This is a genomic window from Nocardioides sp. NPDC023903, assembly GCF_040639295.1.
Classification (GTDB): domain Bacteria; phylum Actinomycetota; class Actinomycetes; order Propionibacteriales; family Nocardioidaceae; genus Nocardioides.
In genome coordinates, this window is the sequence record NZ_JBEZZS010000008.1 from 57,672 (window position 1) to 171,675 (window position 114,004).

Sequence of the window (114,004 nt, forward strand, 5' to 3'; positions counted from 1 at the left end):
CCGCGGTTGGAGAAGCTCGAACCGCTCGTTCCGGACGCCCGGGAGGTCGGCGTACCTCCGCAAAGTTTGAAATGGGTCGAAACACAGGCGCGGGCCCAACGTGATGCATTGGTCGAAGCCGGATACGCTCTCCACGGAGACCCTGACCGGCTGCTCCCTTCGGGGACGGCGACCCAGGGTCCCGACGAGTGCCGGGCGTTGGCGCTCGCGTTGTCATTGCTGGCGGGGCGTTCCTAGAGGAGTAGAACGTTGGAGACTGGGCGGCGCGTGCTGCTTCATGTCGGCACCCCCAAGACGGGCACGTCCTATCTGCAAGACGTCCTCTTCCACAACCGGGAGTCCCTTGCCGAGCAGGGAGTCCACTACTTCGCCGACCGCTTCGACGCCCACTTCCTGGCGGCCCTCGACCTGATGGACCTGCCCTGGGGCGGCATCGAGGAGGAGGCGACCGGCGCCTGGGACGCACTCGCGGAGAAGGTACGCGCCGTCGAGAACGGCACCATGATCATCTCCCACGAGATCCTGGCGAGCGCGTCCTGGCAGCAGGCCAAGCACGCACTCGACTCGCTGGGCGACTCCGAGATCCACATCATGCTCTCCGCTCGCGACCTGGCCCGCCAGATCCCGGCCGAGTGGCAGGAGAACGTCAAGCACCGCTCCGTCGTGACCTACGCCGAGTTCCTCGAGGAGATCCGCGACCCCGCCCGCGAGGGACGGATCGGATCGTGGTTCTGGGGTGTCCAGGAGCTGCCCGACATCCTCGACCGGTGGACCCAGGGCATTGCGCCCGAGCGCGTCCACCTGATCACCGTCCCGCCGCCGGGGTCGTCCTCGTCGCTGCTGTGGGAGAGGTTCTCGACCGCTTTCGGCCTCGACGACCTGACCATCGACTTCGAGGGGATCGACCGCGGCAACCCGTCCCTCGGCGTGCCCGAGGCGGCCCTGCTCCGCGAGATCAACCTTGCTGTCGTGCCCGTGCTCGAGCCGGCGGACTACCGGCCTTTCGTACGCGAGTTCCTGGCCCACCGCACGCTGGCCAAGCGCCGCGACTCCGCGCGCCTGGCGCTCTCCCCCTCGATCCTGCCGTGGGTCGAGTCGCTCTCCGAGAGCTGGGTCAAGGCGCTGACGGGACGTGGCTACGACGTGGTCGGTGGACTGGAGGAGCTGCTGGTCCCCGCTGACCTGGCGGGCAAGCCGTTCATCGACCCGGACACCATCTCCTCGCGCGAGGTCCTCGATGCCGGCGTCGCCACCATCGACGCGCTTCTCCAGGAGGCCATCCGGCTGCGCAAGTCCGAGGCCCGGCTGGAGGACGAGGTTGGTGAGCTGCGCGCCGAGCTGGAGCACACCCGGTCGCTGGTGCCGAAGCAGCGTGCCCGAGAGGGTCTCGAGCGTCGCTGGTGGGGCCGGGCGGTCCTGAAGGTCTACCGCCTCATCCGCCGCTAGCTCGTCAGAGGATCGCCTCGAGCCGTCCCGCGGCGCGGGCACGGTCGAAGACGTGGACCTTGTCCCAGGAGCCGTCGGCGTCGCCGAAGGTCGCCGCGGTCAGGAGCCGCGGCTGGTCGTCGGTCCAGCGGTCCCAGTGACGCTCGAAGGCATCCGTGCGGACCAGCCGCCCGCGCTCGTACTGGCCGTCGATCGCAGCGACGCGCGGCACGTCGATCATGACCAGCGACGTACGCCAGCCGCGGGCGTGCGCGATCCGCCCGAGCAGCTCCCGCCGGCCGGGCCGGGTGGCCGGGTCGTGGACGAGGAGCGTGGGACGATTCGGGGTCGGGCCGAGCAGCACGAGGACCAGGGTCGCGAGCGCGTGCCACAGGTGCACCAGCGGCCGGTAGAGGCTGTAGGGCACCTCCGGCAACCGTGCCGCGAGCCAGCGCCCCGGGGTCTCCGAGTCGAGGGTGCGTACCTCGGGACGCCGACCGGCCACGTCGCGGATCAGCGTGCTCTTCCCGGCGCCGGGTACGCCGCCCAGGAGGAGCAGGTGAGCTCTCTCCTCGGCCCCTTCAGCGCGGGGTGGGCTGATGGGGGCGTACGTCGAGTCGAGGGTCATCTGCTGCTCCTCCCAAGCGGACACCAACAGTGTGGAGTTCCGTGCTCTGAGGAACGTTGGAAGGACCTGTGAAGTTCCTGTGAGCCTCAGCGGTTGTCGGGGTGACGCGGCAGCAGCTCGCGCGAGGCGTAGCGACCGATCTGGTAGGTCATCCACCCGTCGGCCCCCGCGCCGACGACACCGCCGACCAGCGGGATCCGCTTGGCGGCCATGGAGATCATGCCCCTCCCGGTGACCCGACTGAGCAGCTCCTGGGCCACCTCCGAGGCGACGATGGCATCGATCGCGCGGTCGTAGGTCGGAGCGGTCGCTATGGCCATCGGCGGGGCGGGGATCTTCTTCTCCTGAATCTGCTTGCCGACCTTCTCCTCGCTCAGGAGGGTGAGCAGGATGGCGTTACGCACCCGGGGATCGGTCAGGTCGTAGCCACGAAGGTGCGCGATCGCGGCCACCATGCGGCACTGGATGATCGCCATCCCGGTGATGTTGGCGGGGAGGGTGATGGCCGTGGTGACGACACCGCCGATGTTGGTCGCGAAGCCGCCCACGCCGGCCAGTCGCACGTGGTTGTCGATGACGTGCTTCACCGCGAGCTCGACGTCGTTGTCGTGGTCCTTGAGGTGCTTCTCGGCAGCCGCGGCCGCACCCGGGAGCGGCCCGACACCGACGATGGCATGGTGCAGCGACTGCCTGACCACGGTGGTGGTCACGCCGGGAGCGGACTCGATGACCTTGGGTGCGAGCCGGCCAGCCGCACTGGTGAGCACTGCCTTGGGACCGATCATGAGGCAAATCTTAAGTGTGTGGTGGTTGGGGCCGCGCGGGGCGATAACGTTTCGTCGTGGCGAATCTTGGGGGACCGATCGAACCCGAGCCCTCGCCGTGGGCCTTTGCCGACCTCCGGGACCCGGGCGCGGGCCATGGCGGGGCTGAGCTGGACGACCTGGTGGGCATGGGCGCGGACGTCGCGCCCGGGACACTCCTGGCTGCGTACCGGCACGGGATCTTCCCGATGCCCGGGGAGTCCCAGCGTGATCCGATGATGTGGTTCTCGCCGGTCAGGCGCGGCATACTTCCGCTGGACGGGCTCGTCGTCTCGCGGTCCTTGCGCAGGTCGGTGCGGGACTTCGAGGTCAGGATCGACACCAGCTTCGACGAGGTCGTGGCCTCGTGCGCCGACCCGCGCCGGCCCCACGGCTGGATCGACAAGCGGATCCGCCGGGCGTACGGCAACCTGCACGAGCTGGGCTGGGCGCACTCGGTCGAGGCCTGGCAGGACGACCGCCTGGTCGGCGGGCTCTACGGGGTCGCCATCGGCGGTCTCTTCGCCGGGGAATCGATGTTCCACCGGGTCCGCGACGCGTCCAAGGTCGCCCTCGTCGGGCTGGTCTCGGCGCTGCGCGAGGCGGGTTCGATCGACCAGCGGATCCTGGACGTGCAGTGGCGCACCGACCATCTGGCCTCGCTCGGCGTCGTCGAGATGGGTCGCAACGACTACCTCGACCGCCTGGAGAAGGCGCTCGGGCTTCCGCTCCCGGAGGCGTTCGGCGGTCCTCCGCCAGAGTCCTAGAGGACGTACGCCTCGGCGCCGGTCTCGCTGACCATCGGCCGCCCGGCGGCGGCCCAATCGAGCATCCCGCCGGCGAGGTTGACGACCTCGAAACCCTGCTGGGCGAGGTAGTTGACCGCCTGGGCGCTGCGTCCGCCGACCTTGCAGACCACCAGGGTCTGACCCTCGGGAAGGTCACCGAGGCGCGCCGGGAGCTCCTGGAGCGGGATGTGGGTCGCGCCCTCGATGTGGCCGGCGGCCCACTCGTCGGCCTCGCGGACGTCCAGGACTGCCACGGGCAGGGGATCGGGCACTCCGGCGATCTCGACGGTGGGGATGGTCACCCGTCAAGCCTACTTGAGAAGCCGAGACATCCGGCGATCGGCAAGCGGCTTCCCGCCGGTCTGGCAGGTGGGGCAGTACTGCAGGCTCGAGTCGGCGAAACTGACCTCGAGGACCGTGTCTCCGCAGACCGGGCACTTCTTGCCGGCCTTGCCGTGCACGGCGAGGTTGGACTTCTTCTCGCCCTTCAGCTCGCTCATCGCCAGGCCGGAGTCGCGCTCGACGGCCTCCTTGAGGGTCGTCCGCAGCGCGTTGTAGAGGCTCTCCGACTCCTCCTCGGTCATCTCGGCGGGCTTGAACGGCGACATCTTCGCCGCCCACAGGATCTCGTCGGAGTAGGCGTTGCCGATGCCCGCGATGATCGACTGCATCCGCAGCACGCCCTTGATCTGCTTGCGGCCCTGACCTGCGAGGATCTCGCGGAAGCGGGTGAGCGTGAAGTCGTCGGCGAGCGGGTCGGGACCCAGCGAGGCGACGCCCGGGACGTCCTGCGGGTCGTGGACGACGTAGAGCGCCAGGCGCTTCTTGGTGCCGCCCTCGGTGATGTCCAGCCCGGTGTCGTCGTCGAGCACGACCCGGATCGCCAGCCCCGACTTCGATCCCGGGCGAGGCGGTGCAGCCGGGATCTCGTCACGCCACCTGATCCAGCCGCCGCGGGCCAGGTGCAGCACGAGATGGACGCCGCTCGCCTCGATGTCGATGAACTTGCCGTGGCGGGTCACGTTGTCGACGAGCGTGCCCTCGACCGCGCTCAGCGGCGGATCGTACGTCTTCAGGGCGCTGAACTGCGCGACGTGCACCTTCGTGATCGCACGGCCGTCGAGGCGCCCGCGCAGGTCCTCGGCGAGCGCTTCCACCTCGGGGAGTTCCGGCATGTCCGCGAGTCTAGATCGTCAGGCTTGCGCGGAGGGTGGAAATCCCGCTACGATCGAACACACGTTCGACGCTAGCGGTCGATATGAGCATCTTCGCCTTTCTAGGATCGATCCTAGAAAGGCGTATAGAGACCTACGCTCGTGAAAGATGTGGATCGCTAGCGAAATCTAAGACGCGTCCTAGAGATGTGGATATCGTCTGATCATGGACCCCATCCGCAATCCGTACGCTCCCGGCGCCGGTCAGCGGCCCCCCGAGCTCGCAGGTCGTAACGAGCAGCTCGGGCAGTTCGACGTGGTGCTGGAGCGGGTGGCGCGCGGTCGCCCGGAGCGGTCGCTGGTGCTGACCGGGCTCCGTGGGGTCGGCAAGACCGTCCTGCTCAACACGCTGCGGTCGGCGGCGGTCCGCAAGGGCTGGGGCACCGGGAAGATGGAGGCGCGCCCCGACCAGTCGCTGCGCCGGCCGCTGTCGAGCGCCCTGCACCAGGCGGTGCGCGAGCTGGGTCATCCGAGCTCCGACGACGTCGACCACGTGCTCGGCGTGATCCGCTCCTTCGCCCAGCGGGAGGCCGGTCCCAACGCCAAGCTGCGCGAGCAGTGGTCGCCGGGCATCGAAGCTCCGGCAGTGCGGGGCCGGGCCGACTCCGGTGACATAGAGATCGACCTGGTCGAGCTGCTCACCGACGTCGGCGGGCTCGCCGCCGACGTGGGCAAGGGCGTCGGCGTCTTCATCGACGAGATGCAGGACCTCGGCCCCGACGACGTCTCGGCGATGTGTGCCGCCTGCCACGAGATCAGCCAGTCGGGACTGCCGGTGATCGTCGTCGGCGCCGGCCTCCCGCACCTGCCGGCCGTGCTCTCGGCGAGCAAGTCCTACTCCGAGCGGCTCTTCTCCTACCAGCGCATCGACCGTCTCCAGCGCGACGCCGCCGACCGCGCCCTCGCCGCTCCCGCGGGTGAGGAGGAGGCCGAGTTCGAAGCTGCCGCCCTCGCGGAGATGTACGCCGCCACCGGCGGTTATCCCTACTTCATCCAGGCCTACGGCAAGACCGTGTGGGACCAGGCGCCCCGCTCGCCGATCACCCGGGAGGACGTGAAGGTCGCAGCCCCTGAGGCCGAGCGCGAGTTGGCGGTCGGGTTCTTCGGCTCACGCTACGAGCGCGCCACCCCCGCGGAGCGGGACTACCTGCGGGCGATGGCCGACGCCGCAGTCGAGCTCGGCGCCGACGACATCGGCACCGTCGCCACCGCCGACGTCGCCGCCTTCCTCAACAAGAAGCCGCAGTCGCTCTCCCCGGCGCGTGACGCGCTGATGAAGAAGGGCCTGATCTACTCCGGCGAGCGCGGCCGGATCGCCTTCACGGTCCCTCATTTCGGCCGCTACTTACGCCAACAGGGGTAATTCGGCGTCAGCTCCGCAAACAGGGCGTAATTCCCTCTTCCCTTGGCGTAGGCACGGTGCTTGACTTTGGCGGTGGCCAGTGACGTACATCACATCGGCCGCATTCCCGCAGCGAGCTCGGGCGCAGCACGAACGAGTGGAGGGAGAACCACGCATGCGTGGTTGGAAGAGAACGCGACTCCTCACCATGGGAGCCGCAGGAGCGCTCGTCCTCGGCCTGACGCTGCCCGGCGCACCCGCCGGTAGTGCACCTCCGGCGGACGATGATCGAGGTCGGGCCGCCAAGGAGCTCAAGGAGACCGGGTCGGACTACAACAACGGCAAGCGTCTCGGCGTCGAGCGGCACCGGGGCGATCTGGCCGGTAAGCAGGCACCCAAGGGTCCCGCGAAGGTCGGCCAGAGCCGCACCTGGCTGGGGCTCGACGACGCCCAGGGAAGCATCTACCTCAAGGACTACACACTGCGTGGCGTCGGCGACAACATCGAGGTGTGGGTCGCCGACGACCGGGCGTTCCCGGACGGTGACTGCCGCAACGCCCTCGGCCTGACCGAGGTCACCGACGCCCAGGTCTCGAACTTCATCTCGGAGTTCGACAACACCATCTACCCGATCGAGTCGGAGGAGTTCTCGGTGCCACCCGATCGGGACGGCAAGCAGGCCACCCTGCCGGGGCTGATCCCGAACCTGCCCTCCTCGGAGTACAAGGGCGACGGCGACAACATCGTGGTCCTGGTCGACAACGTCCGGGACGCCAACTTCTACGAGCCCGCCACTCCTGACGGGCAGACCTACATCGCGGGCTTCTTCTACTCGGTCTTCAACGAGTACTTCGACCGCAACGTGATGAGCATCGATGTCTTCGACTGGCTGCACCGCACCGGCACCAACCCGCCGGACGACCGCACCGATCCTGCGTACGTCGCCTGCAACGAGGAGCTGAACAGCGCTCCCGGACGGTTGGTCGGAGCACCTCGGCCGCTGCTGTACGAGGGCACCTTCGCGCACGAGTACCAGCACCTGCTGGAGTACTACGAGGACACCGACGAGGTCTCCTGGATCAACGAGGGTCTCTCCGACTACGCCCAGACCCTGGTCGGCTACGTCGACCCGAGCATCCCACCTGACGACCCCGACGCCGACTCGCACCTGGCGTGCTTCATGGGCTATCTCGATCCGGCGTTCGGTGGCTCGGAGAACTCGCTGACCGGCTGGGGCGACCAGGGCGGGCCGGAGACGCTGTGCGACTACGGCGCGGTCTACTCCTTCACGGAGTACCTGGCCAGCCGTTACGGTCCGGAGTTCCTCAGCGTGCTGCACCGTGAGGATGCGGGCGGACTTGAAGGGCTCCAGGTCGTGCTGGACCAGTTCGGCGCGGGAGTCTCCGCCCAGCAGACGATCCACGACTGGGCCGCCATGGTGGCTCTCGACGCGGCACTGGACGCCAACGGCGGCAACCTGAACGGCGGTGACGCGGCGACCTTCCAGGCCGACTCGCTGTCCGCGAAGATCAACTGGGACAACCCCGAGGCGTGGAACGAGAACGGCGCACCGCCGAACGGCTCGGACTACGTACGCCTGCGCGACGGTGCCGGGGCCTACCTCTCCGCGGGCGAGATCGAGTCGCTCAGCTTTGACGGGGCGTCGGCGTTGGAGCCCAAGCCGGTCGAGTGGACGGTCGACAACACCCCGCCGGACGCCACGACGGCCGACAGCAGCTGTGGTTCGCCGCCTGCCGACGGCACCGGAGCGGCGGCGCTCTACGCCGGTTGTGGGCCGAACCTCGACCGGTCGGTCGTGCGAGCGGTCGACGTGCCGGCAGGCGGGGCGTCGCTGACCTTCGACGCTTTGTGGGACGCCGAGGTCGGCTGGGACTTCGGCTACGTCCAGGTCTCCACCGATGGTGGTGAGACCTGGCAGAGCCTGGCCACCGCCGACACGACCAGCGAGCACGACCCGGGTGCCATCCCGACCGTGGTCGACAACCTGCCCGGCTTCTCCGGCGACTCCGGAGGGTGGCGGCAGCAGAGTGCCGACCTGTCGGCGTACGGCGGGCAGAGCGTGCTGGTGGCGTTCCGCTACATCACCGACTCCGGGGTCGATGAGGCTGGCTTCTGGGTGCGTGACATCGCCGTCGGCGGCACCGCGCTGCCTAGCGACACCCTGGCCGGCTGGCAGTCGATGTCGCAGGTCAACCCGACTCCGGTCGAAGGCTGGACGGTCCAGCTGGTGGCGTACGGCCCGGCGGGCTCGCCCGCATGGGTGCACACGCTCGCGCTGGACGAGTCGTTCGACGGCACCCTCAGTGGTGCCGCGCTCGACGCCGCGATCGGTGCTACCGCCGAGACCGTGGCGGCGATCGTGATGTTCGACGATCCGACGGAGAGCGTGTCCGACCCGGCGCGCTACACCCTGACGGTCGACGGGGTCACTCAGCCGGGCGGCTGACCGCCCAGCTGATGAGCGGGCCGCGGCCGTCGGAGGAGGGCCGCGGCCCGTACGTCAGCTCTTCTTCTTGGCGGTCGCTTTGCCGCCTTTGCTACCCGCCTTCTTCTTCTGGGCGGTGGTGCCGCCCTGGCTACCGTCGTTGTTCTTCTTTCCGCTGCCGCTCGTCTTGCCGCCCTTCTTGGAGGCGTCAGGAGTGTTGGCGATCTTGGCGGCGCGCTGCTTGGACATCCCCTTGTCCTTGAGCGCCTCATACTGCTCTTCGTTCTTCACGTTGGCGGACTTGCTGGGCATGGCTCCTCCATCGTCCGTGGTCTGCCAACGGCGGTACCCGCGGTTTCGGACGGCATGCACGTCCCGGGGATGACCCCGGACTAGGTCGACGTCGAGTAGAGCCGGACGCCAGCCGGTGAGGCTCTCCGGCACGCGAGTGCGGGGGCTGGAGTTCTCGTCACTACCGATCGCGTCCCGCCGTCTCGAGCAGGCGCAGCCAGATCTCGCTGATGGTCGGGTAGGCGGGAACCGCGTGCCAGAGGCGGTCCAGCGGGACCTCGCCGACGACGGCGATCGTGGCCGCGTGCAGGAGCTCGGAGATGTCCGGGCCGACCGCGGTGAAGCCGACCAGGGTCTTGCGCTGCTCGTCGATGACCATCCGCGCTTGGCCGCGGTAGCCGTCCGCGTGCAGCGATGCTCCGGCGATCGAGCCGAGGTCGTAGTCGACGACGCCGACCTCGATGCCGGCCGCCTCGGCCGATTCGGCGGTGTGTCCTACGGCGACGACCTCGGGGTCGGTGAAGATCACCTGGGTGGTGGCGCGCTCGTCGGCGGTGGCGGCGTGACGCCCCCAGGCGCTCAGGTCGGGCTCCTCGCCGCGAGCGCGTGCCGCGATCAGATCGCCGACCGCGCGGGCCTGGTACTTCCCGTGGTGGGTCAGCAGCGCTCGATGGTTGACGTCACCCGCGGCATAGAGCCAGCCGTCCTCGAGCTGCCCGCTGTCGTCGATCACGGCCAGGGCGTCGTCGACCTTCAGCCAGCTGCCCGGCTCGAGACCGACGTGCTCGAGCCCGAGGTCCTTGGTGTTGGGAACCCGACCGGTGGCCACGAGGATCTCGTCTGCGGTCACCTCGGTGCCGTCGGAGAGGGTCACCCGCACCTCGCCGCCATCATCACGCCGAGCCTCGGTCGCGCCGGTGTCCAGGTGAATCGTGACTCCGTACGTCCGGAGCGCCTCGGCCACGTGCTCACCCGCGAACTTCTCGACGCTCGGGAGGAGCCGGGTGCGGGAGATCAGGGTCACCTGCGACCCGAGGGCGCTGAAGGCGGTCGCCATCTCGGCGCCGACCACCCCGCCGCCGATGATCGCCAGGCGAGCCGGGACGGACTGGGCGCCGGCGGCCTCACGGTTCGTCCACGGCTTGGCCTCCTCCAGTCCGGGGATCGGCGGGATCAGGGAGGAGCTGCCGGTGGAGACGACCACGGCGTGGCGTGCCTGAAGGCTCGTCGTCGTGCCGTCGTCGGCGGTGACCGTGACCGAGCGGGTGCCGGTGATGCGCCCGTGGCCGCGGACCAGGGTGATCCCGGCACCGGTCAGCCACTCGACCTGGCCGGTGTCCTTCCAGTGGGACGCGAACTCGTCGCGCCGGGCGAACACGGCGGCGGGATCGAGCGTGCCCGTGACCGCGTGGCCGGCGGCCGGGAGCGCTCGGGCGGCACGCAGCGCCGCCGCGTCCCGAAGCAGGGCCTTCGTCGGCATGCACGCCCAGTAGGAGCACTCCCCACCGACGAGCTCGCGCTCGACGAGCGCTGCGGTCAGGCCGCCCTGGACGACGCGGTCGGCGACGTTCTCGCCGGTCGGACCGCCGCCGATGATGATGACGTCGACGGTCAGGTCCTGGCTGGTGCTCGTCATGTCAGTTGACCTTACCCGCGCGCTGGCGCAGTCGGAGGGCAGAAATCAGGAAGAAGATGCCGCCCAATGTCGCGTAGCCCGCGAGGCCGGTGAGCGACGCCTTCGGGCCGGCGGCCATCAGGATGAAGCCGGTTCCGGCGAAGGTCGAGATCCCGCCGCTGAGGATCATCGCCCACTGGCCACCGAGTCGGTAGCGCCTCACCGCGACGAACAGCTGGACCAGCCCGGCGGTGATCGCCCAGGCGCCCCACACCCGCAGGATGCCCGGGATCCCCGAGGTTGCGGCGACGGCGACGCCGACAGCGGTGAGCAGGCTGAGCGCCATGTTGACGTAGAGCAGGACGCGTGGGCCGTTGGCGCCTGAGGTGCGGTGGTCGACCACGGCGGCCACCACGTCGAACAGCGGGTAGATCACCAGCAGCGCGATGCTCGCGGCGTTGAGCGTCGTGGCGGTGAGGGCGACGAGTACGGCCCAGACGATCGCGAACCCGAAGCGGAAGAAGTAGAGCTTCGGCAGTACGCGGGGCGGGGCGCTCAGTGTGCCGGAATGACCGGTCTCGACGGAGGTGGACATCAGATCCCTTTCATGGATCAAGCTGGGAGACAGAACGATCGTTCTACCTGGATCGAGAGTCTGCACCAGCCGCTCTGCAAATGCAAGACCGATCGTTCTGTCTGCTACCTTCGAGACAACGAGAACGAGAGGAAGTGACAGATGTCTGAGGCCCGGGACCGACTGCTCAGCACGGCGAGTCGGCTCTTCTACACCGAGGGTCTGCACTCGGTCGGAGTGGATCGCGTGATCGCCGAAGCGCAGGTCACGCGGGCAACGCTCTATCGGCATTTCCGGAGCAAGGACGACCTCGTCGTGGCGTACCTGACGCAGGCCGACGAGGCGATCCGGGCGCGCGTCGATGCCGCCCAATCAGAGGTCGACGACCCCGACGAGCTCATCCGCACCGTCGGCCGCTCGATCGCTGCGGACATCCAGAGCGAGGGGTTCCGAGGTTGCGCGTTCCTCAACGCCGCGGCCGAATATCCGGACCCGGAACACGTGGTCCATCAGGCGGTGCTGGAGCACCGGCAGTGGTTCCTGGCCACGATGACCGAGCTCTTCGCGGCGACGGGGAAGCCTGATTCGGAGTTCGCCGGCCGCCACTTCGTCATGTTGCGAGACGGTGCGATGGCGGCCGGCTGTCTGACCGATCCCGCCCCGGTCGGGGAGACGTTCCTACGAGGGCTCGAGGGACTTCTGACCTACCGGAGCGGGCTGGGCTCAGCGCTCAGCTGACGCCGTTCTCGGCGAGGAACTCCTTGGCGACCGTGGCCGGGGCGGCCTTGTCGACCTGGACCTTGGCGAGCGCCTCGGTGAGGTTGGCGGTGGTCAGCGCCTCGGAGACCGAGTTGAGCGCGGTCTCGGCGTCGCTGCTGAGCGCCTCGGAGCGGATCAGCGGGACGACGTTCTGGGAGAGGAAGAGGTTCTCCGGGTCCTCCAGGCTGACCCAGCCGTTGGTGGGGATCGCCGAGTCGGTAGAGAAGACGTTGGCGACGTCGATGTCGCCCTTCGCCAGCGCGCTGGTCGTCAGCGGGCCGCCGGCGTCGAGCGGCTTGAACTCCTTGAACGTGACTCCGTAGACCTCCTCGAGACCGACCAGGCCCTGGTGGCGCTCCTTGAACTCCGGGGCACCGCCGAGCGAGAGGTCCTTCGCGACCGGAGCCAGGTCCTCGATGCTCTTCAGGGAGTACTTGTCGGCCGTCTCCTTGGAGACGGTGAGAGTGTCCTTGTCCTCCGCCTCCGACTGCGGCAGGGTCTCGCTGCCCTCGGGCAGTACGTCCTGGAGCGCCTCGTAGACGTCCTCGGGGGCCGAGACGTCTTCCGGGACGCCGTCCGGCTTCAGGTAGGCGAGCAGGGCGCCGTTGTACTCCGGCAGCAGGTCGATGTCGCCGCTCTTGAAGGCCTCCATGTAGACCTCGCGGGACCCGATGTTGGGCTTGGTCTCGACCTTGACGCCCTCGGCCTCGAGAGCCTGGGCGTACATCTCCATGAGCAGCTCGCTCTCGGGGAAGTTGGCCGAGCCGACGACGATCGTGCCGCCGCCCGAGTCGGAGTCCGATCCCGAGTCGAGCGGGTCACCGCCGCAGGCGGTGAGGGTGCCTGCCACGGCGAGCGTCGCGAACAGGTACGCGGTGGTGCGGATTCGGCGGGACATTGAGATACCTCTCGGGTTGCTGGATTGGTCAGCCGGCGCCAGCGGGTTGGCCGGCGGGTTCGGGGCGGAGGGTGGTCGGGCGGTTGCCGGCCTCGCGGCCGTCGACCCCGGGCGAGACGAGGAGTCGCTGCGCGCCCGCGAGCGCCAGGTCGATCGCGACCGCGAGCACGGCGAGCACGATCGCGCCGGCGACCACCATGTCGTACTGGAGCGTCGCGAGCCCGTCGAAGAGGTAGCGGCCGAGGCCGCCGAGACCGACGTACGCAGCGATGGTCGCGGTCGAGACCACCTGGAGCGACGCGTTGCGCAGGCCACCGATGATGATCGGCAGCGCGATCGGGACCTCGACGCGCCAAGCGATCTGTGCCTCGGTCATGCCGACACCTCGCGCCGCGTCGACGGTCTCGTCGGCGACGGCCTGGATGCCGGCGTACGTCGTGGCGAGGATGGGCGGAATGGCGAGCACGACCAGGGCGATCGTGACCGGGACCAGACCGATCCCGACGAGGCCGAGGGCGAGCATGAGTACGCCGAGGGTCGGCAGCGCGCGGCCGGCGTTGCCGAGGTTGATGGCGATCAGCGCGCCACGGCCGGTGTGGCCGATCAGCAGGCCGATCGGGAACGCGATCACGGCCGCGATCGCCAGGGCGAGGACGGTGTAGCCGAGGTGCTCGAGGATGCGCTGTGGGAAGCCGTCGGGGCTGGTCAGCGACCAGTTGGCGGCGTCGAGCAGATAGTCGAGACTCATCGCGCACCCGCTCTCGCCCACGGGGTGAGCCCGCGCTGGAGTACGACGATGAGGACGTCGGCGATGACGGCGAGGGCGACGGAGAGGACCAGGCCGATGATGATCGGCGGCAGGTAGAAGCCGAGCTGGAACCCCCGGGTGAAGAGCTGTCCGAGACCGCCGATACCGATCAGGGCCGCGATGCTGACCATGCTCACGTTGGCCACGGTCGCCACCCGCAAGCCGGTCAGGATCACCGGCATCGCCAGCGGCAGCTGGACCGTGAACCAGCGGCGTACGGGCCGATAGCCCATCGCGGTGGCGGCCTGGAGGACGGTGGTGTCGACCGCGTCGAGACCGTCGGCGGTCGTGCGGACGAGCAGGGCGAGCGAGTAGAGGGTCAGCGCGATGACCACGTTGATCGGGTCGAGGACGCTGGTGCCGAGGACGCCCGGGAGCAGCAGGAGCAGCGCCAGCGACGGGACGGTGTAGATCACGCTGCCGGCGGTGAGCGCGATGTGGCGTGCCGGGACGTAGCGATGGACCAGGGCGCCCAGCGGCAGGGCCAGGACGAAGGCGATCGCCACCGGAATCAGAGCGAGCCAGATGTGCTGGACGAGCGCCGTGAGGACGTCGTCCATGTTCGTCTCGAGATAGCGCCAGATGTCGCTCACCCGGCCTCCTCCGCGGAGGCCAGGGCCGCCAGGCGCTCCCGCTGCTGCGAACGTACGCTGCCGGCCAGGTCCTCGAGCAGGACCAGCCCGTCGGCTCGACCCGCGGCGTCGACCCGGATCGCGGCGCCGGCCGGCGAGAGGATGACCAGGTCGGTGACCGTACGCAGGTTGGCGCCGTCGCTGAAGGTGCCCTCGGTCGGCAGCAGCCCGTCGGAACCGCGCCAGCCCAGCGGTCGGCCGTCGCGGTCGACCTCGAGGGTGAGCCCGTCGACGCTGTGGTCGATGGGTTTGAGCGCGACCGCGCTCCCGTCAGCGAACCCGAGGCCACGGAAGCCGCGGTCGCGACCGACGAGTGAGGCGACGAAGTCGTCGGCCGGGGCGGCGAGGAGGTCGGCAGGCGGCGCGTACTGGGCCAGGCGGGCGCCTTGGGCGAAGACGGCGACCTTGTCGCCGAGACGGATCGCCTCGTCGATGTCGTGGGTGACTAGGACGATCGTCTTGCCGAGCTCGCCCTGGAGTCTGAGCAGCTCCTGCTGGAGGTCGTCGCGTACGACCGGGTCGACGGCGGAGAACGGCTCGTCCATGAGCAGCACCGGCGGGTCGGCCGCGAGCGCCCGGGCTACGCCGACGCGCTGCTGCTGGCCGCCCGAGAGCTGGGCCGGGTAGCGCTCGCCGAGGTTGGCGGCGAGCCCGACGCGCTCGAGCAGGTCGAGGGCGCTCGTGCGGGCCTCCCGGCGGGAGATGCCCTGCAGGATCGGGACGGTCGCGACGTTGTCGAGCACCGTGCGGTGCGGGAAGAGCCCGGCGCCCTGGATCACGTAGCCGATCTCGCGCCGCAGCTGTGCCTCCGGGCGGCTGGTGACGTCGTCACCGTCGATCAGGATCCGGCCGGAGCTCGGCTCGATCATCCGGTTGATCATCCGCAGTGCGGTCGTCTTGCCGCATCCCGACGGCCCGACGAACACGGTGATCTGCCCGGTCTCGACCGTCAAGGAGAGGTCGTCCACCGCAACGGTGCCGTCCGGATAGCGTTTGGTCACGCCCTCGAACTCGATCACAGCCCGCTCCTGTCTGTCGTTCTTCACCTGCGGACGCCGTTGCACAAGATCCTCAGCCTGCCAGATCAGGCGAAGGAACCGAAGATGTTAAACAGAAAAGGAAAGTCGGGTTCGGTGTCCGAGCCTGGGTTCTCGATGCTTGAAATGTGCCACATCCGTCCGGGTCTGCCGGTCAACCGGGCCCTGCAGGTCGTTCAGTCCTCCAGCGGGCGCAGCTCGTCGGCGTAGGAGACCGAGACGCGGCGCATCACGCCGTCGTCGCTGATCGCGTACTGACCCATCCGCCACAGCGGCGGCGAGTAGGCGTGGATCGAGACCGAGCCGTCGACCGCACCGCTCATCCGGTGGATGTGGTCGGGGCCGAAGCCGAAGCTGCGGCCCGCGCCGACCTCCCGTTGCACGGGCTCGCCGCCGAACCTCGGCTGCTGCTCGAAGACCGATCCGTGGGTCACCGCGACCGCGCCCGAAGAGATGTCGTGGTCGTGCCAGCCGGTGTCGTCGACGGTGTTCCAGCACAGCAGCCAGACGTCGATGTCCTTGTCCCGATAGAGCGAGACGTAGTGGCGACCACCGGTGTCGTGGCGCACGAGGTGCTCCCACCGCTCGGGGTGTGCGGCGAGCTCGTCGACCCAGGCACGGAGCTCGCCAGGCGTGAGCGTACGTCCCGGCAGACCGGGCAGTTCCGCGGCGCCCAGAACGGTGTCCGCGATCGGTTCGGTGATGGTCATCGGTCTCCTCCGGTGAGCAGGTGGTGCGGGTTGGCGACGAAGATCGCCTGGCTCAGGGCCTCGCCGAGGCCGGACTGATTGCCTCGGGCTCCGCTTCGGCCGAAATCGGTCGGCTCGGCGTAGGGCCGGTCCGAGCCGTTCACCAGTGGGTCCACGCCGACCACGCGCGACATCGCATCGATCGCCTGGGTGCCGTACGACGAGGTCTCGTAGTAGACGTGCCGGTCGATCGCACCGAGGTCCCCGCCGCGTTGTGCGAGGCGCTCGTGGTGGAGCGGCGCGAGTCCGGCCAGCCCCACGAACGCGATCCGCAGGGTCGGCAACAGCGACCGCCCGGCGACGTGCCAGGAGTGCCACGCGGCGCTCTGCTGGGCGACGTACGAGGTGAGGGCGGGCCACCATCCGGGCACGTCGCCCGCTGGGCCCGGGTCGGCGGGTCCCGGGTGCACGAGGACTGGCAGGTCGGCCTGCTGGGCCGTGGCGAGGACCGGAGCCAGGGTCTCGAGCGCGGACGGGGTGGCCAGGGCGGTCGCCGGGACCTGGAGGCCGTGGACGCGGTCGTGCGCGAGGGTCTTCGCGAGGCCGTCGAGGTCCGGTTCGACGAGCGCGGGCGCAGCCCACAGCCCGTAGTCGGCGGGCAGGTCGTCGGCGAAGCCGTGCCAGGCGTCGAGCAGCCCGTGCGCCTCGGTCGGGGCGAGCGACTCGATCCCCAGCGGGCTGGAGAGCGACAGCAGGACGAGCCCGTCCTCCTTCGCCGCGCGACGGGTGAGGTCGTGATCACCCGGGTCGACCGAGTAGGGCGGCTCTCCGTCGAGGTGGAGCACCCAGCCGTCGAGGTACGGAGGCTGCCGCCGGCGGCGCAGCTCCTCGACCAGCCCCGGCGGCCACAGGTGCTGGTGGACGTCGACCTGGCGCTTCATGCGCTAAGTCAATAGGTTTAGTTGTGATTAAGCAAGCCTGCCCGCCGGTGAGGCACGATTGCGGGATGACCGACACGAACACCCAGATCCTGCTCCGCGCTCGCCCGGTCGGCGAGCCGACCGCCGAGGACTTCTCGATCGTCACCTCCGAGGTGCCGACGCCCGCGGAGGGCGAGGTGCTGCTGCGTACGAAATTCCTCTCGCTCGACCCCTACATGCGCGGCCGGATGAGCGATGCGCCGTCGTACGCCGCGCCGACCGCCCTGGGCGACGTGCTGCCCGGCGCCACGGTGGCTGAGGTGGTGGAGTCGAAAGACCCGTCGCGGCAGGTGGGCGACGTGGTGCTGACGTACGGAGGCTGGCAGGCGTTCTCCGTTGCGCCGGCCAAGCACACCCGTCCCCTCGACCCGTCCCTCGCACCGGTCTCCACCGCACTCGGCGTGCTGGGGATGCCGGGGTTCACGGCGTACGCGGGGTTGACCCAGATCGGGCAGCCGAAGCCGGGCGAGACCGTCGTGGTGGCGGCGGCGACCGGTCCGGTCGGTGCCACGGTCGGCCAGATCGCGAAGATCCTCGGCTGCCGCGCCGTGGGGATCGCCGGTGGGCCGGAGAAGGTCGCGCATCTGAACGAGCTCGGCTTCGACTCCGCCCTCGACCACCGCGCGCCCGACTTCAAGGAGCAGCTGAAGGCGGCTGTCCCCGACGGGATCGACGTCTACTTCGAGAACGTCGGCGGACACGTCTGGAACGCGGTTCTGCCGCGGCTCAACAAGTTCGCCCGGGTTCCGGTTTGCGGGATCGTTGCGCACTACAACGACACCGCCGCGCCCGAGGGTCCCGACCGGGCACCCGGTCTGATGCGGCACGTGCTCAACAAGTCCCTGCTGATCAGGGGTTTCATCCAGACCGAGTTCGTGCGCGACCACGAGCAGACCTTCCTCACCGAGGCGACCGGCTGGCTGGCCGAGGGCAAGCTCCGCTATCGCGAGGACATCACCGAGGGGCTACAGAATGCGCCCGCTGCGTTCAACCGGATGCTCCGGGGTCAGAACTTCGGCAAGACGGTGATCAAGGTCAGCTGAACCGGACCGCTACGACGACGAGGCGGTCGGGGACTCCGCGACCGTCTCGTCGGGCGCGGTGGTTCCGTCCTCCGCTGTGGGCGCCTTGAGGTTGGGGAACTCCGGGGTGCCGTAGAGGGTGCGGAGGTGGTCCCTGATCGTGATGGGCTCGGGCATGGTCGTCCCAGGCTCGAATGTGGCGATGCAGTTGGCGATCACCGCGTCGTAGGTGACCTTGTCATCCAACTCGAACGTCTCTCCGTAGACCGCGATCGTCGCCACCTTGCAGGGCTCCGCGAGCGTCGCCGCCGTTGCGGCGTCGGTGGGAGTCGGGGTGGGAGTCGGGGTGGGAGTCGGGGTAGGAGTCGGCGTGGGGGTCGGGGTGGGCGTCGGAGTGGGCGTCGTGGTGGGGTCGCCCGGCTCGCTGGTCTCGCCGTTGCCGGGATCCGTGGTGGGCTCGGAGGTCGGGTCCGTGGTGGGTTCCGTCGACGGGTCGGGCTCGTTGTCGCCCGAGTCCGCAGGAACCGGAGTCTTGGTGGCGCCGTCGGACTTGTCGTCCGACTTCGGCGCGACGGTGTTCGAGGTGCGCGGGAGGGCGGAGACGGTGGTCCTCATCGAGGAGGGGGACCCGCCGTCCACGCTCGGTGAGCCCGGGAACTCGCCGTTGCGGTACTGGTCGGCGATCTTCAGCACTGCCTCGACGTACGTATCGCTCTGGTTGTAGCGGTAGACCGCGGACTGGGCGCCGGAGTCGGTGCTGACGTCATCGGTGCCGGCGCACAGGTAGGCCGCGGTGGCGATGGCAGCATCGTCGACGTCTTGCGGGTCGCGGCGGTTGTCGCCGTCACCGTCGGTGCCCACGACCGTCCAGGTGGAGGGGATGAACTGCATCGGGCCGACCGCGTGGTCGTAGACCGTGTCGTGGTCGTAGAGGCCGTTGTCGGTGTCGCGGATCGCCGCGAAGTTGCCGGCGCCGTTGAGCTGCGGGCCGATGATCGCGGGGAGGGCGAGGCCGTTGGAGTTGAGCTCGCTGCCGCCGAAGCGACCGTGGTTGCTCTCGACCATGCCGATCGCGGCGACGAGCGCCCAGTCGATGCGGCAGGCGGCGTCGGCGTCGTTGAGCACGGTGGCCGAGCGCTGGTAGGCAGCCAGGGCGACCGGCGGGATCGCCAGCTCCTCGGCGTTGGAGGCCAGCCTCACTGCGTCGGTCGGGGTCAGGTTCTTCACGCCACCCAGGCCGTTGGAGATGCCGAGGGGGTCCTGAAGAGCGCCCGGATCGGGAAGCTCAGGCTGCTGATGACCGGTGTCGAGGCGTGCCTCGTTCGGGGCCAGGACCGCGAAGGCAGCGGTCAGCGCGACGGCGGCAACGGCCCGAGGCCCGATGCTGGTCAGCGCCGCTGTACTGATGCTTCTGGCCCAGAATTTTCGGGGTGCTTTGGTCATGCCGGTCTCACCTCTTCCACGCGTGGGGTACGTGTCCGTCCCTTGAGCCTACCCAGGTATTCCCGATCGGCGCCCTGCAATTAGAAATCCCCCCACGTTGGTGAAGAACGGCAACGGTCGGGCCACCTGACGTTGGGCTGGTGTTCCCCGGCTCGCCGCCTGGTCTCACCTTGCGCCTGTCACCGTGGTCGACATGACTGAACGGACTCGTCTGTGGATGGTTCCGCTGATCGCGGCCGCGGGTTGGGGCGTTGGTTTCCTTCCCCAGCTCGTCCGGCCGCAGCCGCTTCTGCTCGCCCCGATGGTCGCCGAGCTGGTCTCGTTCACACTGCTCGCCGCGGCGCTCGGTGGGCTCGCGGCCGGGCTGCGCCCGGACCGCCGGCTGCTCAGCGCGGTGCTCGCCGGCGCCGGTGTCGTGGCCGCTGCCTTCCTGGGGCTGATGTTCGCCGCGGGACCGGCGGCGACCAACGCGTCGATGCTGACCCATCTGATCGTCATCGCCGCGATCACGACGGTCGCCGGTCTCGCCGCTGGGATCGCCGCGAGCCTCGGGCCGTGCGTGCTGCGGGCACCGATGCTGGCCGCGCCGGCGGTCTGCGTACCTCTCTGGCTCGACGGGATGCTCCCCGGCGAGCTGCCGTCGTCGGTCATCGACGCGCTGCTGGCGGCCGCCCTGGTGACCGTGCTCGTGACGTCCGTACGCCGTGCCGTCGATGTCGTCGCCTGGGTGCCCGCCTGGATCCTGGGCTGGGCGATGCAGACGCTGCTGACGGTGCTGGTGGCCATCGGCGTACTCATCCAGGAGGGCCGTTCGGTCGACGCCGGCCTGCTCTCCTCACACCTGGTCTACTTCCATGAGCGCTGGAACGAACCCGCGGTGCACTACCCCGCCGGATGGGCGCTCGCCGGCGTCCTGGCACTGGCGCTGGTGGCGTGGAGGCTGCGTGACACCCTTCGGGTGTGAAACGTACTCTCATCACCGGAGGCACCCGCGGGATCGGTGCCGCTGTCGCTCGTCTGCTGGCCGCTGACGGCCACTCGCTCGTGCTCGGATATCTGTCCGACGAACCTGCTGCTGTCGCGACGCGCGACGAGATCCGCGCGCTCGGGGTCTCCTGCGAGATCGTGGCCGCGGACATCACCACCGACGCCGGGATCGCCTCGCTCTTCGAGGCCGCCGGCCCCGTCACTGGCGTGGTCAACAACGCCGGCGCGACCTACCGCTACGCGCCCCTCGTCGACACCCCGCCCGACGAGATCCGGAAGACGTACGCCGTCAACCTGGTCGGTCCCACGCTGGTCGCCCGCGCGGCGGTGTCGGCGCTCGCCGAGGGTGGCGTGATCGTCAACATCTCCTCCGGCGCCGCCACGCTGGGATCACCGGGGGAGTACGTCCACTACGCCGCCGCGAAGGCCGGGATCGACGCGCTCACCAAGGGCCTCGGGCTTGAGGTCGCCTCGCTCGGCATCCGGGTCGTCGCGGTCGCCCCCGGGCTCACCGAGACCGACATGCACGCCAACACCGGCGACCCCGGCCGGATCGCCCGGATGGCGCCCCAGATCCCGATCGGCCGCGCGTCCTCACCCGACGAGGTCGCCGAGGCTGTCGCCTGGCTGATGAGCGAGAAGGCCGGGTACGTCACCGCGACGACGCTGCGGGTGACCGGCGGGCGGTGATGTCGGCGCGGCGACCCGCGGCCTCCGTCGGGTGCGGTCGGCTCGAGGTCGTGCCGTTCTAGGACCGCGTACGCCTGCGAGGTAACGGTTTTCGGCGCCGTGTCGTGCGCCCGCGCGGTTGACCGATGGACAACAATCTCCTCATGAGGCCCCAGGTCGTCGCGCATCGCGGCGCCAGTCATGAGATCGCGGAGCACACCCTCGCTGCGTACGTCGCCGCCCTGGATGCGGGCGCGGACGCCTTGGAGTGCGACGTACGCCTGACCATGGACGGGCATCTCGTCTGCGTCCACGACCGGCACCTGCGCCGTATCGGTGCGCGGGGGCTGGTCTCGGAGATGACCCTCGGCGAGCTGCAGGCGATCGACTTCGCGGCCTGGAAGAACGGGTTCTGGGACGGGGAGGACGAGCCGCCGGACCGGGACATGCGGGGCGTGCTCACGCTGCACCGGCTGCTGCGGGTCGTGCGGGACTACGGCCGGCACGTCGAGATGGCGATCGAGACCAAGCACCCGACGCGCTACGGCGGGCTGACCGAGGGCCGTCTGGTCGACGTGCTCAACGACTTCGGCTGGGCAGGTCCGGGCAGTCCGGTGCGGGTGATGAGCTTCTCCTTCACGGCGCTGCAGCGGGTGGAGCGGCTGGCGCCGGGCGTACCTCTGGTCCAGCTCATCGACCGCGCCGCCAACTGGTCGCTCCTGCGGCACGCGATCGGTGAGGACTGGTGGCTCGGAGCCAGCATCGAGATGCTCACCGCCCACCCGAGGCTCGGGCGGCGGCTGGCGTCGAAGGGCCGCAACCTCCACGTCTACACCGTCAACACCGAGGAGCAGCTCAAGCTCTGCCTCGACCTCGGCGTCAACGCGGTCATCACCGACCGGCCGGGGTTCATGCTGGAGGTGCTCGGCCGCTGAGGCGCGTTGCCTGGCGCGCGTGCCAGGCAGGTTAGGGTTTGGCCGTGGCCAAGAAGTCCCGAGTCAAGAACCGTCAGGCGGCTGCGGCCCCGACGGACGGTCCCAACCCGCGCGCGGCGTGCCCGTGTGGGTCCGGCAAGCGCTACAAGGCGTGCCACGGTGCTGCCGGCGGCGCGTTCGTGGGGCGCCCGTTCGAGGGCCTGCCCGGCGAGTGCGACCTGGTCGCGCTGCGCGAGCTGGTGCCCTCGGCGACGGTGTCGCTGACGGTGAAGGGCTTCGAGTCGACCCCCGTCACGCTGGGGACCTTGCTGCCCGGCGCCGCGCCGGCGATGTCGCGCGACTCGGGCGAGGTCTGGGCCGGGCTGCAGGTCCAGCACAACTACGGCGACGTCTCGCGCGACGTGGCCGCGGCGCTGCTGCAGGCGCTGGAGAGCCGCGCCGCCGGTGAGTCCGGCATCTTCGGCCTGACCACCGCGCCCGGCCCCGGGCCGCGGCTGCAGGACCTGGTGACCAACTCGTCTCTGGACGTCACCGTCCACGAGGGCTTCGACTGGTGGCTCGCCGACGTCGAGGACAAGGGCGACTTCGAGCACGCGCTCGAGCACGCCAACGAGTCGGTGCTGCCGACGCTGCGACTGGCGTCGGTCGAGGCTGCGTACTGGACCTCGGTCGGCTCCAAGGAGCACCTCCGCTGGGTGATGCCCGAGCCCGAGGACGCCCTGTTGACCGCGCTCGCGCGGCTGCACGTGACCGGCGACGACGTGATCGTCCCCGACGCCCGTTTCGTCGGCATGTTCCGTGCCCACGGCCTGCTCGCCCCCGTCTGGGACCTGCCGGTCGGCACCGGCGCGGAGGCGCTCGAGGAGCCGGTGGTGGCGTTCAAGAAGCTGCTCGACGAGGCCCTCGCCGACGACTCCGAGATCACCCCCGAGGTGCGCTCGGCTCGCGCCGGGCTCGCCAACCGACAGGTCACCATCCGCTGACCCCGTTGGTTGAGCCCGCGAGCGCTAGCGAGCGGTGTCGAAACCAACACGGTCCTTTCGGCGACCGATTCGACCGTGTTGGTCTCGACACGCCTCCGCCTAGCGGCTCCGGCGGCTCGACCAGCGTTGTTACTGCTCCACCGGCAACCAGAGCTCGCACGAGGCGTACGTCTCGGTGAGCTCGAGGTAGCGCAGGATCGACGGGCCGGGGCGGAGCCGCCACGGGTTCGACGGGAACCAGTCGGTGGCGGTGGCCGCCCAGAGCCGCTGCAGCGTCTCCGGGTGCGGGCCGCTGGAGGCGAAGACCGCCCAGGAGCCCGCCGGCACGGTGATGGTGTCGAGGCCGTCGGGCACTGCGGCCGACGGCGTGACCGCGACCCCGTGCAGGTAGGTGATCATCGTCCCCTCCGGCGCATCGGGCGACGGGGAGTCGGTGACGGCGAGGATGCCGCGCGGATCGGTGTCGTTGAGCTCCTTGAGCCGAACATGCTCCTCAGGCGCGAGAGAGGCGATGTGTGCCTGGATGTGCGGGTTCACGCCCTCGTAGATCAGCGGGACCTTGGTGGCGTGGCCGACCAGGCGCAGCTCGGGCATGTCGTTGATGGTGACGTCCATCGGGGTGCTCCCTTCGACGCTCAGGCGGAACCTGAGCGTGGGTTGTGTGCGTAGCGGACCACCGGATCGGCGTACGTCGGCCGGAGCCGAACCGTGCACGGCACGGAACGCGCGCCCGAACGCCTCGGTCGAGCCGTAGCCGTAGCGCACCGCGACCTCGAGGAGGTCAGGGGCGCCGGCCACCAGGTCGGCCGCTGCCAGGGTCATCCGGCGGCGGCGTACGTATTCGGACAGGGGCATCCCGGCCAGCGCCGAGAACATCCGGCGCAGGTGGTACTCGGTGGTGCCGTGGTCGCGTGCGACCCGAGCCACGTCCACCTCGCCGGTCAACTCTGCCTCGACCAGGTCGACCAGGGTGTTGAGCGTGCCGATCATTTGGTCCTCCTTTCGCCATCAAGCCTCGCCGGGGAGCAACCCCTGGCGCCCGACTTTCCTGGCCCGGTTCAGTCGGACCGTGAACGCAGCCGGAACGCCTGCAGGCGGGAGTAGCCCTTGACGCTCGTACGCCGCATCTTCTCGACCTGGAAGCCGTCGACGTCCTCGAGCGCGGCGGCGGCGTTCTCGTCGATGACCACCGACGAGGGCCGGGCCACGGTCGTGAGGCGGGCGGCGATGTTGACCGTCGGACCGAAGACGTCGCCGAGCCGGAGCACCACATCGCCGTAGGATATCCCGGCTCTGACGTGCGGAAACGCGCTGTCGCGATCCTCCCCGAGGGCGGCCAGGTCCAGCGCGGTCTGGGCAGCGGCGGCGACGTCCTCGAAGGTGAAGAACACCCCGTCGCCGAGATACTTGATCACCCGTCCGCCGTGCTCGACGACGACGTCGGAGCAGGTGTCTTCGAACTCCTCGACCCAGTCGACCAGCTCCTTGTCGCTGAGCCGCTTGGAGCGGGAGGTGTAGCCGACGATGTCGAGGAAGCCGACCGCCAGCGGCACCGCCGAGGCGTCCGCGACGGTGAGCATCCGGCGGGCCGCGCTGACCAGGTGGCGGCGCCAGACGTAGTCCTGCAGCGACTCGACGAGCGGCAGTACCTGCGCGGTCAGGGCGACCAGGTCGTCGACCTCGTCGCCACCCCGCTCCCGGGCGACCTCGGCCAGCAGCGACGTCTGCCACTCGGCCAGGCGCGCGTAGGACCGTCCCCAGGTCCGCACGAGCGCCGCCTGCCGGTCCTCGCTGAGCACCCCGAGGCGTACGAGCTCCTGCGTCATCCGCAGCGCCTCGACATCGGCGTCGGTGAAGGCGATCTCGTCCTCGCCCGCATGCGGGAAGCCGAGGTGGTGCCAGAGGTCCTCGGTGACCGACATGGGTACGCCGGCGGCATCCGCCACCTCGACCCGGGTCAGCGTGGGCGTCTGGCCGAGGACGAAGGACTCGACCACGGCGAGCGCCTCGGCCAGCTCGATGTCGGCCTCACGGCTACGTCCCTGGCCGAGGCCCTCGTCAGCCTGTTCGTCGAGCGTCAGGAGCCGAACCTGTCCTTGGCGACCTTCTCCAGCGCCCTCGCGAACGTCGGCATCTCGACGGACAGCTGCTGCAGCTTGTCGGAGCTGAGGTGGATCAGGTCGAGCGGGGTGAGGGCGACGATGGAGGCCGTGCGCAGCGAGCCCCTCATGATCGCCGCCTCGCCGATGATGTCACCGGGACCGCACTGGGCGATCTCCTCCTTGTCCCGGCGGACCGAGACGGTGCCGTCGAGGATGATGTAGGCCTTGTCCGGCGGGGTGTCCTCCCAGATCGGCGACCAGCCCTCCGGCAGGTGCACGCGGGTGCCGGTGGCGCTGATGTGCGCGATCTCCTTGGGCGTGAACATGGAGAAGAACGACTCGGTCACGAGGGTTTCCTTCGGGGTCGGCTGTGGGGTGGCTGCCGCTATGTGACGGCAGTTACAGAGATCAACGATGTTCGTCTACAGGGGTTACCCGCGGGTGTAGTCGCCTATGCGGGCAGCGGGTCGCGCGCGATCGGGCAGCTCATGCATCGCGGGCCGCCGCGGCCGGAGCCCAGCTCGGAGCCGGCGATCGCGATGACCTCGATGCCGGCGGCCTCCAGGGCCCCGTTGGTCTGCGTGTTGCGCTCGTAGGCCACGACCACGCCCGGCGCCAGTGCCAGGGTGTTGTTGCCGTCGTCCCACTGCTCGCGCTCGGCGGCCACCGGGTCGAGTCCGGTGTCGATGTGGTGGAGCTTGTTGATGCCCATGGCCTCGGCGGCGACCTCGAGGAACGGGCGCGGGGCCGCGATGTTCAGCTGGCCGTCGTCGCCCGCGGGGGTCACTGCGTACGCCACCAGCGAGTCGACCGCGTTCGGGTAGATCACCATCTTGTCGGTGTTCACCAGCGTGGCGATCGTGTCCAGGTGCATCGTCGCGCGCTCCTGCGCGATCGGCACCGCGAGCACGGTGTGGGCGAGCTCCTCGGCGAAGACCTGGCGAGCGAGCCGCTCGGCGCCGGCGGGCGTGGTGCGCTCGCCGACCCCGACCGCGACGACACCGGGAGCCAGGAGGAGTACGTCCCCACCCTCGACGTGCTCCAGGTGGGCGCCGTGCAGCCGCGGGCTGGCGCTGAAGCGCGGGTGGAACTGGTAGATCAGCTCGGTGAGCGCGGTCTCGCGCTTGCGAGCCGGCATCGCCAGCGAGGTGACCGTGGCCCGATCACGGATCCACACCGACGAGTCGCGGGTGAAGAGCAGGTTGGGGAGCGGGTCGATCAGGAAGTCGTCGTGGGCGAGCAGGCTGGTGACCAGACCGTGGCCGCCGCGTACCTCGTCGTTGCGGATACCGGCGGTCAGGTGGTCGGTCAGCTCGGCCGGTCCGGCGTCGGCGAGGGCACCGCTCAGGTAGTCGCGCAGGGTGTCCCCGAGGGTCAGCGAGCCGAGCACGTTCTCGAGCGCCAGGTTCCGCGCCTCGGGCACCTCGAGGGTCTCGGTGAGCAGGTCGGTCAGGTAGAGAACCTCGACGTCGCGATCCCGCAGTGCGGCCGCGAAGGCGTCGTGCTCGTCCTGTGCGCGCTTCACCCACGGAATGCCGTCGAAGAGCAGCTTGTCGTTGTTGCGCGGCGTCAGCCGGGTCAGCTCCCGGCCGGGCCGGTGGAGCATTACCGTACGCAGTCGTCCGACCTCGCTGTCGGCGCCAAGTTCAACCATGCCGGGCAGCCTAGGCGAACGCCGCTCAGGCGAACACCTCGACCAACGTCAGGATGCCCAGGACGAGGCAGACGACGGCTCCGACGTAGTGCAGGACGTGCAGCTTGATGAACCGGAGCAACGTACGTCCCAGCAGCACCGCCAGCCCCGACACCGCCAGCAACGCGGCCCACGAGCCGATGAAGACCGAGACCGGGTCGTGGTAGCGCGCCACCAGCGAGACGCTCAGCAGCTGGGAGAGGTCTCCCCACTCGGCCGCGAAGAGGACCATGAAGCTGGCCAGGACCTGGCGGAAGCCGCGCACGTCCTTGGCCTTCTCGGCGAACTCGCTGCCGTCGTCCTCGGACGCGGTGCCGTGGTGGCGGCGCCCCTCGATGAACAGGAACACCGCGCCGCCCAGGAAGAGCAGGGCCGCGACGATGTGGATCAGGTCGGTCGGGAGGAGCGTCGCCACCCCGCCGATCGCCACCGCGATGAGCGTCTGGACCGCGAACGCCGCGCCCACACCGAGCCACACGAAGATCGGCCGATACTTCGTCGACAGCACCAGCGTCGCCAGGAACGTCTTGTCCGGGAGCTCGACGACGAAGATCGCGGCGAAGGCCAGCGCGACGACGGTGATGTCCATCAGGGTTCCGTTCCAGTTTCTTTACGTCCGGCCCTTATCGTCGCACCCGGCCATGTCGGTCGAGCGAGGGCGGCGGCCTTGGCCTCGGCGAGTACGTCGATCGCCGGGCGATCGAGCGCGGCGGCGGCGCGGGCGACGTCGTCCCACTCGGGCTGCAGGTTGACGACCCCGTCATCGAGGCGGGCGGCCTTGACCGCGATTGGATGTCCGTCGACGGTCACGGTCAGCATCTCGCGGGGCAGGGCGTGCTTGACGACCTCGTGCTCGCGTACGCCGATCGTCGATGTCTCCCGGAAGAACACCCGCCGGACAGCCTCGGCGGCATCGGGACGGGTGAGCGCGTGGAGCGTGTAGGCCGGTCGGCCCTTCTTCATCAGGATCGGCGTGACCCAGGCGTCGTTCGCGCCGGCCGCCAGAAGGGCGTCGAGAGCCCCGGGGATCAGTCGTGGCTCGAGATCGTCGAGGTTCGCCTCGATGACGATCTCGGTCGGCGCATCCTCCCCCGGCCGCACCGCAGCGTCACCGACCAGCAGGCGCAGAGTGTTCGACCAGCCGTCCGGGTTTCTGCTGCCCGCGCCGACGCCGATCGCTCGGGTCGTCATCGGTGGCTGGTCGCCCCACGAGGTGGCGAGGGTGGCGAGGAGGGCAGCGCCGGTCGGCGTACACAGCTCCATCTCGGGATGCCCGGGAGGCCCCGCGAAGGAAGGTACGCCGGTGAGCAGCCGCGCCACGGCCGGCGGCGGCACCGGGAGGGTGCCGTGAGCCGCCCGGATCGAGCCCGACCCGACCGCGACGGGCGAGACCATGACCTCGCCGGCGCCCAGGTGCGCGAAGCCGGCGCAGACCCCGACGACGTCGGCGATCGCGTCCAGCGCTCCGACCTCGTGGAAGTGGACCGACTCGGGAGAGATCCCGTGAACGGCGCCCTCGGCCTCAGCCAGCCGCTCGAAGACCCGCAGCGCCAGATCACGCACGGCGCCGTCCAGTGCGGCGCCGTTCAGCAGCACGCGGACGTCGGTCCAGGTGCGGTGATGGACCGAGTCGGCGATCTCGACATGGCATCGGGTCGCGGCAAGCGCGCTACGGGTCACTTGCGACGCAGCGAGATCCACCGGCTCAGGAGCGACCGCATCCACCGCCGAGGCGATCACCGAGATGGGCACGCCAGCGCCGATGAGTGCGCCGAGCAGCATGTCCCCCGAGGCTCCGGAGGACGCGTCGACCCAGACGACGCTCATCGAGCCCGCCGTGCGATCCGGGCCGCCGCGACGCCGGCACCATAGCCGTTGTCGATGTTGACCACGGTCACGCCCGGGGCACACGAGTTGAGCATCGCCAGCAGCGCGGCGAGCCCACCGAAGGAGGCGCCGTAGCCGACCGACGTCGGCACCCCGATCATCGGCACTCCCACCAGCCCGCCGACCACGGACGGCAGGGCACCTTCCATACCCGCGACGACGATCAGGCAGTCGGCGTCCTCGAGCCGATCGCGTACGGCCATCAGGCGGTGGATCCCGGCGACACCGACGTCGGTGATCCGCTCGACCCCGGCGCCATGGACCCGACAGGCGAGCGCGGCCTCGGCCGCGACCGGCCCGTCGGAGGTCCCGGCGGCCACGACGCACACCCGGCCGTGCGGGGTCGGCAGCGGCCCGAGCGTGACCGCACGGGCCTCGGCATCGTGGACCGCCGATGGCAGATCGGCCGCTACCCGGGCGGCCGCCTCGGCGGAGACCCGGGTGGCCAGGACCGCGCGCGAGGGATGAGCCTCGTGCAGCCGGCGAAGGATCGCGACGACCTGGTCGGGGGTCTTGCCGTCGGCATACACGACCTCGGGGTCACCGGTGCGGCGCTCCCGGTCGAGATCGACGCGGGCGAACCCGAGGTCAGCGGTCGGCTCGTCCGCCATCGCTCAGAACCGCGCCGGGTCGGCGGGGTAGACCCCGAGCAGCTTCACGTCGGTGGTGAAGAAGGCCAGCTCCTCCAGGGCCCGCTTCAGCCCCGGCTGGTCCGGGTGCCCGTCGACCTCGGCGAGGAACTGCGTGGCGGTGAACTTGCCATCCACCATGTAGGACTCCAGCTTGGTCATGTTGACGCCGTTGGTCGCGAAGCCGCCGAGCGCCTTGTAGAGGGCCGCCGGGAGGTTGCGTACGTTGAAGATGAACGAGGTCACCACCGGACCCGCGTCGGCGGGAGCCTGGATGAAGTCCGGCGAGAGCACCACGAAGCGGGTGGTGTTGTGGTCGGCGTCCTCGATGTCGGTGGCGAGCACGTCCAGCCCGTAGATCGAGGCGGCCAGCGGCGGAGAGATCGCGGCCATCGACGGGTCGCCGGCCTCGATCACCTCGCGCGCGGCACCGGCGGTGTCACCGGAGACGACAGGCGTGAAGCCGTGCTCCCGGATGATGTTGCGGCACTGACCGAGGGCGTGGACGTGGGAGTGGACCGTACGGATGCCGTCGAGATGAGCGCCCGGGAGGCCGAGCAGGTGGAACCGGATCCGCAGGTAGTGCTCGGCGATGATGTGCAGGTTGGACTCGGGGAGGAAGTGGTGGATGTCGGCCACTCGCCCGGCCAGCGAGTTGTCGATCGGGATCATCGCCAGCGACGCCTCACCTGCCTCGACGGTCGCAAAGACGTCCTCGAACGAAGCACACGGCACCGACTCCAGCTCGGGGTAGTGCCGCTGGCACACCATGTGTGAGTTGGACCCTGGTTCGCCCTGATAGGCGATGCGATGTGGCTCGGACACAACGACAGTCTAGATTCGCCCGATGTGGTCGCTCTTGCAATTCTCAGTCTGCTGACAGCAATCGCCGCTCTGGTCTTCGCCGGAGCGGCCTGGCAGAAGACGAAGGACGTACGTCGCCCCGACCCTGCAGCCGTCGAGTCGCTGCCGACCGACGTCGCCGGTCTGCGCGCCGAGGTCGCGGCCCTGCGCGCTGAGTCCGCGATGAACCTGCGCCATCTCGCGGTGGTGCGCTTCGACGCCTTCGGGGACGCCGGTGGCCACCTGAGCTGGTGTCTTGCGCTGCTCGACGACAACGGCGACGGGGTCGTGCTCACCTCGATCCACGGCCGCACCGAGGCCAGGTCGTACGCGAAGAGCATCAGCGCCTGGAAGTCGTCGCAGCTGATGTCGCCCGAGGAGACCGAGGCCGTGCAGCAGGCGAAGCCCAGGAGCTGATCCGGCTGATCCGGGCGGAAAACGACGCCGGCACGCTCGGGCGTGGCGGGGGAACCGTTCCGAGCGTGCCGGTTTTCAAACCCGGGCTGCGGGTGGGACGGCCCGGGAGTCGACCACTGGTCGCGGGGGATTTCCGACCAGTGTGTGGGTCTTGCCACGTCGCCGGCCGAAGTCAGGCTTGAGCCCGGTCGAAGACGACGACTCGGCGCACGCCGAGTCGCGTTAGACACCTTATGAACATTTACTTGTCAACAAGACATCTGAGTCGGCGAGTCGCCCCGGATCGAGATGAGAATCGACGCCAAACGCTCTGAAAACACGCGGAAACCGGGACTTTAGGCCCTGATTCTCGGGACGTTCGGCTCCACTGCGTGTCGTCCAATTCGGGACCGAATCGGGACCGGTCCTCAGCGTGGCACGCGAACGAGCAGACGCCCGGGAAGGCACTGCATGCGCAGCTCGCGACCATCGGAGATGGTGTCGCCGTCGAGTTGGCGCGGCTGGTCGTGGTTGGTCCGGATCACGACGCTGGCACCGGTCATCCGGTTGACCAGATTGTCGGTGCGCGGCCGTTTGCTCATCACCCGGACCGCGAGCGGGACCCAGGACCAGAACCGCTGCGGATAGAGCAACACGACGTCGATGAGGCCGTCGTCGAGCGCGGCCGCCGGCAGCAGCGGCATGTTCGCCTGGAGGTAGCCGACGTTGCCGACCACGACCGTACGCGCCCGGTGCCTGGTGAATTCGCCATCGTCGACGGAGATCTCCAGCCGCATCGCCGGGAACATCAGGCTCTTGAAGGCGGAGAGGACGTACGCCATCCAGCCGATCCGCTTCTTGATGTCCTCGTTGACGCCGCTCATGATCGCGGCGTCGAACCCCATCCCAGCCATGACGAGGAAGTTGGTGTCCTCGAGGTTGTCGCCGGAGACCTCGACGAGGTCGATGGCCTGGTCCTGCCCGGTGAGCGCGACGTCGATCGCGGCGCGGATGTAGAGCGGGATCGACAGGTTGCGGGCCAGAAGGTTGCCGGTGCCGCCGGGGACGATCCCCACAGCGATGCCGGTGCCGGCCAGGGCGGAGCAGACCTCGCGTACGGTGCCGTCGCCGCCGCAGACGAGGACCAGATCGGCGCCCTCTGCCTGGGCCGCTAGCGCCATCCCCTTGCCCGGGTCGTCGACCGTGGTCAGGTACCAGGTCGGCGTCTTCCAGCCGGACTCCTTGGCCATCGTGTTGACCATCGTCTTGAAGTGCTCGACCGACTCGACCTTGATCGGGTTGAGGACGACCGCGATCTTCCGGTTGCCGCGCACCGAGTCGACGAGCGGCCGGCGCCCGATCGCGTGCGAGGCGGGCAGCGGTGTGTAGAGAGCCATGCCGAGGAAGACGGCGCCCGCGGCGAAGAAGAGCCCACCGATCACGTCGGAGGGGTAGTGGCGTCCGAGGAAGACCCGGTCGGCAGCGACGAGCACGACCAGCAGGATGAGGCCGGTGTAGGCCAGGCGGCGGATGCCGCGGCGGCGTACGAACATCGTCACGACCACCGCGATCACGCCTGCCAGCACCGCGATCCCGGTCGCATGACCGGACGGGTACGCCGGTGACTCGTGGAACCACGACGCCAGCTGCCACGCGGGCCGGTCCCGGTCGACGAGCAGCACCACCGCGCGGCGTACGACCAGCGTGACCACCACTACGCCGAACACGTAGACGGCGGCGCGCATGTAGGTCCGGAACAGTCCCGCGGCGACCAGGAGGGCGACGCCAACAGCGAGATACCACTCGGTGCTCACCTCGACGATGTGCCAGAAATCGAGCATCCAGCTGTTCTCCGCGGTCACCTCCGTCGCGTCCCAGCCGAGCTCGTCGATCGTCGAGACCGGCGGCCACCCGTTGATCCCCGCGATCCCGATCAGGGCGCACAGAGCGAACAGCGAAGCCGCCCAGAGCAGCAGGGCACGGCGCGAAAGGTCAAGCACGGTGAGTCAGTATGCGCGATACGTCTTCCACACAGTGAATGAACGGGCTGGACAAAAGCCGAGGCAGTGGCCGGAGGAAAGCGCTATCGTGCGCTTTCCGCGCATGATTCGGGTCGGCGCCGGCACCCCTCGGTCCCTCGTCGTTGTGAGGTCTCTCTCATGCGCTCTCGCGCCTCCTCGTACGCCCTCCTCGGGCTCTTGTCCGTCCCCGCCGTCGCCCTCGGCGTCGGCGGCCTCCTCGCCGGCTCCGCGGCCGCGGCAGAAGGTGAGTGTGGCGGCAAGCCCGTCACCGTCGACCTGAGCGTCGAGGGTCAGGCACCCACTGAGGGCGACGACGTGATCTTCGTCCCGGCGGCTGTCTCCGTCGATGCCTTGGGCGGAAACGACACGATCTGTGTTCTGGGCGAGGGCACTGCGGACATCGTCGGAGGACTGGGCGACGACACGATCCATGTCCGCTATGGCAACCGTGTCAACGCGGGCGCCGGCAACGACACGATGAGCGGCGACTTCTACACGCTCGACGCAGGTCCTGGAAATGACACGATCCACGCTGGCAAACAACCAGGGCCCGCCTTCCTCGCGGCCAAGGGAGGTGACGGCGACGACACTTTCCATGCGGGATCCACGCGAAGCGCCTTCAACGGGCAGAACGGTGTCGACACGTTCTTCGGAGGTCCTGCCGACGACTACGCGGCCGGCGGTGCCGGAGATGACCGGCTCCATGGTGCCGAGGGAGGCGATTCCCTCCAGGGCGACGGCGGTGCGGACCTCGTCGAGGGCGGTGTCGGTGACGACGACCTGAGGGGCGGGGCGGACGCCGACACTCTGCTCGGAGGCGCCGGTGCGGACTACGTCACGGTGAAGGACGTGGACGCCGCTGGAGATGTCATCGACGCTGGTTCTGCTGACACCGCGGTGGACGAGCTCGACCTACGCCCTGACATCGACTTCACGTCGTCGGTGACCGGCGTCGAACTCGATATGGCGTCCGGCGCGACCAACTGGGGTGCGAGCATGGTCGGGTTCGAATCGGTGGTCGGCACCAAGCACGCCGACGCGATCATCGGCACCGACAGTGTCGACACGATCGATGGCGACGGCGGTGACGACGCCATCGACGGTGGCCTCGGTGACGACACCATCCAAGGCAACGTCGGCAACGACACCATCCGTGGTGGAGGCGGAGCCGACACCATCAAGGGCTACGACGGCAGTGACACGATCGGCGGTGGAGATGGAGACGACACCATCAACGACGGCCGAGGTGACGATGTGGTCCACGGAGATTCCGGTCACGACGTCATAGACGCCTACACCGGGCACGGCGGAGAAATCGAGGACAACCATCTCCACGGCGACGACGGGGACGACACGATCGTGGGCGCGTACTACGGCAACCAGCACGTTTTCGGGGGCGAGGGTGATGACGATCTGAGCGGCGGCGGGGCGTCAAGGGCGACCGTCGTAGGAGGTCCAGGCAACGACACGCTCGCGCTGGGTCGGGGAGGGTCCGAGGCGTACGGCGATGACGGAAACGACACCCTTCGTGCCTTGGAAGGTGGAACGCTCCACGGCGGGGACGGTAACGACGTGATGCACGGCAAGGCGAGTGGCTTCGTGGCGTACGGAGGGGCCGGAGACGACGCCATGTACGGCAGCGATGATTACAACACCATGGACGGTGGCGCCGGGAACGATCGGGTCGAGGGTGGTGACGGCACCTTCGGAGACGAGCTGGCCGGTGGCTCCGGCAACGACACGATCGTGGCTGGAGCGGGCCCCGACACCATCATCGGCGGGGACGGCGACGACCGGATTGACGCGGGCAGTGGTGACGACCGGGTCAACCCCGGTCGCCACAACGACACCGTTGTCGGCGGAGCGGGGTCCGACACGTTGTCCTATGCGGGGTCCGGAGGCGTCACGATTTCACTGGCGACCACCAGCTCTCAGAACACCGTTGGCTCTGGGACGGAGCGAGTCAGCCAGGTCGAGAATCTCAGCGGCTCCTCCTACGCTGATCGGCTCATCGGTAGCGCAGGCGCAAATGTGATCTCTGGTGGTGCGGGTGCGGACACGCTTGTTCCTGGTCTCGGGGACGACATCGCCGATGGTGGCTCCGGGTCGGACACGGTGACATATGGGAACGTCGATCGGGGCGTGCGCGTCACGCTGATGACATGGTCGCGTCAGGACACGGGCGCCGGCCGAGACGCAATCCGTGCTGTCGAGAACGTGACTGGCACCTCATATGCGGACCGACTCGTCGGCAGCGAGGGGCGCAACACCCTCGTCGGCGGATCCGGGAACGACATCATCCGACCGGGCTACGGTGACGACACCGTCGACGCCGGCAGCGGGGTCGACACCGTCAGCTACGAAGACATCGATCGTGGTGTGGGGGTCAACGTGTCCTTGGCGGCGACCTCTCGGCAGCGCACCAACGCCGGCTACGACAAGATCACCTCGTTCGAGAACGTCATCGGAACCACGCGCGCCGACGTCCTCAGGGGGAACGGGTCGGCCAACAAGCTCTTCGGCGACGCCGGTGGTGACAAGCTCTACGGCAGCGGCGGCGCCGACAAGCTCTACGGCGGCACCGGGACCGACTACGGCGACGGCGGATACGGGCGCGACAGCGCCTATTCCGTCGAGCGGCGCGTACGCATTCCGTAGCCCAGAGGTACGGGAGAGGTACGGGTTCGGGCGGCATCACCGGTTCGCGACACTGCCCCTTTCGAGTTCCGAGCACATGAGTCGAGAGGGATCCATACAGTGAAGACATCGGTGCGGTTGCGCATGGGCGGCCTGCTCGCGGCGGCAGCTGTGGCAACGGGCGGACTGGTCGCCGTGGACGCGGGTACGGCGCCTGCGGAGGCCGCGGTCAGCTGCACGATCAGCAGCCCGAAGACCGTACGTCCCGGCAACACCGGCAGCTGTGTGACGCTGCTCCAGAAGGTGCTCGGTGGGCTCAGGCCGGACGGTTCGTTCGGGTCCGCGACCACCGCCCGGGTGAAGGACTACCAGCGCGCGAAGGGGTTGTCGGCGGACGGCATCGTCGGGTCGCGTACGTGGTCGAAGATCAGGGCGGGCATGTCCGGTGCCGGCACGATCGTCTCCTCGAGCGCGACCGCGAACTGGTACGCCTGCGTCATCGTCCGCGGCGGCCAGTCGATCCGCTACACGGTCACCAACAAGCGCAGCACCGGGTGGCAGCAGGCCACGATCATCACCAGCGGCTCCCTGGCGAACCCGCTGATCCGTGGCTCGATCCCCAGCAAGGGCTCGCGCTCGACGGCGTCGAACCCCTCGGGCTTCCCGAAGTACTACGCGACCTCGGCCACCTACGTCACCTACACCGGCGGGACCTACTTCACCAACGACTCCTACGCCTACGACTTCCCCAACCGGACGGTCTACCGCTCGTGGCTGCGCCCGTGCGGCAAGACCAGCCCGGTCTACTGGTGACAAAAGAGTTCGCGACTGACCAGCCGTGACCATGTGGCTGCCGAGGCGGTCATAGTCCTCACCTCGCTGCGGCAGAGACTCTTCTAGCGGATTCGTGACCACCTCGCGCGTTGGGCAGTTGAGCCCGAGGGTGCCGCGGTCCTCGGTTCTGTCGCGCGAGGTGGGCACTGGATTCGGCCGTAAGACTGGTGATTTGCAATCTGCCTTCGAGGCGCTCCAAGTGGTGCTAATTTCGCGTTGCTAGGTGCCATTTCCGGGAGCGGCACGTTCATTGCTTCGTGGATCGAGATCATCCATGCGTGCTTCCCGGTTCGCCCACGTGGCGAGCGTTCTCTTGGCCGCCGCCGGTCTTGTCGCTGCGGGTCTTGGCGTTGCACCTGCTCATGCCGAGGATCTGACCTGTGACGGACGGCCCGTGACCGTCGACGTGGCAGCGGGGGCGACGCCCACGGATGGGCCAGATGTCGTCTGGGTTCCGGCCGGCGAAGGTGCTCCCGTCGACGCGCTGGGTGGCGACGACGTCATGTGCACCGCGCCCGGCTACATCAATCGCCGCTTGAGCGGCGGTGATGGCAACGACGTGCTCCATGCCGGGGACCGGACCGCGAGCCTCGACGGTGGTGCCGGTGACGACGTGATCCACGGGAGCAACTGGCAGGATCACCTCGTCGGCGGGGCAGGCGACGACACCGTCTATGCCGCGGGTGGGGACGACAACATCTGGGGGGACGGGTACACCACGGACCCGGAGGTCGCGCCCGGGGCCGACCACATCTACGGCGGCTGGGGCAGCGACTGGATCTACCGCACAGAAGGCCCTGATTTCATCCGACCTGAGGGTGGCGACGACATCGTCCGCGTGCGAGGCGAACCGGCGGCGTATGACATCGCCGACTCCATCGGTACGGGCGGAGATGAGTTGCACTTGACCGACCTCACGTCCGGTGTCGACTACAACCTGACGACAGGGGCCCTGCGTTCGGGTGGCGTAGAGGCCAAGGTGGAGGGGATGGACAACCTCTATGCGACGGCTTTCGACGACGTGATCAGCAGCCAGGGAACGAACTTCTGGTCCCTGAGCACGGCGGACGGCGATGACACCGTCACGGTGGCTGGCCAGTACTCCCGGATGGACACCGGTGCCGGCGGCGATGTCGTTCACGGCGGTCCCCAACGCGATTCGATAGCTACCGGCGAGGGCAACGACGTCATCGATACCGGTGGCGGTGACGACTCTGTCGACGCAGACGCCGGGGACGACCAGATCGCCACCGGAGAGGGCGATGACCAGGCGTACGGCGGGGACGGTGCGGATCGGATCGACACGGGCGTCGGAAGCGACGAAATCTCGGCAGGCCCGGGGAACGACCAGGTTCAGGCCGGTGACGGCGATGACGATGTGTCTGCTGACACAGGTGACGATCGGATCGACGGAGCGGCCGGGGCAGACGAGATCGGTAGCGGCGCAGGCGCGGACGTACTGATCGGTGGCGAGGGCAACGACAGACTCGCCGCGACCATCGGAACGAGGGTGACCATCGACGGCGGGTCTGGTGACGATCGCATCTCGGGGTCTCCTGGGAACGACGTTCTCCGAGGAGGCTCCGGTCGGAACGAGATCTCGGGCTACAACGGAAATGACCGGCTCGACGGCGGATCAGGCACAGACATCATGTACGGCGGTCGTGGCGCCGACACGATGTACGGCAACGACGGCAACGACTTCCTTATCGCCTATCCCAGTAACAGTTCGCCCGATGACGGAGCGGCCGACTACCTGTCCGGCGGGAACGGGGATGACGAGCTGAGGGCCGGAGGAGGCAACGACCGGCTTGCCGGAAACGGCGGCGCCGATTTCCTCTTGGCCGGCAGCGGGAACGACTCGCTCGACGGCGGATCGGGCAACGACAGCATGGCGGCCGGCCCAGGAGTCGACACGGTGTCGTATCTCGGCGCGACTAGCCGTGTCGTAGCAACGCTGGGTCAAGCGACCGGCGGTGGCGGCAGCGACCGGATGTCGGAGCTGGAGAACCTCACCGGCAGCCGGTACTCGGACGTACTGACCGGAGGCGCGGGCAACAACGTATTGCTCGGCAGCAGCGGGAACGACACCATCCGGCCCGGCGGCGGCGCCGACCGAGTCGATGGCGGAAGTGGCACCGACATGGTGTCGTATGAGGGCCACACCACTGGAGTGACCGTCTCGCTCGCCACGACAGCGCCCCAGTCGACCGGCGCCGGCCGGGACAGCCTTCGGGGCGTCGAGCGCCTGACGGGCACAACGAGAGCCGATGTGCTCACCGGAAACTCTCTGGGCAACGTACTGATCGGGCGAGACGGGAACGACAGGATCTATGGCGGCTCGGGCGACGACCGGCTCTATGGGGACAATGGATCCGATGGCCTGTACGGCGGTAGCGGCCGTGACTACGGCGACGGTGGCACCGGTTCGGACCGTTGGAGCTCGATCGAGACTCGACGCAGGTTGCCGTAGTCGGTTCCCAACACCGATTACTGAAGTGAGATCTGGTGGTCCGGTCGACTAGCCTTGCCGCATGATCGACCCGCGCATCCTCCGCGAAGACCCCGACCGCGTACGTGCCTCGCAAGAGCGCCGTGGCGCGTCCTCCGACGTGGTGGACCGGGCGCTGTCCGCGGACAGCGCCCGGCGCGCGGCGATCGCGGACTTCGAGGCCAAGCGGGCCGAGCAGAAGCAGATGGGCAAGAAGGTCGCCCAGGCCAAGGGCGAGGAGAAGCAGCAGCTCCTCGCCGAGGTGAAGGACCTCGCGGCCGCCGTCAAGCAGGCCGAGGCGGCGCAGGGCGTTGCCGAGGAGGAGTGGAAGAAGGCTCTCAAGGCCATCCCCAACCTCGCCGACGACGCTCCGGCCGGCGGTGAGGATGACTTCGTCCTGATCGAGAAGGTCGGCAAGCCGCGTGACTTCGAGGCCGAGGGCTTCGAGCCGCGTGACCACGTCGAGCTCGGCAAGCTGCTCGGCGCGATCGACCTCGAGCGCGGCGCCAAGGTCTCGGGCAGCCGCTTCTACTTCCTGACAGGGGTCGGCGCGGAGCTCGAGTTCGCGCTGATCAACCTGGCGATGGAGCAGGCCCGTGAGGCCGGCTTCACCCAGGTTATCGCGCCTGCGCTGGTGCGCCCGGAGGCGATGGAGGGCACCGGCTTCCTCGACCAGGTCGACGACGGCGTCTACAAGATCGAGGACGACGACCTCTACCTGGTCGGCACCTCGGAGGTGCCGATGGCGGCCTACCACTCCGACGAGATCCTCGACCCCGACACGCTGCCGCGGCGCTACGCCGCCTTCTCGTCGTGCTTCCGCAAGGAGGCCGGCTCGGCCGGCAAGGACACCAAGGGCATCATCCGGGTCCACCAGTTCGAGAAGGTGGAGATGTTCGTCTACACCACCCTCGAGGAGTCGTACGCCGAGCACCAGCGTCTCCTCGAGTGGGAGAAGGCGTTCCTGGACAAGCTCGAGCTCGCCTACCAGGTGATCGACGTGGCCGCGGGCGACCTCGGTCCGAGCGCGCTGCGGAAGTTCGACTGTGAGGCGTGGATCCCCACCCAGGGGAAGTACCGCGAGCTCACCTCGGCCTCCAACTGCACCACCTTCCAGGCTCGTCGCCTCGACATCCGGGCGCGCACGGAGAACGGCACCACGCCGGTCGCCACGCTCAACGGCACGCTGACCGCGATCACCCGCGCCATCGTCGCCGTCCTGGAGACCCACCAGCAGCCCGACGGCTCGGTGCGAGTGCCGAAGGCGCTGCAGAAGTGGCTCGGCCGCGAGGTTCTGGAGCCGATCCAGAAGTGAGCACGACCGAGAGCACCACCGCCCGGCCCGGTGAGGCCGCCTGGCACCCGAAGCTCGTCGCGCTCGACATCGACGGCACCCTGCTGCGCTGGATCGAGGGCACCGGCACCACCTCCGAGGCGCTCTCGGACAAGGTGCGCGAAGCGGTCCGCCGGGCGTACGACTCCGGCGCCCACGTGGTGCTCTCCTCCGGTCGCTCGGCCCACTCGATGACCGGGATCGCCGACCTGCTCGGGCTCCCGGACGAGGGCGCGGAGCGGTTGTGGATCGTCGCCTCCAACGGGGCGGTGGTGCTTCGCTACCCGCCGGTCGAGGTGGTGCACGAGGAGACCTTCGACGCCCGCGCGGCGGTCGAGAAGATCGTGGAGCGACGGCCGAACGTGCTGGTCGCGGTCGAGAACCGTGGTCTCGGCTACCGGTTCAACCGACCGTTCCCCGAGGGCGAGCTCGACGGTGCGCACCTGATCGCCCCGGTCGAGGAGATGGTCGCCGAGCCGGTGTCCCGAGTGATCATCCGCGACCCCGACGCGACCCCTGAGGACTTCCTCGCCCTCGGCCGCGAGCTCGGCCTGCACGGCATCGACTACGTGGTCGGCTACACCGCCTGGCTCGACCTCACCCCGGTCGGCGTCTCCAAGGCGTCGGGCCTCTCCTACGTCTGCGACCAGCTCGACCTCGAGCCGGCCGACGTACTCGCCATCGGTGACGGTCGCAACGACGTCGAGATGCTCGAGTGGGCCGGTCGCGGGGTGGCCATGGGCAACGCCCCTGACGTCGTCCAAGAGGTCGCCGACGCCGTCACCGCCCACGTCGCCGATGACGGCGCGGCGCTGGAACTCTCCCGCTGGTTCTGAGCCGCGCAGAAGCCCGCCATGGCGGGATTGTGCGGGGTGTCGTCGCTGGTGGGGGCCGCACTTTCCCGCCATGGCGGGAAATGGCGCCGTGAAGCAGACCGAGGTACGGCGATTTCCAGTTGGTTGGTGCGTACCCAGATGGCAGAGTGCCACCTCGTGACTCTTCCCCTCACCGTCACGACGGAGCGGCTGACGCTGCCGTTGTGGACGCGCGCCGACGTCGAGGCCATCCGCGATCCCGACAGCGGGATCGGGCGGCCGCAGAGCTGGCACCCGCAGTTCCCCCGCGAGGACGACCGCGACGCGGCGACGATGTGGATCGAGGGCGACCGGTGGAGCTCCCGCTACATCATGCGCAACGGCACCGTACTCGGCTCGATCGGCTTCTTCGGGCCGCCCGACGTCGCCCCTGACGGCACCCCGGAGACCGAGGTCGGCTACGGCCTGATCGAAGAGGCACGCGGGTGGGGTTTCGCCACCGAGGCGCTCAAGGGTCTGCTGGCGTGCGCGGACGAAGAGGGCGTACGCATCCGGGCCTCTGTCGAGCCCGCCAACGCGGCCAGCCTCCGAGTGCTCGCCAAGTGCGGGTTCACCGAGCTGCGTGGCGCCGACGAGGACGGGCATCTGGTGATGGCCAGGCCTGTGCCCGGTGGCAGAATGGAAGAATGAGGACGCCGAAGCTCGTCGCCACCGACCTCGACGGCACCCTAGTCAGAGCGGACGGTTCGGTCTCGGACTTCACTCGTGGCGTGCTCGTCAAGCTCGAGGAGATCGGCGTGCCGGTCATCTTCGTGACCGGGCGGCCGCTGCGCTGGACCCGTGAGCTCTTCGAGCACATCGGCAGCGTCGGGCTGGCGATCGTCTCCAACGGAGCCCTGGTCTGGGACGTCGCCGCCGATCAGCCCCGGCTCACCCGGCTGATCGAGCCGGCCCTGACCGCCGAAGTGGCGGCGGCGCTGAAGGAGAACGTGCCCGGACTGGTCTTCGCCACGGAGTCGCTCGAGGGATGGTCGTGCGAGCCTGCGTTCGCGACCCACACCTCCGACGCACTCCGGCCCGCCAGGCGCGTCGCGCCGATCGAGGAGCTCGCCGACGAGCCGCTGATCAAGCTGCTCGCCCGCCGTGACGATCACGACGATGCCGACGAGCTGCTCGCGGCCGCGACTGCCGTCGTCGGCGATCGCGTCAACGTCACCCACTCGTCGTTCCCGCTGCTCGAGATCAGCGCTCCCGGGGTCACCAAGGCCTCCACGCTGGAGCTGGTCTGCACCGAGCTCGGCATCTCCGCCGCCGAGGTGATCGCCTTCGGCGACATGCCCAACGACCTGCCGATGCTGACCTGGGCCGGGACCTCGTACGCCATGGCAGACGCCCATCCGAGCGTGGTCACGTGCGCGTCGCATCTCGCGCCCGGGCATGAAGAAGACGGTGTCGCGCGGGTCCTGGCTGGAGTCTTCGGCCTGTGACTGGTTTGATCTTCGCCATGCGCCGCGTCCCCCAGTTCCTCGCTGCCCTCGCTCTTGCGGTGACAGCGGTGGCCACGACGAGCCCCGCACCCGCCTCGGCAGCCCCTGTTACGGCTCCCGCGAAGTGCCCGGCCTTCAAGCTCAGCGACGCGGTCAAGGAGCCGCTGGTCTTCCACGCACGGGTGACCGGCCCCGGTAAGGCCACCAAGAAGGGCGGCCCGGTGGTCTACCCGGTGACCGTCGTCAAGGCGCTCAAGGGAGTAACCGGCGGCAGCAGCCTCGACGTCGCGCTCAACCCCGGCGTGTGCCAGAAGAAGTCGCTGACCGCCAACGAGGACTACTACTTCTTCGTGCAGAAGAAGGGCGACACGATCCTCGCCGCCGGCAGCGCGCCGCGCGTCGAGGAATACACCGACAAGCTCCAGGCCGAGATCGCCAAGGAGTTCCCCGAGGTGATTACCCCCGAGCCTCAGCAGGTGAGCTTCAGCGAGCCCGCGTCTCCCGAGGGTCAGAAGCTCGTCGAGGTCGCTGCCCCGGGCGTCGTGCTCATCGTCGTCGGCCTCCTCGGCCTGATCATCGTGATGATTCTCGGGCGACGGAAGGTCTCGTAGCCTCCGCCGGCACCCACCCCGGCGGCCGGAAGACGTAGCTCAGCTTGAGCCGCCAGCCGTCGGCGCTGCGTACGTCGTTCCAGAGCTCACGGAAGGCGCCGTACTCCAGCCGAAGCAGGTTGTAGGTGTCGACCTTGTAGGTCAGGCCGTACGTCGGGCGCTGTCGCTCAGGCTGGAAGGTGCCGAAGAGGCGGTCCCAGACGATCAGGATTCCGGCGTAGTTCTTGTCCAGGTACTCCGGGTCGGAGCCGTGGTGGACGCGGTGGTGCGAGGGCGTGTTGAGCACGAGCTCCAGGGGCCGCCAGAGCCTGCCGATCGTCTCGGTGTGCACGAAGAACTGGTAGATCAGGTTGATCGAGAAGGCGATGTAGATCGCCGCCGGGGAGATGCCGAGGAACGGCAGCGGCAGGAAGAAGAAGAACTCGAACCACGGGTTCCACTTCTGCCGCAGGGCGGTCGCAAACGTCATGTACTCGCTCGAGTGGTGTGCCTGGTGGGCCGCCCAGCCGACTCTGGTCCGGTGCACGAAGCGGTGGTTCCAGTAGTAGGCGAGGTCGACGATCACGACCGAGATCGCCAGACCCCACCACGTCTCCGGGACCTGCCACAGCGACGCGTAGGCGAAGATCGCCGCGTAGACCGCGAAGGTCAGCACCTTGAACACGGTCATCGACACGATCGAGCCGAGGCCCATCAGGATCGAGGTGCGCGCGTCCTTGAAGACATAGCCGGCCAGATTGTCGTCGTGATCGAGCCATTTCAGCGCCGCCAGCTCGATGAGGATCGAGATCACGAAGAACGGGATGGCGTACGTCAACGGGTTCTTCAACGGGTCGAGCATGTCGTTCATGGGGGACCTCCCAGGAGATATGACCTTGGAGTAAGTTACCTCAAGGTCATATCGCGCCGCTAGACTCTTCGACATGTCACGGGCCAACGCTGGAACCAAGGGCGTCCCACGCGCCGACCGCGAGCTGCAGATCCTGCGGGCCGCCTGCGAGGTCTTCGGCACCATGGGGTTCGCCAAGGCGTCCGTCGCCGGGATCGCGGCCGATGCCGGCATCTCGAAGCCGCTGGTCTACCAGTACTTCGGCTCCAAGGAGGGCCTCTTCCTGGCCAGCTTCAACTACGGCGCCGAGACGCTCGCCGCCGAGATGGAGCGGGTCGCCGCCGACGACTCGGTCGGCGTCGAGCGAGGTCTGCATACGCTCGACGGTCTCTTCCAGACGCTCGAGCCGCAGCCGTGGCTGTGGCGGCTCCTCTTCGACCCGTCAGCCCCCGACGACGGCGAGGTGGCCGCCGCCCGCGCCGTCTACACCGACCGGATCACTCGTCTCGCCGTCGAGGGCGTCGACGAGCTGATGAGGCTTGTCGGCGATGACGATCCCCTCGACGCCTCGGCGCTGACCGCGGTCTGGATGAGTGCGGTCGATGCGCTGATCACCTGGTGGCTCGACCATCCCGGGGTCACGCCCGCTCAGATGACAGAGCGGTGTCATCGGCTGATCATCGCGATCTCCGGCGCCGCGCTGCCCGCGGCGGAACCCAGTAGCCTACGCGCGTGAGTATCGGCAGAGACCTCCAGTCGGCGATCTTCCGCAAAGGCCTGTTCGGCCACCGTCCCGTGGTGCCGACCGAGCCCGCGGCGCTCGCCGAGGCCGCCCATCGGGCGATGAGCAAGGAGGCCTGGGCGTACGTCGACGGCGGAGCCGGCCAGCAGCGCACCGTCGCCGCCAACACGGCCGCCTTCGACCACTTCCGGCTGGTGCCGCGCATGCTCACCAACGTCGAGAGCCGCGACCTGCGCACCACGCTGTTCGGCGTGGAGATGCCGGCGCCGCTGATGCTCGGCCCGGTCGGAGTGCTCGAGCTCGCCCACCCCCGCGCCGAGCACGAGGTCGCCGCGGCGGCCCGCGCGACGGGCATCCCGATGGTGATCTCCACCCAGGCGTCCGTCCCGATGGAGGAGGTCGCCGAGGACCTGGGCGACACCCCGCGGCTCTACCAGCTCTACTGGTCGAAGGACGAGTCGATCGTTGAGTCCTTCGTACGCCGCGCCGAGGCCATCGGCTCCGACGCGCTGGTCGTCACCCTCGACACGCACATGCTGGGGTGGCGTACGCGTGATCTCGATCTGGGCTATCTGCCCTTCGCGCGGGGGCTGGGGATCGCCCAGTACACCTCCGACCCGGCCTTCCGCGCCCTCGTCGAGAAGCGCCTCTCCGGCGGCAGCGGGACGAGCGTGCGCCCCGGGCTGCGGGAGATCCCCTCGGCCCTCACCGCGGTCGCCTCGATGGCCCAGCACCACCCCGGCAAGCTCGTCGACAACCTTCGCTCCGGTCACGCCCGCGCCGCGGTCGAGACCTTCCTCGACGTCTTCTCCCGCTCGGACCTGATCTGGGACGACCTCGACCGGCTGCGGGAGATGACGGACCTGCCGATCGTGCTGAAGGGGCTCCAGGCGCCCGAGGACGCCCGGCGCGCGCTCGAGCACGGCGTCGACGGGATCATCGTCTCCAACCACGGCGGCCGCCAGGTCGACGGCGCCATCGCCTCCATCGACGCCCTGCCGAGCATTGTCGACGAGGTCGACGGCCGCATCCCGGTCCTCTTCGACTCCGGCATCCGCTCCGGCGCCGACATCCTCAAGGCGCTCGCCCTGGGTGCCGACGCGGTCCTCCTCGGCCGCCCTTACGTCTACGGCCTCGCCCTCGCCGGTGCCGCCGGAGTCCAAGCCGTCCTGGAGCACATGATCGCCGAGCTCGACCTCTCCCTCGGCCTCGTCGGCTGCCGCTCGGTCGAAGAGATCGGCCGCGAGCTCCTCGGCTGAGTCCATGTGACGCTGGGAGCGCGCCGAGTCGCGCTCCCAGTTCACGGTCGGATCAGATCGTCTTCGCGTACGACGTGATCGTCTTGGACGTGTAGCCCGTCCGGGAGCCGATCACGGTGACGGTGACCTGCTTGCCGTTCCAGGCCTTCCGGAGGAACAGCGTCGACGACGTACCTCGCTTCACGACCGTCCCGTTGATCTTCCAGACGTACGTCACCGACGAGGGCGACGGCGACCAGGTCCCGCGCACAGCGGTCACGGTGTGGCCGTACTCGACCGTGCCCTTGAGGTAGGGGCGCGGGGCGGTGAACGTGCCGGCGACCACCACAGCCGTCTTCGCGCTGGACACGGTCTTCGTCGTGTAGCCCGAACTGGCCCCCACGACGCTCACCGTGATCTGCTTCCCCCGGGCCGACGCCGGGACGACCAGCTGGTTCGAGGAGCTCGACTTGATCGTGGTGGAGCCCGCCTTCCAGACGTACGTCACCGTGCTCGGCGTCGGCGTCCATGTGCCCCGCGACGCGGTCAGGGTCTTGCCGACCTTGGCGGTGCCGCTGATCGTCGGTGTCGGTGCGACGAACGTCCCGACCACCCTGACGCTCTTCGTCGTGGACCACTTCGGCGCGCCCGGGAACGCCTGATAGGTGTAGGTGAGCGTGTGCGAACCGACAGCGAGCTTCTTCGCCGGGATCGTCACCGACTTCGTGCGAGCGTCGAACGTCGCGCCCCCGAGGACGGTCGAACCTTCGCTGACGGTGACGTTGCCGTACGGAGTGGTCGCGTCGACGCTGAGCGTGATGCTCGACGTGTAGGTGTTCCCGTCGGTGTAGGACGATCCGCCGTTGACGGTGATCGCGGGCGGTGTCGCTCCAGCGCCGTTGCTGACGTCGAACATGTACGTGGAGGTCTGACTGGAGTTGCCCGCCCGGTCGACAGCGCAAGCCACCACACGGTCCATTCCGTACATCGAGTCGTCGTCCGGCGTATAGGAGAACCCCGTCGTAGCAGTGGCGGGAGCTGACGTGCCGGTGGGGCTGCAGTACGCGTCGTCACCTCCTGCGAATCGATATGTGACCACGTCGGCGTCGCCTCCGCTGACCCAGAAATAGCCCGATACATCCGGGCGACCGCGGGGTTCGTCCGCAACGTAGACGGCATCGGCGCCGACGACCGGTGTGATGGTCGGTGGCGCCGGAGCCGTGGTATCCACTCCAAAGGTGCATGTCGCAGAGCCTCCAGCCGTACCGCTGCGATCCAGGGAGGTCACATGGAGGTCGTACAAGTTCCCGTCAGTGAACAGTTCAATGGGAAGACTCACCCCGACACTGGCATCCCCTTTTCTTGCGGGAGCCGTCTTCTCGACGATCGGTGTGCCTTCTGGCGACCGACCTGCGGGGAAGACTCGGAACACGGCCGAGACCCACTCCCCCTCGTAGGCTGCGTCGGAATCAGAGATGAATGCGCTTGTATAGATGTCTCGGTTCAGCCACTGCGGCTCTGACGTGCATGGACCGTCTGTCTCGTACAACCTGCCGATCCGAAGATCGGTGGGGTTGTTCGGTGCACGATTGAAGTAGACCGACAGCTCTGCGGACCGAATGAGGTTCCACCCGCACGCCATGCACGTCTCGTCGGCGGCCTTCAGCCCGATTGTGAGTGGATCAGAGGACGCAGCGTAGCTCCTGGCTACGTCGGTCGCGTCAAGGCGGAAGTAGCCAGTCCAATAGTCATCGCGGTGGCACCCCGTGGGTGCATAACTCTCGGAACCTACTGCCGGGCGTGTCCAGTCGGCCGCGCCATAGATCTCGAGCGTTCCGATCGTGCATGCGTCTTGATCAAACCATCCGATGTCCGCACCGATGAGCAGACGGGCAGAATCGATGTTCTCGGGCTCGAGGTCGGAGAGCAGAACCTGGGTGTTGAACTTCCAGACAAGTCGTTGACTCGAAGGTTCGGCGTCGCACGCACTGAGAATCGTCTCCCCCAACCTCTCGTCCGGCGGCACCTCCGCCGGGTCGCACGCGCCGACCCATTCGCGTTCCGTCATGGGATCCCATGCTGCTGAGCCGGTAAGAGAGTTCTGCACTGTTCCAGTGCGAGGGACGTAGCCCGTCGATGCGAACGCGGTGGCAGCGGTTTCTTCGACGGATGCTGTGGTGTCGAGGCGTACGCGCCCATCCTTGAGAGCCGTGAGTGTCGAGGTGGGGTCCGGCTGTAGGACCGTTACGTCTTCGTCGCAGGCGCGCGCGATCGCTTGTGCATGATCGATCGTCGCGGCCGCCGTCGAGCAGGTGACCTCACGGGTGGAGGTAGCGGCCGAGGCTGGGACAACGACCGAACCGACCGCCAGTGCGGTGACTGCCAGGCCTGAGATCAGCGCACATGCGCGCCGGCGTGGAGACATGGTGAGAATGCTTTCGAGACGCGTCAGCACCATCGTGGGCGCTGCCGAGGTGGGGGGTGGCCGGGCGACCCTGAGCACATACCCCATGAGGCGTATTCGCGCCGGACCGGCGGAATCTAGCATCAGCGGCGCGGCGCTGTCCGGCAGTCGGCGACAACAACGAGTGAGAGCAGGGACACGCCTGGGCCGCGGCAAGTTCATACTTTATGAGGGGGCGCGATCTGTGCACCCCACTTACGATTCAAGTGATGAACCCGCAATCTCCGCCAGACATCGTCGTAATCGGCGGCTCCAACATGGATCTCCACGCTCGTGCACACGAGCAGGTGGTGATGGGTTCGAGCATGTCCGGATCCGCCGGGCTCTCGCCCGGCGGCGTGGGCCGCAACGTCGCGGAGAACCTCGCCCGGCTGGGTGACTCGGTGGCGCTGGTCTCGGTCGTCGGCGACGACCCGATCGGCGACGAGGTGATCGCTTACACCGAGGACGTCGGCGTCGACTGCACCTACGTCCGCCGCCGGGCAGACGTACGCACCGGCACCTACAACGCCGTGCTCGACTCCTCCGGTGAGCTGGTGGTTGCGGTGGCCGACATGGCCGCGACCGACGAGTTCTCCCCGCTGGTCGTGGAGGCGGCCCGCGACCTGATCAAGAACGCTCGCGGTGTGCTCGTCGAGGGCAACATCCCGGTCCGAACGGCCGACGTGGCGATCGACCTGGCCCGCGAGTTCGACGTGCCCGTCGGGTTCGACCCGGTCTCGGTGCCGAAGGCGAGGCGGGCGCGTGACCTGATCCGGGCCGATCGCGAGCTCTACCTGGTCACGCCCAACCAGGCCGAGCTGGCCGCGCTGACCGACCTGCCCGCCGGCACCGACGCGGAGATCGAGAAGGCCATCCACTCCCTCCACGACCGAGGTGTCGGCGTCGTCTGGGTGCGCCTCGGCGCCCGTGGCTCGGTGATCAGCTACGACAACGTCTACCAGGAACTTCCCGCCGTACAGACCGATGTCCTCGACGTCACCGGCGCGGGCGATGCGATGCTCGCCGCGTTCACCCATGAGCTCCTCCGAGATGTCGACCTGGTCGCGGCGGCCCGGTTCGGGCACGCCGCGGCGGCGCTGACCTGCGGCACCCACGACACCGTCCGGATGGACCTCAACGAGAGCCTCGTGCGGGAGCTGGCGTGAAGGTCCGGCTCACCGAAGAGGTCGGGGTCGCGCTCGCCGAGGGCCGCCCGGTCGTCGCGCTGGAGTCGACGATCATCAGTCACGGGATGCCCTACCCCGACAACGTCAAGATGGCCACCGAGGTCGAGCAGATCGTGCGCGACAACGGCGCCGTCCCGGCCACGATCGCGCTGCTCGACGGCATCCCACGTGCCGGTCTGTCGCCCGACGACCTCGAGCTCCTCGCCTCCGATCCCGACGTCACCAAGGTCAGCGTCCGCGACCTTCCCTACGTCGTCGCCCGCGGTCTCCACGGCGCGACCACCGTCGCGGCCACCATGCGCCTGGCGGCCATGGTCGGGATCAGGACGTTCGTGACCGGCGGGCTCGGTGGCGTACACCGGGGTGCGGCGACGTCCTTCGACATCTCCGCCGACCTGACCGAGCTGGCCCGCACCCAGGTCGCGGTGGTGAGCGCCGGCGTGAAGTCGATCCTCGACATCGGCCTGACCCTGGAGACCCTGGAGACGTACGGGGTGCCGGTGCTGGTCAACGGGAGCGACGAGTTCCCGGCCTTCTACTCCCGCAGCTCCGGGTTCGCGGCGCCGCTGCGCATCGACGGCCCCGGCGAGGCCGCCGCGGTCGTGAAGGCCACCTGGGACCTCGGCCTCCCCAGCGGCCTGGTCATCGCCAACCCGGTCCCGGTCGCCGACGAGATCCCCGCCGAGGTGATCGGGAAGCACATCGACCAGGCTCTCGCCGACGCCGAGGCGCGCGACATCCACGGTAAGGACATCACCCCGTTCCTGCTCGCCCGGATCGTCGAGCTGACCGGCGGCGACTCCCTGGCCACCAACATCGCTCTCGTACGCGACAACGCAGCCTTCGGCGCCCAAATGGCAGCATCCCATGCCGCGAGCGTCTAATTCCTCACCACTCGTTCACCCGGGCGACACCGCACGTGGCCTAACGTCTCGTCTACCTATGCGTTGATCCTCCCGTGACCGATAGCCCCCACATTGGCCAGACCACGATGGCCCCTTCCAGGCGCACCTTCCTCAAGGCCGGCCTGATCGGTGGTGCCGGTGTCGTCGCCGGCCCGATGCTGTGGACGCAGGCTGCCAGGTCGGCTGCACCGGCCACGGGCGTACATCTGTCGTACGGCGCCAACCCGGTCAAGCAGATGAACATCTCCTGGTCGACCGCCGGGTCGGTCCAGTCACCGCGGCTCGACCTGGGCATGACGCCCGACTACGGTCTCACCCTTCGACCCGAGTCGCTCTCCTCGATCCGGGTCGACAGCGTCTACCACCACGTGGACCTCAGCGACCTGCGACCGGGCACGCGCTACTACTACCGGCTCAGCCACGACGGGGGCACCGCGACCAGGGGCTCGTTCACCACCGCCCCGAAGACCACAGGGTCCTTCCGGTTCGCCGCCTTCGGCGACATGGGCGTGGCCGAGGACGCCGCGCGAAACGTGAACCTGATCCGCCAGCAGCGCGCCGAGTTCGCGTTCGTCGTCGGTGACATCGCCTACGCCGACACCGGTGGCCAGGGCAAGAGCGGGGAGTTGCAGCAGGACTTCGGTGTCTGGGACGAGTTCCTGACCCAGATCCAGCCCAGCGCCAACGCGATCCCGTGGATGACCGTCGTCGGCAACCACGAGATGGAGAACGGCAACGGCGAGCTCGGCTACGACGGTTACCGCGCCCGCTTCCGTCACCCCGGCAACGGTGCCGGCGGCGGACCGGAGACCTACGCCTTCGTCCGCGGCAACGTCGCCTTCATCGCCCTCGACGGCAACGACGCGACGTACGAGTACACGCGGAACGCGGGCTACCTCGGCGAGACGCTGGACAGCTGGCTCGAGGAGCGGCTGGCCGCCTTCCGGGCCCGCAACGACATCGACTTCATCCTGGTCGGCTTCCACCAGTGCGCCTACTGCACCAACATCGCGCACGCCTCGGACGGTGGCATCCGCGACCGTTGGGAGGCGCTCTTCGACCGCCACCAGGTCGATGTCGTGATCAACGGGCACAACCACTGCTACGAGCGCACCCACCTGATGCGCGACGGCAAGCCGGTCCAGGAGGCGCCGCGCGGCTCCACGGTCAGCACCAACGACGGGACCATCTACATCACCGCCGGCGGTGGTGGCGGTTCGACCTACCCCGACGTCCTGCCGGTGCTCTCCTACTACACGGACAAGAACGGCCTGAAGATCCCCGAGCCGACGACCTACCGCGCCGTCGGCGACGCCACCCACTCGGTCGCGTTCTTCGATGCGCACCCGCGCGACGCCCACGGGCAGGCGAGGCTGGACCTCGAAGTCATCGCTACCGACGGGTCCAAGGTCGACACGCTCACCATCGCTAGGTCGCGTTGATGCGCACCCAATTAGAGTTGATGCGCGTGGGGGGATTCAGAAGGAGGAAGCCGAGGTTGCTCAGCGTCGTCGTGCCTGTCTACAACGTGGCCGACTACGTCGCCGAGAGCCTCGACAGCATCCTTCATCAGCCGTTGCGCGAGGTCTGTGCCATCGAGGTGATCGTCGTCGACGACGGCTCCACCGACGGGTCGGCCGAGATCGTCAAGGACATCGCCGCGAAGGACCCTCGGGTCACGCTGATCACCCAGCCCAACTCCGGTGTCTCCATCGCCCGTCACACCGGGATCGAGGCCACCACCGGTGACCTGCTCACCTTCGTCGACCCCGACGACATCCTGCCCCGCGACGCCTGGAGCACGATGGTGAAGACGCTGCGGCGTACGGGCTCCGACTTCGTGGTCGGCTCCGCCGAGCGCGTCACCCTCGTGAACGGCGAGGAGCGGAGGTACGTCACCCCGCTGATGCGCCGCAACCACACCCGGACCCGCCTCGGATGCCGGATCGAGGACGCTCCGCTGATGCTCGCGGACGTGTTCGTGTGGAACAAGATCTTCCGGCGCTCCTTCTGGACCGACAACGACATCACGTTCCCCGAGCGCACCCGCTACCAGGACCAGGTGGCCCTGACCCAGGCGTTCCTGGCCGCCAGGAGCTTCGACATCCTCACCGACGTCGTCTACGACTGGCGGGTCCGCTCCGACTTCTCCTCCGCGACCCAGAAGCGTGCCCAGATCGCCAACCTGCTCGAGCGGATCAGCACCAAGCGCCAGACCGTCGAGCTCGTTGCCGGCTCCGGCTCGGCGAAGCTGATGCGTACGCTGCGCACCGAGATCCTCCCGATCGACATGTGGGAGCACTTCCGCGCGTCGGTCAACCCCACCACCGAGGACCCCGACCGCTACTGGGCGTTGTTGCGCGGCGCCGTCCTCGAGTTCTGGTACGACGCAGGCGTCCCCTTCGAGGAGACCACCGTCCCGCGTGGCCAGCGCCTGATGGCCTGGTTGGTCTCGCAGGACCGCCGCGACGACCTCGCCGCCCTCATCGAGACGATCGACGAGCGAGGTCCGGCCAGGGGCATCGAGGCGTTCGCCGCCGCGGAGGATCTGCCGGTCGGGCTATGAGCGCACCGGGATCCCTGGGCCTCCATCGGAAGCCCTGGGGCGTATAACACGGCCCTAGTGGCTCAGGGACTTAAGACCTGCGATATACCCAGATGCGTAGGGAATTGGGCGATTCCCGTTGCACGCCTGTTCCCCGGGGGGCAAGGTGTGGGCACCCCACGTCATTGCTTCGAGGAGCCCACTGAATGCCCAGCGTCGAGCTGTCGGCCGGTCCGATCGACTTCGAGGATACCGGCGGTGACGGCCCTGTCCTCGTACTCCTCCACGGAGTGCCGATGGACGGCCGTCTGTGGCGCCGTGCGCTGCCCTACCTGGGTGGCTTCCGGGTGATCCGGCCGACGCTGCCGCTGGGTGGTCACCGGCAGCCGATGCGCCCCGACGCGGACCTGAGCCAGCAGGGTGTGGCGAGCATCCTCGGCGACTTCCTCGACGCGCTCGACCTCCACGACGTCACCCTGGTCCTCAACGACTGGGGCGGCGGCCAGTTCCTCATCAACGCCGACCGCACCGACCGCATCGCGCGGCTGGCGCTGGTGGCGTGCGAGGCCTTCGACAACTACCCGCCCAAGGCGGCCAAGCCGCTGGCGGTGCTCTCGAAGGTGCCGCCGCTGTTCACCGCCGCGCTTCAGTTGCTCCGTATGGAGAGCTTCCGGCAGATGAGCTCCGGCTACGGCGGGATGTCGGTCGACAAGAGCTACCACCTCTACGACGACCTGGTGCACGGCTGGTTCGCGCCGGCGCTGACCGACCGGGCGATCCGCCGCGACTTCATCAAGTTCGCCGGCGGCGCTCCTGGTCGCGACGAGCTGCTCGAGCTGGCCGAGGGGCAGCAGAAGTTCACCAAGCCGGTCCTCGTTGTCTGGGCCGATCAGGACACGATGATGCCCGCCGAGCACGGTCCGCGCCTGGCCGCGCACTATCCCGACGCGCGGCTGGAGATCGTCAAGGACTCCTCGACGTTGGTGCCGATCGACCAGCCCGAGCTGCTCGCCGGGCTACTTCGCGAGTTCGTTCTCGGTGGGCGCGGTCCGGTTGACCCGGTACGCGAGGAAGCTCGGGACGAGTAGCGCGCACACCGCGATCCCGAGGAGGTTGAGCAGGCCGCCTCCGGTGGTCGCGATCGCGGTGCCGACCACGGCCGCCGCACCTCCGTGCAGGACGTCGGCCACCCGCGGGCCACCCGCGACGACGACAGTGAAGACCCCCTGCAGCCGGCCGCGCACGTTGTCGTCGGCCGCCGATTGCAGGATCGACATCCGGATGGCCGCGGAGGCCACGTCGGCGGCGCCGGCGACCATCATGAAGAACACGGCGAGCCCCAGCATCAGAGCAGTGCTGCGCTTGTCCACAGCGAGGTCCGCGAACGCGACGGTGAGCCCGAAGAGGGTGATGCCGAGGGCCCACACGCCGATGCAGTAGATGACCACGCGGCCCTGGGCCTCGATGCGCGAGACCCAGCCGGAGAAGATCCCACCGATCACCGCGCCGGCCGGGATGGCCGCGAAGAGCAGCGCGAACGCGATCCCGCCCTCCGACGGGCCGCCGAAGGACTCGTGGGCGATCTGCGGGAACAGCGCCCGCGGCATCGCGAAGACCATTGCGATCAGGTCGACGACGAAGCTCATCAGCAGCACTGGCTGATGGCGCAGGTAGGCGAACCCGTCCCACACCGAACGCAGCCCGGGGACCTTCGCGCCGGCCCCCTCGACGGGGAGCTTCGGCAGCAGCACGACCGCGTAGAGGGTCGCGAACAGCGTGACGGTGTCGATGGCGTACAGCCAGGTGAACCCGGTGAACGGCAACATCACGCCGGCGACCAGCGGTCCCGCGATCGCGCCGGCCTGGAAGACCGTCATGCTGAGCGAGTTGGCGGCCGGGAGTAGGTGCGCGGGCAGGATCTTGGGCAGCAGCGAGTTCCGGGTCGGCTGGTTGACCGCGAAGAAGGCCTGCTGGACCGAGAAGAGGCACAGCAGCAGCCAGACGTTGGTGTTGCCGAGCGCGGACTGGAGCCAGAAGAGCGCGCTGGTGCCGATCAGCCCGGTGGTCGAGACCATCAGGATCGTACGCCGGTCGAAGTGGTCCGCGAGCGCGCCGCCGTAGAGGCCGAAGACGATCAGCGGGACCAGCCCGAAGACACCCGTCAGCCCGACGTACGCCGAGGAGCCGGTGTCCGCGTAGATCTGGGCCGGCACCGCGACGACGGTCAGTTGGGCGCCGATCATGGTGATGATCCCGGCGATCCACAGTCGCCGGAAGTGCGGCTCCTGCAGAGGGCGGGTGTCCGCGACGGCACCCTTGAGCTTGGCGCTGATGCTCATCGCTGTGCGGTCTTCGACATGGTTACCGATGCTAAGGGATTGAATTTACCTGGAGAAATTCTGATGTGAGGTGTCGGATCGGGGTGTAGACGTTCGTAGCAAGGGTGAGAGGCGGCCACCGAGGCCGTCCGACACAAAGGAGTGAGCACCATGGCCAAGTACCTGATGTCCGTCTGGGGTCCCGACTCGGACTACGAGAAGGAGAACTACGGCTACGCCTCGGAGGAAGAGATGATGAAGTCGTTCGAGGCGACCGGGAAGTTCAACGACAAGCTCCAGCAGGAGGGCTACTTCGTCTTCGCCGACGGCCTCGATGCCGCGAAGACGGCGACCGTCGTCGACGGTCAGGGCGAGAAGCCGGTCATCACCGACGGCCCCTATGCAGAGGCCAAGGAGTACATGGCGGGCTTCTGGATCATCGACGTCCCCGACCTCGATGTCGCTCTCAAGCTCGCCGCCGAGGCGTCCGCGGCCTGCCTCGGCAAGGTCGAGGTACGCCCGATGCAGACCGGCCCCGAGGCGTGAACCGCTGTTGACCGATATCGACGAGGCGATCACCCGAGCCCACCAGGGGGAGTGGGCACGGGTGGTCGCCAGCCTCGCCAAGCGCTTCGGCGACCTCGACATCGCCGAGGAAGCCGCGGCCGAGGCGTTCACGGTCGCAGTCGAGCGCTGGCCGCTCGATGGCGTACCCCCGAACCCGGGCGCGTGGCTCACCACCACCGCCAACCGCCGCGCGATCGACCGGATCCGCCGCGAGTCCAAACGTGACGACAAGCAGAAGGAGGCCGTTGCGATGCACGATGACACCCCGCACGAGCCTCTCGGCGCCATCGAGGACGACCGGCTCCGACTGCTGTTCACCTGCTGCCACCCCGCGCTCGCGCCCGAGGCGCGGATCGCGCTGACGCTGCGTATGGTCGGCGGCCTGACCGTGCCCGAGATCGCGAACGCCTTCCTGGTCCAGGAGACCACGATGGGCCAGCGGATCACCCGCGCGAAGACCAAGATCAAGGCCGCCCACATCCCTTACCGGGTCCCCGAGGCGGCCGACCTCCCCGAGCGCGTCACGGGCGTCCTGGCAGTCCTCTTCCTGGTCTTCAACGAGGGCTATCTCTCCTCCGGCGACCACGAGAATCCCGTACGCGGCGACCTGACCCTCGAGGCCATCCGGCTGACCCGCCTGGTCCGCGCGCTGCTCCCCGACGACGGCGAGGTCGTCGGCCTGCTGGCCCTGATGCTGCTGATCGAGGCGCGGCGTACGGCACGGATCTCGGCGACCGGAGAACTGGTCCGGCTCGATGAGCAGGACCGCGGCTCGTGGGATCTCGCGCTGATCGTCGAGGGCCACGCGCTGGTGCGCGAGCGGCTCGAGGTCGTCGCGAACGGCGGCCCGCGTCCGGGGCGTTACCAGATCCTGGCCGCCATCAACGCCGTGCACACCTCGGTGCGCGACGCCCGCGACACCGACTGGTCCCAGATCGTCGCGCTCTACGACCAGATGATCCGGGTCGACGGCTCACCGATCGTCCGGCTCAACCGCGCGATCGCCGTCGCCGAGCTGGACGGGCCCGAAGTCGCGCTGGCCGAGATCGACCGGCTCGGCCTGGACGACTACCACGCGTTCCATGCCACCCGAGCCGATCTGCTGCGCCGCCTCGGCCGCAGCGGCGAGTCCCGCGCGGCGTACGACAAGGCCATCGAGCTCGCCGAGAACGCCGCCGAGGTCGCGCTGCTGACCAGGCGCCGGGACCAGCTCGGACGAAGCTGAAGATATTTCGCCTGACCCTGTCGGATCGGCACAGCTGCGTTCGTAGAAGTAGTGAGTGGCGGTCACCGGACCGCCCGGAGACGAGGAGACTGAGCGAATGCCCGAGTACATGATCGCGTTCAACGACGAGTGGGTGGCCGAGCACACCATGGAGCAGCTGCGGCAGAAGAGCATCGCCTCGAAGGCAGTGCTCGACGAGATGAAGGCCGCCGGGGTCTTCGTCTACGCCAACGGCGGGATCGACGCCTCGACCGCCCTCTTCAGCGTGGAGGCGGAGAACGGAGATGCCGTCTTCACCGACGGTCCCTACGTCGAGACCAAGGAGCACATCGGCGGCTTCACCGTCATCGACGTGGCCGATGACGAGGCAGCCCGCTACTGGGCCGGCCGGGTGGCGGTCTGCCTCGACTGGCCGCAGGAGGTTCACCGCTTCCCGGACCCGCGTAGGTTCGAGGAGTGAGCACCCGGACCTGATCCGACGCTTCGCTGAATCTCGGCGGCGAAGCGTTTCAGGTCGTGGCAGGCTTGCCGCATGACGCCAGAGCCGCTTGCCCTGCCCGAGACCGAAGCCGCGGAGAGCTGGGTCAAGGAGCGTACGTCCGCGACGCTGACCCACGTTCGGGAGCTGGCCGAGAAGCTGCGGACCGCGCCGCCGAGCGAGGCGATCGAGGTGCTGAAGGCCTGGGACGAGCTGTCCCTCGAGCTCGGCTCGCTCGGCGGCCTGGCCGGCCTGCTCGCCAACGTGCACCCCGTCGAAGCGGTCCGTACGGCGTGCGAGGACACCGAGGTCGAGGTCGACCGGCTGCGCACCGAGCTGACGCAGGACCAGGCGCTCTACCGCGTCTTCGCGGACCTTCCCACCGACCAGACGGACGCTCTCGACCCGCTGGCCAAGCGGCTCCTGGAGAAGACGCTGCTGGACTTCACCCGCGCGGGCGTCGACCGTGACGACGCCACCCGGGCCCGGCTCACCGAGATCAACGAACGGCTCACCGAGCTCAACCTCGAGTTCGCCCGGGTGGCCCGGGACGACGTACGCATCACCACGGCCACGCCCGAACAGCTGGACGGGATGCCGGCCGACTGGCTGGAGGCGCACCCGGTCAACGACAAGGGGCTCGTGGAGATCACCACCGACTACCCGGACGCGCTCCCCGCCCGGATGTTCGTGAAGGATCCCGCGATCCGTCGCGCCGTCACGGTGGCCGGGCTCGAGCGCGGCTGGCCGCACAACGAAGCGGTTCTGAAGGAGATGTTCGCGCTGCGTCACGAGCTGGCCAACCTGGTCGGCTACGAGGACTGGCCCGCCTTCGACGCCGCGGTGAAGATGATCGGCGAGGGGCCGGCGATCCCGGAGTTCATCGACAAGATCGCCGGCGCCTCCGAGGGGCGGATGAAGCGCGACCTCGAGGTGCTCCTCGACCGCTACGCCCGGGACGTCCCCGGGGCCAGCGCGGTCTCCTCCGCCGACGCGCTCTACTACGAGGAGCTGGTGCGGCAGGAGAAGTACGACGTCGACAGCCAGGTGGTGCGTACTTTCTTCGACTTCGCGAAGGTGCACCAGGGGCTGCTGGACGTCACCGGGCGGCTCTTCGGGCTGCGCTATGAGCCGGTCTCCGACGTCGTCACCTGGCACGAGGACGTGAGCGTCTTCGACGTCTACCAGCGGGACGGCGACGAGCCCCTCGGCCGGATCCATCTCGACCTGCACCCCCGCGAGGGCAAGTACAAGCACGCCGCGCAGTTCGACCTGGCACCCGGCGTGAAGGGCCGGCAGCTCCCCGAGGGCGTGCTGGTCTGCAACTTCTCCCGCGGTCTGATGGAGCACGACCACGTGGTGACGCTCTTCCACGAGTTCGGCCACCTGATCCACCACGTGCTGGGAGGACAGGGCGAGTGGGCGCGGTTCTCCGGGGTCGCGACGGAGTGGGACTTCGTCGAGGCGCCGAGCCAGATGCTCGAGGAGTGGGCCTGGGACGCCGACGTACTCCAGACCTTCGCCATCAACGCGGCCGGCGAGCCGATCCCGGCCGATCTGGTCGCCCGGATGCGGGCCGCGGACGACTTCGGCAAGGGCTACCACGCACGGCAGCAGATGTTCTACGCCGCGATCTCCTACTGGTTCCACAAGGAGCAGCCCGACGACCTGACCAAGCGGCTCGAGGAGCTCCAGGCGGCGTACTCTCCCTACCCCTACCTCGAGGGCACCCACTTCTTCGCCAACTTCGGCCACCTCGGCGGCTACTCCTCGGCCTACTACACCTACATGTGGTCGCTGGTCATCGCGAAGGACCTCTTCAGCGCCTTCGACCGGGACAACCTGTTCGACCCCGATGTGGCAGGGCGCTACCGCGATCTCGTGCTCGCCCGCGGTGGTGAGAAGGACGCCGCCGACCTGGTCGCCGACTTCCTCGGACGGCCCTACTCCTTCGATGCGTACGCGGCCTGGTTGGTCGCCTGACGCGTCGCATAAGCAACGGTAAATACGGGTACGTCCGCTGCGGGGATGTAGCAGGCTCTGGGTGTGGGCTTTTCGTAAAGGTTGACGCATTTTGCGTCCGTTGGAGCGGCAAACTTGCGTCTTGGGCCTCGCTGGGTAAACGTCTCTAGAGCAGAGGTGCCTGTTGCGTGCGCCACTCGGGACTGCGCGTCGATTCCCAGGCACCCTGAATCCAATACCCGCATAGGGGGAGAGATACATGGATGCCTTGAAGGACATCGACTGGGTGGGTCTCGGTGGCAAGGTGCTTGCCGCCATCGCCATCCTCGTCGTCACGTGGATCATTGCCAAGATCGTCGCGTGGGCGTTCAAGAAGCTGACCTCGAAGATCGGAGCGCTCCAGAAGGCCGGCTCGGACGGTGACAGCATCGGCGCGAGCCTCGGCTCGGTGGCAGCCCTACTCGTCTGGCTATTCGGTCTGATTGCGCTGCTGCAGCTCTTTGGGCTCTCGCAGGTGCTCTCGCCGATCCAGGGTCTGCTCGACGGGATCCTCGGGTTCCTGCCGAACCTCATCGGGGCCATCTTCGTGTTCATCGTCGGTGCGCTGCTCGCCAAGGTGGTGCGCCAGCTCGTCGAGACCGCACTCGGGGCGCTGCCGTGGGACCGTTGGCTCGGTGACGGCGCTCGCAAGGCGAGCGACACGATGGACGCCACGGTCGGGGTCGACCCGAACCGAACCCGAGTGTCGGGTCAGGCGCCCGAGACCGCTCCGCCGGGATCCGCGACTCCCGCGGGTGCCTCGCAGGGTCACCAGATCGTCAAGGTCATCGGCCTGGTCCTCTACTCGATGATCATGATCGTGGTCGCGATCGCCGCCCTGCAGATCCTCGGCATCCGGTCGATCTCCGACCCGGCGACCGGCATGCTCGACATGATCCTGGCGGCCATCCCGAAGATCATCGCCGCGGGCATCCTGCTCGCGATCGGCGTCTTCATCGCTCGCTTCGCTGCCGAGCTGCTCGGTGGCATCATCGACGGCCTCGGCCTGGACCGGGCGCTGCACTCGATGGACGTGCTCCCCGCCGACAGGAGCGCCACCCCGGCGGTCACCAAGATCGTGCAGATCGGCATCGTGCTGTTCTTCGCCGTGATGGCCGCGCAGATGCTTGACTTCCCGCAGATCACCGCCTTCATCAGCGAGGTGCTCGAGCTGGGCGGCAAGGTCATCTTCGGTGCGGCGATCATCGCTGCCGGCTTCTTCATCGCGACGACCATCGCCAGGCTGGTCTCCGGCGCGGCCTCGCAGATCCTGAAGTACGCCACGATCGCGCTGTTCGTCGCGATCGGGCTGAAGTTCATGGGCCTGGCCGACTCGATCATCAACCTCGGCTTCGGTGCCGTGGTCGTCGGTGGTGCCCTTGCCGCGGCACTCGCCTTCGGTCTCGGTGGTCGCGAGGCTGCCGCCCGGGAGCTCGAGCGGCTCCAGGCTGAGCGCGATGGCGTGCGTACGCCTGCTGCGCCGACCGCTCAGAACCCGACGCCGCCGCCGACGCCCGGCGTCTGATCGCACTCACGACCCTCAGGGTCTGACTCAGGGAGCCCCCGGATCTTCGGGGGCTCCCTTGCTTTTGACTTGAATCGCTCTGATTGTCGGCGTAAGATCACGATATATCGCGAAGGAACGCGATCTAGTCTTCCGAAAGTAAGTGAGAAACCTGATGACGTACAACAACAGCAACCCTTGGGGTGAGTGGATCGACCAGATGGGTCGAGAGTTCGGCAAGGGCGGCCCACGCCGCTCCCATGGCTGGCAGGGTGGTCCCGGTTGGGGCGGACCTGGCGGTCCCGGTTGGCAGGGCGGCCACCACGGTCGCGGTCGTGGACCCGCTGGTCCGCCGCCGTGGATCGCCGCGCTTCTCGGCTTCGAGAACCAGCCCCCGCAGCGGCCCGGTCCCCGGGTCCGTCGTGGTGACGTACGCTCCGCGATCATCTACGTGATGGCCGAAGCGGCCGAGCAGGCCCAGGTGATCAACGGCTACCAGGTGATCCAGCAGATCTCCGAGCGCAGCTCGGGTGAGTGGCGGCCGAGCCCCGGCTCGGTCTACCCGACCATCCAGCAGCTCGAGGACGAGGGTCTCGTGGAGTCCGACGACGAGCACGGCCGCCGGGCGATCCGGCTGACCGAGGCCGGCAAGACCTACGCCACCGAGCACGCCGACGAGCTGGCAGCTGTCTGGACGCCGTTCGACAAGGCCGTCGACAACGCCCGCGGCCAGGGTCGCGGCGGCCGTGGTGGTCCCGGTGGTCTGGGTGACCTGGCCGGATTCGGAGTCCTCGGCGGCGAGCTCGCCCAGGTCCTCCCGGCCGTGTGGCAGCTCGCCACCTCCGGCACTGACGCCCAGCGCCAGGCCGCCGCCGACGTCCTCGCCGACACCCGGCGCAAGCTCTACGGCATCCTGGCGGCCGGCGACGACGAGCACACCGTCACGGCCGAGCAGATCGACGAGGTCGAGGAGTCCGAGGACGGCGAGCCCGGCCCCGACCCGAAGCCCTGATGTCCTCCAACGGCAAGTGCCCCGCGCTCTCGAGCGTGGGGCACTTACTCATTTGAGGCGTGAATCAGAGGGCGTCGAGGTGCTGGGCCAGGTGGCGATGGCCGACGACCTCGTAGCCGACGATGGTGACCACCGGAGCCAGAGCCACGACGACGAGGCACCACGACACCGGCACGCCCGCGATCGCCATCGCGACGCTCGCGACGAGCACGGTCATGGTGAGGGCGACCAGGAGGATGTGGAACGGGTCGATGACGTGCATGAACATGTTGTAGAGGAGGTAGAGGACCAAGGCGTACACCCCGACCGGGAGCGCGACGGAGAGGACCGTGCCGACCTCGCCGAGCTTGGATTCGTGCTCGAGCAGGTAGGCGGCGACGTGCAGGCCGGCTCCGGTGGCCGCAATCGCGGCGAAGAGCAGGATGTGGCCGTAGCCCCACAGGAACGAGCGGTCGCGGCGCCGCTCGAGCATGGTGGCCCAGGGGATCGTGAAGTAGGTCCACCACTGGCCGAAGGTCAGGCCGATACCGGCGGCGAGCAGCAGGATCGCGTCGAGGCTCCAGCCCAGCTCGGGCTCGTGGACGATGGCGGACATCACCGCGACGGTGCCGATCACGCCCTCGCCGAGGGTGATGATCGTCAACAGGCCATAGCGCTCGGCGATGTGGTCGGCGTGCCAGGGAGTGCCACCGACGCGACGCTCGGCGATGAACGGCCCGACCAGCTCGATCACCAGGGGCACCATCATCGCGGCGAACGCCGTCGCCACGTCGAGCGGCAGGATGGCGATGACGCACCAGAGCACCTGCGAGCTGAGGACGGACACGAGGTAGACCCGGTGTGCCCCGCGCCGGCCCGGGTCCTGGCGCCAAGCGCGCAGCCACTGGCCGCAGAGCGCGACCCGCATCACGACGTACCCGGCGATCATGATCTCGTTGTGGAGCTGGTCGCCCTCGTGGACGCTCTCGAACATCTCCGGCAGGCCGAGGGCCATGATGATCACGCCGACCATCTGCAGCATCGTGAGCAGCCGGAACGCCCAGTCGTCGGTGTCGTACGCCGAGGCCATCCAGGAGTAGTTGATCCACGCCCAGCAGATCGCGAACGAGGCGAAGCAGAACGCCACGATCCCCGCTACGACGTGGCCTTCCGCGAGCTGATGGGCCAGCTCGTTGCCGCTCATGCCGAAGGCCACGACGAAGGTGAGGTCGAAGAGCAGCTCCAAGGGAGTCGCGGCCCGATGCTCCTCGTGCGGGTCGCGTCCGGTCATCTGGCGCAGGCGGCTGGTTGCATTCACGTGGTGAGGATAGGACGTCGGGCGTACGTTTCTTGGCATGAGCGAAGTCCTGATCAAGGTGCGCGGGTCGCACACTGTGGAGGTGGCGCCGGAACGAGGGGTGGTGTCCGCCGAGATCCGGTTCGACGGTCCCGCGCCGGAGCCGGTGATGGAGCAGCTGCGGCGTGGGCTGCACGGAGTGCGTACGGAGCTCGAGCGGCTCGAGCAGGAGGGCGCGATCAAGAGGCTCGTCATCCAGCGGGCGCGCACCTCGGCCGAGCGGCCCTGGCACAAGGACGGCAAGCAGCTGCCGCTGGTGCACCGCGCCACGGTCGGTCTCTGGGCGGAGTTCGTCGACTTCAAGGCGCTGGCGACATGGGTCGGGCGCACCGCGGGCAACGAAGGTCTACGGGTCGACCACGTCTCGTGGCAGCTGACCAAGGAGAGCCGTCTGAAGGTCGAGCGTGACGTACGTCAGGAGGCGGTGCGCCAGGCCAAGGTGCGCGCACAGGACTACGCCGATGCGCTCGACCTCGGCCCGGTCGCGGTCCGGAGCATCAACGATGTCGGCGTCAGCCGCGAGGTGACGTACGCGTCGGCGATGGACATGGAGATGGCCCCCGCCGGAGCCCGGAAGGCGGGCTCGGGTGCACCCGATCTGGCCTTCGATCCCGACGACATCTCGGTCTACGCCGAGGTCGAAGTAGCCTTCACCGTCGGAGCGAAGTAGGGGTCATTTCGCGACGGCTTCGAGGTGGGCATCGAGCCGCTCGGGCGAGAGCAGGTGGTTGATGACCACCGCGGCACAGCCGACCATGCCGGTGGAGTCGGCGTGGGTGGACGGGACGAAGGTCAGGTCGCGCGTGGCCAGCGCGGTCGAGCGCGAGTAGACGGTCTCGCGTACGCCTGCGGTGTAGAGGTCGAAGGCACCGGCCATGTCACCACCGATGACGACGACCTCGGGGTTGAGCAGGTTGATCGCGATCGCCAGCACCTCGCCGAGCTGGCGACCGGCCTCGCGCAGCAGGCCGCGGGCGATGGCGTCGCCGGCGAGCGCGGCGGCGACCAGGTCGCGGATGTGGCCGGCGGAGACGCCTGAGTCGACCAGACCCTGGGTCAGCGCCCAGCCGGCCGCAACCGTCTCCAGGCACCCAGTGGCCCCGCATCGGCAGGGGCGCTCGCCGGCGGACTCGACCCGGGTGTGGCCGATCTCGCCGACGGCACCGGCGTGGCCGCGCAGCACCCGGCCGTCGGCGATGACCGCCAGGCCTAGACCGGTCGACGCCTTCACGACGAGCGCATCATTCGGGTGCAGCCCGCTGCCGAAGAGCTCGGCCGTGGCCAGGGCGTCGGTGTCGTTGACGAGCACCAGCGGTCCGTCGGTGAGCCGGTCGAAGTAGGGGTCGAGCGCGACCCCGTCCCAGCCCCGCATCACCGGTGAGTCGACCGAGACCAGGCGGACGGGGTCGACGACGCCGGGCAGGCTCATCCCGACGCCGAGCACGGGCGGCTCGATGCCCTCCAGGAGCCGCTCGAGCCGGTCGGTCACGTCGGGCATGAGGTCATCGGCGGCGATGCCGACCTCGTGGTCACGGGTGTCGCCGGCCAGCTCGCGGCCGTCGAGATCGAAGACGGCGAGCTGGCTGCGGGAGCGCCCGATCGCCACCGCCAGCACCACCCCGGCGTCCGCGTTGAAGGTGAGCGAGCCCGGCGGCCGGCCGCCGGTGGAGGCGAGCTCCTCCCCAGTGAGGATCAGTCCGGCGTCGACGAGGGCCGAGACGCGAGAGACCACAGCCGTACGCGACAGACCGGTCGTCTTCTGCAGATCGCTGCGGGTCAGGGCGCGTCCGGAGCGCACCAGAGCGAGGACGTCGGCGGCGGTTGTCATCTCGGGCATGGGGTGAAGCGTACGCCTCTTATGTCTTTCGTGTACCAAAGATTTACTTGTATCGATCCAAAGATCATGCAAAGGTGTGCGAAAGCACACTGTCTTTTGGAGGACCCGTGACTGCCGTATCCCCCACCGTCGCTGACGTCACCGCGCGTCTCATCGAGCGTTCCGCAGCCACGCGGGCCGACTACCTGGCCCGCATCGCCTCCGCCCGCGCGACCGGGCCCGCCCGCGGCCGGCTCGCGTGCAGCAACCTGGCCCACGGCTTCGCGGCCTCCACCGCGCCGACGAAGGCCGAGCTCAAGGTGGTCACCCCCGCGGCGAAGCCCAACGTCGCGATCGTGACCTCCTACAACGACATGCTTTCCGCGCACGCGCCCTACGAGACGTACCCGCCGCTCCTCAAGGCCGCGGTCATGCGCGCCGGTGGACTGGCGCAGGTCGCCGGCGGCGTACCCGCGATGTGCGACGGCATCACCCAGGGCCGCGACGGGATGCAGGTCTCCCTCTTCTCCCGCGACGTGATCGCGATGTCGGCCGGGATCGCCCTCTCGCACGACATGTTCGACGCCGCGCTGATGCTCGGCGTGTGCGACAAGATCGTGCCCGGCCTCCTGATCGGTGCCCTCTCGTTCGGTCACCTGCCGACCGTCTTCGTGCCGGCCGGCCCGATGTCCTCGGGGCTCCCCAACAAGGAGAAGGCCCGTGTCCGGCAGCGGTACGCAGCGGGCGAGGCCACCCGCGAGGAGCTGCTCGAGGCCGAGGCCGCCAGCTACCACTCCCGCGGCACCTGCACCTTCTACGGCACCGCCAACTCCAACCAGCTGCTGATGGAGGTGCTCGGCCTGCACCTGCCGGGCTCCTCGTTCGCCTCGCCGGACACCCTGCTGCGGGCCGCGCTCAACCGTGCCGCCGCCGCGCGTGCCACCGAGCTGGCGCTCACCGGCGGTCCGGGCGTCGGCGAGATGATCGACGAGAAGTCGATCATCAACGCGTGTGTCGCCCTCCTCGCCTCCGGCGGGAGCACCAACCACACTCTTCACCTGGTCGCGATCGCCCGCGCCGCCGGGATCCAGCTGACCTGGGCCGACATCTCCGACTTGTCGCCGGTGGTCCCGTCGATCAGCCGGATGTACCCCAACGGCTCCGCGGACGTGAACCACTTCCACGCGGCCGGCGGCGTCAGCTTCCTGGTCCGTACGCTGCTCGAGGCCGGGTTGCTCCACGAGGACGTCACCACGATCCTGGGCCCGGGGCTGTCGGCCTACACCCAGGAGTCGCGGCTCACCCGCGACGGCGAGATCGAGTTCGTCGAGGGCGCCCCGATCTCCGGCGACCTCGACGTGCTGCGCCCGGCCGACGACCCGTTCTCACCCGATGGTGGTCTGCGGGTGCTCACCGGCGAGCTCGGCACCGCTGTCATCAAGACCTCGGCGGTCGCGCCCGAGCACCAGGTGGTCTCCGCGCCCGCGATCGTCTTCGACGACCAGGCCGACTTCCTCACCGCCTTCTCCGAGAAGCGCCTCGACGGCCGTGACTTCGTCGCGGTGCTGCGCTACCAGGGCCCAGCCGCCAACGGCATGCCCGAGCTGCACAAGCTCACCCCTGCTCTCGGGGTGATGCAGGACCGCGGCCAGCACGTCGCCATCGTCACCGACGGCCGGATGTCCGGTGCGTCGGGGAAGGTGCCCGCGGCCATCCACCTCACCCCCGAGGCTGCGCTCGGCGGACCGCTCGCCCGCGTGCAGGACGGTGACCTGATCACCGTCGATGCCGTCGCCGGCACCCTGAGCATCGGGGTCGACGCCGACGAGTTCGCGCACCGCCCCACCACCGGCCGGGCACCGCTCGACGCCGAGTGGCGCGGCACCGGCCGTGAGCTCTTCGGCGCCTTCCGTGCCACCGTCGGCTCCGCCGACACCGGCGCCTCCGTCTTCCAGTTCGCAACGCCTCAGGAGACCCCCGTTCATGTCTGACCTCACCTCCGCCGACCTGCTCGACCTCTCCCCGGTGATCCCGGTCGTCGTCGTCGACACCCTCGACCAGGCGGTTCCCGTGGCCCGTGCCCTCGCCGAGGGTGGCGTGCCCGTGGTCGAGCTGACCCTGCGTACGCCGGTGGCGCTCGACGCGATCCGGGCGATCGCCGAGGAGGTGCCGGAGGTCCTGATCGGCGCCGGCACCGTGACCACTCCCTTGCTCGCCAAGGAGGCCGCCGCGGCCGGCGCCCAGTTCCTGGTCTCGCCGGGTGCCACCCCGACGCTGCTCGGCGCGATGCGCGACACCGGTCTGCCGTTCCTGCCCGGCACGGCCACCGTCTCCGAGGCCATCGCAGTGCTCGAGACCGGCCACACCGCGATGAAGTTCTTCCCGGCCGAGGCCTCCGGCGGCGCCAAGTACCTGGGCTCGCTGCCCTCCGTGCTCCCCGACGCCCGCTTCTGCCCGACCGGCGGCATCTCGCTCGCCAACGCCCCCAGCTATCTCGCTCTGGCCAACGTCGGCTGCGTCGGCGGCTCCTGGCTCACCCCTGCCGACGTGCTCGCCTCCGGCGACTGGGACCGCGTCACCGCCCTCGCAGCCGCCACCTCCGCGCTCCGCTGACCTCCGCTGACCTCGCCGGGTGGGCGAGGTCAGCGGTAGAGCAGGTACTGGCGACGGGTCGCGTCGAAGTCGGCCAGCTCGTCTTGCCAGGCCGCCTCGACCTCGTCGCCGGTGGCGCCGGCGTCGATCTGCGTACGCAGCCTCGTCGAACCGGTGAGCTTGTCGATCCAGAACGGCCGGGCGGTGTCCCAGGAGTCCTGGCGCCAGGCGAACTCGGGGTAGAGGGCCTTGGCGGCGACCAGCATCTCGACGCCGGTGCGGACGGGGTCGAAACGGTCGCGGTCCTGGATCGTGACCTGCACCCCGCCGCAGACCTGGCCGGCGAACTTGTTGACCGAGGGGTTGAAGTACGCCTCGCGGAACGTCACGCCGGGCAGGTTCGCCTCCTCGAGCGTCGCGGCCCAGCGGTGGTCGACGAACGGCGCCCCGATCAGCTCGAACGGCTTGGTGGTGCCACGCCCCTCGGAGAGGTTGGTGCCCTCGAACATGCAGGTGCCGGGGTAGGCCAGCGCGGTGTCGGGGGTCGGCATGTTGGGGCTCGGCAGGATGAAGTCGAGCCCGGTGTCGGCGTACAACGTCCGCCTCCGCCATCCGGAGACCTGGACGATGTCGAGCTGCGCCAGCCGCCCGCCGGCGTGCTCCTCGAGGAACTCGCCATCGAAGAACCGGGCCAGCTCGCCGACCGACATCCCGTGCTGCTGGACGATCTCGCGGGCGCCGACGCCCGAGGTGTACGCCGCGGTCATCATCGGTCCGCGGGCCGTCCCGCCCACGGGGTTGGGGCGGTCGAGGACCACGAAGCGCTTGTCGGTCGCGACGGCTGCCTGCATCGCCGTCCACATCGTCCAGATGTAGGTGTAGAACCGGGAGCCGACGTCCTGGATGTCGAAGACGACGGTCTCGACATCGGCGGTCGTGAAGAGCTCGGTCATCTTCGCGACGTTGGCGCCGTAGGAGTCGTAGACGGTCAGCCCGGTGCGCTCGTCGACGAAGGTGCCCTCCGAGCCGCCCGCCTGAGCCGTGCCGCGGAAGCCGTGCTCCGGACCGAAGACGCCGGCGATCTGGACCGCCCCGGACTCGTGCATCTCGTCGACGATGTTGCGCAGGTTGCGGAGCACGCCGGTGGGGTTGGTGATGATGCCGACCCGGTCGCCCGAGAGCACCGACCAGCCGTCGCCGGCGGCTCGCTCGGCGCCGGTTCTGACCGCCTCACCACCGCTGAGCGGTGAGACCTGCTCGGTCGAGGCTCCCGCCGAACCGGTGAGAAGTGGCGCCGCCACGGCGCCGGCTGCGGCGGCGCCGAGCAGACGGCGCCGGTCGATCCTGGGGACTTCAGTGCTCATGGGGGCGCTCCTGTGCCGAGGGGTGCGGATCACTTTGCAGGCTAGCCCTGACGGCGCCGCTCGGCAGGCGATTTCCGGGGGCGACCGCTCTAGCCGCCGTTCGACTGCCGGATGCCCTTGGCCAAGGCGTCGAAGCTGTAGATGAAGCCGCCGGCGTCGCCGGAGACGGTGACGTACGCCTTCTTGGTACCGGGCCGGATCGCGACGTTGGTCGCCGAGGTGAGCCCGGCCCGGTCAGCGGCCGGGACGCGGACCGTCGCGAGCGGCCGGCCGTGCCGGGAGAAGACGCGGATGACCGGCTCGCCGTGGGTGGCCTGGTAGATGTTGCCGGCCGCATCGACCGCGTTGGAGTCGGTCTCGGTCTCGGCCGGTCCGTCGTCGACCTCGGCGACGATCGAGCTCGCGACGACCGAGGTACGCGACCGGTCTAGGGCCAGATAGCTGATCCGGTTCTCCCACAGGGTGCTCACGTAGAGGCCGCGGTAGCGGCGGTCGAAGGAGATGCCGTTCGGGGCGGCCAGTTCGTCGGCCAGCACGGTCGCGCTCGAACCGTCGGCCGCGATGCGTACGACCCGTCCCACCGGCTCCTTGGCCGGGTCGAGGTAGCCGGTCAGGTCGGTGACGTACATGTTGCCCTCGGGGTCGAAGGTCAGGTCGTCGGGATTCATCGGGCTGCCCTCGACTGCACCGGCGAAGACCGTGCGCGGGTCGGTTCCGTCGGCGGCGAGGCTGCGGATCGTGCCCTGGTAGTCGGTCAGGTAGAGCCGGCCGTCGACCGGGCTCCACTGCGCCGACGTGTAGGCCCCGGCTTCGTCGGTGAAGAACCCGAAGACCTCCTGCGACGAAGTGTCGAGGCGCAGCACCTTCGGTGCCGGCGAGGAGGCCACGACGTCGACGAAGTAGAGGTCGCCGTCGGCGCCGAACGTCGGACCCTCGAGCAGGGTCATGTTGAGCCCGGGGTGCGGGCTGGTCGCCTTGACCACCTGCTCGGCGATGATCTCCCGCGGCCACTGCGGGTGCGCCACCGCGCCGGAAGGGCCGGCCAGCGCGCCGGCGACCAGTGCACTCGCGAGCGCGACGGCAGAGACGGACGTACGTCGGTTCATCTCGTTCTCCTCTGGGGTTGGTCGACGAGGACCTCGTCGATGGATGTGCGGCGCCACTCCTCGAGCAGCCGGTGGAACGCGACCGGCCCCGGGCCGTAGGAGATCTTCATCTCGGCCGGCTGGCCCTCGCTGTTGTAGTAGCCGGGCGTGCACGTGCGCAGGAAGTCGAGGTTGTCGTTGGCCGACTCCTCGATGACCTGCGCCCAGGCCTCGGTGGCCTCGCGCGACGGCTCCACATAGGCCGCTCCCCGCGAGCGCGCGGCGGCGACGACCAGGCCGATGTGGCGCGCCTGCTCGCTGAGGATGTGGGAGTAGTTGACCGAGTTGGCGTTCTGGAACAGCGAGAGCTGGAAGAGGTTCGGGAAGCCATGGCTGTAGAAGCCGTGCAGCGTACGGAACCCGCTCATCAGCGACTCGAAGTAGCTGGTTCCACCGCGCCCGTGGACCATCAGCGACCCGGAGAGCAGACCGGAGATGCCGGTCTCGAAGCCGGTCGCGAAGATGACGCAGTCGACCTCGTACTCGTGGTCGCCGACGACGATCCCGGTCTCGGTCATCCGGGTGATGCCGTGGGTGTCGGCGGTGTCGACCAGCGTCACCTCGGGCCGGTTGAACGCCTCCAGGTAGTGGTCGCTGAAGCCCGGCCGCTTGCACTGGTAGCGGTAGTAGGGCTTGAGCGCCTCCGCGGTCTCAGGGTCGCGGACCGTGGCAGCGACCCGGTCGCGGAGCCGGTTCATGGTCGCGAGGTCGAGGAGTTCCTCGGCCAGCTCGCGCTCCGCGGGGTCGACGGACCGGTCGATCCGTCCGGTGATCATCTTCCGCTGCAGCCCGGCGTTGGCGGTCCACGAGTCCTGGACGACGTCCTCGGCGACCGGTTCGCCGGCCATGATCGCCAGGAAGTTGTCCATCCGCCGTTGCTGCCACCCGGGCGTCAGCGAGGCGGCCCACTCCGGGTCGGTCGGCCGGTTGTCGCGCACGTCGACGGTCGCCGGCGTCCGCTGGAAGACGTACGTCCGGGCAGCATGCTCCGCCACCATCGGCACCACCTGGATCCCGGTGGCTCCGGTACCGACCACCGCGACCCGCTTGTCCGTGAGCCCCACCAGCCCACCGGAGGCATCGCCGCCGGTGTAGCCGTAGTCCCACCGGCTGGTGTGGAACGCCCGCCCGCGGAAGCTCTCGATCCCCTCGATCCCCGGCAGCTTGGCCAGCGACAGCGAACCCGACGAGTCGACGACATAGGTGGCCGTGAACGCGTCGTCACGGTCGGTCCCGATGTGCCATCTGGCGCCGTCCTCGTCCCAGCGCAGCTCGGTCGCCGAGGTGTGGAAGGCGGCGTCGCGGTAGAGGTCGAACCTCTCCGCGAGCGCGACCATGTGCCGGCGGATCTCCTCGCCGGGCGCGTAGCGCCAGCGCGGGACGTACCCGACCTCCTCCAGCATCGGCATGTAGAGGTACGACTCGATGTCGCAGTGGACGCCGGGGTAGCGGTTCCAGTACCAGGTGCCGCCGACGTCGCCGCCGTCGTCGATCAGCCGGATCCGCTCGAGCCCGGCCTGGCGCAGCCGGATCGCCGTCTGCAGCCCGCCGAGCCCTGCGCCGACGACAAGGGCGTCGACGTGGTCGGTGAGCGGTGGTCGGTCGACACGTTCGGTGAACGGGTCGTGCGGGGCAGCAGCGGGGTCGGCGGCGAGCCGGCGGTACTGGCCGAGGCCGTCCGGGCGCACTCTGCGCTCGCGCTCGTCGGCGTACTTGGCCCGGGCGGCTGCGAGGTCCGCGGCCGTGATCGGCGGGTGTTATTCGGGCATGCCATCACCCGAGTGGGGGAAGTCACGGCCCGGAAACTAGCAGCGCACGAGTGTCAGGGTGTCCGGTTCGACCGTTCGTCGCGGCAGATCGACCGTTCGTCGTCGTGTCGGTCCGATGGGGCTGGACACCGTCCGTAATTGTGACCAAGGTCACAGATCGTCCGAACCCCACTTCGACAGATTCTCGGAGGTGACCCATGCCGTCCTCGTCCAAGGGCTCGTGGATCCTCGTCGGGATCCTCCTGTTCGCGGCCGCGGCACCGTCACTCGCGGTGCCGCTGTACGCGAAGGAGGATCCGACGCTCGCCGGATTCCCGTTCTACTTCTGGTTCCAGCTCTTCCTCATCCCCTGCTCGGTCCTGTTCACGACCATCGCCTACTTCGTCGCCAAGGCCGCGTTCCGGCGTGACCGTGCCGCCGCCGGGCGCCCGTGGAAGGAGGGCGGCCAGTGAACGCGGTAGCAGTCTCCGTCTTCGCCTTCCTCTTCCTGCTGGTCACGATCCTCGGCTTCTCCGCCGCGCGCTGGCGCCGGGCGAAGTCGATGGACAACCTCGACGAGTGGGGTCTGGGTGGCCGCGGCTTCGGTACGTTCGTGGCCTGGTTCCTCATCGGAGGCGACCTCTACACGGCGTACACCTTCATCGCGGTCCCCGCGACGCTGTTCGCCGGCGCAGCGGTCGGCTTCTTCGCGGTGCCCTACACGATTCTCGTCTACCCGCTGATCTTCGCGTTCCTGCCGAAGCTGTGGTCGGTCTCGCACAAGCACGGGTACGTCACCCCGGCCGACTTCGTCGTCGGCCGCTACGGATCCAGGACGTTGGGTCTGGCCGTCGCGATCACCGGCCTGCTGGCCACCATGCCCTACATCGCGCTGCAGCTGGTGGGCATGGAGGTCGTGCTCGAGGTGATGGGTCTGCAGAGCGACTCCTCGAACTGGTTCATCCGTGACCTGCCGCTCTTCATCGCGTTCGCGGTGCTGGCCGCCTACACGTACTCCTCCGGGCTGCGGGCGCCGGCGCTGATCGCGTTCGTGAAGGACTCGCTGATCTACATCGTGATCATCGTGGCGATCATCTACATCCCGTCGCAGCTCGGTGGCTGGGGCAACATCTTCGAGACGGTGCAGACCAGCTTCGACACGTTCAACACCGAGAACGCCGACGCGATCGCCGCCGGCGACGCGGCCCCGAAGGCGCTGTTCCCGACACAGGCGGCGGGCCAGTGGGCCTACGCCTCCCTGGCCCTCGGCTCGGCGCTGGCGCTGTTCATGTACCCGCACTCGATCACCGGCGTCCTCTCCACGCGCAGCCGCAACGTGATCCGCCGCAACGCCTCGCTGCTGCCGGCGTACTCGTTCCTGCTGGGGCTCCTGGCGCTGCTCGGGTTCGTCGCCCTCGCGGCCGGAGTGATGGTCGGCGACCCGCCGAACCCGCAGCTCGCGATCCCGCAGCTCTTCGAGGACCAGTTCCCGGCGTGGTTCGCGGGCGTCGCGTACGCGGCCGTCATCATCGGTGCGCTGGTGCCGGCGGCGATCATGTCGATCGCGGCCGCGAACCTGTGGACGCGCAACATCTACAAGGCCTACCTGAAGCCCGACGCGACCCCGCAGGACGAGGCCAAGCAGGCCAAGATCGTGTCCCTGGTCGTGAAGTTCGGGGCGCTGATCTTCGTGCTGGCGCTCTCGAAGTCGTACGCCATCAACCTGCAGCTGCTCGGCGGTGTCTGGATCCTGCAGACGCTGCCGGCGATCGTCGTCGGCCTCTACACCCGGTGGTTCCACCGGTGGGCGGTCCTGGCCGGCTGGGCGGTGGGGATGGCGTACGGGACGATCGTCGCGTACGGCGTCTCCTCGCCCACGCAGGAGCACTTCGGTGGACCGTTGGCGCCGTTCCCGGGCACGGAGACGCCCATCTACATCGCGCTCACCGCGTTCCTGCTCAACCTCATCGTGGTCGTCGTCCTGACCCCGATCCTGAGGGCGCTCAACGTGCCGGACGGTGAGGACGCCACCTCGGCGTCGGACTACTCGGTCGACGCCGGCGACGAGGGTGTCGTCGAGGAGCTGAGCTCGACGACGGAGGTGCGCTGAGGGCTACTGACCCGGACACAAAGTCCCGCAAACACGCCTCTGCGGCGTGTTTGCGGGACTTTTTCCTTATTTCTCCAAGAACTGCAACGACAGTACATTGGCGTACGTAACAAGTACTGAAGGCTCTGATTCGGACCAAACTCGGGAGTGTCCATGTTGAGCAACGGATCCATGCTGGCGATAGGACGCCGGGGGGCGTCGCCCTGCATGGATCTACCACCGGGCGTGAAGCTGGCCAGTCGTCTCAGACTGCCGATCCGTCCGGTTTCTATGGGTGGGGCTATGAGCGTGACCAGGAACTCGCTCGCCCTGCTCTGCGGGACCCCGTCGGTGTCAGCCGCGATCCCCGTGCGCTCGGGCGCCGGGTGCAGGCACTGACGGGGTCCCGCATTCCCCGCAACACCCGAAAACATCAGGAGAACGCGATGAACTCGAAGATCCTCGGGGGACTTCGGCGATCGGTGGCGGTGACCCTTGTGGCAGGTGGCTTGATCGTCGCCGGTGCCGCGGTTGCCAGTGCCGCCTCGCAGTCCGTTGAGCACACCGACAGCCGGGCCGCCTCGATGGCCCAGCAGCCGATCAAGGCTCCGGATCGTGGACCCGCAGGTCCGGTGACGGTCTCGGGAGCGATGGCCGGCAACGACGCGGCGGTGACGGTGACGACCGATGGGACGACGGTCGTGGCCAGTGGCCGCGCGCACGTCGAGTCTCCGGTCGACAACGCCGCCGGCGGTGGTGTCGTCCACCATGACGATGACACCGGCTCGTCGCTGGGTGGCGGTCGCGGTGTCGATCTCGGCACGGACCAGATCGGCTTCGCCGGGGGAGCGACCGGTGACTCCTCGTCCGCGGACGTCGTCGGCACTGCTCGGGTCGGGGCGGAGAAGCACTACTACGTCCAGGACGGTCGCTGAGCGATCCGCGCGTGACATTCGTCGGGGCCACCGGGAGATTCCCGGTGGCCCCGACGCATCGTGGTCAGATCGACCTCAGGATCAGGCAGCCTCGTCCGCGTTCTTGATCGCGGAGATGTCGAACTCGAGCTTGATCTTCTCGGAGACGAGCACGCCACCGGTCTCGAGGGCGGCGTTGAAGGAGAGGCCCCAGTCGGTGCGGTTGATCGCGACGGCACCCTCGAAGCCGACGCGGGTGTTGCCGAACGGGTCCTTGGCGGAACCGGTCTGCTCGAAGGGAACGGTGACCGGCTTGGTGGTGCCCTTGATGGTCAGGTCACCGGTGATGTTCCAGGTCTCGCCGTCGAACTCGACCTCGGTCGACTCGAAGGTGATGTTGGGGTGGGCCTCGTTCTCGAAGAAGTCACCCGAGAGCAGGTGGCCGTCGCGGTCGGCGTTGCCGGTGTCGACGGAGGCAGCCTTGATCGTCAGCGAGACCTTGGACTTGGCCGGCTCGGCGGTGTCGATCGTCGCGGTGCCCTCGAACTCCTTGAACGAGCCGCGGACGGTGGTCACCATCGCGTGGCGAGCCGAGAAGCCCAGGCGGGTGTGGGCGACGTCGAGGGTGTAGTCACCCGCGATGTCCTCGATGGCGGCGGTCGGGGTGTCGAACTCGGTCTCGGCGGGTGCCGTGTCCTTCTTGCTGAAAATGCCCATAGCGAATGTGCTCCTGGAAGAATTGGTTGAAACTGCAAGCATCATAACGGGGGAATCTCTCCCAATGTTCCCGCTCGCGTGGCCTTTCCTGACGACGAGGGAAAATTGGTTGCAGTGACAACGCTATCCCTAAACGCACGAGGCCCGCTCCCCTGTCGGGAGCGGGCCTCGGAAGCGTTGAGCGGTTGTCAGGCAGCGTGACGAGTGGTCGCGGGAGCACTGACTTCGACCCAGCGGGCCTCCATGTGCTTACGGCCGCGGCGGTCGACGACGGGGAGCCAACGGAGCTCGAGCTTGCCAGTCACTTTATTACCGTTCATCAGACACCTCCTGTTCACCTTGTGTTCACCTAAGGTACCGCACCCCCACCCGTATGTCCAAGTAGTCCGCGAGATCGGGTGTGGCGCTCCACTTCGTGACCCCGAAAGGTGCGATGAGGGTGCGCGACGCTCCACTTAGGGCGAAAAGGGGAGTTCTGCCCGAAATCGGGCAGAAATTTGAACGTCGTCCCGTGGATGGCTCACAGTTGGTGAGGTGAATGCCGAGCAAGCGCTGATCGACCACCTGGTCGCCACCACCGGGCTCCGGCCCGCTGAGGCGGCGCGCGTGATCGAGGACGTGGTGGCGTACTTCGACGAACCGGTCGAGGCCTACGTACGCCGCCGGCATGCGCAGCTGAAGACCTACGGCGCGAAGAACGACGCGATCTTCGCGCAGCTCGCCGAGGAGCTTCGGGCGCGGGTCGTTGCCGCGCCGCAGCTGACCGAACGGCAGCTGCGACGGCTCATCTACGGATAGAACGGACTGGACACATGTGCGGAATCGTCGGCTACATCGGACCCCAGCAGGCCGCCGGCCTGCTCACCGAGGGGTTGGCCCGGCTGGAGCACCGCGGCTATGACTCGGCGGGCGTCGCGGTGCTGGGCAGCAGGCTCCAGGTGGTGAAGAAGGCCGGACGCGTACGCGACCTGGTCGATGCCCTGCCCAAGCGGTTCGCCGGCAAGGTCGGCATCGGCCACACCCGGTGGGCGACCCATGGGCCGGCCAACGACACCAACGCCCACCCGCACGTCTCCGCCGACGGTCGCGTGGCCGTCGTCCACAACGGGATCGTCGACAACGCCGCCTCGCTGCGGGAGCGGCTCACCGATGCGGGCATCGAGCTGGTCAGCGACACCGACACCGAGGTCTTCGCCCACCTCATCGGAGCGTCGACCGCCGACACCCTGGAGGCCAAGGTCGTCGACGCCCTCTCCCAGGTAGAGGGCACCTGGGGTCTCGCCGTCGTGCACGCCGACTTCCCCGACCGCATGGTCGTCGCCCGCAACGGTTCGCCGTTGATCGTCGGCGTCGGCGACGGGGAGATGTACGTCGCCTCGGACCTGGCCGCGGTCGTACGCCACACCACCACCGTCGCCCACCTCGACGACGGCGAGCTCGCGACCATCACCGCGACCGGCTTCACTACGTTCCGCCAGGACCTGACGACGACCACCACTACGGCTCGCGAGGTCGATGTGGACCCGTCGGCGTACGAGTATGGCGAGCTCGCCGACGAGCCGCGGATGTTCACCGAGATCCTGGAGCAGCCGTCCTCGGTCGAGCGGGCGCTGCGGGGCCGGCTCGACGAGCGGTTCGGCACGGCTCACCTCGGCGGGCTCAACCTCGACCCGCGCGAGCTGCGTGCGATCCGCCGGGTGAAGATCCTCGGCTGCGGCTCGGCCTACTACGTCGGCCAGATGGGCGCCGGGCTGATCGAGGAGCTCGCCCGGGTCCCCGCCGACGCCGAGGCGGCATCGGAGTTCCGCTACCGCAACCCGATCATCGAGCCCGACACGCTCTATGTGGCCGTGTCCCAGTCCGGCGAGACGATCGACACCCTGCTCGCCGTCCAGGAGATCAAGCGCAAGGGCGGCCGGGTGCTCGGCGTCGTCAACGTCGTCGGCTCGGCGATCGCGCGCGCGGTCGACGGCGGCATCTACCTGCACGCTGGTCCGGAGATCGCGGTCGCCTCGACCAAGGCGCTCACCAACATGTTCGTCGCGTTCTCGCTCCTGGCGCTCCAGCTGGGCCGCGTACGCGACCTCTCGATCGCCGACGGGAAGCGGCTCATCGCCGGGCTGCAGGCGCTGCCGACCCAGATCGAGGAGATCCTCAAGAGCGAGTCCCACCTCGAGGAGGTCGCGGCACGGCTGGCCGAGGCCGAGTCGATGTTCTTCGTCGGTCGCGTACGCGGCTACCCGGTCGCCCGCGAAGGTGCTCAGAAGCTGAAGGAGATCTCCTACCGGCACGCGGAGGCCTATCAGACCTCCGAGCTCAAGCACGGTCCGCTCGCGCTGATCTCCGAGTCCGTTCCGACCGTGGCGATCGTGCCGCAGGACGAGCTGACGGACCGCAACGTCGCGGCCCTCCACGAGATCAGCGCCCGCCGCGGGCCGCTGGTCGTCGTCACCCACCCCGATGTCGACCTCGGTGAGCTCGACGCGCTGCGCGTGGACGTACCGAAGAACGAGGTCGAGCTCGACCCGATCCTGCTGACCATCCCGCTCCAGCTGATCGCCTTCCACGCCGCCAAGGCCCTCGGCCACGACGTCGACAAGCCACGGAACCTCGCTAAATCAGTCACCGTCGAGTAGCGGTGTCCGCTTCAATGGGCCCCATGCGCCTCGCAGGCATCAACATCCATCCGGTGAAGTCGACGGCGATCAGACCGGTCGAGGAGGCGTACGTCGGCAGGGCCGGGATCGTGGGAGACCGCGAGTGGCTGGTCGTCGACGGCAGCGGCAAGCTGGTGACGGCTCGTGAGGTGAGGGAGCTGTTCACGGTCGTGGCGGACACGCCCTCGACCGGCAGGCCGGCGGGGGTGGACCTGCTGCTCAACGCTCCCGAGATGGACCCGTTGGAGGTGGCGGCGCCCGAGCGGGAGGCGCCGGCTGTCGGCGTACGTTTCTTCGCGAAGTCGCTCACGGCGCAGGCCGTCGGGGAGCCTGCCGACGCGTGGCTGAGGAAGGCGCTCGGCCGCGACGACCTGAGGCTCATGTGGTGTGCCGATCCGACGAAGCGGCCGATGAACCCGGACAAGTATCAGCCCGGCGAGTTCGCCGCGTTCCACGACTCCTCGCCGGTGTCGCTGCTCACGCAGGCCTCGGCCGACCAGATCGAGGAGTGGTCCGAGGGCGAGGTCCCGGCGCGGCGCTTCCGTGCCAACCTGCTGATCGAGGGTGCCCCGGAGGCGTTCGCCGAGGACGGCTGGCGGGAGGTCGCGATCGGTGGCGCTCGATTCCGGGTCGCAGCCCCGATCGACCGATGCGTGATGACGACCATCGACGCCGACACGCTGGAGTCGGGCAAGGACCCGCTCCGCGCTCTCGCCAAGCATCGCCGCTGGGACGGCAAGGTGTGGGCAGCGGTGCATCTCGCCGTCGCCCATCCGGGCGAGATCGCGGTCGGCGACGACGTCATCGTCTCCTGAGTGCTGCGAATGATGGGCAAGTGACGGGGCCCACCGCGCCGAGAAATGCATAGAACGTGCTATATGGGCCTACCGTTGGAGGGTGAGCACCGACCCTGAATCTGCCGTATCCACCACTCCCGCGCCCGAGGAGCTGAGCGCGCCCAGCGGTGGGTCCAGCGTGGAGGCTGAGCAGGGTCCGACGTTCGACTCACTCGGTCTCTCTGCCGGTGTCCTCGAGGCCGTGAAGGCGCTCGGCTACGAGACGCCTTCGGCGATCCAGGCGGCGACGATCCCGTCGCTGCTCGAGGGTCGTGACGTCGTCGGTCTCGCGCAGACCGGCACCGGAAAGACCGCCGCGTTCGCGCTGCCGGTGCTCTCGAACCTCGACGTCTACCAGAACGCGCCCCAGGCGCTGGTGCTCGCGCCGACGCGCGAGCTGGCCCTGCAGGTGTGCGAGGCGTTCGAGCGTTACGCGTCGAACCTCGACGGCGTACGCATCCTGCCGGTCTACGGCGGGCAGGGCTACGGCCCGCAGCTGACCGCGCTGCGTCGTGGCGTCCACGTCGTCGTCGGCACCCCCGGCCGGATCATGGACCACCTGGAGAAGGGCACGCTCGACCTCTCCCAGCTGCGCTTCCTGGTGCTCGACGAGGCCGACGAGATGCTCAACATGGGCTTCGCGGAGGACGTCGAGACCATCCTCGCCGACACCCCCGAGGACAAGCAGGTCGCGCTCTTCTCGGCGACGATGCCCGCGCAGATCCGCCGGCTGTCGAAGAAGTACCTTCGCGACGCGAAGGAGATCTCGGTCAAGGCGAAGACCCAGACCGCCACCAACATCACCCAGCGCTACCTGATGGTGTCCTACCCCCAGAAGGTCGACGCGCTCACCCGCATCCTCGAGGTCGAGAACTTCGAGGGCATGATCGTCTTCACGCGCACCAAGTCCGAGACCGAGTCGCTGGCCGAGAAGCTGCGCGCGCGTGGCTTCGCCGCGACCGCGATCAACGGCGACATCGCCCAGGCCCAGCGTGAGAAGACCGTCAACCAGCTCAAGGACGGCTCGCTGGACATCCTGGTCGCGACCGACGTCGCGGCCCGTGGTCTCGATGTCGAGCGGATCTCGCACGTGGTCAACTACGACCTGCCGACCGATGTCGAGGCGTACGTCCACCGCATCGGCCGCACCGGGCGTGCGGGCCGCACCGGCGACGCGATCTCGTTCGTCACCCCGCGTGAGCGGTGGCTGCTGCGCGCGATCGAGAAGCACACCAAGGCACAGCCGGCGCAGATGCAGCTGCCCTCGGTCGACGAGGTCAACGCGACCCGCCTCTCCCGCTTCGACGACGGCATCACCGCCGCGTTGCAGGAGGGCGAGCGCATCGAGTTCTTCCGCGACGTGGTGCGTCACTACGTCGAGGAGCACGACATCCCCGAGGTCGACGTCGCCGCCGCTCTGGCTGCGGTGCTCCACGGCGAGGAGCCGCTGCTCCTCGACCCCGAGCCTGAGAAGCCTGCCTACGAGGACCGGCGCGGACGCCGCGATGACCGCGGCAGCGACCGTGGCCCTCGCCGCGAGACGGGCACGTCGCGTCAGACGGGCCAGCCGCTGGCCACCTACAAGATCCAGGTCGGCAAGCGCCACCGCGTCGAGCCGCGCCAGATCGTCGGCGCCATCGCCAACGAGGGCGGCCTGCGCCGCGCCGACTTCGGCAACATCTCCATCCGCAACGACTTCTCGCTCGTCGAGCTCCCCGCGGACCTGGCTCCCGAGACCTGGAAGGCGCTCGAGTCGACCCGCATCTCCGGCAAGCTCATCGAGCTCTCCGAGGACTCCGGCGGTGGCCCCGTGCGTCGCTCCGGCGGCCGCTTCGACAAGGGTGGCCGACCGGGCAGCAGCTCCGACTTCGGCGACCGCCCCCGCAAGCCGCGGCAGAAGCGCAAGTTCGACTGACGTTGGGATACCCGGTTAACCGGGTATCCCCGCACTTCTCAGGCATTGCAACGCCTGAGAAGTGCAGGCATTGCCTGAACACCGTGACGGAAGTGGCGAGAGGGACGGCCCGACGAGCGGTCGCCCACGCGCCAGCCTGCTGACGACCCAGGCGACCGGAGAACTCACCGACCGCTGCCTGAGCGGCTGCGGCACTCGTGCTTTCAGCAGGCGGCGAGGGTGCGCTGGGCGGAGAGGGCGACCAGGGCGAACGGTGCGGCCATCAAGGCCAGCGCACTGAGGGCCAGGAACACGGTGAGGCCGCCGGTCAGGGCCAGCATGGTGAAGCCGATGATCGGCACGATCATGGCCGTGGCCAGGGACCAGGCGGCGGTCAGCCGGGCCGTACGACGCCCGATCCGGAGCCAACGCTGACCGATTGCGGTCACCCCCAGGGCGACCAGGGCGCCGAGGGCTCCTGCTGTGCCGACGTACCCGATGATGATGTCGAGGACGTGGAAGAGGCCGCTTTCCGGAGCGGCCGAGTGAGCGCTCGCGCCGAGCTCGATCCCGCCGTCCCACAGGAAGGCCTGGGGGAGCATGACGAGGACGAGCAGGATGGCCGTACGCCGGGCGGCGCCGATCGCGACGGTGTCCCGGAAGCCGGGAGCGATGTCGTCGACGGAGCCGAAGTCGCGCAGGGCGAGCGCCTCCGCCTCGGTGGGCGTGTAGCCCGCCGCGGTGTAGGCGTCGGTCGCGTCCTCGAGATGGTCGCCGGCCTCGCGCAGGAGGTCGCGCCGGGTCCAGCTCGGGCCGGGGATCGCGGCGCGCAGGTCCGCAAGGTAGACGTCGACGGCGCTCATGCGCTCATCTTCCGTCCTCGGCGGCGTCGGCCACATCAGGGAACTCCCTGAATCACTCGCCAGAAGTGCCGACTCGGCCGACGTAAGTGCCGTCTCGGCCGGCGGGGGTGACGTCTCGGCAGGGTCAGGCTTCGCCGAGTACGCCGGAGACGACCTTGGCGAAGGTCCGCCACTCCTGGCGGTGGGCGGCGAGGGCGCTGCGGCCGGCGGAGGAGAGTTCGTAGGTGCGGCGCTTGCGGCCGCCGACCTCGGACCAGGAGCTGTCGAGGTAGCCGGCCTTCTCCAGGCGGCGCAGCGCGGGGTAGATGGTGCCGGTGGGGAGGTCGAGCTCGCCGCCGCTGCGGGCGCTCAGGGCCTCGATGATCGCGTAGCCGTGAAGGGGCTGCTTCTCGACGACGGCCAGGATCAGCGAGTCGAGGTGGCCACGGAGGGCGTCGGCTTTCATGTAGACAGCCTACACAGTCCGTCGTACATTGTCTCCATACATGTTGCCAGGCTACCTATAGCCAGGCGAGACACGACAGGAGACATGATGACCACTCAGACGATCACGAGACCCAGTCCGCTGCGGCGGCTGGCGTCCTTCTCTCAACGCCATCACTGGACCGCGCTGCTGCTGTGGGTGGTCGTCCTGGTAGGCGTGACGGTGGCGGCGCAGAGCATCGGCGACGACTACCGCAACTCCTTCGACATCCCCGGCACCCAGTCGCAGGAGATGGCCGACCTGCAGGCGAAGCACGGTGGGTCGAACGGTGACGAGGTGCGCGCGGTCATCCATGACGAGCGCGGCTGGAACACCGACCAGCAGGCCGTCGATGATCTGCTCGCGGACCTGGCCGCGGTGCCTCATGTCGAGTCCGTCGAGCCGGCCGATCCGCAGCGCGGGTCGGTGAGTGAGGACGGTACGACCGCGCTGGTCACCGTGGTGATGGACGCCGAGGCCGGCGAGCTCCCCGTGAGCGCCTATGAGCCGTTCCTCGAGCTGGCGGACGAGACGTCGACCGACGACCTCCAGGTCGAGATGGCCGGCGACTCGATGCGCGAGGTGAACGAGGGCGAGGGCGGCAGCTCCGAGGGGATGGGCATGCTCGCCGCGCTGGTGATCATGCTGTTCATGTTCGGATCGTTCCTGGCGGCGAGCCTGCCGCTGATCACCGCGATCTTCGCAGTCGGCACGACCTTCGGCGTCGTCACGCTGCTCTCGCACATGACCACGATCCCGGACTACACCGCGCCGATGCTGATGATCGTCGGGCTGGGTGTGGGCATCGACTACGCGCTGCTGGTCTTCTCGCGCTATCGCAGCGAACTGCTCGGAGGCGCCACCCGTGAGGACGCCACGGCGACCGCGATCGACACCGCCGGCCGCTCGGTCCTATTTGCCGGGGTCAGCGTGATTCTGGCGCTCTGCGGCCTCTACGTGCTGCAGCTGACCTCGATCCAGGGAGTCGTGCTCGGCGTCGCCCTCACCGTCCTGATGACCATGATCGCCGCGGTCACGCTGCTGCCCTCGCTGCTGACCCTGTTCGGCAAGCGCCTGGAGAAGTCCGTGCGCAAGCACGCGGCGCGGTCCCGGCGCGAGCCCGGCCAGCGCTGGCGCGCCTGGGCCTCCGGTGTCCAGCGGCACCCGTGGGCAGCGCTGGTCGTCTCCGTGGTCGTGCTTGGCGCGCTGGCCGCCCCTGTCCTCGGCCTCCAGCTCGGCTTCGCCGACGCCGGCAACGACGACTCCTCCTCGACCACGCGGAAGGCGTACGACCTGGTCAGCGAGAAGTTCGGCCCTGGTGCCAACGGCCCGCTCATCGTGATGACCGAGGGCTCCCAGGAGGAGGCGGCTGCTGCGTACGAGCAGGTCCAGGGATACGCCGGTGTGGCCGCCGTGACCCCGCCGCAGCCGTCGGCCGACGGTGCGGTGTACACCTCCATCGCCTTCCCTGAGACCGGCCCGCAAGACGCCGAGACCACCGAGCTGGTGAAGGACCTCCGGACGGATCTCGGCGACGACGTCCTGGTCGGTGGCTCGACCGCGGCGCTGATCGACTACTCCGACGCGGTCGCGAAGAAGCTGCCGCTCTTCATCGGGCTCGTCGTCGGGCTCTCCGCGCTGCTGCTGATGTGCGTCTTCCGCTCCGTCGCGGTGGCGATCAAGGCGGCGATCCTCAACCTGCTTTCGATCGGCGCTTCGATGGGGGCGATGACGTACGTCTTCCAGGAGGGGCTGCTGGGGGTCGAGCCCGGTCCGATCGAGGCGTTCCTGCCGGTGATGACCTTCGCGATCGTCTTCGGGCTCTCGATGGACTACGAGGTCTTCCTGATCTCGCGGATGCGCGAGGAGTGGCTGCGCAGCGGCGATGCCCAGGAGGCCGTCCGGGAGGGGCTGGCGCACACCGGCGGCGTCATCACCGCGGCCGCAGCGATCATGGTCGTGGTCTTCGGTGCCTTCTGGTTCAGCCCGGACCGGATGCTGCAGGAGATGGGCTTCGTGATGGCGGTTGCGGTGCTGCTCGACGCGGTCCTCGTGCGGTGCCTCATTGTGCCGGCGGTGATGCGGCTGCTCGGCGCCGGCGCGTGGTGGCTGCCGCGGTGGCTCGACCGGCTCCTGCCGCGTCTGCAGAACGTCGGATGAACTCAGGTAAGCGGGTTCCGGACAGTTACTAAGACGTGAAACTAATTTCCTGCGGGCGGAAGTAAGGGCGCGTACAACCGAATAGAAGGGCCGCCCCCAGCGGTCCCCGGCTTTCGGGAGTTGCCATGAACGGTTTTACCTTCCGCCTGTCCAAAGTCCGCCTCGCGGTCTCCCTCACATCCATCGCCCTTCTCGGCGCCGGCCTCGCCGTCGCCCCAGGCTCCCCGGCCTCAGCGAACCCCATTGCTTCGGGCTTCGCTTCAGCAGCCGGGGAGCCCTACGTCGCTCTGGGTGACTCCTACTCCTCTGGAGTAGGCACTCGCAGCTACATCGCCGACGGCAGCCAATGCATGCGGTCGACCCTGGCGTACCCGAGCCTGGTCGCCGCGGCGAAGAGCTACAGCCTCAACTTCCGCGCCTGCTCGGGCGCGGTCGTCGCCGACGTCACCAACAGCCAGCTCAGCGCACTGTCCACCTCGACCCGTTACGTGACCATCTCCGTCGGTGGCAACGACGCCGGCTTCGCCGACGTGATCACCGAGTGCGCTCTCCCAGCCTGGGCGAGCGACTGTGCGGGAGCGGTCGCGGGTGCGCAGAACTACATCCGCAACACACTGCCGGCCAGCCTCGGGACGCTCTACTCGAGGATCCGGTCGGCCGCCCCCAGCGCGAAGGTGGTGGTCGTGGGCTATCCGAAGCTGTTCATGGGCGAGGACTGCAACGCGTTCACCTGGTTCAGCCCGTCGGACGAGGCGATCCTCAACGACACCGCGGTGCTCCTCAACAACACCACGGCCTCGCGGGCGAGCGCCGCCGGATTCGGCTACGTCAACCCGATCAGCCGGTTCACCGGACACGCGGTCTGTGACAACCCCGAGTGGGTCAACGGGCTCTCCAACCCGATCGAGGAGTCCTACCACGCCAACACCGCCGGACATCGTGACGGCTACACCCCTCTGGTGAGCTCACCGCTCACCGGCGCCGCGGTCACCGCGACCCCGGCCGTGCTCGCCGCGGCCGAGGCGACCGGTCCCGCGCAGGCCGCCAAGCAGAGGAAGTACGCCGCCCTCGACCGCCACATCGAGCCGAAGGTGTTCCAGCCGCCGACCCGTGAGCGCCTGGAGAAGCTCGCCGACCAGCGCGGCGTCGACCTGGACGCCTGGCTGGCGACGCACTGATCCACCTGGTGGTGAAGCCGGGCGTGTCCACCAGGCGCGCTCGGCTTCACAACCTCCGCGTTAGGGCCCGGCCGAGAATTGCCTGGATGGCATGCGTCGTCAGGGTGCGTGCTGGCCAAGGCGCCGCTCCGAAGGCATACCGGGGTCTTTCGAGGGGCGGCAACGCCGGCCAGTGCGTGCCCTGGCGGCGCAGGCCGCCAGGCAATTATTGGGCGGGCCCTTCAACGGGTGTAACCCAATCTTGGGGGCAAGGCTGATAGAACCGTTCCATGCGAGTCTCCCGGGGCATAGCGGCCCTTGCTGTTGCCCTACCGCTGCTTGCCGCATGTGGTGGGGCCAAGGAACCGGGTCCGAGCATGTCGACCCTGACCACCGCGCTGGAGACCGGCACCTTCACGAAGGTCGACTTCGTGGCGAAGACCGATCCCGCTGTCGTCGCCACCGACTACAGCAATCTGACGGGCAACCTGTTCGGGAAGCTGGGCGCGCCCGACGTGTCCGCGACCAAGCCGGTCTTCTCCGGCCACGGCACCGACAGCGCGAAGTCGACGCTCACCTGGGCATGGGGACTGCCGGGCGGCCGCTGGACCTACGAGTCGGAGGTCGAGCTCCGCAAGACCGACGAGAAGTGGGAGTTCGTCTGGGAGCCGACGGTCGTCGCCCCAACGCTCGCCGAGGGACGCAGCCTCCACGTCGAGACCGTCCAGCAGCAGCGCGGCGAGATCCTGAGTACGTCGGGAGCGACCCTGGTCGCGGATCGGCCGGTCGTCACGGTCGGCATCGACAAGACCCTGATCGACCCGGTGGCGGCTCCCGCGGCCGCTCGCGACGTCGCCGCGATCGTCGGCATCAACCCGAAGCGCTACGCCAAGCGCGTCAAGGCGGCCGGTGACAAGGCGTTCGTCGAGGCGCTCTCGATCCGCAAGCCGATGATGACGAAGGCCAAGGCCGCGAAGATCGCCAAGATCAAGGGCGCCGCGATGCTCAACCGGACCCTCCCGCTCGGCCCGACCAAGGAGTTCGCCTCGCCGGTCGTCGGCATCGTCGGTGAGGTCACGGCGGAGATGATGAAGAAGAAGCCCGGGACCTACCTCCCGGGTGATCTCGCCGGGCTCTCCGGCTTGCAGGCGCGCTACGACGAGCAGCTGCGCGGCAAGCCCGGGCTCCAGGTCGCGGTGCTCGGTGACGAGGGCGAGGTGCTCAAGCGGCTCTACAGCACCGACCCGATCGACGGGAAGTCGCTGACCGTCACCCTCGACGAGCGGCTGCAGAAGAACGCCGAGAAGATCCTGAAGCGCGTCAAGCCCGAGAGCGCCCTGGTCGCGATCCGGCCCAGCGACGGTGCCGTGCTGGTCGCCGCCAACGGCGAGGACAACAAGATGAACCTGGCCACCTTCGGCCAGGCGGCCCCCGGCTCGACCTTCAAGGCCGCGACCACGCTGGCCCTGCTGCGAAAGGGGCTCAACGCCAAGAGCCAGGTGAAGTGTCCGGCCAAGACCACTGTCGACGGCAAGACGTTCAAGAACGACTCGTGGTACCCGAAGTCGGCCCTCGGCGAGATCACGCTCGCCCACGCCGTCGCCGAGTCCTGCAACACCGCCATGGTCGGCGTCGCCGGCGAGGTCGGCCACGCCGAGATCGCCTCGGCCGCCGCCTCGCTGGGCTTCGGTATCGACCGCGACGCCGGCTTCACCTCCTACTTCGGCCAGATCCCCGAGCCCGCGGGCGAGACCGAGCACGCCGCCGATCTGATCGGGCAGGGCAAGGTGCTCGCCTCGCCGCTCGTGATGGCCGCCGTCATCGGCTCCATTCAGGCCGGCCACACCGTGGTCCCGACCCTCGTCGAGGGTCAGGTCGCCAAGCCGTCTGGTGTCGAGCCGCTCGCCGCCGACGAGGCCGAGCAGCTGCGTACGATCTTCCGGGGTGTCGTCACCGACGGCACCGGCAGCGGCCTGGCTGATGTGCCCGGCAAGCCGGTGATCGCCAAGACCGGCACGGCCGAGTTCGACCGCAACGGCAAGCGCCTGACGCACACCTGGATGATCGCTGCTCAGGGTGACCTGGCCGTGGCCGTCTACGTCGACGAGGGCGAGAACGGTGCCGCCACCTCGGGCCCGCTCGTCGAGGCCTTCTTCCGCATGGTCAACGAGCGCTAGAGACCGGCAAATAAGATGTGGCCCGGCCGTGAGGCCGGGCCACAATCAATTTCCCTCGGTGCTTCTCTACCGACGGGGGGAACAGTAGAGAAAGCTCAAGGGGCGAGCCTGGCGGCCTTTCGGCCGCGAGGCCCGGTCGAGGTTTGGAGTGCTCCCTCCCTACGTCGACGTGGATACATAACCAGACTTGTTCCTGGCTGTCACGTTTATGTCCCTTTTCTACCGGATCTGTGACCGGGTGTTAGCAAGGTGTGGATCGGTCACTGACCGGCCGGGATCTCCGCGGTGCCGTTCGCCGAGGTCGTGTCGGCGGCCTTGCGGAGCATCGCGCCGAGGTCGACGCCGGTCGTGGTCTTGAGCATGTTGAGGGTCTGGACGACGTTGTCGTTGACCTGCTTCGGGATGGCGCCGGCCCCCTCGGTGGAGAGCACGGTGAGGTTGTCGATGGCGCTGATCGGCGCGGCGACCTCCCTGGCGACCTGCGGCAGGACCTCGATGAGCATCTGCAGCACGGCGGCGTCGTTGTAGGACGCGAACGCTGCGGCGCGCTTCTCCATCGCCTCGGCCTCGGCGTGACCGACGGCCAGGGTGGCGGCAGCGCTCGCCTCACCCTCGGCGCGGGTGGCCTCGGCGCCGGCCAGACGCAGCGACTTCTGCGCGTCACCGCGCCGGGCGCCCTCGATGGCCTCGGCCTCGGCCAGTGCGGCACGGCGGGCCTTCTCGGCCTCGCCGGAGAGTCGGGCCTGCTCGGCGTCGGCCTCGGCTGCGGCGATGGTCGACGCCTTGCGCGCCTCCGCGGCCGCGATCTCGGAGCTGCGGCGACCCTCCGCCTCCTGCTCGACGCGGTAGCGCTCCGCGTCGGCGGGCTTGCGCACCTGCGTCTCGAGCTGTCGCTCGGTCAGCGCGGCCTGGCGTACGGCGACCTTCTCCTGCTCGGTGAGGATGGCCTGGTCGCGGTCGGCCTGGGCCAGCGGACCGGAGGCGGCGGCGTTGGCAGTGGCCGCGTCGGTCTCGGCCTTGATCTCGGCCTGCTTGAGCGCGAGCGCGCGCTGGGCGACCGCGATCTCCTCCTCGGCCTTGATCCGGGCCTGCTCGGCGGCACGACGGGCCTCGGCCTCGGCGATCGAGGCGGCCTGGGTGATGCGGGCGGCCTCGGGGCGGCCCAGGTTGGCGAGGTAGGAGCCGTCGTCGGTGACGTCCTGGATCTGGAAGGTGTCCAGGATCAGGCCCTGGCCGGTGAGCGACGACTCGGACTCGTCGGCGACCCGCTGGGCGAACGCGGCGCGGTCACGGATGATCTGCTCGACGGTCAGACCGCCGACGATCGAGCGCAGCGCGCCGGCGAGCACCTCCTGCGTGAAGGGCTCGATCTCCTCCTGCTGGGAGAGGAAGCGCTGTGCGGACAGCCGGATCTGGTCGGCGTTGCCGCCCACCTTCACGATCGCGACACCCTCGAGGTTGAGCTTGATGCCCTGCCCGGAGACCGCGCCGCGGATCTGGACCGAGATCCGGCGCGAGGAGAGGTCCATGGTCGCCAGCTTCTGGACGAACGGCACCACGAAGACGCCGCCGCCGAGCACGACCTTCTGGCCCGACAGGTCTGTGGTGAGCTGGCCGGTCTCGGGGTTGAGCACCGCCTTGCCCTTGCGGCCGGTGACGATGAAGGCCTGGTTGGGACCGGCGACCTTGTAGCGGCTGGTGACCAGCAGCAGAAGCAGGATGAGAAGTACGACAAGGCCGGCGATCGGCACCAGCAGTTCCATGAGGATTCCTTCAGTCAGGAGGTGATCTCGCGCCACGTCGGCGCGACGGTGACTGCCGTCGGTGAGAGGACTCCGGTCACGTGCACGGCGGTGCCGGGCGTGATCGCCTCGTCGGCGTCGGGAGCCTTGGCGTTGTAGGTCACCGTGTGGCCCCCGAGGGCGACCCGCACCACGCCGAACCCGTCCGCCGGGATCGTGGTGATCACGGCAGCGTCCAGGCCGACGGCGGCCTCCCCTGAGGGCGCCGCGTCGGTCTGGTCCTCCTTCAGCAGGCGAGTCAGCCACAACGTGAACCAGGCGAAGAGTGCTCCGACGACGGAGCCGATCAGGATGGACGGCACCAGGCCGAGGTCCAGCGGTCCGTGGGCGATGGCGCCACCGAACCCGAACGCCGACACGAATCCGGCCATCGCGGCCGTGGAGTACGAATCGCTCGCCAGCCAGTCCAGCAGGCCGCCGAGGAAGCCGTCGAGGAGGTCGCCGATCACCAGCGACACCAGCAGGAGGCCCAGCCCGACGGCTCCGATGATCAGGAACGTCGTCACACCAAACCTTTCGGCAGAGTCTCCACACTGAGCAGCAGTCTGGTGCGGACTTTATCCGTCGCTTCCCGGCCTGTCCGCGCTTTATCCGCCTTGGTCGAAGGTCCAGAGCAGAAGCTCGGTCGGTACGCCTGCGCTGACCGTGAACTCTGGCGGCAGATCGTCGCCGGCGGTGACCTCGAAGGCGTCACCAGCGGTGAGCGGCTCGGCCATCCCACTGCGCAGAAGGGCGCCGGAGGCGACGTGGAGATGGCGGAGCCCGGCCTCCGGGAGGGTGATCTCGGCGGGGCCGTCGGTGCCGACGTGGCCGACCCGCAGCGTCCCCTGGTCCAGGCGGACCGCCTCGGTCCACTCGCCCTCGCCGGCGGCGACGTCGTGGACGGCGTACGCCGGCGCGCCGGTGCTGCCCGCGATCCAGACCTGGATGAACCGGGTGCCGGCGGCCGAGGCGAACTCGGAGTGGTCGACACCGTCGCCGGTGGTGAAGACGCCGACCTGGCCGGGCGCGACGGTGCCGGTGGCGCCGGTCGAGTCGGTGTGGGTCACCTCGCCGGACAGCGGCCAGGTCACGATCGTGACGCCGGCGTGGTGATGGGTCTCGAACCCCTCACCGTTGCCCAGCAGGTGCTCGTCGTAGGCCACGATCGGGCCGAAGCCGACGCGCTGGGGGTCGTAGTGGGAACCGAATGAGTAGGTGTGCCAGGTAATTTTTCCTGGCCGGAGGCCGGGAGGACGTTCCGTGAATCGGGCGTTTCCTCGGCGGATCTGGGCAGTCACAGTCATGATTGTGCCGTGGCGTTTCCCAAGTTCCCGACTGGCTTCGTGTTCGGCACTGCAGACGCCACCCGGCCGGGGGGCGAGCAGGATGTTGCGCTGCTTCAACGTCTCGGTGCGCCGGGATACCGGTTCGCGGTCTCCTGGCGTGAGCTTCAGCCGGGTGGGCGCGGTGCCTTCGATCCCGATGCCCGCGCTCGTTACGACCGCCTGGTCGACGAGCTGCTCGAGGCCGGTCTGCGCCCGTCGGCCACGCTCTACGCCGGCGAGCTGCCGGAGACGCTGGCCGCCGACGGTGGCTGGCTCAACCGCGCCACGGTCGACGCGTTCGGTGACTACGCCCAGGGGGTCGCGGACCTGATCGGCGACCGGGTCCCGGAGTGGGTGCCGGTGCAGGACCCCAACGTGGCTGGTTACCTCGGCTACGGCCTCGGCACGATCGCGCCCGGCCGCCGCGCGGGCTGGGGAGTCGTCGCGGCGATGCACCACCTGCTCCTCGCCCACGGCCGCGGTGTGCAGGTGCTGCGCGCCGCCGGGGTCGAGTCCGTCGGCTGCGCCAACCACCACGAGCCGATCTGGCCGCTCTCCGAAGATCCCGCTGACGTCGGCGCGGCCAAGCTCATCGACCTGGCCTGGAACGCGGTGCCTCTCGAGGCGATGCTGATGGGCCGCTACCCCCGTGACATCGCCGGTCTCGCCGACGAGGTCATGATGCCGGGCGACATGGCCGTGATCCGCTCACCCCTGGACTTCTACGGGGTCAACTTCTTCGCGCCGCAGCGCATCGGCGCCTCCGCCGAGGGCGACGACATCCCGTTCCGGATGGTGCCGCTCGTCGGCTACCCCGCCACCGACACCGGCTGGGGCGTGGTGCCCACCGCCCTGCGGGAGTGGCTGATCATCACCCGATCGCGCTATCGCGCCGCGATGCCGCCGATCGTGGTGACCGAGTGCGGTGCTGCGTACGACGCTCCGATGGTGGACGGCGAGGTCGACGACCAGGCCCGGATCGACTACCTCGAGGCGCACCTGGAGGCTGTCTCGGCCGCGATCGAGCGCGGTGTCGACATACGCGGCTTCTACGCCTACACCCTGCTCGACCGTGACGGCTGGGAAGCGCCGTTCACCGGCAAGGACTGGGAGGACGGCGTGGGCGGGAAGTACGGCCTGGTGCACGTCGACGCCGCCGGGGTACGTACTCCCAAACGCTCTTTCGGCTGGTACGCCGACATGGTCGCCGCCCACGCCGAGGGCGCCCCGACGGGCTGATTCGACGGGCTAGAAGGCGAGCTTCTCGCCGATGGCCCTGATCGCGTCCATGTCGCCCGGGTGCGGCACCCAGGGGAGCGTGAGCGAGTCCTTGGTCTTGTCGGTGTAGCGCGGGATCACGTGGAAGTGCAGGTGGAACACTGTCTGCCACGCGGCCGGACCGCAGTTGTTGAGTACGTTGACCCCGTCCGCCTGCAGCACGTCGACCGCCCGCTTCGCGACCGCCTGGGCAGTCTTGGCGGTCGCGGCGAAGACCGCCGGGTCGGCCTCCAGGACGTCCTTGGTGTGCGTCTTCGGCACCACCACCGTGTGGCCCTCGGCCGCCGGCGCGATGTCGGTGAAGGCGTACGTCTCCTCGTCCTCATAGACCTTCGTGGACGGGATGTTGCCCGCGACGATGTTGCAGAACAGGCAGTCGGGATCGCTCATGCGGCAAAGGCTACAAGCCCGCGGCGACCTCGGTGCCCTGGCTGATCGCGCGCTTGGCGTCGAGCTCGGCGGCGACGTCGGCGCCTCCGATGAGGTGCCAGTTCTCCCGCTCGGTCCACAGGTCGCGTACCGACTCCTGGCCCGCGCAGAGGATCACGTGGTCGACCTCGAGCGTGCGGGGCTCGCCGTCGACGGCGTAGTGCAGGGTGAGGGAGTCGTCGCCGGCCTCGATCTTGTCGTACGTCGCACCCCGGACCTGCTTGACGCCGTCCTGCTTCAGGTGGGCGCGGTGGGCCCAGCCGGAGGTCTTGCCGAGGCCGATGCCGATCGGGGTGGCCTTGCGCTGCAGCAGGGTCACCTGGCGAGCCGGTGCCTCCAGGACCGGGGTTGTCAGACCGCCGCGGAAGGTCGCCGGGTCACCGACGCCCCAACGGGCCTTCCACTCCTCGAGGCTCTCGAGCTGGTGAGTCAGCCAGGCGGAGACGTCGACGCCGATGCCGCCGGCACCGATCACCGCGACGCGACGGCCAGGGACGACCCGGCCGGCGAGCACGTCGGCGTACGTCACGACCCGGTCGTCCTCGGAGCCGGCGATCTGCGGCAGCCGCGGCGTGACGCCGGTGGAGACGATGACGTGGTCGAAGGGCTCCAGGTCGGCGGTGGTGGCCTCGGTGTCGAGACGTACCTCGACGCCCAGCACCTCCAGACGCCGGGTGAAGTAGCGCAGGGTGTCCTTGAAGTCCTCCTTGCCGGGCACCGCCATCGCGAGGCGGAACTGGCCTCCGAGCTGCGCGGACTTCTCGAACAGGGTCACTGCGAAGCCGCGCTCGGCGGCCGAGGTGGCGGCCGCGAGGCCGGCCGGGCCGGCGCCGACGACGGCCACGGTCTGCTTGAGCTTGGTCGGCCTGAGCACCAGGGTGGTCTCACGCGCGGCGCGCGGGTTGACCAGGCACGAGGCGGCCTTGTTGGCGAAGGCGTGGTCCAGGCACGCCTGGTTGCAGGCGATGCAGGTGTTGATCTCGTCGGTGCGACCCTCGGCGGTCTTCTTGGCGAACTCGGGGTCGGCCAGCAGCGGGCGTGCCATCGAGACCAGGTCGGCCTTGCCCTCGGCGATCGCTCCGTCGGCGAGCTCGGGGGTGTTGATCCGGTTGGAGGCGCAGACCGGGACCGACACCTCGGCCTTGAGCCGGGCGGTCATGTCCAGCCACGCGCCGCGCGGGACCTGGGTGATGATGGTCGGCACCCGCGCCTCGTGCCAGCCGATGCCGGTGTTGAACACCGAGACGCCGGCGTCCTGGAGCGCGTACGCGAGCTCGATCGTCTCCTCCCAGGTCTGGCCGTCCTCGACCAGGTCGAGGATCGAGAGCCGGAAGATGATCGGGAAGTCGTCACCGACCAGCTCGCGCGAGCGACGCACGATCTCCACCGGGAACCGCATCCGGTTGGTCGCCGTGCCACCCCAGCGGTCCTCGCGCTGGTTGGTCCGCTCGGCGAGGAACTGGTTGATCAGGTAGCCCTCCGACCCCATGATCTCGACCGCGTCATAGCCCGCCTTCTTCGCCAGCGAGATGCTCTTGGCGAAGTCGTTGACGGTCGCGTCCACGGCCTTGTCGGAGAGGGCCGCGGGCTTGAACGGGTTGATCGGCGCCTGGACGGCCGAGGCGCTGACCGAGAACGGCGTGTAGGCGTACCGACCCGCGTGCAGCACCTGCATCGCGATCGCGCCGCCCTCCTCGTGCACCGCGCCGGTGACCCGGCGGTGCTGGGCGGCGTGCAGCCGGGAGCTCATCTCGCTCGCGAACGGCTTGAGCCAGCCGCGCTTGTTCGGGGCGTAGCCGCCGGTGATGATCAGCCCGGTGCCGCCGCGCGCCCGCTCGGCGAAGTAGGCCGCCAGCTTCGGGATGTCCCACGCGTGGTCCTCGAGGCCGGTGTGCATCGACCCCATCACCACCCGGTTGCGCAGCGTGAGCGACCCGATGGTGATCGGTGAGAGCAGGGATTCGTACGCCATGGACGTATGCTACTCATGAGTAATAAGAAGCGGCCAGTGCGCGTTCCATTTACCATTCCGCACATGCGTACTCGCCTTACTGCCCTTATCGTCGCTCCGCTGGCTCTCACCGCGGCGCTGACCGCCTGCGGAAGCGAGGGCGACACCAGCGCCGGGGGCGGCGCGCCGGCCTCCTGTGAGGCCGCCGACCTGCCGCTGAAGCAGGACGGGAAGCTGACCATCGGCACCGACTCTCCGGCGTACGAACCGTGGTTCTCCGAGAACGACCCCAGCAACGGCAAGGGCTTCGAGTCGGCGGTCGCCTACGCCGTCGCCGAGCAGCTCGGGTTCGCGAAGGACGACGTCGTCTGGGTCAAGCAGGCGTTCAACACCTCCTACACGCCGGGCGAGAAGAAGTTCGACTTCGACATCAACCAGATCTCGATCACGCCCGAGCGGGCGAACGTCGTCGACTTCTCGCAGGGCTACTACACGGCCTCGCAGGCGGTCGTGACCATGGAGGATGGCGCCGCTGCGGCGGGGTCGCTGGCCGACCTGAAGGACCTCAAGCTCGGCGCCCAGACCGCGACCACGTCGCTCACCGCGATCCGCGAGGACGTGCAGCCGACCACGGACCCGCTGGTCTTCGACACCAGCGACCAGGCCAAGCAGGCGCTGCTCAACGGTCAGGTCGACGCGCTCGTCTTCGACCTGCCGACCGCGTTCTACATCACCGCGGCCGAGATCGAGGGCAGCACGATCACCGGGCAGTTCGAGAGCAGCGAGAAGCCGGAGGAGTTCGGCCTGCTGACCGAGAAGGACAGCGGCCTGGCTTCGTGCCTCGACGAGGCGCTGACCGCGCTCGAGGAGGACGGGACGCTTGCCGAGCTCGAGAAGACGTGGCTGTCTGACGTCGTCTCGGTGCCCGTGCTGAAGTGATGGTCTCGACAAGCTCGGGGCCACTTCGTTCGGACCCCGGGGTGAGCTGGGCACCCAGCGAGCGGGAGCTCGAAAGACAGGCCGTACGTCGCCGCTTGCGGCTCCAGCAGAGCGCCATCGCCACGGTGGTGACCGCCGCGGTCGCGGTCGGGCTGGTGCTGCTGGTCCTCTCCTCGCCCGGGTGGGACCGGGTCCGCGACTACTTCCTCAGCTGGTCGCACGCACGCGACTCGTTCGCGGCGATCGCGGAGGGGTTCTGGATCAACATCCGGATCTTCCTGGTCGCCGAGCCGTGCGTACTCATCCTCGGCGCCCTCGTTGCCATCGCCCGCCAGACGACGTCCCCGTGGCTGGCGCCGCTGCGACTCCTGGCGACCGGTTACACCGACCTCTTCCGCGGGGTGCCGTCGATCCTGGTCGTCGTCATCTGCGGCATCGGCATCCCGGCCCTGGGTCTGTCCGGGGTGACCAGCTCGCTGTTCTGGCTGACCACGTTCGCGCTGGTGCTCTGCTACGGGGCCTACGTCGCCGAGGTCTTCCGGGCCGGCATCCTGGCGATCCATCCGACTCAGGTCGCCTCGGCCGAGGCGCTGGCCCTGACCCACACCCAGACCATGCGCTTCGTGGTCCTCCCGCAGGCCGTACGCCGCGTCGTACCGCCGCTCATGAACGACCTCGTCTCGCTGCAGAAGGACACCGCGCTGATCTCGGCGGTGGGTGTCTTCGAGGCGCTCCGGGCGGCCCAGGACTATCAGGGCTACAACTTCAACGGCACGCCGCTGCTGGTCGCGGCTGTGTACTTCCTCATCGTCGCGGTCCCGCTCACCCGGCTCACCGACTGGCTGATGCGGCGACAGATCGCGAAGGAGCAGGGCCGATGACCGGGCCGACTGGGTATGGGTTGCTGGAGGCCAAGGGGCTGCGGAAGGCCTATCGCGGGAAGGTCGTCTTGGATGACCTCGACCTGTCCGTGGCCGAGCACGACGTGGTCTGCCTGATCGGTGCGTCAGGATCGGGGAAGTCGACCCTGCTGCGCTGCCTGAACCTGCTCGAGACGATCGACGACGGGGTCATCACCTTCGACGGCCGGGAGATCTCCGACCCGCTCGTCGACCCGCGCTCGGTACGCCGCGAGATCGGGATGGTCTTCCAGGCCTACAACCTCTTCCCGCATCTCTCGGTGCTCGACAACTGCACGCTGGCGCAGGTGCGCGTCCATGGTGTCCGAGCGGGTGAGGCCGCCGATCGGGCGCGGGAGCTGCTCGCCCGGTTCGGCCTCGCCGACAAGGCCGATGCCCACCCCGACGCCCTCTCCGGAGGGCAGCAGCAGCGGGTCGCGCTGGTACGCGCGATGTGCACGCGGCCGCGCCTGCTCCTGCTGGACGAGATCACCGCCGCCCTCGACCCCGAGCTCGTCGGCGAGGTGCTCGAGATCGTCCGGGCCGAGGCGGAGGCAGGTACGACCCTCGTGCTCGCCACCCACGAGATGTCCTTCGCCCGCGAGGTCGCCACCAAGGTCTGCTTCCTCGACGGTGGGCGCGTGCTGGAGCAGGGTCCGCCGGAGCAGCTCTTCGGTGATCCCGTCGAAGAGCGCACCCGCGCCTTCCTCGCCCGGGTCCGTTCGTGAGCCCGACGTCGATGCGTGCTCCTTTTACAAGACGATGACGCTTTGTGAATGATTCACAAGGCGTCATCGTCTTGTAAAAGGAACGGATCCGGCCTCCTGGCTGGCCGCCACCCAGGTGATTTCCACAGGGTTATCCACAGGATCTTGATTTTGGTCGCACGGGCGCGGCATCCCTTCATAACGTCCCGGTATATGGGGGCCACTAAACGAGTCACGACGCGCGAGGCGATACGTCGGATCTGCGAGCTGCACATGATCGGGAAGGTCGAGGCGAACAGGGTCCTGACCACCGGCCTCGCCGGCCCGGGACAGAAGGTGGGCAGCTCGATCGTCTATGACGTGGGCAGGCTGGCCGAGCTGCTGGCGCGGCCGCGCTGCGCGGACCAGACGTTGGACACGGTCCGGCCGCTCATCGTCAGGCTCGGTCGCGATCGCAAGCTGGACCTCTCACAGACCTGGGAGGAGCAGGCCGAGATCGTGCGACGCAACTGGTACGTGCCGCCCCTCCTCGGCTCGATGCTGGACCGCTGGGGCTGCCTGGACGGCGGCCGGTTCCCGCTGGTCGCGACGGTCGCCAGCTGGGTGGTGTTCGGGGCGGAGGTGACCGGCCACACCTATGACAAAGGTGCACCTCCGGCGGCGAACCGCAGCACGCCGCCACGTACGTTTCACGTCGAACCGCCCGGCGACTGGTTCGAGTCGATCGAGGAGACCTGGCTGCCGCTTGAACGCGGACCGGCAGTGACGGTCTGGGGCGTACCGGTCAATGGGCCGTTGCGCGAGGTCGACTGGCTCAGAGTCGATGCCGAGAAGCGGAAGGAGCAACTCGAGTACGAGATGTGGCTACGATCCGCCCCGGTCCTCCGCGACGTCGCACAGGTCGGCCTGACCAACGTCGATGCCATTCTCCGAGCCTGGAACGAGACCGCCCCTCCTCGCCCGGAGACCGGGCGAGGAGGGGCAGCGTAGACGTCGAGCCTGTGGAGAGGTCAGACAGCAGCCGGGGCCGGGAAGGTCGGGTACTCGACGCCGGAGATCGACTGCACGGTGCGGACGACCTGGCAGGAGTAGCCGAACTCGTTGTCGTACCAGACGTAAAGGATGGCGGAGTCGCCGTCGACGATGGTCGCGTTGCCGTCGACGATCGAGGCGGCACGGGAGCCGATGAAGTCGGAGGAGACCGCGTCGCGGGCGGTGGTGAAGTCCACCTGGCGACGCAGCTCGCCGGTGAGCGAGGCCTCGCGGAGGTAGTCGACGACCTCTTCCTTCGAGGTCTCGCTCTTGAGCGAGAGCGACAGGATCGCGATCGAGACATCCGGGGTGGGGATGCGGATCGAGTTGCCGGTGATCTTCGCCTTCAGGTCCGGGAGCGCCTTGGCGACAGCGGAGGCGGCACCGGTCTCGGTCAGCACCAGGTTGAGCGGTGCGGAGCGACCACGGCGGTCGGCCTTGTGGTAGTTGTCCAGCAGGTTCTGGTCGTTGGTGAACGAGTGCACCGTCTCGACGTGACCGCGGACGATGCCGAAGCGGTCCTCCATCAGCTTCAGCGGCGGCACGATCGCGTTGGTCGTGCAGGAGGCGCAGGAGATGACCTTCTCGTCGCCGGTGAGGGTCTGGTGGTTGACGCCGTGGACGATGTTGGGGACGTCGCCCTTGCCCGGCGCGGTCAGCAGGACCTTCTTGACACCCGGGCGGAGGTGCTGCGAGAGGCCCTCGCGGTCGCGCCACTTGCCGGTGTTGTCGATGAGGATGGCGTCCTTGATGCCGTACGCCGTGTAGTCGACCGTCGTCGGGTCGTTGGAGTAGATGAACTGGATCGGGTTGCCGTTGGCGATGATCACGCCGTTCTTCTCGTCAACCGTGATCGTGCCCGCGAACTGGCCGTGGATCGAGTCGCGACGCAGCAGCGAGGCTCGCTTGATCAGGTCGTCCTCGCCTCCCTTGCGGACGACGACTGCCTTCAGTCGCAGACCGTGGCGCGAGCCGGCCTTCTCGACGAGGAGCCGGGCGACGAGTCGGCCGATCCGGCCGAAGCCGTAGAGCACGACGTCCTGGCCGCCGTTGCGCTCGAGCTTGTTGTCGCCCGTGGCGCCGGACAGCTTCTCGGCGACGAAGTCGTCGACGGAGAGACCGCGCTCGTCCTCGGCGTACTGGACGGCGAGCAGGCCCAGGTCGATCTTCGAGGGGCCGAGATCGAGCTTGGCGACCGCCTGGAGCAGCGGGAACGTCTCGGTGACCGAGAGCTCCTCGCCCTCGATCTGGCGCGCGAAGCGGTGCGCCTTGAGGATCGAGATGTCGGACTTGCTCACCAGCGACCGGCTGTGGACCAGGATGGTGACATCCTTCTCGCGGTAGAGCTTGCCGATGATCGGGATCATCGTCTCCGCGAGCTCCTCGCGGTGCTGCCAGTCGTTGAAGGTCTCGTCGGTGTCGCTCACAGCTCAACTTTCGGTTGCTCGGGAAGAAGGGACGGCACACCCCGCCAGGCTCGATTATCGGCGTGGCGGGACCCCCGGCCACCTTGATCGATCCAACCTTGGACACGGTGTGACCGGGGTCTCTCCAACCCCTGCGAGCGGCCCCTCAGAACGAGCCAGGTGAGCCGTCAGGGAGTCGCGGTCGCCGTCGGATCCTCGGCGGGATCCTCGGTCGGCTCGACCGTCGCGGTCTCGGTCGGCTCGGCTGTCGGCGTCTCGGTGGCCGGGTCCGTGGCTGGGTCGCTGGGGGCCGTCGCGCTCGGGTCCGGTGTCTCGGAAGGCGTCGCGTCGCCGGTTTCCGTACCGTCGCTGGGAGCGATCTCGCCGCCGTCCTCCGCGCCCTCGTCGTCGGGTTCCTCGCTCAGCCCGGGATCCGTCCCGGTGTCGACCGAGCCGCCGACGGGCGTGGTCGGCGGCGTGCTGCTCTCGCCGGTGCTCGGCTCGGCAGACGGGGTCACCTCACCGACCTTCGGTGTGTCGTCCTGGCCGGGCAGGAGGCCGGGGTTGGCGGCGACGGCCACACCGGCCGAGACCAGGACGACGGCCGCAGCGGCCAGGACCGCGACCTTCCAGCGCCGGCCGGACGGCTGGGCAGGCTCGGCGAACGTGGGCGCCATCGTGGGCAGGTCGGCGGTGTTGGACGAAGCCGTGGCGGGGTGCGGCGGGCGAGCGATCCCGCCGGTGGTGAAAGCCGGCGGCAGCGTACCGACGCTGGTCGCCTCCTCCGAGGTCACCGGGGCCGGCAGCAGGGTCCAGTCGCCGTTGGTGGCGAGGATGTCCGCGGCGGAGGGGCGTCCGGCGGGGTCCTCGGCCAGGCACGCGGCGACGAGCGGCCGCAGGTAGACCGGGCAGAGGCTCAGGTTGGGCGACTCTCCCTTGAGGAGATGGCCCATCGAGCCGATCTCGCCACTGAACGGCCAGCGTCCGGTGGCGGCGACGAAGGCGACCAGACCCAGCGCCCAGATGTCGACGGCGCTGGAGAAGGTGCCGGTCTGGACCTGCTCGGGCGCCTGGTAGCCGTAGGTGCCGACCGCCTTGCCGGTCTGGGTCAGTGCGGTGCCGTCGACGGAGCGGGCGATGCCCATGTCGATCACGCACGGGTCGGTGGCGCCGTAGAGGATGTTGCCCGGCTTGATGTCGCGGTGGACCAGCCCCGCAGCGTGCACGGCGGCGAGGGCCTCGGCGACTCCGGCGACCAGTTGGCGTACGTCGATCTCGGGCAGGCGCTGGCCGGAGCTGATCAGCTTGTTGAGCGGCGGGTCGGCGACGTACTCGCTCGCCATCCAGGGCTGCTCGGCATCGGGGTCGGCGTCGAGGACCCTCGCGGTGAACCGGCTCTCGACCCTCTTGGCCGCCTGGATCTCCCGCTCGAACCGCGCGCGGAACCCCGGGTCGGAGGTCAGCTCGGGAAGGATCGCCTTCACCGCTGCCATCATCCCGTTCGCGTCCTCGCCCAGATAGACGACGCCCATGCCGCCGTGGCCGAGGCGGCCGGTGAGCACGTACGGACCCATCTCGCGGGGATCGTTCGCGGTCAGCGGGCTGACAGTGCTGGCCTGGGGGGCTGCGGACTGGGGGGATGTGGGGATTTCCCGAGACAACTTCTCTGCTCCTGTGGCACCGGCGAGTGTGTCTCGGAGCGTATCGGACTCGGCTCCGCGATCAGGTCACGCCGGGCGGTGGGTTCCGGACTCTGGAAGGCTGGACTTTGGAAAGATGGAAGCCATGACTGAGTCGACGGAGAAATCCACAGTGACATTGGGCCAGGGCACCGGTCCCCTCCGCGGGGTCAAGGTCGTCGAGCTGGCGGGGATCGGGCCGGGGCCGCACGCCTGCACGCTCCTCGCGGACATGGGTGCGGATGTGATCCGGGTCGACCGGCCGGGCGGCAACGTGCTCGGCGGCGGTGCCGGCGACCTGCTCACCCGCGGCCGCCCGAGCATCGCGCTGGACCTCAAGAACCCGGATGCGGTCGAGACCGTCCTGCGCCTGGTGGAGACCGCAGACGTACTCATCGAGGGGCTGCGTCCCGGGGTCACCGACCGCCTCGGCCTGGGCCCCGACACCTGCCTGGAGCGCAACCCGCGCCTCGTCTACGGCCGGATGACCGGCTGGGGCCAGGACGGCCCGCTGGCCCAGTCCGCAGGGCACGATCTCACCTACATCGCCACCACCGGCGTGCTCAACGGGCTCGGCCAGGACCGGGCCCGTCCGCACTTCCCGCTCAACCTGCTCGGTGACTTCGGTGGCGGATCGACCTACCTGGTGATGGGCATCCTGGCCGCGCTCGTCGAGGCCAAGACCACCGGTCAGGGGCAGGTCGTCGACGCCGCGATCGTGGACGGTACCGCCCACCTCGCCACGATGATCTCCGGGATGCTCGCCTCCGGCACGTGGCACGAGCAGCGGCAGAGCAACCTGCTCGACGGCGCGATGCCGTTCTACGCGCTCTACGACACCTCCGACGGCCGACAGGTCGCCGTCGGTGCGCTGGAGGGCAAGTTCTTCGCCGAGATGGTCACCCGGCTCGGGCTCGACGGGGTCTGCCCGGGGCAGTACGAGATGGAGCGCTACGACGAGATGCGCGACCTCTTCACCAAGACCTTCGGGTCGAAGACGATGGCCGAGTGGGCCGAGATCTTCGAGGGCACCGACGCCTGCGTCGCGCCCGTCCTCACCCCCTCCGAGGCCGCAGAGCATCCGCACCTGCAGGCCCGCCAGACGTACGTCACCCACCACGGCGTCACCCAGCCCGCCCCCGCTCCCCGGTTCAGTCGGACCACCTCCACCTTGGGAGCCGGACCGGCCGCCAGCGCTGGTCAGCACACCCGCGAGGCCCTCGCCGCGTGGGGCATCGCCGACGCCGACGCGCTGATCGAGAAGGGCGCCGCGTTCCAAGACTGACGACCGGACGCAGAAACGGCGCGGCGTACGACCCGAAGGTCATACGCCGCGCCGTTCTATGTGACGCGGGCTTGCTCAGTCCTTGTGGACCAGAGCGGCAGCGCGGCGACGCAGGACCACGACGAGCGCGGTGCCGGCAGCGGCAGCGCCGGCGAGCATGGCCAGCAGCGGCCACATCGCGGGTACGGCGGAGTCGCTCTCACCGGCGAGACCGGCGTCGATGTTGGTCGGGACCTCGGAGTCGGTGACCGGCGCCTCGGAGGACTCCTCGTCAGCGGGCTCCGTCTCGTCGGAGACCGGGGTGGCCTCGGTCGGCGTCTCGGAGGGCTCGTCGGTCGGGGTCTCCGACGGGGTCTCCGACGGGGACTCCGAAGGCGACTCGGACGGGGACGGCGAGGGGGACTCGGTCTCCGTGACGCAGTTCTGGAACCAGAAGACCTTGGTCTTGGTGTCGTTGCCGATGCTGCCCGGGGTGTGGATGGTGACCTTCGCGTGGAAGCCCTGCTTCGGGTGGGCGAGGCCGGTGGCGGAGAGGGTGTAGGTCTCGCGACCGTCGAGGCCGTCGTCCGTGCCCGCCCCGCTGGCGGCGTCCGCGCCCACGAAGACCTTCGCCGGACCCTCGACGGTCAGCTCGCCGCCGTCGGTCGGCGAGTGCAGCTCGAAGCCGATCGTGGATTCGATCTTCTCGCCCTCGTCGAAGCCGTACCACTCGATGTCGAGCTTGCAGCCGACGTGGGGCTGGTTCTCCGGCACCTCGTCGATGTCGCCGTGCTGGATCACCTTGACGGTGCCGTTGTTGCCGGCCGGGTCGGTTGCGAACGCCGGGGCGGCTGAGAGCCCGGCAAGGGTGACGCCGGCGACGATCGCGCTGGCGCGTACGAAACTCAACACTGGAAAACCTTTCGAAGACCATCGACCGCACCGTGCGGTCCGCATGCAGCCTCAGCCCACCGAAAGCGATGGGTGAGTGACCCCGAAATCGCTGTGGATGCTTCGCCGCCCCCACAGCTGCAGCTCGCAGCGTAGTGACTACGCGCGCGGATGTGGCGCCGGGGTGGCGATTGTTTTCGTGTCGTTGATCAGCGGTGGAGATCCAAAATGCTTGCAAAAGTTCGCGGTACAGGGTGTCGCAAACACGTACTCCCGGGTAACCTGGCCCACATGCATGTCGACGTACTGATCATCGGTGCCGGCGTCTCCGGCATCGGAGCGGCCGCACAGCTCCGTGAGCGCCTCCCTGGAAAGACGCTCGCGATCCTCGAGCAGCGTGATGCCAGTGGCGGCACCTGGGATCTCTTCCGCTACCCGGGCATCCGCTCCGACTCCGACATGTTCACCTTCGCCTTCAAGTGGCGACCATGGGAGAGCGCGCAGGCGCTCGCCGACGGTCACCAGATCCGTGACTACCTCCGCCGGACGGCGAAGGACTACGGCGTCGACAAGCTGATCCACTACGGCCACAAGGTCACCGGTGCCGCCTGGAGCACCGAGGACAAGCAGTGGACGGTCTCCGTCGAGACCGCCGACGGCCCGTCCGAGATCACCGCCGGCTTCCTGTGGAACTGCTCGGGCTACTACGACTACGCCAACGGCTACCAGCCGGAGTTCGCCGGTCTCGATGACTACGAGGGCACCTTCGTGCACCCGCAGCACTGGCCCGAGGACCTCGACTACGCGGGCAAGAAGGTCGTCATCATCGGCTCCGGCGCGACCGCCGTCACCCTCCTGCCCAACCTGGCGGGCGAGGGCAGCGACCGTGCCGAGAAGGTGACGATGCTGCAGCGTACGCCGACCTACATCCTCTCCCGCCCGGGTCAGGATGCGATCGCCTCGCTGCTGAACACGGCACCGTTCAAGCTGCTCAGCAAGCTGCCGTTCAAGCGCGTGCGCGAGAAGCTCGGCCACGAGACCGTTCGCTGGGAGAACATCGCCCTCACCGTCGGCACCTACCAGCTCGCCCGTCGGGCTCCCGGTGTGGTCAAGAAGGTGATCCGCGACCAGTGGATCAACGGCCTCACCGCCCGCGGCGGCCGTCCTGGCATGACCAAGGACGAGGCGATCGCGTACGTCGACAAGCACTTCAACCCGCCCTACAACCCGTGGGACCAGCGCATCTGCTTCGTCCCCGACGGCGACATGATGAAGTCGATCCGCGAGGGGTACGCCGCGGTGGTGACCGACCGGATCAAGACGTTCGTGCCGAAGGGCATCGAGCTCGAGTCGGGCGAGACGCTCGAGGCCGACATCGTCATCTCCGCCACCGGCCTCAACCTCAGACTCTTCGGCGGCCTCGACTACACCGTCGACGGTGAGCAGGTCAGCCTGCCCGAGCAGATGGCCTACAAGGGCCTGATGATCACCGGGATCCCGAACTTCGCCTACACGATCGGCTACACCAACGCCTCCTGGACGCTCAAGGCCGACCTGGTCACCGACTACGTGATCCGGCTGCTCGACTTCATGGGGGAGAACGGTTACGACGTCGCCGCGGTCACCCGCGACCCGAGTGTCGAGGAGCGGCCGTTCATGGACCTGGCCTCCGGTTACATCCAGCGCTCGCTGGACCTCATGCCGAAGGCCGGTGACCGCTCGCCGTGGACCGCGAAGCAGAACTACCTCGTGGACATGAAGGCGCTCGGATCGCCGGTCGCCGACGGCGTGATCCGGTTCGCCTGAGGTCTTCTCGGCGCCGGGTCTGTGATTACTGTGACAGGCATTCCAGACCCGGCGTGAAGTACGTGGGACTACGATGGTCCCACCATGGATGGCAGGGCAGTTCGCTGGAAGCGTCACAACGACGACCGACGAAAGCGCATCGTCGATGCCGCGATCGGTCTGATCGAGACCGACGGCGTCAACGTCAGCCTGCAGGCGATCGGCCAGGCCGCGGGGCTCTCCCGTTCGGTGGTCTACCGTCATTTCGCCGACCGGCGTGAGCTCGACCTCGCCATCCAGGCCGACATCCTCGACGGTCTGTGGGCCAAGCTCTTCCCGGCGATGGAGCTGACCGGATCGATCCGGCAGATCATCTCCCGCACCGTCGGGGCGTACGTCAACTGGGCGCTCGAGCACCCGCTCCTGCACCAGGTGGCCGACGTCGACACCGCGCCGAACGGCACCGGTCCCCTGCAGCAGGGTCTCGACCGGATCGCGGAGCGGATCAAGGAGCTGATCCTGGCCGCGTTCGAGCTGACCGGCGTAGAGGTCTCCGAGATCGACAAGAAGGCCGTCGACCCGCTGATCTACGGCCTGATCGGGATGGTCTTCGGTGCCGTACGCCGCTGGGTCCACCTCGGCGAGGGCATCCCCGACGCCGAGCACCTGACCTCGGTCGTCACGGAGGCCGTCCTGGCCATGATCGACACCCGCACGACGGCGTACGGCCTCTCGATCGACCACGACCAGCCGCTCGAGGAGCTCCTCGGCTGATCGAGCCGACTCAGGCGGGCAGCGTCAGGTCCGCCGGCACCACGCGAGCCAGCGCGGCGCGGCACGCAATGATCCCCGGGGAGTCGGCGATCGCGGTCCGGGTCGCGGTGAAGACCGTACGCCGGGGCGAACCCGGCAGCTCGATGAGCCGCACGGCGGTCCGGTGGCGTACGCGCATCAGGTCGGAGAGGAGGGCGACGGCATTGCCCGACTCCACGAGCGCGACATGGGCCTCGACGTCGTCGGTCTCGTAGCGGACCTCGGGCTCGAAGCCTGCCCGGCGGCACTGCTCCTCGATCCAGTGGCGGGACGCCGTGCCCGGTGGCTCCATCGCCCACGGGACGTGACCGGCGTCCGCCAGTGAGGTGATGCCGTCCCAGATCTCTCCGGAGCCGTCGGGCGGGACGGCGAGCCGGAGCCGGTCGGTGGTGAGCGGCTGCCGGTCGAGACCGTCGAAGTGCGGTGCGCCGTGATCGGGGTAGTGCTCGGCGACCACCAGGTCGAGCTCGCGCAGGGCGAGGTCGTTGAGCGCCTGCTCGGGCGCGCGTTGGGACAGCATCACCCGCAGTCGGGGATGACGCCGGGTCAGGTCGGCGAGAGCCTGCGGCATGTAGGCCAGGGCCACGGACTGGAAGACGGCGACCCGGACCGTGCCGGCCGTCTCGTCGCTGAGCGAGGTGACCGCGGCCTCGGCCGCCTCGAGCCGAGCCAGGATCTCGGTCGTGTGCTCGACGAGGACCTCGGCCGCGGCGGTGAGCTGCACCCGTCGGCCGGCCTTGCGCAGGAGTGGCACCCCGACCTCGCGCTCGAGCTGGCCGAGCTGCTGGGAGACCGACGAGGGGCTCTGGTGGAGGGCCTCGGCGACCTCGGCGAGGGTCCCGCGGGCGGCGAGCTCGGCGAGCAGTCGGAGGCGGCGGACATCCAGCATTGGAATCCTTCGGTGGAAGCGGAGCCCGAGACAGATAGTTCAGTTTCTCTTACGAATGATCTCCAGGAAAGATCGCTTTATCTTACGTGACTCTGGTCGCATACTCGGCTCTATGACCACCAATGACGCGCTCATCTCCGAGGTCGACCACCTCGTTCGCGGCTGGCTGGCGAAGGCTTCGACCAAGCCCGCCGCCCCGGCCGCCCAGCGCCTCGCCGACGTCCTCAAGGACCCTGCCGGACTCGACTTCACCGTCGGCTTCGTCGACCGGGTGATCCGGCCCGAGGACGTACGCGTGGCTGCGGCCAGCCTCCGTGAGCTGGCCGGCAACGTACCTTCGTTCCTGCCCTGGCACCTGAAGCTGGGCGTGAAGCTCGGCGCGCTGATGTCGCTGGTCGCGCCGTGGTTCGTGATTCCGGTGGCGCGCCGTGCGCTGCGGCAGATGGTGGGACACCTGCTGATCGACGCCTCCGACGCGCGGCTCGGCAAGCAGATCGAGCGGATTCGCGAGCGCGGCGTGAACCTCAACATCAACCTCCTCGGCGAGGCCGTCCTCGGGCAGAAGGAGGCCGATCGGCGCCTGGCCGGGATCCGCAAGCTGCTCGCGCGCGACGACGTCGACTACGTCTCGGTGAAGGTCTCCTCGCCCGTCGCGCCGCACGCGGTCTGGGCGTACGACGAAGCGGTCGCGCACGTGGTCGAGCGGCTCCTCCCGCTCTACACCTACGCGGCGACGTCCTCGGCCGCCGGGACGAAGAAGTTCATCAACCTGGACATGGAGGAGTACCGCGACCTCGACATGACCATCGACGTCTTCACACGGCTCCTCGACCGGCCCGAGCTGGCCGACCTGGAGGCGGGCATCGTCCTGCAGGCCTACCTGCCCGACGCCATGTCGGCGATGATGCGGCTCCAGGAGTGGTCGGCTGCTCGGCGTTCGCGTGGGGGCGCGCCGATCAAGGTGCGACTGGTCAAGGGCGCCAACCTCCCGATGGAGCACGTCGAGGCGTCGCTGCACGGCTGGCCGGTCGCGACCTGGTCGACCAAGCAGGACTCGGACACCAACTACAAGCGGGTGCTGTCCTGGGCGCTGACGCCCGAGCGGATGGACAACGTGCGCGTCGGCGTCGCCGGTCACAACCTGTTCGACGTGGCGTACGCCTGGATCCTGGCTGGTCAGCGCGGGGTTCGCGACTCGGTCGAGTTCGAGATGCTGCTGGGCATGGCCGAGGGCCAGGCCGAGGCGGTCCGCGAGACCGTGGGTGGCCTGCTGCTCTACGTGCCGGTCGTGCACCCGAAGGACTTCGACGTCGCGATCGCCTACCTCGTGCGTCGCCTCGAGGAGGGCGCCAGCACCGAGAACTTCATGTCGGCCGTCTTCGACCTCAACTCCTCCGAGGCCCTCTACAAGCGTGAGAAGGACCGGTTCGTACGCTCCCTCGCGGCCGTCGACGAGTCCGTGCCGGCGCCCAACCGGACCCAGGATCGGCGTGAGCCCGTCGATGCCGCGCCGCTGACCCGGGTGTTCGAGAACGCCCCCGACACCGACCCGCACCTGCCGGGCAACCGGGAGTGGGGCAAGGCGATCATCGCCCGGGTGGGCTCCTCGACGCTGGGCGACCAGCTCGTCGCCGACCACACGCTGAACTCGGTCGAGGCCGTCGAGTCGGTGCTCGAGGGTGCCGTCGGCGCCCAGGCCGACTGGGGCCGCAAGACCGGCGCCGAGCGGGCCGCCGTGCTGCGGGCCGCCGCGGTCGAGGTCGAGCGGCGCCGGGCCGAGTGGCTCGAGGTCGGCGCTTCGGAGTGCGGTAAGACGCTCGATCAGGGTGACCCCGAGGTCTCCGAGGCGATCGACTTCCTCAACTACTACGCGACCTTGGCCGAGGAGCTCGACGCGGTCGACGGCGCGCGCCAGGTCCCCGTACGCCTCACCCTGGTCACCCCGCCGTGGAACTTCCCGCTCGCCATCCCGACCGGTGGTGTCGCCGCCGCGCTCGCGGCCGGGTCGGCCGTGGTGATCAAGCCTGCTCCGCAGGCGCAGCGCTGCGGCTCGGTGCTGGTCGAGACGTTGTGGGCCGCGGGGGTGCCGAAGGAGGTGCTGCGGCTGGTCCACGTGCCTGAGAACGAGGTCGGTCGCGCGCTGATCGCCTCGCCGCTGGTCGACCGGCTGGTGCTGACCGGTGCGTTCGACACGGCCGAGCTCTTCCGTTCGTTCCGCCCGGACCTGCCGCTGCTGGCTGAGACCTCCGGCAAGAACTCGCTGGTGGTCACGCCGGACGCCGACCTCGACCTGGCCGTCAAGGACCTCGTCTACTCCGCCTTCGGTCACGCCGGGCAGAAGTGCTCGGCCGCGTCGCTGGGCATCCTGGTCGGCTCGGTCGCGACCTCGCGCCGCTTCCGCGACCAGCTGATCGACGCGGTGACCTCGCTTCGTGTGGGTTATCCGACGGACCCGACGGTGCAGGTGGGCCCGGTCATCGAGCCGGCCTCCGGCAAGCTGCTCAAGGCACTGACGACGCTCGCCCCGGGTGAGACGTGGCTGGTCAAGCCGCGCCAGCTCGATGACACCGGGCGGCTCTGGTCGCCGGGTGTGAAGACCGGCGTCAAGCGTGGCTCGGAGTTCCACCTGACCGAGTACTTCGGTCCCGTCCTCGGCCTGATCTCTGCCTCCTCGCTCGACGAGGCTCTCGAGATCCAGAACGAGGTGGACTACGGCCTCACCGCCGGCATCCACAGCCTCGACCGGGCCGAGATCTCCCACTGGCTCGACTCCGTCGAGGCCGGCAACGCCTACGTCAACCGCGGCATCACCGGCGCGATCGTGCGCCGCCAGCCGTTCGGTGGCTGGAAGAAGTCGGCAGTAGGCGCCGGGACGAAGGCCGGCGGGCCCAACTACCTGGTCGGCCTCAGCGACTGGGTCTCGGCTCCCGCCACCGAGCTCGCGACGCCCGCTCCTGCCGTACGGTCGCTCGTCGACTGGGCCGGCCGGCTGCAGCTGGACGAGATCGAGATGCTCAAGCGTGGGGCCGGGTCGGACGCTCTCGCCTGGGAGCGCGAGTTCGGTGCCGCCCGGGACGTCTCGCGACTGACCGCCGAGGTCAACGTGCTGCGCTACTCCCCGGTGCCGGTCACGATCCGGTACGAAGGTGGGCCGATCGCTCACCTGCTGCGGGTCCTCGCCGCCGGTGTCGCCGCCGGTGCTCCGGTCACGGTGTCCGTCGCCACGGCACTGGACGATGAGACCGCCTCGCTGGTTCGTGCGACCGGTGCGACGTACGTCGTCGAGGACGCGGCCGAGTGGGCGTCGTTCCTCTCCGGGCCGCACGCGCCCAGCCGCGTACGTCTCCTGGGTGGATCGCGCGAGACCTTCGCCGAGGCGAGTCAGGGCCGCGTCGACGTCGCCCTCTACGCCCAGCCCGTCGTCGAGGCCGGCCGGGTCGAGCTGCTCACCTTCCTGCACGAGCAGGCCGTCTCGATCACCGCCCACCGCTTCGGCTCCCCGACCCCGCTGGTGGAGAACCTCTTCTAGCCGCTGGTCGAGCCCGCGAGCGCCAGCGAGCGGTGTCGAGACCAACACGGTTCCGATCGAGCGCCGATAGGACTGTGTTGGTCTCGACACGCCTCCGCCCAGGGGCTCCGGCGGCTCGACCAGCGGTGTCGAGCCTGCCGCGCTTCTGCACGTTCTCCTACAGTGGTGCGATGACCTCGATCGCGCGAACAACAGCGCGCATCCTGCTGGGCGTGATCATGGTGGGCGCCGGGGTGGCGCACCTGACCACCCAGCGTCAAGAGTTCCGAGCGCAGGTGCCCGACTGGTTCCCGGTTGAGGAGGACCTGACGGTGGTCGCCTCGGGCGTCGTCGAGATCGGGCTCGGGCTGGCCTTCGTCCTGCTGCCGGGCAAGCGACGTCTCGTCGGAGCGCTGCTTGCCGCGTTCTTCGTGGCGATCTTCCCCGGCAACATCGCGCAGTATGTAGAAGGCGTCGACGCGTTCGGTCTCGACACAGACAGCAAGCGGCTGATCCGGCTGTTCTTCCAGCCCTTGCTCGTCGTCTGGGCCCTGTTCGGCGGCGGCTGGCTGAGACGTACGAGAGACGACGACTGAACTCGGATGTCGCAACCCAGCGGTTGCCGGGGGCGTCTGGGGCCGTATCTCCGCAGGTCATCCGCTCTGACAGACTGACGAGCATGACCATCGCGATCATCGGTGCAGGCAACATGGGTGGGGCCGTCCTCGCCGGACTTCTCGAGGCCGGTCACGCTCCGGAGAGCGTCATCGTCGTCGAGGCGCGCGAGGAGCAGGCCGCCGCGCTCCGCGAGAAGCACGGGATCCGTACGCTGCCCGCCACCGAGGCTGTGGCCGAGGCAGACGTGGTGGTGCTGGGCGTGAAGCCGTACGGCGTGGTGCCGGTGCTGGAGTCGATCGCCTCCGCGCTGCGACCGGGCACCACGGTGGTGTCGCTTGCCGCCGGTGTCCCGACTTCGGCGATGGAGCCGGCCGTGCCGGACGGCGTCTCGGTCGTGCGGGTCATGCCCAACACTCCTGCCCTCGTCGGCGAAGGGATGTCCGCGGTCACCGGTGGCGCGAAGGCGACGTCGGAAGCCGTCGAGGCCGCGGCAGACCTGATGGGCGCTGTCGGCAAGGTCGTCACCGTGCCCGAGTCGCAGATCGACGCCGTCACCGCGATCAGCGGCTCCGGCCCGGCGTACGTCTTCATGGTCGCCGAGGCCTGGATCGAGGCCGGCGTCCACCTGGGTCTGACCAGGGACGACGCGACCACGCTGGTCATCCAGACGCTGTCCGGATCCGCGGAGCTGCTCAAGAGCGGAACCCACCCTGCGATCCTCCGCGAGCAGGTCACCTCGCCCGGTGGCACGACCGCTGCCGCCCTCGGCGCGCTGGAGCAGAACGGCCTGCGGGCGGCCTTCCTCGAGGCCACCCGCGCCGCTTACGTACGCTCCAAGGAGCTGTCCTGACTACAGCCCGAGGTGGCGGCTGATGATCAGCTTCTGGACCTCGGTGGTGCCGCCGTAGATGGTCTGGATGCGGCTGTCGACGAACGCCTTGGCGATCGGGTATTCCATCATGTAGCCGTAGCCGCCGTGGATCTGGACGCCCTGGTCGACGAACTTCTTCTGCAGCTCGGTGGTCCACCACTTCGCCATGCTGGCCAGAACGGTGTCGGCGGTGCCGGCGTTGAGCTGGGTGACGGCGTCGTTCAGGAACAGGCGGGCGAGGTAGGCCTCGGTGGCCATCTCGGCGAGCGTGAACGCGGTGTTCTGGAAGCGGCCGATGGGGCGGCCGAAGGCCTCGCGGGTGCGGGCGTAGTCGAGGGAGAGCTCGAGGACCTGCTCGACCGCGGCGACCGCGATCGAGGCGACCGAGATGCGCTCCTGCGGCAGCAGGGTCATCAGCGAGACGAAGCCGGAGCCCTCCTCGCCGAGCAGGTTCTCCTTCGGTACGAGCACGTCGGTGAAGGAGAGCTCGGCGGTGTCCTGCGCCTTCATGCCCATCTTGTCGAGGTTGCGGCCGCGCTCGAAGCCCTCCATGCCGCGCTCGACGACGAGCAGCGAGATGCCGTGCGCGCCGGCCTCGGGGTTGGTCTTGGCGACCACGATGACGAGGTCGGCGTTGATGCCGTTGGAGATGAACGTCTTCGAGCCGTTGAGGAGGTAGTGGTCCCCCTTGTCGACCGCGGTGGTGCGTACGCCCTGGAGGTCCGAGCCCGCGCCCGGCTCGGTCATCGCGACGGCGGTGATGATGTCGCCGGAGACGCAGCCCGGCAGCCACCGGGCCTTCTGCTCGGGGGTGCCGAGGTGGGAGATGTAGGGGACGATGATGTCGGTGTGCACGAAGAAGCCGGGCCCGCTGGCGCCGATCTTCGCCATCTCCTCGTGAAGGACCGAGTTGAACCGGAAGTCCTTGATGCCGGGACCGCCGTACTCCTCGTCGACGTCGAAGCAGAGCAGCCCGGTGTCGCCGGCCTTCTTCCACAGCTCGCGCGGGACGATGCCGGCCTTCTCCCACTCGTCGTGGAAGGGCACGACCTCCTTCTCGAAGAAGGCCTTGGCTGTAGCGCGGAAGTCCTCGTGCTCAGCTTCGTAGATGGTGGGCTTCTCGGGCATGACACTCCTTCGTAGACAGTCGTGCTCATCGTGCCTCACGTCTGTGACGCAGACCGCATTGTCGGGGTGGCGACGGGGCAACTGTGACAGTAACACTGGCGAAGTCGCAACAGTTTGGTCTACGGTCCCTGACATGACCGAGACGACCGAGGAACTGATGACGATCGATGAGCTGTCGACCGCCACGGGGTTGTCGGTGCGTACGACGCGCTACTACGCGAGCCTCGGGCTGATCCCGCCGCCGATCCGCCGCGGGCGGGTGGCCTACTACGGTCCCGAGCACCGCGCTCGTCTGGACATGGTCACTGCGCTCCAGGAGCACGGGTTCACTCTGCAGGCCATCGAGCGCTATCTCGCCCGGCTTCCCGCTGAGACCACCCGGGAAGATCTCGCGATGCAGCGCGCCATGATCACGTCCTGGGCTACCGAGCCGACAGACGACATCCAGGCCCGGATCGGACGTGAGTTGATCGCGCTCGGCCTGCCCCGCGACGCGCTGGCAGCGGCGTACGCAGCGACCTCACGCCTCATGGCGGACCTCGCGGACGAGCTCAACACGATCCTGCGCGACCAGGTGGTCGACCCGTTCCGGCGCACCCACCACAGCCCCGAGGAGGCCGAGCACCTCGAGGAGGTGCTCCCGCGGCTGCGGCAGCTGACCACCGAGGCCATCGTGGTGAGCTTCCAGGACGCGGTGAACCGCACGATTTCTCGCAATCTGTCGTGAAGCTTTGGGCAACACCCTGTTGACTGTGACAGTTTTAGTGTCACAATCGGCGCATGGCTGAAGCATTCATCTATGACCACCTGCGCACGCCGCGCGGGAAGGGTAAGAAGACCGGAGCGCTCCACGAGGTCAAGCCGATCGACCTGGTGGTCGGCCTGATCGACGAGGCGCGCAAGCGGAACCCCAACCTCGACCCCGAGCGGATCGACGACGTCGTCCTCGGTGTCGTCACCCCTGTCGGCGAGCAGGGCGGTGACATCGCCAAGACCGCCGCCATCAAGGCCGGTCTCCCCGAGACGACCGCCGGTGTGCAGCTCAACCGCTTCTGCGCCTCCGGCCTCGAGGCCGTGAACCAGGCCGCCTCCCGCGTACGTGGCGGGTTCGAGGACCTCATCCTCGCCGGTGGCGT

At 68.9% G+C, this 114,004-nt stretch carries 103 protein-coding genes (2 of these 103 only partly in view); 59 read left to right on the forward strand and 44 right to left on the reverse strand.

From position 1 onward, the window contains the following. Positions 1–237 carry the 3' portion of a hypothetical protein gene (locus AB0F44_RS11360; RefSeq protein WP_357355420.1) on the forward strand. It extends 891 nt beyond the left edge of the window, so the window shows 237 of its 1,128 coding nt (coding positions 892–1,128); the start codon falls outside the window, past its left edge; its stop codon occupies positions 235–237. 12 nt (positions 238–249) lie between these two features. Then, positions 250–1,446 (forward strand): hypothetical protein, encoded by a 1,197-nt coding sequence (locus AB0F44_RS11365; protein WP_357355422.1) that lies wholly within the window; start codon positions 250–252, stop codon positions 1,444–1,446. 4 nt (positions 1,447–1,450) lie between these two features. Here AB0F44_RS11365 and AB0F44_RS11370 read toward each other — a convergent pair whose 3' ends face one another. Further along, positions 1,451–2,053, reverse strand: coding sequence for an AAA family ATPase (locus tag AB0F44_RS11370; RefSeq protein ID WP_357355424.1), 603 nt, complete (start codon positions 2,051–2,053; stop codon positions 1,451–1,453). A gap of 86 nt (positions 2,054–2,139) precedes the next feature. Then, positions 2,140–2,838 (reverse strand): EcsC family protein, encoded by a 699-nt coding sequence (locus AB0F44_RS11375; RefSeq protein WP_357355426.1) that lies wholly within the window; start codon positions 2,836–2,838, stop codon positions 2,140–2,142. 56 nt (positions 2,839–2,894) lie between these two features. Here AB0F44_RS11375 and aat point away from each other — a divergent pair, with 56 nt between their 5' ends. Continuing rightward, complete coding sequence (aat, locus tag AB0F44_RS11380) at positions 2,895–3,623, forward strand: leucyl/phenylalanyl-tRNA--protein transferase (RefSeq protein WP_357355428.1); 729 nt, start codon at positions 2,895–2,897, stop codon at positions 3,621–3,623. On the opposite strand, the gene AB0F44_RS11385 is transcribed toward aat, so the two are convergent. Together AB0F44_RS11385 and AB0F44_RS11390 are read right to left on the reverse strand one after the other, a co-directional pair. Further along, positions 3,620–3,946 carry a rhodanese-like domain-containing protein gene (locus AB0F44_RS11385; protein WP_350662849.1) on the reverse strand — a complete coding sequence of 109 codons (327 nt, stop codon included), beginning with the start codon at positions 3,944–3,946 and terminating at the stop codon, positions 3,620–3,622. The genes aat and AB0F44_RS11385 overlap by 4 nt on opposite strands. Before the next feature lie 9 nt (positions 3,947–3,955). Next, positions 3,956–4,819, reverse strand: a complete 864-nt coding sequence (locus AB0F44_RS11390) for a DNA-formamidopyrimidine glycosylase family protein (RefSeq protein WP_357355430.1) — start codon at positions 4,817–4,819, stop codon at positions 3,956–3,958. A 205-nt stretch (positions 4,820–5,024) separates the two neighbouring features. On the opposite strand from AB0F44_RS11390, the gene AB0F44_RS11395 reads away from it, so the two are divergent. Both AB0F44_RS11395 and AB0F44_RS11400 read left to right on the forward strand, forming a co-directional pair. Then, the gene (locus AB0F44_RS11395; protein ID WP_357355432.1) at positions 5,025–6,221 is read left to right on the forward strand and encodes an ATP-binding protein; all 1,197 of its coding nucleotides are present in this window, start codon (positions 5,025–5,027) and stop codon (positions 6,219–6,221) included. Positions 6,222–6,408: 187 nt separating this feature from the next. Next, positions 6,409–8,667 (forward strand): choice-of-anchor J domain-containing protein, encoded by a 2,259-nt coding sequence (locus tag AB0F44_RS11400; RefSeq protein ID WP_357355434.1) that lies wholly within the window; start codon positions 6,409–6,411, stop codon positions 8,665–8,667. A 54-nt stretch (positions 8,668–8,721) separates the two neighbouring features. Here the strand turns inward: AB0F44_RS11400 and AB0F44_RS11405 are convergent, their stop codons facing one another. The 3 genes from AB0F44_RS11405 to AB0F44_RS11415 all read right to left on the reverse strand — a co-directional run bounded on the left by AB0F44_RS11405 (position 8,722) and on the right by AB0F44_RS11415 (position 11,147). Next, positions 8,722–8,958, reverse strand: coding sequence for a hypothetical protein (locus AB0F44_RS11405; protein ID WP_350662857.1), 237 nt, complete (start codon positions 8,956–8,958; stop codon positions 8,722–8,724). 160 nt (positions 8,959–9,118) lie between these two features. After that, positions 9,119–10,573, reverse strand: coding sequence for an NAD(P)/FAD-dependent oxidoreductase (locus AB0F44_RS11410; protein ID WP_357355437.1), 1,455 nt, complete (start codon positions 10,571–10,573; stop codon positions 9,119–9,121). Position 10,574: 1 nt separating this feature from the next. Continuing rightward, positions 10,575–11,147 (reverse strand): hypothetical protein, encoded by a 573-nt coding sequence (locus AB0F44_RS11415; RefSeq protein ID WP_357355438.1) that lies wholly within the window; start codon positions 11,145–11,147, stop codon positions 10,575–10,577. Positions 11,148–11,288: 141 nt separating this feature from the next. Between AB0F44_RS11415 and AB0F44_RS11420 the strand changes: the two genes are divergently transcribed. Further along, on the forward strand, positions 11,289–11,864 hold the full coding sequence (locus AB0F44_RS11420) for a TetR/AcrR family transcriptional regulator (protein ID WP_357355440.1): 576 nt from the start codon (positions 11,289–11,291) through the stop codon (positions 11,862–11,864). On the opposite strand, the gene AB0F44_RS11425 is transcribed toward AB0F44_RS11420, so the two are convergent. The 6 genes from AB0F44_RS11425 to AB0F44_RS11450 all read right to left on the reverse strand — a co-directional run bounded on the left by AB0F44_RS11425 (position 11,857) and on the right by AB0F44_RS11450 (position 16,890). Continuing rightward, complete coding sequence (locus tag AB0F44_RS11425) at positions 11,857–12,783, reverse strand: ABC transporter substrate-binding protein (protein WP_357355442.1); 927 nt, start codon at positions 12,781–12,783, stop codon at positions 11,857–11,859. The two genes, AB0F44_RS11420 and AB0F44_RS11425, sit on opposite strands and share 8 nt — an antisense overlap. Positions 12,784–12,811: 28 nt before the next feature. After that, complete coding sequence (locus tag AB0F44_RS11430) at positions 12,812–13,531, reverse strand: ABC transporter permease (RefSeq protein ID WP_357355444.1); 720 nt, start codon at positions 13,529–13,531, stop codon at positions 12,812–12,814. Further along, positions 13,528–14,184, reverse strand: a complete 657-nt coding sequence (locus AB0F44_RS11435) for an ABC transporter permease (protein WP_357355446.1) — start codon at positions 14,182–14,184, stop codon at positions 13,528–13,530. Before AB0F44_RS11435 ends, AB0F44_RS11430 begins: the two co-directional genes overlap by 4 nt. Then, positions 14,181–15,242 (reverse strand): ABC transporter ATP-binding protein, encoded by a 1,062-nt coding sequence (locus AB0F44_RS11440; RefSeq protein WP_357355448.1) that lies wholly within the window; start codon positions 15,240–15,242, stop codon positions 14,181–14,183. Before AB0F44_RS11440 ends, AB0F44_RS11435 begins: the two co-directional genes overlap by 4 nt. Positions 15,243–15,436: 194 nt before the next feature. Next, complete coding sequence (locus AB0F44_RS11445) at positions 15,437–15,970, reverse strand: cysteine dioxygenase family protein (protein WP_357355450.1); 534 nt, start codon at positions 15,968–15,970, stop codon at positions 15,437–15,439. Continuing rightward, entirely contained in the window at positions 15,967–16,890 is a 924-nt protein-coding gene (locus tag AB0F44_RS11450; RefSeq protein ID WP_357355452.1) for an amidohydrolase, read from the reverse strand. Before AB0F44_RS11450 ends, AB0F44_RS11445 begins: the two co-directional genes overlap by 4 nt. Before the next feature lie 65 nt (positions 16,891–16,955). On the opposite strand from AB0F44_RS11450, the gene AB0F44_RS11455 reads away from it, so the two are divergent. Beyond that, positions 16,956–17,972: an NADP-dependent oxidoreductase gene (locus tag AB0F44_RS11455; RefSeq protein WP_357355454.1), complete on the forward strand. Its 1,017-nt coding sequence runs from the start codon at positions 16,956–16,958 to the stop codon at positions 17,970–17,972. 9 nt (positions 17,973–17,981) lie between these two features. Here the strand turns inward: AB0F44_RS11455 and AB0F44_RS11460 are convergent, their stop codons facing one another. Continuing rightward, the gene (locus AB0F44_RS11460; protein WP_357355456.1) at positions 17,982–19,394 is read right to left on the reverse strand and encodes a lytic transglycosylase domain-containing protein; all 1,413 of its coding nucleotides are present in this window, start codon (positions 19,392–19,394) and stop codon (positions 17,982–17,984) included. 193 nt (positions 19,395–19,587) lie between these two features. Between AB0F44_RS11460 and AB0F44_RS11465 the strand changes: the two genes are divergently transcribed. The 4 genes from AB0F44_RS11465 to AB0F44_RS11480 all read left to right on the forward strand — a co-directional run bounded on the left by AB0F44_RS11465 (position 19,588) and on the right by AB0F44_RS11480 (position 22,968). Further along, positions 19,588–20,358: a hypothetical protein gene (locus AB0F44_RS11465; protein WP_357355458.1), complete on the forward strand. Its 771-nt coding sequence runs from the start codon at positions 19,588–19,590 to the stop codon at positions 20,356–20,358. Next, positions 20,355–21,071: an SDR family oxidoreductase gene (locus AB0F44_RS11470; RefSeq protein WP_357355460.1), complete on the forward strand. Its 717-nt coding sequence runs from the start codon at positions 20,355–20,357 to the stop codon at positions 21,069–21,071. The genes AB0F44_RS11465 and AB0F44_RS11470 overlap by 4 nt, the downstream gene beginning before the upstream one ends. Positions 21,072–21,214: 143 nt before the next feature. Then, positions 21,215–21,985 (forward strand): glycerophosphodiester phosphodiesterase family protein, encoded by a 771-nt coding sequence (locus AB0F44_RS11475; protein WP_357355462.1) that lies wholly within the window; start codon positions 21,215–21,217, stop codon positions 21,983–21,985. Positions 21,986–22,029: 44 nt separating this feature from the next. Continuing rightward, the gene (locus tag AB0F44_RS11480) at positions 22,030–22,968 is read left to right on the forward strand and encodes a DUF5926 family protein (protein ID WP_357355464.1); all 939 of its coding nucleotides are present in this window, start codon (positions 22,030–22,032) and stop codon (positions 22,966–22,968) included. Between the two features lie 129 nt (positions 22,969–23,097). On the opposite strand, the gene AB0F44_RS11485 is transcribed toward AB0F44_RS11480, so the two are convergent. The 8 genes from AB0F44_RS11485 to AB0F44_RS11520 form a co-directional block, all read right to left on the reverse strand. Beyond that, positions 23,098–23,958 carry an AraC family transcriptional regulator gene (locus tag AB0F44_RS11485; RefSeq protein ID WP_357355466.1) on the reverse strand — a complete coding sequence of 287 codons (861 nt, stop codon included), beginning with the start codon at positions 23,956–23,958 and terminating at the stop codon, positions 23,098–23,100. 68 nt (positions 23,959–24,026) lie between these two features. Next, positions 24,027–24,965, reverse strand: coding sequence for an adenylate/guanylate cyclase domain-containing protein (locus AB0F44_RS11490; RefSeq protein ID WP_357355468.1), 939 nt, complete (start codon positions 24,963–24,965; stop codon positions 24,027–24,029). Between the two features lie 80 nt (positions 24,966–25,045). Then, on the reverse strand, positions 25,046–25,417 hold the full coding sequence (locus AB0F44_RS11495) for a cyclic nucleotide-binding domain-containing protein (RefSeq protein ID WP_350662897.1): 372 nt from the start codon (positions 25,415–25,417) through the stop codon (positions 25,046–25,048). A gap of 104 nt (positions 25,418–25,521) precedes the next feature. Continuing rightward, positions 25,522–26,724, reverse strand: coding sequence for an arginine deiminase (locus AB0F44_RS11500; protein WP_357355470.1), 1,203 nt, complete (start codon positions 26,722–26,724; stop codon positions 25,522–25,524). 25 nt (positions 26,725–26,749) lie between these two features. Then, a complete protein-coding gene (locus AB0F44_RS11505) occupies positions 26,750–27,352 on the reverse strand; it encodes a TMEM165/GDT1 family protein (protein ID WP_355018704.1) in 603 nt (200 codons plus the stop codon). Continuing rightward, positions 27,352–28,590 carry a nickel pincer cofactor biosynthesis protein LarC gene (gene larC / locus AB0F44_RS11510; RefSeq protein WP_357355472.1) on the reverse strand — a complete coding sequence of 413 codons (1,239 nt, stop codon included), beginning with the start codon at positions 28,588–28,590 and terminating at the stop codon, positions 27,352–27,354. The genes AB0F44_RS11505 and larC overlap by 1 nt, the downstream gene beginning before the upstream one ends. After that, entirely contained in the window at positions 28,587–29,261 is a 675-nt protein-coding gene (larB, locus tag AB0F44_RS11515; protein ID WP_357355474.1) for a nickel pincer cofactor biosynthesis protein LarB, read from the reverse strand. The genes larC and larB overlap by 4 nt, the downstream gene beginning before the upstream one ends. Positions 29,262–29,264: 3 nt before the next feature. Beyond that, positions 29,265–30,104 carry a prephenate dehydratase gene (locus AB0F44_RS11520; RefSeq protein WP_350662908.1) on the reverse strand — a complete coding sequence of 280 codons (840 nt, stop codon included), beginning with the start codon at positions 30,102–30,104 and terminating at the stop codon, positions 29,265–29,267. A 24-nt stretch (positions 30,105–30,128) separates the two neighbouring features. Between AB0F44_RS11520 and AB0F44_RS11525 the strand changes: the two genes are divergently transcribed. Then, positions 30,129–30,539 (forward strand): DUF4446 family protein, encoded by a 411-nt coding sequence (locus tag AB0F44_RS11525; protein ID WP_357355476.1) that lies wholly within the window; start codon positions 30,129–30,131, stop codon positions 30,537–30,539. 407 nt (positions 30,540–30,946) lie between these two features. Here the strand turns inward: AB0F44_RS11525 and AB0F44_RS11530 are convergent, their stop codons facing one another. Then, positions 30,947–32,518, reverse strand: a complete 1,572-nt coding sequence (locus tag AB0F44_RS11530) for a diacylglycerol kinase family protein (RefSeq protein ID WP_357355478.1) — start codon at positions 32,516–32,518, stop codon at positions 30,947–30,949. Positions 32,519–32,677: 159 nt separating this feature from the next. Here AB0F44_RS11530 and AB0F44_RS11535 point away from each other — a divergent pair, with 159 nt between their 5' ends. From AB0F44_RS11535 to AB0F44_RS11570, 8 genes are all read left to right on the forward strand, one after another. After that, positions 32,678–35,197, forward strand: a complete 2,520-nt coding sequence (locus tag AB0F44_RS11535; protein WP_357355480.1) for a calcium-binding protein — start codon at positions 32,678–32,680, stop codon at positions 35,195–35,197. Between the two features lie 99 nt (positions 35,198–35,296). Beyond that, positions 35,297–35,989: a peptidoglycan-binding domain-containing protein gene (locus tag AB0F44_RS11540; protein WP_357355482.1), complete on the forward strand. Its 693-nt coding sequence runs from the start codon at positions 35,297–35,299 to the stop codon at positions 35,987–35,989. A 415-nt stretch (positions 35,990–36,404) separates the two neighbouring features. Continuing rightward, positions 36,405–38,483 (forward strand): calcium-binding protein, encoded by a 2,079-nt coding sequence (locus AB0F44_RS11545; protein WP_357355484.1) that lies wholly within the window; start codon positions 36,405–36,407, stop codon positions 38,481–38,483. A 61-nt stretch (positions 38,484–38,544) separates the two neighbouring features. Then, the gene (serS, locus tag AB0F44_RS11550) at positions 38,545–39,816 is read left to right on the forward strand and encodes a serine--tRNA ligase (protein ID WP_357355486.1); all 1,272 of its coding nucleotides are present in this window, start codon (positions 38,545–38,547) and stop codon (positions 39,814–39,816) included. Beyond that, positions 39,813–40,670: an HAD family hydrolase gene (locus AB0F44_RS11555; protein WP_357355488.1), complete on the forward strand. Its 858-nt coding sequence runs from the start codon at positions 39,813–39,815 to the stop codon at positions 40,668–40,670. The genes serS and AB0F44_RS11555 overlap by 4 nt, the downstream gene beginning before the upstream one ends. A gap of 156 nt (positions 40,671–40,826) precedes the next feature. Further along, positions 40,827–41,339 carry a GNAT family N-acetyltransferase gene (locus tag AB0F44_RS11560; protein WP_357355490.1) on the forward strand — a complete coding sequence of 171 codons (513 nt, stop codon included), beginning with the start codon at positions 40,827–40,829 and terminating at the stop codon, positions 41,337–41,339. Then, positions 41,336–42,136 (forward strand): HAD family hydrolase, encoded by an 801-nt coding sequence (locus tag AB0F44_RS11565; RefSeq protein ID WP_357355492.1) that lies wholly within the window; start codon positions 41,336–41,338, stop codon positions 42,134–42,136. Before AB0F44_RS11560 ends, AB0F44_RS11565 begins: the two co-directional genes overlap by 4 nt. Next, positions 42,133–42,747, forward strand: coding sequence for a hypothetical protein (locus AB0F44_RS11570; protein ID WP_357355493.1), 615 nt, complete (start codon positions 42,133–42,135; stop codon positions 42,745–42,747). Before AB0F44_RS11565 ends, AB0F44_RS11570 begins: the two co-directional genes overlap by 4 nt. On the opposite strand, the gene AB0F44_RS11575 is transcribed toward AB0F44_RS11570, so the two are convergent. Next, a complete protein-coding gene (locus AB0F44_RS11575; protein ID WP_357355495.1) occupies positions 42,710–43,597 on the reverse strand; it encodes a sterol desaturase family protein in 888 nt (295 codons plus the stop codon). The two genes, AB0F44_RS11570 and AB0F44_RS11575, sit on opposite strands and share 38 nt — an antisense overlap. 73 nt (positions 43,598–43,670) lie before the next feature. Between AB0F44_RS11575 and AB0F44_RS11580 the strand changes: the two genes are divergently transcribed. After that, positions 43,671–44,312, forward strand: a complete 642-nt coding sequence (locus AB0F44_RS11580; protein WP_357355497.1) for a TetR/AcrR family transcriptional regulator — start codon at positions 43,671–43,673, stop codon at positions 44,310–44,312. Next, positions 44,309–45,577: an alpha-hydroxy-acid oxidizing protein gene (locus AB0F44_RS11585; protein WP_357355499.1), complete on the forward strand. Its 1,269-nt coding sequence runs from the start codon at positions 44,309–44,311 to the stop codon at positions 45,575–45,577. Before AB0F44_RS11580 ends, AB0F44_RS11585 begins: the two co-directional genes overlap by 4 nt. A gap of 52 nt (positions 45,578–45,629) precedes the next feature. On the opposite strand, the gene AB0F44_RS11590 is transcribed toward AB0F44_RS11585, so the two are convergent. Beyond that, complete coding sequence (locus AB0F44_RS11590; protein WP_357355500.1) at positions 45,630–47,981, reverse strand: hypothetical protein; 2,352 nt, start codon at positions 47,979–47,981, stop codon at positions 45,630–45,632. 248 nt (positions 47,982–48,229) lie between these two features. Between AB0F44_RS11590 and AB0F44_RS11595 the strand changes: the two genes are divergently transcribed. From AB0F44_RS11595 to AB0F44_RS11615, 5 genes are all read left to right on the forward strand, one after another. Beyond that, complete coding sequence (locus AB0F44_RS11595) at positions 48,230–49,168, forward strand: carbohydrate kinase family protein (protein WP_357355502.1); 939 nt, start codon at positions 48,230–48,232, stop codon at positions 49,166–49,168. Then, positions 49,165–50,073 (forward strand): pseudouridine-5'-phosphate glycosidase, encoded by a 909-nt coding sequence (locus AB0F44_RS11600; RefSeq protein ID WP_357355504.1) that lies wholly within the window; start codon positions 49,165–49,167, stop codon positions 50,071–50,073. Before AB0F44_RS11595 ends, AB0F44_RS11600 begins: the two co-directional genes overlap by 4 nt. Before the next feature lie 107 nt (positions 50,074–50,180). Then, complete coding sequence (locus tag AB0F44_RS11605; protein ID WP_357355506.1) at positions 50,181–51,536, forward strand: metallophosphoesterase family protein; 1,356 nt, start codon at positions 50,181–50,183, stop codon at positions 51,534–51,536. Positions 51,537–51,556: 20 nt separating this feature from the next. Further along, complete coding sequence (locus AB0F44_RS11610; RefSeq protein ID WP_357355604.1) at positions 51,557–52,660, forward strand: glycosyltransferase family 2 protein; 1,104 nt, start codon at positions 51,557–51,559, stop codon at positions 52,658–52,660. Positions 52,661–52,845: 185 nt separating this feature from the next. Then, complete coding sequence (locus tag AB0F44_RS11615; RefSeq protein ID WP_357355508.1) at positions 52,846–53,727, forward strand: alpha/beta hydrolase; 882 nt, start codon at positions 52,846–52,848, stop codon at positions 53,725–53,727. On the opposite strand, the gene AB0F44_RS11620 is transcribed toward AB0F44_RS11615, so the two are convergent. After that, the gene (locus AB0F44_RS11620; protein ID WP_357355510.1) at positions 53,656–54,978 is read right to left on the reverse strand and encodes an MFS transporter; all 1,323 of its coding nucleotides are present in this window, start codon (positions 54,976–54,978) and stop codon (positions 53,656–53,658) included. The genes AB0F44_RS11615 and AB0F44_RS11620 overlap by 72 nt on opposite strands. A 150-nt stretch (positions 54,979–55,128) precedes the next feature. Here AB0F44_RS11620 and AB0F44_RS11625 point away from each other — a divergent pair, with 150 nt between their 5' ends. From AB0F44_RS11625 to AB0F44_RS11650, 6 genes are all read left to right on the forward strand, one after another. Then, positions 55,129–55,503, forward strand: coding sequence for a YciI family protein (locus AB0F44_RS11625; protein WP_350662949.1), 375 nt, complete (start codon positions 55,129–55,131; stop codon positions 55,501–55,503). Positions 55,504–55,510: 7 nt separating this feature from the next. Then, complete coding sequence (locus AB0F44_RS11630) at positions 55,511–56,749, forward strand: RNA polymerase sigma factor (protein ID WP_357355512.1); 1,239 nt, start codon at positions 55,511–55,513, stop codon at positions 56,747–56,749. Positions 56,750–56,846: 97 nt separating this feature from the next. Beyond that, positions 56,847–57,209 carry a YciI family protein gene (locus AB0F44_RS11635; RefSeq protein ID WP_357355514.1) on the forward strand — a complete coding sequence of 121 codons (363 nt, stop codon included), beginning with the start codon at positions 56,847–56,849 and terminating at the stop codon, positions 57,207–57,209. Between the two features lie 72 nt (positions 57,210–57,281). Next, the gene (locus AB0F44_RS11640; RefSeq protein ID WP_357355516.1) at positions 57,282–59,210 is read left to right on the forward strand and encodes a M3 family metallopeptidase; all 1,929 of its coding nucleotides are present in this window, start codon (positions 57,282–57,284) and stop codon (positions 59,208–59,210) included. 238 nt (positions 59,211–59,448) lie between these two features. Continuing rightward, a complete protein-coding gene (locus tag AB0F44_RS11645; protein WP_357355517.1) occupies positions 59,449–60,753 on the forward strand; it encodes a mechanosensitive ion channel in 1,305 nt (434 codons plus the stop codon). A 154-nt stretch (positions 60,754–60,907) separates the two neighbouring features. Then, positions 60,908–61,744, forward strand: coding sequence for a PadR family transcriptional regulator (locus AB0F44_RS11650; protein WP_357355519.1), 837 nt, complete (start codon positions 60,908–60,910; stop codon positions 61,742–61,744). 64 nt (positions 61,745–61,808) lie between these two features. Here the strand turns inward: AB0F44_RS11650 and AB0F44_RS11655 are convergent, their stop codons facing one another. Continuing rightward, positions 61,809–63,041 carry a low temperature requirement protein A gene (locus AB0F44_RS11655; protein ID WP_357355521.1) on the reverse strand — a complete coding sequence of 411 codons (1,233 nt, stop codon included), beginning with the start codon at positions 63,039–63,041 and terminating at the stop codon, positions 61,809–61,811. Between the two features lie 37 nt (positions 63,042–63,078). Here AB0F44_RS11655 and AB0F44_RS11660 point away from each other — a divergent pair, with 37 nt between their 5' ends. Next, positions 63,079–63,750, forward strand: a complete 672-nt coding sequence (locus AB0F44_RS11660) for an SIMPL domain-containing protein (RefSeq protein WP_357355523.1) — start codon at positions 63,079–63,081, stop codon at positions 63,748–63,750. A 3-nt stretch (positions 63,751–63,753) separates the two neighbouring features. Here the strand turns inward: AB0F44_RS11660 and AB0F44_RS11665 are convergent, their stop codons facing one another. After that, complete coding sequence (locus AB0F44_RS11665; protein ID WP_350662966.1) at positions 63,754–64,917, reverse strand: ROK family protein; 1,164 nt, start codon at positions 64,915–64,917, stop codon at positions 63,754–63,756. 107 nt (positions 64,918–65,024) lie between these two features. Here AB0F44_RS11665 and edd point away from each other — a divergent pair, with 107 nt between their 5' ends. Together edd and eda are read left to right on the forward strand one after the other, a co-directional pair. Next, positions 65,025–66,887 (forward strand): phosphogluconate dehydratase, encoded by a 1,863-nt coding sequence (gene edd, locus AB0F44_RS11670; protein WP_357355525.1) that lies wholly within the window; start codon positions 65,025–65,027, stop codon positions 66,885–66,887. Continuing rightward, complete coding sequence (gene eda / locus AB0F44_RS11675) at positions 66,880–67,509, forward strand: bifunctional 4-hydroxy-2-oxoglutarate aldolase/2-dehydro-3-deoxy-phosphogluconate aldolase (protein ID WP_357355527.1); 630 nt, start codon at positions 66,880–66,882, stop codon at positions 67,507–67,509. Before edd ends, eda begins: the two co-directional genes overlap by 8 nt. 29 nt (positions 67,510–67,538) lie before the next feature. Here the strand turns inward: eda and AB0F44_RS11680 are convergent, their stop codons facing one another. The 3 genes from AB0F44_RS11680 to AB0F44_RS11690 all read right to left on the reverse strand — a co-directional run bounded on the left by AB0F44_RS11680 (position 67,539) and on the right by AB0F44_RS11690 (position 71,685). Further along, positions 67,539–68,852 carry a DUF1343 domain-containing protein gene (locus AB0F44_RS11680; RefSeq protein WP_357355529.1) on the reverse strand — a complete coding sequence of 438 codons (1,314 nt, stop codon included), beginning with the start codon at positions 68,850–68,852 and terminating at the stop codon, positions 67,539–67,541. 89 nt (positions 68,853–68,941) lie between these two features. Then, complete coding sequence (locus AB0F44_RS11685) at positions 68,942–69,958, reverse strand: SMP-30/gluconolactonase/LRE family protein (RefSeq protein ID WP_357355531.1); 1,017 nt, start codon at positions 69,956–69,958, stop codon at positions 68,942–68,944. Continuing rightward, positions 69,955–71,685, reverse strand: coding sequence for an NAD(P)/FAD-dependent oxidoreductase (locus tag AB0F44_RS11690; RefSeq protein ID WP_357355533.1), 1,731 nt, complete (start codon positions 71,683–71,685; stop codon positions 69,955–69,957). The genes AB0F44_RS11685 and AB0F44_RS11690 overlap by 4 nt, the downstream gene beginning before the upstream one ends. 278 nt (positions 71,686–71,963) lie before the next feature. Between AB0F44_RS11690 and AB0F44_RS11695 the strand changes: the two genes are divergently transcribed. From AB0F44_RS11695 to AB0F44_RS11705, 3 genes are all read left to right on the forward strand, one after another. Then, the gene (locus tag AB0F44_RS11695) at positions 71,964–72,218 is read left to right on the forward strand and encodes a DUF3311 domain-containing protein (RefSeq protein WP_357355535.1); all 255 of its coding nucleotides are present in this window, start codon (positions 71,964–71,966) and stop codon (positions 72,216–72,218) included. Then, positions 72,215–73,855: a monocarboxylate uptake permease MctP gene (mctP, locus tag AB0F44_RS11700; RefSeq protein ID WP_350662981.1), complete on the forward strand. Its 1,641-nt coding sequence runs from the start codon at positions 72,215–72,217 to the stop codon at positions 73,853–73,855. The genes AB0F44_RS11695 and mctP overlap by 4 nt, the downstream gene beginning before the upstream one ends. A 425-nt stretch (positions 73,856–74,280) precedes the next feature. Next, the gene (locus AB0F44_RS11705) at positions 74,281–74,769 is read left to right on the forward strand and encodes a hypothetical protein (protein WP_357355537.1); all 489 of its coding nucleotides are present in this window, start codon (positions 74,281–74,283) and stop codon (positions 74,767–74,769) included. A gap of 81 nt (positions 74,770–74,850) precedes the next feature. On the opposite strand, the gene AB0F44_RS11710 is transcribed toward AB0F44_RS11705, so the two are convergent. Then, a complete protein-coding gene (locus AB0F44_RS11710; RefSeq protein ID WP_350662985.1) occupies positions 74,851–75,465 on the reverse strand; it encodes a YceI family protein in 615 nt (204 codons plus the stop codon). 534 nt (positions 75,466–75,999) lie between these two features. On the opposite strand from AB0F44_RS11710, the gene AB0F44_RS11715 reads away from it, so the two are divergent. The 4 genes from AB0F44_RS11715 (at position 76,000) to AB0F44_RS11730 (ending at position 80,873) form a co-directional block, all read left to right on the forward strand. Then, the gene (locus tag AB0F44_RS11715) at positions 76,000–76,263 is read left to right on the forward strand and encodes a hypothetical protein (RefSeq protein ID WP_350662987.1); all 264 of its coding nucleotides are present in this window, start codon (positions 76,000–76,002) and stop codon (positions 76,261–76,263) included. Positions 76,264–76,277: 14 nt separating this feature from the next. After that, positions 76,278–78,101: a glutamine--fructose-6-phosphate transaminase (isomerizing) gene (gene glmS, locus AB0F44_RS11720; RefSeq protein ID WP_357355539.1), complete on the forward strand. Its 1,824-nt coding sequence runs from the start codon at positions 76,278–76,280 to the stop codon at positions 78,099–78,101. A gap of 23 nt (positions 78,102–78,124) precedes the next feature. After that, the gene (locus AB0F44_RS11725) at positions 78,125–78,937 is read left to right on the forward strand and encodes an MOSC N-terminal beta barrel domain-containing protein (RefSeq protein WP_357355541.1); all 813 of its coding nucleotides are present in this window, start codon (positions 78,125–78,127) and stop codon (positions 78,935–78,937) included. 82 nt (positions 78,938–79,019) lie between these two features. Further along, positions 79,020–80,873: a DEAD/DEAH box helicase gene (locus tag AB0F44_RS11730; protein ID WP_357355543.1), complete on the forward strand. Its 1,854-nt coding sequence runs from the start codon at positions 79,020–79,022 to the stop codon at positions 80,871–80,873. 203 nt (positions 80,874–81,076) lie between these two features. On the opposite strand, the gene AB0F44_RS11735 is transcribed toward AB0F44_RS11730, so the two are convergent. Continuing rightward, on the reverse strand, positions 81,077–81,715 hold the full coding sequence (locus AB0F44_RS11735; RefSeq protein ID WP_357355545.1) for a permease prefix domain 1-containing protein: 639 nt from the start codon (positions 81,713–81,715) through the stop codon (positions 81,077–81,079). Between the two features lie 124 nt (positions 81,716–81,839). Then, positions 81,840–82,160: a helix-turn-helix transcriptional regulator gene (locus AB0F44_RS11740; RefSeq protein ID WP_160025897.1), complete on the reverse strand. Its 321-nt coding sequence runs from the start codon at positions 82,158–82,160 to the stop codon at positions 81,840–81,842. 87 nt (positions 82,161–82,247) lie between these two features. Here AB0F44_RS11740 and AB0F44_RS11745 point away from each other — a divergent pair, with 87 nt between their 5' ends. From AB0F44_RS11745 to AB0F44_RS11755, 3 genes are all read left to right on the forward strand, one after another. Further along, positions 82,248–84,338, forward strand: a complete 2,091-nt coding sequence (locus AB0F44_RS11745) for an MMPL family transporter (protein WP_357355547.1) — start codon at positions 82,248–82,250, stop codon at positions 84,336–84,338. A gap of 125 nt (positions 84,339–84,463) precedes the next feature. Beyond that, positions 84,464–85,516, forward strand: a complete 1,053-nt coding sequence (locus AB0F44_RS11750) for an SGNH/GDSL hydrolase family protein (protein WP_357355549.1) — start codon at positions 84,464–84,466, stop codon at positions 85,514–85,516. Positions 85,517–85,872: 356 nt separating this feature from the next. Further along, a complete protein-coding gene (locus AB0F44_RS11755; RefSeq protein ID WP_357355550.1) occupies positions 85,873–87,672 on the forward strand; it encodes a penicillin-binding transpeptidase domain-containing protein in 1,800 nt (599 codons plus the stop codon). A 260-nt stretch (positions 87,673–87,932) separates the two neighbouring features. On the opposite strand, the gene AB0F44_RS11760 is transcribed toward AB0F44_RS11755, so the two are convergent. The 3 genes from AB0F44_RS11760 to AB0F44_RS11770 all read right to left on the reverse strand — a co-directional run bounded on the left by AB0F44_RS11760 (position 87,933) and on the right by AB0F44_RS11770 (position 90,754). Further along, entirely contained in the window at positions 87,933–89,435 is a 1,503-nt protein-coding gene (locus AB0F44_RS11760) for an SPFH domain-containing protein (protein ID WP_357355552.1), read from the reverse strand. A 14-nt stretch (positions 89,436–89,449) separates the two neighbouring features. Then, the gene (locus AB0F44_RS11765) at positions 89,450–89,980 is read right to left on the reverse strand and encodes a hypothetical protein (RefSeq protein WP_357355554.1); all 531 of its coding nucleotides are present in this window, start codon (positions 89,978–89,980) and stop codon (positions 89,450–89,452) included. Between the two features lie 81 nt (positions 89,981–90,061). Next, positions 90,062–90,754 carry a pirin family protein gene (locus tag AB0F44_RS11770; RefSeq protein WP_357355556.1) on the reverse strand — a complete coding sequence of 231 codons (693 nt, stop codon included), beginning with the start codon at positions 90,752–90,754 and terminating at the stop codon, positions 90,062–90,064. A gap of 15 nt (positions 90,755–90,769) precedes the next feature. Here AB0F44_RS11770 and AB0F44_RS11775 point away from each other — a divergent pair, with 15 nt between their 5' ends. Continuing rightward, positions 90,770–92,020, forward strand: coding sequence for a family 1 glycosylhydrolase (locus AB0F44_RS11775; protein ID WP_357355558.1), 1,251 nt, complete (start codon positions 90,770–90,772; stop codon positions 92,018–92,020). A 9-nt stretch (positions 92,021–92,029) separates the two neighbouring features. Here AB0F44_RS11775 and AB0F44_RS11780 read toward each other — a convergent pair whose 3' ends face one another. Both AB0F44_RS11780 and AB0F44_RS11785 read right to left on the reverse strand, forming a co-directional pair. After that, the gene (locus AB0F44_RS11780) at positions 92,030–92,449 is read right to left on the reverse strand and encodes an HIT family protein (protein WP_350663013.1); all 420 of its coding nucleotides are present in this window, start codon (positions 92,447–92,449) and stop codon (positions 92,030–92,032) included. Positions 92,450–92,459: 10 nt separating this feature from the next. Further along, positions 92,460–94,460 carry an NADPH-dependent 2,4-dienoyl-CoA reductase gene (locus AB0F44_RS11785; protein WP_357355560.1) on the reverse strand — a complete coding sequence of 667 codons (2,001 nt, stop codon included), beginning with the start codon at positions 94,458–94,460 and terminating at the stop codon, positions 92,460–92,462. Between the two features lie 63 nt (positions 94,461–94,523). Here AB0F44_RS11785 and AB0F44_RS11790 point away from each other — a divergent pair, with 63 nt between their 5' ends. From AB0F44_RS11790 to AB0F44_RS11805, 4 genes are all read left to right on the forward strand, one after another. Beyond that, a complete protein-coding gene (locus AB0F44_RS11790) occupies positions 94,524–95,378 on the forward strand; it encodes an ABC transporter substrate-binding protein (protein ID WP_357355562.1) in 855 nt (284 codons plus the stop codon). A 41-nt stretch (positions 95,379–95,419) separates the two neighbouring features. Next, positions 95,420–96,259, forward strand: coding sequence for an amino acid ABC transporter permease (locus tag AB0F44_RS11795; protein WP_357355564.1), 840 nt, complete (start codon positions 95,420–95,422; stop codon positions 96,257–96,259). Further along, positions 96,256–97,005 (forward strand): amino acid ABC transporter ATP-binding protein, encoded by a 750-nt coding sequence (locus AB0F44_RS11800; protein WP_357355566.1) that lies wholly within the window; start codon positions 96,256–96,258, stop codon positions 97,003–97,005. The genes AB0F44_RS11795 and AB0F44_RS11800 overlap by 4 nt, the downstream gene beginning before the upstream one ends. Before the next feature lie 252 nt (positions 97,006–97,257). After that, positions 97,258–97,974: a hypothetical protein gene (locus tag AB0F44_RS11805; protein WP_357355567.1), complete on the forward strand. Its 717-nt coding sequence runs from the start codon at positions 97,258–97,260 to the stop codon at positions 97,972–97,974. Between the two features lie 20 nt (positions 97,975–97,994). Here AB0F44_RS11805 and AB0F44_RS11810 read toward each other — a convergent pair whose 3' ends face one another. Both AB0F44_RS11810 and AB0F44_RS11815 read right to left on the reverse strand, forming a co-directional pair. Beyond that, complete coding sequence (locus AB0F44_RS11810; protein WP_357355569.1) at positions 97,995–99,443, reverse strand: glyceraldehyde-3-phosphate dehydrogenase; 1,449 nt, start codon at positions 99,441–99,443, stop codon at positions 97,995–97,997. Between the two features lie 167 nt (positions 99,444–99,610). Then, positions 99,611–100,996 (reverse strand): protein kinase, encoded by a 1,386-nt coding sequence (locus AB0F44_RS11815; RefSeq protein WP_357355571.1) that lies wholly within the window; start codon positions 100,994–100,996, stop codon positions 99,611–99,613. Positions 100,997–101,207: 211 nt separating this feature from the next. Here AB0F44_RS11815 and AB0F44_RS11820 point away from each other — a divergent pair, with 211 nt between their 5' ends. Beyond that, positions 101,208–102,386, forward strand: coding sequence for a CaiB/BaiF CoA-transferase family protein (locus AB0F44_RS11820; RefSeq protein WP_357355573.1), 1,179 nt, complete (start codon positions 101,208–101,210; stop codon positions 102,384–102,386). 75 nt (positions 102,387–102,461) lie between these two features. On the opposite strand, the gene AB0F44_RS11825 is transcribed toward AB0F44_RS11820, so the two are convergent. Beyond that, positions 102,462–103,274 carry a hypothetical protein gene (locus AB0F44_RS11825; RefSeq protein WP_357355575.1) on the reverse strand — a complete coding sequence of 271 codons (813 nt, stop codon included), beginning with the start codon at positions 103,272–103,274 and terminating at the stop codon, positions 102,462–102,464. 273 nt (positions 103,275–103,547) lie between these two features. On the opposite strand from AB0F44_RS11825, the gene AB0F44_RS11830 reads away from it, so the two are divergent. Next, the gene (locus AB0F44_RS11830; RefSeq protein WP_357355577.1) at positions 103,548–105,062 is read left to right on the forward strand and encodes an NAD(P)/FAD-dependent oxidoreductase; all 1,515 of its coding nucleotides are present in this window, start codon (positions 103,548–103,550) and stop codon (positions 105,060–105,062) included. 84 nt (positions 105,063–105,146) lie between these two features. Next, on the forward strand, positions 105,147–105,815 hold the full coding sequence (locus AB0F44_RS11835; RefSeq protein WP_160025880.1) for a TetR/AcrR family transcriptional regulator: 669 nt from the start codon (positions 105,147–105,149) through the stop codon (positions 105,813–105,815). Positions 105,816–105,825: 10 nt separating this feature from the next. On the opposite strand, the gene AB0F44_RS11840 is transcribed toward AB0F44_RS11835, so the two are convergent. Then, on the reverse strand, positions 105,826–106,743 hold the full coding sequence (locus tag AB0F44_RS11840; protein ID WP_357355580.1) for a LysR family transcriptional regulator: 918 nt from the start codon (positions 106,741–106,743) through the stop codon (positions 105,826–105,828). Positions 106,744–106,855: 112 nt separating this feature from the next. Here AB0F44_RS11840 and AB0F44_RS11845 point away from each other — a divergent pair, with 112 nt between their 5' ends. The 3 genes from AB0F44_RS11845 to proC all read left to right on the forward strand — a co-directional run bounded on the left by AB0F44_RS11845 (position 106,856) and on the right by proC (position 111,719). Further along, on the forward strand, positions 106,856–110,272 hold the full coding sequence (locus tag AB0F44_RS11845) for a bifunctional proline dehydrogenase/L-glutamate gamma-semialdehyde dehydrogenase (RefSeq protein ID WP_357355582.1): 3,417 nt from the start codon (positions 106,856–106,858) through the stop codon (positions 110,270–110,272). A gap of 170 nt (positions 110,273–110,442) precedes the next feature. Then, positions 110,443–110,847 carry a hypothetical protein gene (locus AB0F44_RS11850; protein WP_357355584.1) on the forward strand — a complete coding sequence of 135 codons (405 nt, stop codon included), beginning with the start codon at positions 110,443–110,445 and terminating at the stop codon, positions 110,845–110,847. Positions 110,848–110,930: 83 nt separating this feature from the next. After that, entirely contained in the window at positions 110,931–111,719 is a 789-nt protein-coding gene (gene proC / locus AB0F44_RS11855; RefSeq protein ID WP_357355586.1) for a pyrroline-5-carboxylate reductase, read from the forward strand. On the opposite strand, the gene AB0F44_RS11860 is transcribed toward proC, so the two are convergent. Beyond that, positions 111,720–112,868 carry an acyl-CoA dehydrogenase family protein gene (locus tag AB0F44_RS11860; RefSeq protein ID WP_357355588.1) on the reverse strand — a complete coding sequence of 383 codons (1,149 nt, stop codon included), beginning with the start codon at positions 112,866–112,868 and terminating at the stop codon, positions 111,720–111,722. A 133-nt stretch (positions 112,869–113,001) separates the two neighbouring features. Here AB0F44_RS11860 and AB0F44_RS11865 point away from each other — a divergent pair, with 133 nt between their 5' ends. Together AB0F44_RS11865 and AB0F44_RS11870 are read left to right on the forward strand one after the other, a co-directional pair. Next, a complete protein-coding gene (locus AB0F44_RS11865; protein WP_357355590.1) occupies positions 113,002–113,595 on the forward strand; it encodes a helix-turn-helix domain-containing protein in 594 nt (197 codons plus the stop codon). 53 nt (positions 113,596–113,648) lie between these two features. After that, a protein-coding gene (locus AB0F44_RS11870; protein WP_350663045.1) for an acetyl-CoA C-acetyltransferase crosses the window boundary here: on the forward strand, positions 113,649–114,004 show its start. 856 nt of this gene lie beyond the right edge of the window; only the first 356 of its 1,212 coding nucleotides appear in the window; its start codon is at positions 113,649–113,651; its stop codon lies beyond the right edge, outside the window.

Bases quoted from the DNA above. Each gene is read 5' to 3' on its own strand.
- AB0F44_RS11575 (WP_357355495.1), bottom strand. From the start codon at position 43,597: ATGAACGACATGCTCGACCCGTTGAAGAACCCGTTGACGTACGCCATC.
- AB0F44_RS11485 (WP_357355466.1), bottom strand. From the start codon at position 23,958: ATGATCGGCACGCTCAACACCCTGGTCGACCTGGTCGAGGCAGAGTTG.
- AB0F44_RS11425 (WP_357355442.1), bottom strand. From the start codon at position 12,783: ATGTCCCGCCGAATCCGCACCACCGCGTACCTGTTCGCGACGCTCGCC.
- AB0F44_RS11805 (WP_357355567.1), top strand. From the start codon at position 97,258: ATGATCGGGAAGGTCGAGGCGAACAGGGTCCTGACCACCGGCCTCGCC.
- AB0F44_RS11610 (WP_357355604.1), top strand. From the start codon at position 51,557: ATGCGCGTGGGGGGATTCAGAAGGAGGAAGCCGAGGTTGCTCAGCGTC.
- AB0F44_RS11415 (WP_357355438.1), bottom strand. From the start codon at position 11,147: ATGTCCACCTCCGTCGAGACCGGTCATTCCGGCACACTGAGCGCCCCG.
- AB0F44_RS11790 (WP_357355562.1), top strand. From the start codon at position 94,524: ATGCGTACTCGCCTTACTGCCCTTATCGTCGCTCCGCTGGCTCTCACC.
- proC (WP_357355586.1), top strand. From the start codon at position 110,931: ATGACCATCGCGATCATCGGTGCAGGCAACATGGGTGGGGCCGTCCTC.
- AB0F44_RS11475 (WP_357355462.1), top strand. From the start codon at position 21,215: ATGAGGCCCCAGGTCGTCGCGCATCGCGGCGCCAGTCATGAGATCGCG.
- AB0F44_RS11590 (WP_357355500.1), bottom strand. From the start codon at position 47,981: ATGTCTCCACGCCGGCGCGCATGTGCGCTGATCTCAGGCCTGGCAGTC.
- AB0F44_RS11615 (WP_357355508.1), top strand. From the start codon at position 52,846: ATGCCCAGCGTCGAGCTGTCGGCCGGTCCGATCGACTTCGAGGATACC.
- AB0F44_RS11565 (WP_357355492.1), top strand. From the start codon at position 41,336: ATGAGGACGCCGAAGCTCGTCGCCACCGACCTCGACGGCACCCTAGTC.
- AB0F44_RS11815 (WP_357355571.1), bottom strand. From the start codon at position 100,996: ATGGGTCCGTACGTGCTCACCGGCCGCCTCGGCCACGGCGGCATGGGC.
- AB0F44_RS11535 (WP_357355480.1), top strand. From the start codon at position 32,678: ATGCGCTCTCGCGCCTCCTCGTACGCCCTCCTCGGGCTCTTGTCCGTC.
- AB0F44_RS11705 (WP_357355537.1), top strand. From the start codon at position 74,281: ATGAACTCGAAGATCCTCGGGGGACTTCGGCGATCGGTGGCGGTGACC.
- AB0F44_RS11595 (WP_357355502.1), top strand. From the start codon at position 48,230: ATGAACCCGCAATCTCCGCCAGACATCGTCGTAATCGGCGGCTCCAAC.
- AB0F44_RS11500 (WP_357355470.1), bottom strand. From the start codon at position 26,724: ATGGTTGAACTTGGCGCCGACAGCGAGGTCGGACGACTGCGTACGGTA.
- glmS (WP_357355539.1), top strand. From the start codon at position 76,278: ATGTGCGGAATCGTCGGCTACATCGGACCCCAGCAGGCCGCCGGCCTG.
- AB0F44_RS11780 (WP_350663013.1), bottom strand. From the start codon at position 92,449: ATGAGCGATCCCGACTGCCTGTTCTGCAACATCGTCGCGGGCAACATC.
- AB0F44_RS11745 (WP_357355547.1), top strand. From the start codon at position 82,248: ATGACCACTCAGACGATCACGAGACCCAGTCCGCTGCGGCGGCTGGCG.
- AB0F44_RS11625 (WP_350662949.1), top strand. From the start codon at position 55,129: ATGGCCAAGTACCTGATGTCCGTCTGGGGTCCCGACTCGGACTACGAG.
- AB0F44_RS11460 (WP_357355456.1), bottom strand. From the start codon at position 19,394: ATGACCAAAGCACCCCGAAAATTCTGGGCCAGAAGCATCAGTACAGCG.
- AB0F44_RS11455 (WP_357355454.1), top strand. From the start codon at position 16,956: ATGACCGACACGAACACCCAGATCCTGCTCCGCGCTCGCCCGGTCGGC.
- AB0F44_RS11395 (WP_357355432.1), top strand. From the start codon at position 5,025: ATGGACCCCATCCGCAATCCGTACGCTCCCGGCGCCGGTCAGCGGCCC.
- AB0F44_RS11840 (WP_357355580.1), bottom strand. From the start codon at position 106,743: ATGCTGGATGTCCGCCGCCTCCGACTGCTCGCCGAGCTCGCCGCCCGC.
- AB0F44_RS11685 (WP_357355531.1), bottom strand. From the start codon at position 69,958: ATGAACCGACGTACGTCCGTCTCTGCCGTCGCGCTCGCGAGTGCACTG.
- AB0F44_RS11735 (WP_357355545.1), bottom strand. From the start codon at position 81,715: ATGAGCGCCGTCGACGTCTACCTTGCGGACCTGCGCGCCGCGATCCCC.
- AB0F44_RS11635 (WP_357355514.1), top strand. From the start codon at position 56,847: ATGCCCGAGTACATGATCGCGTTCAACGACGAGTGGGTGGCCGAGCAC.
- eda (WP_357355527.1), top strand. From the start codon at position 66,880: ATGTCTGACCTCACCTCCGCCGACCTGCTCGACCTCTCCCCGGTGATC.
- AB0F44_RS11755 (WP_357355550.1), top strand. From the start codon at position 85,873: ATGTCGACCCTGACCACCGCGCTGGAGACCGGCACCTTCACGAAGGTC.
- AB0F44_RS11370 (WP_357355424.1), bottom strand. From the start codon at position 2,053: ATGACCCTCGACTCGACGTACGCCCCCATCAGCCCACCCCGCGCTGAA.
- AB0F44_RS11695 (WP_357355535.1), top strand. From the start codon at position 71,964: ATGCCGTCCTCGTCCAAGGGCTCGTGGATCCTCGTCGGGATCCTCCTG.
- AB0F44_RS11680 (WP_357355529.1), bottom strand. From the start codon at position 68,852: ATGAGCACTGAAGTCCCCAGGATCGACCGGCGCCGTCTGCTCGGCGCC.
- AB0F44_RS11860 (WP_357355588.1), bottom strand. From the start codon at position 112,868: ATGCCCGAGAAGCCCACCATCTACGAAGCTGAGCACGAGGACTTCCGC.
- AB0F44_RS11580 (WP_357355497.1), top strand. From the start codon at position 43,671: ATGTCACGGGCCAACGCTGGAACCAAGGGCGTCCCACGCGCCGACCGC.
- AB0F44_RS11375 (WP_357355426.1), bottom strand. From the start codon at position 2,838: ATGATCGGTCCCAAGGCAGTGCTCACCAGTGCGGCTGGCCGGCTCGCA.
- AB0F44_RS11650 (WP_357355519.1), top strand. From the start codon at position 60,908: ATGACGTACAACAACAGCAACCCTTGGGGTGAGTGGATCGACCAGATG.
- AB0F44_RS11725 (WP_357355541.1), top strand. From the start codon at position 78,125: ATGCGCCTCGCAGGCATCAACATCCATCCGGTGAAGTCGACGGCGATC.
- AB0F44_RS11405 (WP_350662857.1), bottom strand. From the start codon at position 8,958: ATGCCCAGCAAGTCCGCCAACGTGAAGAACGAAGAGCAGTATGAGGCG.
- AB0F44_RS11865 (WP_357355590.1), top strand. From the start codon at position 113,002: ATGACCGAGACGACCGAGGAACTGATGACGATCGATGAGCTGTCGACC.
- AB0F44_RS11845 (WP_357355582.1), top strand. From the start codon at position 106,856: ATGACCACCAATGACGCGCTCATCTCCGAGGTCGACCACCTCGTTCGC.
- AB0F44_RS11640 (WP_357355516.1), top strand. From the start codon at position 57,282: ATGACGCCAGAGCCGCTTGCCCTGCCCGAGACCGAAGCCGCGGAGAGC.
- AB0F44_RS11660 (WP_357355523.1), top strand. From the start codon at position 63,079: ATGAGCGAAGTCCTGATCAAGGTGCGCGGGTCGCACACTGTGGAGGTG.
- AB0F44_RS11445 (WP_357355450.1), bottom strand. From the start codon at position 15,970: ATGACCATCACCGAACCGATCGCGGACACCGTTCTGGGCGCCGCGGAA.
- AB0F44_RS11740 (WP_160025897.1), bottom strand. From the start codon at position 82,160: ATGAAAGCCGACGCCCTCCGTGGCCACCTCGACTCGCTGATCCTGGCC.
- AB0F44_RS11465 (WP_357355458.1), top strand. From the start codon at position 19,588: ATGACTGAACGGACTCGTCTGTGGATGGTTCCGCTGATCGCGGCCGCG.
- AB0F44_RS11835 (WP_160025880.1), top strand. From the start codon at position 105,147: ATGGATGGCAGGGCAGTTCGCTGGAAGCGTCACAACGACGACCGACGA.
- AB0F44_RS11400 (WP_357355434.1), top strand. From the start codon at position 6,409: ATGGGAGCCGCAGGAGCGCTCGTCCTCGGCCTGACGCTGCCCGGCGCA.
- AB0F44_RS11410 (WP_357355437.1), bottom strand. From the start codon at position 10,573: ATGACGAGCACCAGCCAGGACCTGACCGTCGACGTCATCATCATCGGC.
- AB0F44_RS11420 (WP_357355440.1), top strand. From the start codon at position 11,289: ATGTCTGAGGCCCGGGACCGACTGCTCAGCACGGCGAGTCGGCTCTTC.
- AB0F44_RS11665 (WP_350662966.1), bottom strand. From the start codon at position 64,917: ATGCCCGAGATGACAACCGCCGCCGACGTCCTCGCTCTGGTGCGCTCC.
- AB0F44_RS11850 (WP_357355584.1), top strand. From the start codon at position 110,443: ATGACCTCGATCGCGCGAACAACAGCGCGCATCCTGCTGGGCGTGATC.
- larB (WP_357355474.1), bottom strand. From the start codon at position 29,261: ATGGCGGACGAGCCGACCGCTGACCTCGGGTTCGCCCGCGTCGATCTC.
- AB0F44_RS11505 (WP_355018704.1), bottom strand. From the start codon at position 27,352: ATGGACATCACCGTCGTCGCGCTGGCCTTCGCCGCGATCTTCGTCGTC.
- AB0F44_RS11430 (WP_357355444.1), bottom strand. From the start codon at position 13,531: ATGAGTCTCGACTATCTGCTCGACGCCGCCAACTGGTCGCTGACCAGC.
- AB0F44_RS11760 (WP_357355552.1), bottom strand. From the start codon at position 89,435: ATGGAACTGCTGGTGCCGATCGCCGGCCTTGTCGTACTTCTCATCCTG.
- AB0F44_RS11390 (WP_357355430.1), bottom strand. From the start codon at position 4,819: ATGCCGGAACTCCCCGAGGTGGAAGCGCTCGCCGAGGACCTGCGCGGG.
- larC (WP_357355472.1), bottom strand. From the start codon at position 28,590: ATGAGCGTCGTCTGGGTCGACGCGTCCTCCGGAGCCTCGGGGGACATG.
- AB0F44_RS11785 (WP_357355560.1), bottom strand. From the start codon at position 94,460: ATGGCGTACGAATCCCTGCTCTCACCGATCACCATCGGGTCGCTCACG.
- AB0F44_RS11450 (WP_357355452.1), bottom strand. From the start codon at position 16,890: ATGAAGCGCCAGGTCGACGTCCACCAGCACCTGTGGCCGCCGGGGCTG.
- AB0F44_RS11820 (WP_357355573.1), top strand. From the start codon at position 101,208: ATGACTGAGTCGACGGAGAAATCCACAGTGACATTGGGCCAGGGCACC.
- AB0F44_RS11800 (WP_357355566.1), top strand. From the start codon at position 96,256: ATGACCGGGCCGACTGGGTATGGGTTGCTGGAGGCCAAGGGGCTGCGG.
- AB0F44_RS11830 (WP_357355577.1), top strand. From the start codon at position 103,548: ATGCATGTCGACGTACTGATCATCGGTGCCGGCGTCTCCGGCATCGGA.
- AB0F44_RS11750 (WP_357355549.1), top strand. From the start codon at position 84,464: ATGAACGGTTTTACCTTCCGCCTGTCCAAAGTCCGCCTCGCGGTCTCC.
- AB0F44_RS11620 (WP_357355510.1), bottom strand. From the start codon at position 54,978: ATGAGCATCAGCGCCAAGCTCAAGGGTGCCGTCGCGGACACCCGCCCT.
- serS (WP_357355486.1), top strand. From the start codon at position 38,545: ATGATCGACCCGCGCATCCTCCGCGAAGACCCCGACCGCGTACGTGCC.
- AB0F44_RS11645 (WP_357355517.1), top strand. From the start codon at position 59,449: ATGGATGCCTTGAAGGACATCGACTGGGTGGGTCTCGGTGGCAAGGTG.
- AB0F44_RS11710 (WP_350662985.1), bottom strand. From the start codon at position 75,465: ATGGGCATTTTCAGCAAGAAGGACACGGCACCCGCCGAGACCGAGTTC.
- AB0F44_RS11605 (WP_357355506.1), top strand. From the start codon at position 50,181: ATGGCCCCTTCCAGGCGCACCTTCCTCAAGGCCGGCCTGATCGGTGGT.